The sequence below is a fragment of the Streptomyces sp. MspMP-M5 genome, from assembly GCF_000373585.1.
Taxonomy (GTDB): domain Bacteria; phylum Actinomycetota; class Actinomycetes; order Streptomycetales; family Streptomycetaceae; genus Streptomyces.
In genome coordinates this window covers 168,713-252,925 of record NZ_KB891929.1, presented here as the reverse complement: position 1 = coordinate 252,925, position 84,213 = coordinate 168,713, and the positions used below count along the sequence as shown (strand labels likewise).

The following is an 84,213-nucleotide window of genomic DNA, read 5'->3' as shown; positions in this document are numbered from 1 at the left end:
TAGGCGGTGAGGACTTCTTCGGTGGGGCCGTCCATGCGGAGGACACCTTTTTCGAGCCACAGGACGCGGTCGCAGGTGTCGCGGATGGAGTTGTTGTTGTGGCTGACGAGGAAGACGGTGCCGGCCTCCTCGCGCAGTTCGCGGATGCGGGCCTCGGAGCGCTTCTGGAAGGCGCGGTCGCCGGTGGCCAGCGCCTCGTCGATCAGCAGCACGTCGTGGTCCTTGGCGGCCGCGATGGAGAACCGCAGCCGGGCCGCCATACCGGACGAGTAGGTGCGCATCGGCAGCGAGATGAAGTCGCCCTTCTCGTTGATGCCGGAGAATTCGACGATGCCGTCGTAGCGCTCGCGGACCTGTTCGCGGCTCATGCCCATCGCCAGGCCGCCCAGGAGGACGTTCTTCTCGCCGGTGAGGTCGTTCATCAGGGCCGCGTTGACGCCGAGCAGCGAGGGCTGGCCGTGGGTGTAGACCTTGCCGCGCTCGGCGGGGAGGAGGCCGGCGACCGCCTTGAGGAGCGTCGACTTGCCGGAGCCGTTGGTGCCGATCAGGCCGATCGACTCGCCGCGGTAGGCGGTGAAGGAGACGCCCTTGACCGCGTGCACCTCCCGCACGCCCGCCGAGGGGCGCCGCCGGACGATCCGGTTGAGCGCGGCGGTGGCGCTGCCCTTGCCCGCGCCGGTGCCGTAGACGCGGTAGACGATGTGCAGGTCGTCCGCGATGACGGTCGGGATGCGGGTCTCGTCCGCCGCCGTCGGCCGGGTGCCGTCCATGTCCATGTCCATGTGCTCAGCCACGTCCGTACTGCTCCTCTGCCTTCCAGAAGTACACGTACCCGACGACCCCGGCGAGCAGCGCCCAGCCGGCCGCGAACGCCCAGACGTGCGGCGGGAGCTGGTGCTTGGTGAAGCTGTCGATGAGCGAGAAGCGCATCAGGTCGATGTAGACCGCGGCGGGGTTGCCGTTGAGCAGCACCACCACGATCTGCGGGAGGTGCTTGCCCTTGAGGATCACACTGATGCTGAACATCACGCCGGAGGCGTACATCCACGTCCGCAGGATGAAGGGCATCAGCTGCGCCAGGTCCGGGGTCTTGCTGCCGAGCCGCGCCATGATCATCGCCAGGCCGGTGTTGAAGACGAACTGCAGGGTCAGCGCCGGGAACACCAGCAGCCAGGACCCGGTGGGCACCTGCCCGAAGGCCAGCAGGATGACGACCAGTACGGCCATGGAGTAGAGCAGCTGCTGCAGCTGGGCCAGGCAGAACGAGATCGGCAGGCAGGCCCGTGGGAAGTGCAGCGCGCGCACCAGGCCGAGGCTGCCGGAGATCGCCCGGGTGCCGGCCATCACCGAGTTCTGCAGGAAGGTGAAGACGAACACGCCGGTCACCAGGTACGGGATGTAGTCCGGGACGCCCTTCCGGGTGCCGATCAGCACGCCGAAGATCAAGTAGTAGACGCCGGCGTTGAGCAGCGGGGTGATCACCTGCCACAGCTGGCCGAGCTTGGCGGTGGTGTACATCGCGGTGAGCTTGGCGGTGGCGAACGAGGCGATGAAGTGCCGCCGGTGCCACAGCTGGCGGGTGTACTCGGGCAGCGAGGGGCGGGCGCCGCTGACCGTGAGGCCGTGGCGTTCGGCCAGGGCGCGCAGCTCGGGGTCGGGTGCGGCACCGGGGCCGGCCGGCCGGACGGGTGCCGGGCCGGGGGCGGGAGCCGGGGGCGCGAGGGTCTGGGGCATGCGGCCTTTTCTTTCGTGCCGGGGGCGCTTTCGTGCCGGGATGCGCTGTCGTGCGGGGGCGCGCTGTCGTACGGGCGTCGGGCTGCGTCGGGGACGTGTCGGAGCGCGTCGGGGACGGCGGACCCGGCGACGACGTCGGAACGGGTCCGTATCGTCGCGACGTCGAGACTAGGGCGGGCGTACGTCGAAACGCAACCGTAGCGTCGTGCCGCTAGGATCAAGGCATGGCAAAAAACGGCACCGAGAGCGAGAGAGGCCCGGCGGCACCCGGGGCGCGCCGGGCCCCGGCCGGCGCCGCCGTGCTGCGGGAGGACAAGACCGCCGCGATCCGCGCGGCGGTCTTCGAGGAGCTGGCCGCGGTCGGCTTCGCCCGGATGTCCATGGAGGGCATCGCCCGCCGGGCCGGGGTCGGCAAGACCGCCGTCTACCGGCGCTGGCGCTCCAAGCTGCACCTGGTCCTGGACGTGGTCTCCGCGGTCGCCGCGGCGGGGCTGCCGGCCCCGGACACCGGGACGCTGCGCGGCGATGTGCGGATGGTGCTGGAGGTCGCGGCCCGGGCGCTGCGGCACCCGATGGCGTCGCAGATCATCCCGGACCTGCTGGCCGAGGCGGCGCGCAGCCCGGAGCTGGCCGAGGCGCTCAAGGCCGCGCTGCACGACAGTCAGGAGGGGGTCGCGGCGGCGGTGGTGGCCCGGGCGGTGGAGCGCGGCGAGCTGCCCGCGGACGTCGACCACCGGCTGGCGCTGGACCTGCTGACCGGGCCGCTGTACTGGCGGCTGCTGGTGGTCCGCGACGAGGTGCCCGCGGGCTATCTCGACGCGCTGGCCGGGTCGGTGACGGCGGCACTGGGCGCGGAGTAGGCAGGACGCGCAGCCGGCGGCCGGTGGCCGTTGCTCGTGGTGGCTAGCTCTTCTTTGCGGCCGCTAGCCCTTCTTCCAGAGCGTCACCTTCGTCGCGAAGTCGGGCATGTTGCTCTCGTGGTTCGGGGTCATCCCGGTGATCTCGATCATCGCGAGGTTGCCGTCCGTGGTCTCCGTGCACAGCAGGGTGCCGACGTGGATCGTCCGGCCCTTGTCCAGCTCCTCGCGGCTGACCTTGTCCGGGAGGACGTCGGCGTGCGAACCGTCCAGGCACGCCTGGGCGGTCCGGCCGGTGCTGCGCCCCATGGGGGTGTGGAACTCCAGGCCGATCCCGGACACCCCGTTGTAGGTGATCTCGTAGGGGGCTGTGTCGATCTGGGCACCGGGGACCGACTTGGGGACGTCCAGGTCGATGTAGTTGAAGCCGGCTGCCGTAGGAGCCCGCAGCGCGAACGGGCGGTCCTTGAAGACGACCTGGTAGCCGGCGCTGCCGTCGGGCGTGGCGGTGGCGTCGCCCTTGTGGTGCGCGGGGGCGGGTGTGGCCGGGCCGGCGGGGGAGCCGTGCCGGCCGGTGGCCTCGTCGCCGGAGCCGCCGCTGCGCGCGAGCGTCCAGGTGACGGCGACCACGGCCGCCAGTGCCACCGTGGCGAGGGCGGCCCGCAGCGCGGGGTTACGCCGGGTGCCGGCCGCGGGCGCCGGTGTGCCGGGGCCCATGGTGGGCATCGCGTGCAGGCCGCCGGGCGGCGGGGGCACCGGGCCGGTGGCGCCCTGCGTCGGGGCGGCGTGCGGGCCCGCGCCCTGGGTGGGGGTGTAGCCGGTGGCGCCCTGCGTCGGGGGGTGGCCGGGGGGCGGCGGGGCCGCGGCCGGCGGCGGGTCCGGCAGTTCCCCGGCGGCGCGCTCGCGGCGGGCGATCTCGGCGGCGAGGGTGTCCGGCAGCCAGCCGTCGAAGTCCCGGGGCCCGTGCCCGGACGCCGCCCGGCACACCTCCGCCACCTCGGCGGGCGTCGGCCGCTGCCCCGGGTCGGCGGACAGGCAGCGGGTGAGCAGCGGGCGCAGCGCGTCCGGGTAGCCGGAGAGGTCCGGGGCGGCCTGCGCGGTGTTGGCGATCCGGGCGGCGACGGTGATGGCCGCGCCGTCCCCGTACGGGTGCCGGCCGGTGGCCGCGACCGCCGCGATCAGGCCCAGCGAGAAGACGTCGGCGGCGGGCGTGACCTGCTCGCCGCTCGCATGCTCGGGGGACATGTACTGCGGGGTGCCGATGAAGCCGCCGCTGCGGGTGAGCTGGGTGGCGTCGGCCGCCCGGGCGATCCCGAAGTCGATGACGTAGGGGCCCTGCGGGCCGAGCAGGATGTTGCTCGGCTTGAGGTCGCGGTGGACGACCCCGGCGGCGTGCACCGAGCCCAGCGCCCCGGCCGCCGCGCCGATCAGCCGGAAGACCGCCGGCAGCGGCAGCGGGCCGTCCCGCAGCGCCTCGTCGAGCGGCAGACCGGGGACGAACGCGGTGGCCAGCCAGGGGAGTTCGCCGCCGGTGTCGTGGTCGAGGACCGGCACGATGTGGTATCCCTGCACCCGGCGGGCGGCCCGGACCTCCTGCTCGAAGCGGTCGCGGAAGTCCGCGTCCTGACCGAACTCCCGGCGGACGACCTTCAGCGCGGCGGGCTGGTTGCCGCGGGTGCGGGTCAGGTACACCGAGCCCATACCGCCCTCGCCGAGCCGCGCCAGCAGCCGGTAGCCGGCCACCTCCCGCGGATCGTCGGCGCGCAGCGGTGCGAAGACGTCGTCGTGCGTGCGGATGTGGAGCCTCCCCCGATCGAGACCTACCGGGGGATGGTATCCGTACGCCTGTCCGGGGGAAGAGGTGGTCCGCCGTCAACTCCGGGCGGGGCGGGGGCAGTCCGGTGTACGGCGCGGGGTGCGCGGCCGGGGCCGGTCCGTCGTCCGCAGCCGTTCGCCGGCCCGTCGGCATCCCGCTGACGGGCATTCGCCCGAAAGGGTTGTGGTGCGCCCGGCGGAACCGGCGGTGCGCCGCGCGGGATCGCCCGGGCCCGCAAATACTGAGGGCGTGCCCCGGTCAGGACCGTCAGGACCGCTCGTCTCCCGCCGCCGGCTGCTCCAGGCGACCGGCGGTGCCGTTCTCGCGGCCACCGCGGGCGCCGGTGTGTGGGCCTGGGTGTCCCCCGACGCGGCCCGCCCGGCCCCGCCGGCCCGTGAGCAGCAGCCGCCCGAGGAGCTGGCCGAGCAGGTGTTCCTGCACGTCATCGCGCACCCCGACGACGGACTGTTCTTCATGAACCCGGGGCTGTACCAGGCCATCCGCAGCGGTGCGCGGGTGGTCACGGTGTGCCTGACGGGCGGTGAGTCCGACGGCCGCAACGCCCTCCGCGGCAGCGCCCTGCACGACCGGGTGGTCGCCGACCGGCCGGCCTTCGCCCGGGCCCGGGTCAACGGACTGCTCGCCGCGCACGCCCAGATGGCCACCGGCGACCGCGCCGGTGTCTGGGACGGCGAGGCCCGCACCCTGCTGCCCGGCTTCCAAGTGGAGATCCAGACGCTGCGCGCCGCCCCCCAGCACCAGCTGGTCTTCGTGGAGCTGGTCGAGGCCCGCGCGGTCTGCCAGCCGCGCGCCACCAGCCTGCGCGGCCTCTGGCTCGGGGTCGCCGACTCGCTGCCCACCCTGCGGCCCGAGGGCAGCCCCGTCCAGCGGCAGTTCCGCTACACCCGCGACCAGGTCACCGACACCCTGGCGGCGGTCCTCGACTGGGTGCGGCCCACCGTCGTCCGCACCCTGGACCCCGACGCGGTGCACTCCGACAAGCCGCCGCTGCCCGCCCCCGACCCCCGGCTGGCCGGTCTGCGCTACTTCGACCACCAGGACCACACCGCCTCCGCCCACTTCACCCAGGCGGCGCTGGCCCGCTACTGGGGACGCGGCCACCCCGCCCCGGCCATCGTGGAGAGCTACCTCGGCTACGAGCTCGGGGTGCTGCCCAACGACCTCGACCTGTCCACCGCCCGCCGCAAGGCCGGCACGCTCGACGTCTACGGCTGGGCCGACCACCGCCCGTGCGGCGACCCGGCCGGCTGCGGCGACCGCAAGGTCGGCGACACGGCCCTCAACGGCAGCCCGCGGAACTGGACCCGCAGCACCCGGCTGCGCGCCCCCGGCTCCAACGCCTGGGTGCGGCCGGCCCGGGACGGGCGGCTGACCGCCTTCGCGGTGCTCGGCGGGGCCGCGTACTGCTGGGCGGAGACCGGGCCGGGCAGCGGCCGGTTCGGCGCCCCGGCCCGGGTCGGCGGGGAGTCGCTGGAGGGGCAGATCCACGCGGTGCGCCATCCCGACGGCACCCTTCAGCTGTTCGCGTCCCGGACGGTGCTGCCGGGGCCGGGCACGGAGCACCGGCGCGAGCTGGTCACCGCGCGGCAGACCGGCACCGGCCGGGGCGGATCGCCGGCCTTCGGGGCGTGGGAGTCGCTGGGGTCCCCGGAACGGGATGCGGTCCGGTCGCTGGAGGTCGGGTTCCCCGCCGCGGTGGCCGCCCGGGACGGCACGGTGCACGTCTTCGTGAAGACCTGGGACGGCGGCGTCGGCCACTGCAGCGGGCCGCACGGCGCGCAGTGGTCGCCGTGGGACCGGCTGGAGGGCCCGGCCGGCGTCGGCACCCTCAGGGCGTCCCCGCAGGTCGTCGACGGGATCGACGCCTGTGTGGACGCCGAGGGGCTGATCCACCTGGTCGCGCCCAGCGTGCGGACCGTCCAGCACTGGGTGTCCAAGGAGCCGGGGGAGACGCCGCGGCCGGGCGCGGCCACCGGGCTGCCGGAGCCGGGCGGGCCGGTCAGCATCGCCCCGCTGGCCGGCGGTGTGGTGCGGATCGCCTACCGGCAGACGGGGACCGCGCGGGTGGTGATCGCCGAGCGGCAGCGGGCGATCGGCAGCTGGCGGGTCTCCGGGCAGTGCGAACGGGCCGGCGGCTACGGGCGGGTGGCACTGGCGCCGGCCGGCCGCGGCGACCGGATGGTGCTGGCCGGCCGGGACGACGCCGGCGACGTCCGGGTGGCGATGGCGCAGGCCGCGCCCAAGCCCTGGCAGCGGTGCCGGCTGGCGCACTCGGCGGCGGCCGGGGTGGCCGGCGACACGGCCGGCCGGGCGGTGCTGGTCGCCCTCGGCAACGACGGCCGGCTGTACGCGGCCCGGCAGGGCAAGCCCGGGCAGACCGCGCCGTTCCTGGCCTGGCGCGCGCAGGGCCGGTGACGGAAAGCCCGCCCGCCTTCCGGGCGGACGACGGGAGTTCGACGACCGTGTCTAGGCCGACCGCCCCGAGCGCACCGGTGGCGGCTCGGGCTGATCGGGCTGTTCGGGGGTGGGGGCCGGGCGGACCGGTGGTCGGAGGATCCGGCGGGAGACCAGGAAGGTGACCGGCAGCGCCAGCAGGGCCGCGGCCAGCGGCGCCGCCACGCTGTCCATCCCCAGCCAGCTCACCAGCGCCACCAGACCGGCGCTCTGCACCGCGTAGTTGGTGACCTGGGTCAGCGGGAAGAGCAGGAACTTCCGCCAGGTGGGGCGGGTGCGGTAGGTGAAGTAGGTGTTGAGGAAGAACGAGCCGACCAGGCTGAGGACGAAGCCCGCCGTGTAGGCCGCGAAGTACGGCAGCAGCCGGTGCAGCGGCAGGTAACAGGCGTAGAAGGTCACGGTGTTGACGACGCCGACCGCCGTGAACCGGACGACCTGGCCCCACGGGACCGCCGCGGCCGGACCGCGCATCAGCGGGACCGCGGGCCGACGGCGGCGGTCCCGGGCGGGGCGGACGCGGGCACCGGGTCGGGCGGCGGGGCGACGCCGTCGCTCTCCTTGACCAGGAAGTGCGGACGCCGCTTGGTCTCGTAGTAGATCCGCCCGATGTACTCGCCGATCAGCCCGAGCATCACCATCTGGAGGCCGCCCAGTCCCACGATGATGGCCACCAGCGTCACATAGCCGGGCGCGGTGACCCCGCCGGCGACGGCCGCGCCGATGACCCACAGGGCGTAGAGGGTGGCGAGCAGCGCCAGGCCGAGGCCGGCGTAGATGGCGGCGCGCAGCGGGCGGCAGTTGAAGGAGATCATGCCGTCGATGCCGTAGTTGACCAGTGCGCCGAAGCGCCACTTGGTCTCGCCGGCCTCCCGGGCGGCGTTGCGGTAGTCGAAGCTGACGGTGTCGAAGCCGATCCAGGAGAACAGGCCCTTGGAGAAGCGGTTGTACTCGGGCAGCGAGACCAGCGCGTCCACGGCCTTGCGGGACAGCAGCCGGAAGTCGCCCGCGCCGTCGACCAGTTCGACGTCGATCCAGGTGTTGACGGCGCGGTAGTAGAGGCGGCTGAGGGTGGTGCGCAGCCGCCGGTCGCCGTCCCGGCTGCGCCGGGCGATGACCTGGTCGTGGCCGAGCTGGTAGAGGTCGAGCATCTTCTCGATCAGCTCCGGCGGGTGCTGGAGGTCGGCGTCCATGAGGATCACCGCGTCGCCGGTGGCCGCCCGGAGCCCGGCCAGCATCGCCGGCTCCTTGCCGAAGTTGCGGCTGAAGGAGAGGTAGCGGGTGGTGCCGCGGTGCTGCTGGGCCAGGGCGCGGATCCGGGGCAGGGTCCCGTCGAGGCTGCCGTCGTCCACGTAGCACAGCTCGTACTCCACCGCGAGGCCGTCGAGGACCGCGCGCAGCTGGTCGTCGAAGCGGCCTATGACGGCCTCTTCGTTGTAGCAGGGGACGACGATGGAGAGCTTCATGAGCGGGCCGTTCGCCGGAGTTCGCCGGGTTTCAGGGGACGCCCGCGCGGGCGTCCCCTGAAAGGCCATTTTACGAATCGGGATGAAACGCACTATTCGGGAAGGCAGATGGAGGGGGACGGCGCCGCCGGCGGCGGACCGCCGTGGTACCGGCCACCGCCCCCACCGCCAGCACCCCCGCACCGCTCACCGCAAGCCCCGCGGCCAGCCCCGGAGGCTCGTACGCACAGCTCAGCCGGGTCGCCCCGCGGCGCAGCGGCACGGCCGCCAGACCGCCGAACGACCCGGGCGCCCGGACCGGCCCGCCGTCCACCGAACAGCCCCATCCGGACACCGCCGGCAGGGCGAGCACCGCGGTCCCCGCCGCCCCCGGACGCAGCCGCGCCGTCAGGTCGTGGCCGCCCGCGGTGAGCCGCACCGGCCCCTCCAGCGCCCGCACCGCCGCGGCCAGCCGCCCCGTGGAGAGACAGCCCACGGCTCGCTCCGGCACGAACGCGCGGCGCTGCCCGGTGAACCGCACCCGCACCACCCCGTCCGCCGGTACGGTGCCCAGGCGCCGCAGCGGGTTGGCGGTGCCGTCCCACTGGCCCACCGCCCGGGCGGCCCCGCCCGGCCCGGCGACCTCGCCCGCGAACCACGGCGCGTACCACAGCGCCAGGCTGCCCGGGGTGCACCGCGCGGTGAAGGCCGCCCCGGCGCCCGGCGCGTCGGGCCTGGGCAGCACGCCGGCGTCCGTGCCGGGCAGCGGGCGGTCCGGCAGCAGCCAGCCGCCGGGCGCCCGCTGCGGGGCCGGGCCGGCGCCGGGCACCAGCCGCGGCACCTCGTAGACGCGGGCGCCGAGCACCCGCTCCTGGCGGGCGAAGACGGTGTCCGGGCCGGCGCCGGGCCCCGGCAGCGGCCCGCGCCGCACGGTCAGCAGCGGCGCCGGCCGCCCGCGCACCACCGTCAGCCGGCCGCGCGGCGCACCCGGCGCCGGCGGCACCAGCGCACTGCCCACCCCCATCAGGGCCCGCCCCACCGGGTCCTGGAAGCTGAGCGTGTGCCGCCCCCGGATGTACCAGCCGGCGCCCAGCCCGCGCAGCGTCCGGGCGGCCGCCGCCGGCACATAGCTGCTGTAGTACGCGCCGCCCTCGCCGCCGATCAGCAGCGGATCGTTGTCGGCGAACTCGTGCGGGCCCGGGTCCGTACGGGACCGCGGCCAGTCGTCCCGGGCGGCCAGTCCGCGCCGGGCGGCCAGCGCCCGTTCGGACATGGTGGGCTTCGGCCGGAACCACGGGATCGCGTCCCGCGCGGCGGTCACCGAGAACGCCGTGTAGGCCGCGGTCAGCGTCACCACGGCGGCCAGCGCCCCGGTGGCCGCCGCCCGGCCCCGCCGCCGCGCCCGCAGGCGGGCCGGCGCCGCCAGCGCCGCCAGGACCAGCGCCCCGCCGCCCGCCACCACGAGCCAGGTCGCGCCGCTCACTGCGCTCCGGTTCCGGCAGCACACCAGCAGCGCCGCGACCAGCCCCGCCCCCGCGGCCAGCTCCCGCGGCCGCGGGCGGTGCGCCAGCGCCAGCCAGGCGATCATCACCAGCACCCCGCTCAGCACGAACGCGACCCGGTACGGGCTCCCGTTGGGCAGCGCCAGGCCGTGCCACAGCAGGATCGTCGGCTTCCACACGAACGACGCGCCCATCCCCAGTGCGAGCAGCGTCCACCCGACCCGGGCCCGCACCGGCACCGCCCGGACGAACGGGAAGGCCGCCGCCAGCAGCAGCGCCGCCACCCCGACCGAGATGTTCGGCGCCGGCACCGTGCCGTGCCCGGGCGGCAGCAGCTTCGCCAGCTGGTCCAGCAGCGGCGGCCGCCCCTCGTACACCGCCGGGGGCGGCTGCTGCGAGGCCCGGCTGGCCCGCAGCGTCACCGTCAGCACCGGCGCGGCCAGCGCGATCCCGGCCGCCGCCGTACCGGCCGCCCGGCCCGCCACCCGCAGCCGCCCGCCCCCGGGCCCGGCGCCGCCCCGCTCCGCCGGCCCCTCCACCCACAGCCGCACCACCAGCACCAGCCCCGTCGCCAGCGTCGCCATCGCCGCGGTGTAGAAGTTCCCGGCCCACGCCACCGCCACCAGCAGCGTCCCGGCCACCCACCGCACCCGCCGCAGGCACCAGTCCGCCGCGATCCCCAGCAGCGGCAGCGACACCAGCCCCCACATCCACATCGGATCGGCGTACCCGTCGCTCAGCACCCACGCGCACAGCCCGTACCCCACCGCCAGCAGCGCCCGCAGCCCGCCCGGCCCGGCCCGCAGCCGCCCCAGCAGAACGGTCATCAGCGCCGCGCCCAGCCCGATGCTCAGCAGCGTCACCAGGAACACCGGCAGATCCACCAGCGCCCGCGGGAACACCCCCACCAGCAGCGAGAACGGGTTCATCAGATACGTGACGAAGTCCGCCAGGAACGGGACGCCGTACCCGCTGCCCCAGTTGAAGAACAGGTCCCCGTGGGCGCCGCCGTGCAACAGGTCCCACAGCCGGGCGTGGAAGGGCACGAACTGGTTGCCCAGATCGTTCACCGAACGGGGCCGCGGCCCGAACGGATAGCTTCCGTGGACGGCCAGCGCCAGGCAGTACGCGCCCATGGACAGCAGCGCCGCGAGCCCGGGCGCGGCCGCCCGGCGCCGGGCCGGCCCCGCGGGTGCGGCACGGGTCGCGCCGGACGGACTCCGGGCAACCTCCCGGTCCCGGACCCCCTCTTGGGGGGCGGAAGGTGTCGGGCTCACCGGCGCTCCTCCGAGGTCGGCGCGGTCCCCCGCGCACAGACAGGCAGCGAACGATTTATATGGCTTGATGGCTTGATAGTCCGTTTTACCCCGGAGGGGGCGGGGTAGGGCGAGGACCCGCAGAAAGGAACGGAGGCCACTGTTCCCGTGTCCCGCAACTCCGCTCGTCCCGAGGACGGCACCGGTGGCCCCGGCCACCCGCACGGCCCCGACGCCCCGACCGTCACCGTGATCGTGCCGGTCCACGACACCCGCCGCTACTTGGACCGCAGCCTCGGCTCGGTCTTCGCCCAGACCCTCGACCCGGACCGCATCGAGATCATCGCCGTCGACGACGGCTCCACCGACGGCAGCGCCGCCTGGCTCGACGAGGCCGCCGCCGCCCACCCCCGCCTCACGGTCGTCCACCAGCCCGCCTCCGGCGGCGCCGGGAGACCCCGCAACGTCGGCCTGGACCGCGCCACCGGCGACTACGTCTTCTTCCTCGACTCCGACGACCACCTCGGCCCCGAGGCCCTGGACCGCCTCACCCGGATGGCCGAGGAGCACGGCTCCGACATCGTCTACGGCCGCATCGTCGGCACCGACGGCCGCGGCGCCCCCGTCGACCTGCGCACCACCAGCCCCCGCGTCTCGGTCTTCGACTCACCCGTCTACTGGTCGCTGGCCGCCTACAAGCTCTTCCGCCGCTCCTTCGTCGAGCGCCACCACCTGCGCTTCGTCGAGGGCCGGCTGCTCGCCGAGGACCTCCCCTTCGGCATCGCCGCCCTGCTGCGCGCCGGCACCGTCTCCGTCCTCGCCGACTACGACTGCTACTACCTGCACGGCCGCGCGGACGACAGCAACGCCTCCCGCCAGGACATGGACTGGCCCGCCTACCTCGCCTACATCGACACCGTCCTGGCCGGCCTCGCCGCCGAGGTCCCACCCGGCCCGGACCGCGACAAACTGATGGTCCGCCACTTCCACGGCGAGATACTCATGCCGTTCGCGGCCCCCTACCTCGCCCGGGACGAGGCCGGCCGGCGCGCGATGCGCGAGGCCGCCCGCCCCCTCGTCGACCGCTATCTGACCGACCGGGTCTCCGCCGCCCTCCCGCCCGGCCTCCGACTCCGCGCCCACTGCCTGCGCGCCGGCCTCGACACCGAACTGACCGACGTCGTCCGGGCCGACTCCGCCCCCGGCACCGCACCCGCGGCCGGCCGCCCCCGCATCGAGAACGGCCGCGCCTACGCCGCCTACCCGCACTTCCGCGACCCGGACCACCCGCTGCCGGACGCCCTCTACGACCTCACCGACCGGATCGCCGTCCACCAGCGCCTCACCGGCCTCCAGTGGGTCGGCGGCGTCCTCCACCTCCACGGCACCGCCACCCTCCGTGCCACCGGTCCCGTCGGGGCCGATCACGTGGATCTCGTCCTCCACCGCAGCGGCGCCCACCTCCGCGTCCCCGCCTCGCTCGGCCCCGACGACACCTGGCACGCCGCCCTCGATCCGGCCACCGCCGCCCACGGCACCCCACTGGCGGACGGCATCTGGGGCCTGAAGATCGCGGTGGCGGCGGAGGGGGACGGGGCCGACGCCGGGGTGGACACCGGTGTCGACGCCGGCGTGGACGCCGCCGGCCTCCGCCGTGAAGCCTGGCTCGTCCCCGAAGGCGGCGCACCGGCCACCGACACCACGCCCCGCGTCGTCGGCCACGGCCCCGAAGGACCCACCGTCGCCGCCCTCTTCCTCTCCTCCCCGCACGGCCACCTCCACCTCGACCTGGACCACGACGGCGCCCGCCGCCCGCTCGGCACCGACCTCCGGGGCGAGGCCGCCTGCACCCGCACCGGCCGCGCCACGGTCGCCGCCCGCGTCACCCTCCCCGGCTGCCCCGCCGACGCCGGCCTCCAGTTCGTGCTGCGCGACGCCACCCGCTGCGTGGCCCTGCGCACCACCGTCGAACGCGGCGCCGGCGACCGCTACCGCGCCCGCTCCCGCCTCCGCAGCGGCCCCCCGGGCACCTGGCGGGTCGCCCTCCGCCTCACCGCCGGCGGCCTGCGCCGCGAACTCCCGGTCCGATCGGCCGACGGCCGCGGCCCGTTGACACTCACGGTGCCGCCGGCGGGGGCTGACGGGAAGGGCTGACGAGGGCGCCGGGCGCTTCTGACGGATCTCCGTGTCAGAGCCGTGTCAGCCGCACGTCAGGCCGGCACGCGACGGTGGTCGCAACGGCCGTCACGGCCGCAACGGCCGCCACGAAAGGGCACCCCCATGAGCCAGCCGCCTCCCGTCCCGCAGGGCCTCCCCATGGACCGCGATGCGGGCCCCTTCGACCCGCCCAGCCGGATCACCCGGCTGCGCGAGACCCGCCCGGTCAGCCCCCTGGCCTTCCCCGACGGACACCAGGGCTGGCTCGTCACCGGCTACGAAGAGGTCCGCCGGCTCATGGCCGACACCCGGTTCAGCTCCCGCCAGGACATCGGTGTGCTCCACGTGCCGTACGAGACCCCCGGCATGCCCACCCCCACCGAACCGTCCCCGCAGATACCGGGCCTGTTCGTCGCCATGGACCCGCCGGACCACACCCGGCTGCGGCGCCGGCTCACCGGCGCCTTCACCGTCAAACGCATGAAGCAGCTGGAGGACCACATCATCGAGATCACCGAGCGGCAACTGGACGAACTGGCCCGCCTCGCCCCGCCGGTGGACCTCGTCAAGGAGTTCGCGCTGCCGGTGCCCTCCCTGGTGATCTGCGCACTGCTCGGCGTCCCCTACGCGGACCGCGACACCTTCCAGGTCAACTCCGCTAAATTCATGGAAAAGGACATCGCGCTCGACGAGAAGATGGCCGCGTACGGCGCACTGACCTCGTACCTCGCCGAACTGGTCACCCGCAAACGCGCCGAACCCGGCGAGGACGTCCTCTCCGACCTCGCCCGCCACGAGGACCTCAGCATCGAGGAGTTGACCGGCGCCGCCTTCCTGCTGCTGCTCGCGGGCCACGAGACCACCGCCAACATGCTGGCCCTGGGCACCTTCGCGCTGCTGGAGCACCCCGAGCAGCTGGCCGAACTGCGCGCCGACCCGGAGCTGCTCCCCGACGCGGTCGAGGAACTCCTGCGCTATCTGTCCGTCGGCGACATCTTCTACCGCTACGCCACGGAGGACCTCGAACTCGGCGGCGAAACGATCACCGAGGGATCGACCGTCGTGGTCTCGCTGCTGGCCGCCAACCGCGACCCCCGGCGCTTCGAGAACCCCGACACCCTGGACCTCCACCGCAGGGCCCGCGGCCACCTCTCCTTCGGCCACGGCATCCACCAGTGCCTCGGCCAGCAACTGGCCCGCATCGAGATGCGCGCCGGTTTCGGCGGCCTGCTGCGCCGCTTCCCGACCCTCGAACTCGCCGTCCCCGCCCACGAGGTGCGGCTCCGGACCGACATGAACATCTACGGCGTCCACGAACTCCCGGTCACCTGGACCGAAAAGACCCGGTAGCCAAACCTCATCGACTTCTTCTAGCCTTTATAGAACAAGTCGAGGGATCGGCTCATGGCTCAACTCACTGGGGGGTTTGATGCGTTCGCGCTCTTCTTGGTGCAGCAGGGTGCTGACCGGGCTGGCGGTGGCGGTGGTCGTCGCGGCCGGGCCGGCGGGGAACGTGGCCGGGGCGGTCGCGGCTCCGCGGGCCGCCGCCGCGGTCGTGCCCGCCCAGGACCGCGAGGTCCGCTTCGTCGCCGACGGCACCACGGCGTACGGCACGGTGCACATCCCCGCCCACCGGGCGGGCCACCGGCTGGCCGCGGCGCTGCTGATACCCGGCAGCGGGCCGACCGACCGCAACGGCGACGAGCCGCCCGGACTCACCCCGCACACCCTGGCCCTCCTCGCGGGCGCGCTCGGCGAGGACGGTGTGATGACCCTGCGGTTCGACAAGTACGGCACCGGGCGGACGGGGCTCGGCGGCCGGCACCGCGCACCCGACATGGCCGCCTACACCCGCCAGGCCGTGGCCGCGTACGACACCCTGCGCGCCCAGCCGGAGGCCGACCCGCGTGCGCTGCTCGTGGTCGGGCACAGCGAGGGCGGCCTCCAGGCGCTGCTCGTCGACCGCGCGGTGCGGGCGAAGCCCGCCGGGCTCGCGCTGCTCGCGCCGCAGGACGTGCGGCTGCTGGACATGGTCGGGTTCCAGTTGGCGGACGGTCTGGACCGGGCGGTCCGGGCCGGTCGACTGAGCGCCGAGCAGGCCGAGTTGAACAAGAAGGGGGTGGCCAGGGCCGTCGCGGACTTCCGGGGTGGGCGGCCGGTGGACACGTCGGGGCTGCTGCCGTCCGTCGCCGCCCTCCTGAACGGCATGTTCGGGCCGGTCAACGCGGACTTCGTGCGCAGCGACGACGCGCTCTACCCGCCGGCCGTGGCCCGGGACGTCGCGCCCGGCACGCGGACGCTCGTCACCTGCGGCACGGCGGACGTCAATGTGCCGTGCCGGACCGTGCCGGCGCTGCTGTCCGGCCTCGCCGCGGCCCGCACCACCGGCCCCGGGCCGCGGGTGCTGCCCGGTGTCGACCATCTGCTGCACCCGGCGGGCACACCGGCCGACGCGCCGGTGATCGCCCCGGCGGCACGGCGGGCCCTGCACGACTTCGTCCGGCCCTGGCGGCAGGGGGCGGTCGGCTGAGGCCCGGGCCCTGAGGTCCACGCGTGTGCCTCCGCCCCGTTGGAGCCTGTGCTCCGGCGGGGCGGAAGCGTGTGTCACGGGCTCGGCAGGGGGTCCGTTTCCGTGTGCGGGTGGTCGGTGTCCAGGCCGTCCACCAGGCGGTTGAGGAAGCGGGCGAAGGTGGCGTCGGGGGTGAGGGGGCGGCCGGGGGAGGCGAGGGCGCGGGCGAGTTCGGGGTGGTGGCCGTCGGCGGCGACGGCGGCGAGGTAGCGGGCCTCGGCGGTGGCGCGGCCGGGGGAGTCGGCGGCCGCGGCGCGGGTGAGTTCATGGCCGACGTGGGAGGCCACGAAGCCGGTCAGAAGGCTGAAGATCTCCAGTTTCGCGGCGCCGTCCAGGGGGAGCGGGCGGAGCGCGGCGAGGGCGTGCTCCAGGAAGGCCAGGGTGTGCGGCCCCAGGGTCCGGCGGGCGGTCAGGGCGGCGGGCAGCCAGGGGTGGCGGAGCATCAGGGCGCGCTGGTGGTGGGCGAGCGTCTTGAGGTCGGTGCGCCAGTCGCCGGTGAGCGGGGCGGGGGGCAGGAGTTCGCCGCCGACGTGGTCGACCATCAGCTCCAGCAGGGTCTCCTTGTCCGGGGCGTAGCTGTAGAGGGACATCACCCCGGCACCGACCCGGGCGGCGACCGCGCGCATGGTGACGGCGTCGAGCCCTTCGGTGTCGGCGAGGGCGACGGCCGCGGCGGTGATCGCCTCGCGGGTGAAGGCGGGGCGGCGGCCGCGGCGGGGGCGGTCGGGCGTCAGCCAGAGCCCGTACGGGTCGTCGGCGCCCGGCGCACCGGGCCGGTCGCCGGGGGATGCGGGCGCGGGCACGCGGTCTCCTCTCCTGTCTCATGGACGGAACACCGGTCAATCCAAGCATCCGCTATTCTCGTACGTCGTACGGGAATAAGGAAACGGCGGGATGGGGGCGTGATCGTGACGGAGTGGGTGGCGCCGGACGGGCGGCCGGCACGGGCGGCGCGGTGGATGCGGGCGATGGCACGGAAGGTGCCGAGGGGGCCCTACCGGGTCGGATGCGAGACAGGGCTGTCGGTGCCGGGCGGGGACGGGGAGCCGCTGGTGACCGATCACTACTTCCCGCGGGCGGGCGACGCATCCCCGCACCGGCCGGGGGAGTTCCCGACGGTGCTGGTGCGGTCGCCCTACGGAAGGGGAGTGCCGTGGGCGCCGCTGTACGGGATTCCCCTCGCGGAGCACGGCTTCCATGTGGTGGTGCAGAGCTGCCGGGGTACGGGCCGGTCGGGCGGCGCCTTCCATCTGTGGCGGAACGAGGCGGCGGACGGACGGGCCGCGGTCGCCTGGCTGCGCCGACAGCCCTGGTTCAACGGCGCGTTGGGGACGATCGGCGTCAGCTACCTGGGGTACACGCAGTGGGCCCTCGCACTGGATCCGCCGCCGGAGCTGCGGGCGATGGTGGTCCAGGTCGGGCTGCACGACCCGCACGCGTACTTCCACACCGGGGGCGCGGTCCATCTGGAGAACGCCCTGGTGTCGGGCGTCGGCATGGCCCACCAGCACCGGGGGTGGGGGCCGTTCCTGCGGGCGGCGCTGCGGCTGCGGCGCTGGCTGCCCCGCGCACACCGGGAGCCGGTGCCGTACACGTCCGGTCCGGCGGCCGAACTGTCCTGGCTCGCGGAGTCGTTGGAGCGAACGGACGGCAACGATCCGTACTGGCGGGGCGCGTCGGCGGCGGCCGCGGCGGAGCACCCGGCGGTGCCCACCTGCCTGATCGCCGGCTGGCAGGACGTCTTCCTCGACCAGAACCTGGCGCAGTACCGGCGGCTGCGCCGGGCCGGCCGCGAGACCGCGCTGCTCGTCGGCCCCTGGACGCACCACTCGGCGCTCCAGCAGGGATGGCCCGAGGTGTTCGCGGAGAGCCTGGCGTGGCTGCGCGCCCACCTCTACGGGGAGCGGGCCGGGCTGCGGCCCACGCCCGTACGGGTGCACGTCGGAGGGGACGGCACCGGGGGCGGTACCGGGGACGCGGGGGCTGCCGGGGGCGCGTGGCGGGATCTCGTGGAGTGGCCGCCGTCGGAGGGGGCGGCGGAGCCCTGGTACCTGCACCACGGCGGGCGGCTGGCGCGGCAGGGGACACCCGGCCCGGCCGGTTCCGCCGGCACCGGCCCGGTGGGCGAGTTCCGCCACGACCCGGCCGACCCCACGCCGTCCCTCGGCGGGCCCGTGCTCTCCCGCGGTGCGGGCCGCCGCGACAACCGGGCGCTGGAGGCCCGGCCGGACGTGCTGACGTTCACCGGGCCGGCGCTGACCGAGCCGCTGGAGGTGCTGGGGCCGGTCGCGGCCCGGATACGGGTCACGGCGGCCGGGGTGGACGGCGCGCCCGCCCGCCGGCCCTTCGACGTCTTCGCGCGGCTCTGCGACGTGGACGGGCGGGGCCGGTCGGTGAACGTGTGCGACGGGCTGGTGCGGGTGACCGTGCAGGGCGGGGCGGCGGGACCGCTGGAGGCGGTGGTGCCGATGAGTGCGGCGGCCCACCGGTTCGCCGCCGGGCACCGGGTGCGGTTGCAGGTCAGCGGCGGCGCGTTCCCGCGGTACGCGCCCCCGGCCGGCGGCCCGGACGACGACCCGGCCGCCGCCACCGCGCCCGTACGCGTCGCCCTCCACCCCGGCTCGGCCCTGGAACTGCCGACCTGACGCAGCCGCGAACCCCCGGAAACACCGAACCGCCCATCCCCCCCGTAGGGGAGCAGGCGGCCCGGATTCAGCGCTTCGGACTCGGCGCGCGTACGGCCGGTGTCGTCAGCGGCGGCAGCGGCGCCGTCGTCATCAGCCCTGTCGGGACTCCGGGTGATGGTGCTGCCAGCCCGCCCACGCCGACGCGATCATGTCGCGGACGTCGTGGCGGGCCGCCCAGCCCAGCTCCTTGGCGATGCGGTCGGCGGCGGCCACCACCCGGGCCGGGTCGCCGGCGCGGCGCGGGGTCACCTCGGGCACCACGCCCTCGTAGCCGGTGATCTCCTCGATCAGATCGACCATCTCGCGGACCGAAACCCCCTCGCCCCGGCCGATGTTGAGGGTCAGATCACGGACCGGGCCCGGCTCGGCGAGCTTGCGGGCGGCCGCGACATGCGCGTCGGCGAGGTCCGCGACGTGGATGTAGTCGCGGATGCAGGTGCCGTCGGGGGTGTCGTAGTCGTCACCGAAGATCCGCGGCGCCTCCCCCTGCGTGAGCCGCTCGAAGACCATCGGGACGATGTTGAAGACACCGGTGTCGGCCAGCTCCGGCGTGGCCGTGCCGGCCACGTTGAAGTACCGCAGGCAGGCGGTGCTGATGCCGTGGGCCTTCCCCGCGGCGCGCGCCATCCACTCGCCGACGAGCTTGGTCTCGCCGTACGGGTTGATCGGGACGCAGGGCGTCTCCTCGGTGACGAGGTCCACGTCCGGCATGCCGTAGACGGCGGCGGAGGAGGAGAAGACGAAGCGCGGGACGCCGCCGGCGGCCATCGCCTCCAGGAGGTTCTGCAGGCCGTGGACGTTCTCGCGGTAGTAGTGCAGCGGCAGCTCCACCGACTCGCCGACCTGCTTCTTCGCGGCCAGGTGGACGACATCGGTGATGCCGTGCTCGGCGATCGTGGCGTCCAGCACCGCGCGGTCGAGCGTCGAGCCGACGACCAGGGGCACGTCCTCGGGGACCCGGGCGCGGACGCCCGTGGTCAGGTCATCGAGGACGACGACCGACTCGCCGGCCTGCCGCAGGGCCCTTACGACGTGGGAGCCGATGTAGCCGGCTCCACCCGTGATCAAGTAAGACATGGCGCCAATCCTAGGCAAGGGGGCAGGGGGACGGCGGCCGCGGGTCAGTGGCGCAGCCGCCGGGCGGCGATCCGCCACACACTGCGCGGCCCCGACGCCACCCGGAACGCCAGCGCACCGCCGGTGGTGGTGTACGGCTGGGCCAGCAGCACCAGCCGGCGCCGGCTGGGCAGCACCCGCCGCCGCAGACCGTCGCCCACGGCCCGCAGCCCGGCCCCGACGACGGTGCCGTCCGCGCAGGTCAGCCGGGCCGTGACGTCCCACGGCTCGGGCTCGTCGGGCCGCGAGCCGGGCAGCTCGGTCAGCGGGGCGAGGTCCAGCACCGCCGCGGCCGTCCAGGCGGTGCCGTCGGCGGTGGGCGCGAGGGCGGCGGTCAGCACCGGGCCGGGGCGGCCGTCCCGGCGGCGGTGCAGTGCGACGTCGATGCTGACCGGGCCGGCCGCGGCCAGCCGCCCGTACAGGTCGTGGACCCGCAGCCGCAGCACACCGCGGGCCGCGCCCAGCACCGGATCGGCGTCGACGGTCACCGGCAGGAGGGGGGTGGCGTCGGCGCCGGGCACGTCCTCGTCGGCGGCGTCCACCGCGTCCCCGGGCGCCAGGCCCTCCAGCCGCACCTCGGGCAGGTCCGCCGACCAGACCGGGACGCCGTCGGGGCCCGTCGCGTACGGGGGCAGCAGACGGCCGGGACGGGCCGCCAGCTGCGTCAGCCGCTCCAGGTCGCGGGGGGCGGAGGAGGCCAGCACCACCCGGGCCAGCCAGCGGGCCGGGGCGTGCGCGGCCCGCACCTCGGCGTCCTCGAAGGAGGCCAGGTGGTCGCGGGTCAGCCGCCACCACTCGGCGCGGTAGTCGGCGCCGCGGGTGTGCAGCTCCCGGACGTACATCCGCAGATCATGGTCGAGGAACTTGGTGGCCGCGGCCGCCACCAGCGTCTTGTGCCCGGCGTCGCCGAGGATCCGCAGCACCGTGCGGTGCGCCTCGATGCGCTGCCGCCAGTTGGCGACGTCCTTGCGGTCCAGGGAGATCGATTGCTTGGCGGCGGCGCGGCGCACATGCCAGACGTAGACCGTGTCGGGCACGGTCGCGATCTTCGGGGCGGCGGCCAGCACCCGGGCGGTGAAGACGAAGTCCTCGTAGTGGTAGCGGCCTTCGGGGAAGGCGATGCCGTGGCCGGTGAGGAACTCCCGGGCGTAGAGCTTGTTGACGCAGAGCGTGTCGCGGACCAGCTGCGGCGCGGCGTCGGGCCCGTCGTACACGGCCGGCTCGCGGTACAGCGCCGGCTGCCAGGGCACATCGCGGCGGGCCGGCAGCTCCCGGCGGACACAGGCACCCGCGGCGACCGGCGCCCCGTGCTCCAGCGCCGCGGACAGCAGCGCCGGCACCGCGCCCGGCGGCAGCACGTCGTCGCTGTCGAGGAACATCACAAAGCGGCCGGCGGCGGCCCGCAGCCCGTCGTTACGGGGGGAACCACAGCCGCCGCTGTTCTCGCCGCGGTGCAGGACCCGCAGCCGCGGCTCGGTGCGGGCCAGGGCGTCCAGCGCCGCGCCGGTGCCGTCGGTGGAGGCGTCGTCCACCGCGATCACCTCCGCGACCGCGTCCCCCTGCGCGAGCGCCGACCGCACCGCGTCGGCGACGTGCACGGCGTCGTTGAACGCGATGACGACGACGCTGACCTGCGCGGCGGGCGACAGGGTGGGCCGAGGCTGTGACTCAAGGGCGTCATTCACAGTCACTAAATCTACATTTCGTGTCGACAGCAGCACTTGGCGCGAGCGGGTTCGGACCCCTGTCCTTAAGGATCAGAGGCCGAAAACCACCGAGCGGTTGCACCCGCCGCCCGCTTTTTTCGCCTCATTGCCGTCTCGTGACCAGCCGGACCCCGGCACCGGACCGTGAAGCGACCCGCGCGGACGCCCCGCAGGACGCCCGTACATGCGGTAACGACGCCGGCGCCGGGAGATGCCGATCCGGACACCGCACACCGGACCGTCCCGCACCGCAGGCCCCGCCGCCCTCACCGCGCCGCCGGCCCCCTCACTCCATGACCAGATCCGCGACCCGCCCCGCCGCCCCGCCGTCGTCGAGATGGCAGAACACCCGCCGGAACTCCGCATACGCCGGCGCACTCGCCCGCGCCACCGCCGGCAATTCCCCCAACGCCTCGACCAGCTCACCCGTCGACGACAGCAGCGGACCCGGCACCCGCGCCTCGAAGTCCAGGCTGAAACCACGCAACGTGTCACGGTAGTGCGCCAGATCAGGAGTGAGGAACAGCATCGGCCGGCCGGTGTTGGCGAAGTCCACCGCCAGCGACGAGTAGTCCGTGACCAGCACGTCCGCGGCCAGCAGCAGCTCCGTCGCGTCCGGGTACGACGACACGTCCACCGCGAACGGCGCATGGTGCGCCGGCAGCCGGTCCGGCACCTGCGGATGGCTGCGCACCAGCAGCACATGGTCCCCCTCCAGCGCCGACCGCGCCACGTCCAGGTCCAGCGGCAGATGCAGCCGGTGGTGCGAGGCGTCGTACGCCACGTCGTCGCGCGGCGTCGGCGCGTACAGCACCACCCGCTTCTCCGGCCCCACGCCCAGCCGGGCCCGGACCGCGGCGGCCACCTCCTCCCGGTCCGCGGCGTGCAGCGCATCGGTCCGCGGCAGCCCCGTCTCCAGCATCTTCCCGGCGTAGCCCAGCGCCGACCGCAGCACCGGCGTGCTCGCCGCGTTCGGCGACAGCAGCACGCTCCACTGCCGGCCCAGCCGCGGCCGCGGCGCCAGATGCGCCAGCCCCCCGCACAGCGTCCCCGCCAGATCCGCGCCGATCCGTTTCAACGGCGTCCCGTGCCACGTCTGGATCACCCGCTGCCCGGCCCGCCGCACGAACCAGCGCGGCAGATGCGTGTTGGTGACGATCCAGTGGCTGTGCGCCAGCGCCCCGTGCCAGGCCGCACTGCCCACCAGCACCGGCCGGGCCGTCGGCGGCACCGCGGTCTGCGCGTCCCGCACCGCCCACAGATGCGTGACCTCCAGCCCCCGCCGCACCAGCTCCTCGTGCACCGCCCGCGGCGAGTCCCCGTACGCCCGGCCGCCGAAGCTGCTGTAGAGCACCGTGTCGCGCAGCGGCCGGGAGCGGTGCAGCGGATAGTGCTGCTCGCGCAGCACCCGCCGCCGGTACGGGCCCCGGTCCACCGGCGGCAGCGCCGGCCCGGCCGCCACGAACACCTCGTCGTGCCCCACCCGGTCCAGCGTGAACGGCTTGCCGCGCACCGTCCGCGACACCGGCAGCCCGTCGAACACCGACGGCGCGTACCGCACCGGCGCGTCCAGCGGCGAGGCCGCCGCCCCCCGCTCCCGCAGATGCACCGTCCAGCGGCCCTCCCGCAGCGGCACCTCCCCGGCCAGCGACGGCAGCGCCGCCAGCGGCAGCGAACAGTGGAACCGCCCCGCGTCGTGGACCGCCGGGAACACCGCCTCGGCGGCGTGCGCGGTGTGCTTGAGGACCAGCTCGGGGACCGGCGGCGCGGCGTCCGGCAGCACCCCCGCCAGCAGCAGCGTCCCGTCCGTCCGCCACACCACCCGGTCCACGTACGCCTGCGGCACCCGGTCGTGCAGCACCAGATCCCCGGCCGGCGACGCCGCCGCCACCAACTCCCGCCCGTGCGGCAGCGGATGGGCCACCGGCGCCATCCCCGGCGGGCAGCCCACCGGGTCGGTGCCGCCGCCCGGCAGCACCAGCTCCGGCAGCCAGGTCTCGGTGTGCGGCGCCGGGATCGCGGCCGGCCCGCCGTCCCGCACCGGCCGCGCCGCGTCCCACGCGTCCAGCCGCACCCGCACCCGCACCACGCACCGCCCGCCGGCGGCGTCCGCGTCCGTGTCCGGGTCCGGGTCCGTGTCTGCGTCCGGGTCCGCGCCGCGGTCCTCCGGGACGGCCGCGGCCACGCCGTCCGCCGCGCCCTCCACCGGGAACGACACCACCGTCCCCGTCTCCCCGTGCGTCAGCCGCAGCGCCACCGGCGCCGGACCCGGCGCCGCCACCGTCAGCTCCAGCGCCCCGCCCGCCACCGCCGGCGGCCCCACCAGCCGCCGCACCCGCCGGTCCACCGCGATCCGCAACCGCCCGTCCACATACCGCGGCACCACCCGCATTCCGTCCACCCCCTCGTACGCCCCCGGCGCCGCCCCCGACCCGCACTCCGGCGCACCCAGCTCCCCGGACCGCACCACCCCCGCCGACGCCAGCAGCACCTCCACCCGCCACTCGCCCGGCACCAGCCGCCCCCCGCGGCGCAACCGCGCCGGATCCACCCGCAGCTCGAACCCCGCCCAGTCGTAACAGTGCAGCTCCTGCCCGGACGCCGCGGTCGCCTCCGGCATCGCCACCGTCCGCAGCGGCAGCACGATCCGCCGCCGCCCGCACGACAGCACCGCCGTCCGTAGATACCCGTGCCGCGTCCCCGCCGGCAGATTCCGCAAGTACGCCCAGCCCCGCAACAACAACTCCCCACCCCGCCACACCGCCTCCCGCACCTCCGCCCGCACCGGGAAATCCGCCCGCGCCAGCCGCACCACCCCCGCCGGCAACACCACCGACGGCTCCGCCGGCAGCACCGCCCGCCGCCGCAGCGGCGCCCCCGCCACCACGAAACCCCCCGGATTGCGCGCCTCGTGCCCCAACAGCGCCACCAGGTCCGACAACCGCCCCGCCCGGACCAGATACCACCGCATCCGCAGCTCCACCGGCAGCGCCCGCAACAGCCGCGGATCGGTCCGCGACAGAAAGTCCCGGGCACAGTCCAAAAACGCCGTCCGCACCTCCGACGCCGCCCCCGGCAGCGCCGCCACCAGATCCAGCAGCCCCCCGGTCAGCTGCGCCCGGTCGTACTCCGCCCGCAGCCCGCCGCACGCCGGACGCACCGGATCCGCCAGCAGCGCCCGCATCCGCGCCACCGCCGCGAACCGGTCCCGCACCCCCTGCGCACCCGGCCGGCGCCCGCCCGGCCCCTCCGGCAGCCGCCAGTAACAGACATGCTCGCCCAGCACGTCCACCGCCTCCGCCAGCACGTGCGCGGGCAGCGCCACCGCCGCCCCGTCGCACCACTCCCCCTCGGGGAAGACGAAACCGTGCCGGTCCCAGAACGTCCGCCGGAACACCTTGTTCCGCACGAAGTGGTCGCCCAGCAGCGCCGGATCCTCCGCGACATGCGTACGCAGCACCGTCTCCCGCGCCGCCGCATGGTCCGCCGACTGGCTCCGGCCCGCCGCCCCCAGCCGGTAGACGTTGCCGGTCGCCAGATCCGACCCCGACGTCTCCAGCAGCCCCGTCAGATCCTCGTACGCCCGCGGCAGCAGCACATCGTCCGGCGCCAGGAACGCCAGAAACTCCGTGTGCGGGAACGCGTGCCGGGCACCGGCGTTCCACGCCCCGCCCCGGCCCCCGCCCGCATGGTGCACCACCCGGAACCGCGGATCCCGCTCCGCCAGCCGCCGCCCCGGCCCCTCCGGCCCCTCCGCCGGACCGTCGTCCACCAGCACCACGTCCAGCTCCGCCAGCGTCTGGGCCGCCACCGACTCCAGACACTCCTCCACATGGCGCGCGGACCCCGCACCACGCGGGACCGGGACGACGACGGTGAGCCGAGGCTTCATGGGCGGACGAGCCTTTCCGGACAGGCGGACCACGGGAGGCAACCCCCGGGCGCACAACGGGACGATGCGGCCGACTCGTCCCTCAACTCGTCCATCGGCGGCCCGGTCACCGGCGCTGCGCTGAAAGGGTGAGGCGAAGGTGCGGCGGAACGGCCCGGACCGCGCGATGGCGTAGACCGTGGGACAGCGTGCCCGGTGCCCCGTGCGCCGGACACCGGCAACCGCCCGCCGCCCAGGAAGGTGACCGCCCCGCGATGCCCGGACGAACCGACAGCTCCGCCGCCACCGACCGCCCCGACACCGCGGCCCCCGCCCCCGGCACCCCCGCCGCCCACCCCCCGCACCCCGCCGGCACCGCCCCGGCCGCCTCCACCGTCCGCCTCCCCGCCCACCGCCGGCACGCCGCCCTGACCCGGCTGCTGACCACCCGGCCCCCCTTCGCCCGGCAGGTACGCCGGATCGGCCCCGGCCGCGTCCTGGAGATCGGCTGCGGCGACGGCGACACCCTCGCCGCCTGCGCCCCCGGCAGCGTCGGCATCGACCACGACCCGCGCTCCGTCGCCCACTGCCGCGCCCGCGGCCTGGCCGCCTACACCGCCGACGCCTTCCTCGCCGGCCCGCACGCCCGCCCCGGAGCCTTCGACGCGCTGCTCACCGCCCACGTCCTGCAACACCTCGACGACGAACAGGTCGAGGACCTGCTGCGCGCCTACGTCCCCTACGTCCGGCCCGGCGGCGGCGTCCTGCTGATCACCGCCCAGGAGGCCGGCCACCGCGCCGAGCCCGACCCCGTCCGCTTCACCGACTTCACCCTGCTGCGGGCCTTCGCCGCCGCCGCCGGGCTGGCCGTCCGGCGCACCTACTCCCACCCGCTGCCCCGGGCCGCCGGACGGCTGCTGCGCGCCAACTCCTTCGTCCTGGTCGGCCAGGTGCCCCCGGGCTGAACCGGGCGGACCGCACACCCCGTCGGCCCGCCCGCCGCCCGCTACCGCTTACGGGCCCGCACCAGCGCCCGGGTCACGATCGGCGGCAGCACGTCCCGCGCCACCCGCCGCAGCGCACCGCGCGGCGGGCGCGGCGCCGACCGCCCGGCGGCCGCCCGGGCCGCCCCGGCCGCGCCCGCCGGCTCCGCCACCGGCGCCCGCTCCGCCGCCTGCGACACCGCCGCGTGCCGGGACACCGGATGCGCCGGCTCCCGCGCACCCTTGGCACTCAACCGCACCAGCGGCGCACCGTTCACCTGCTGCACCTCGTGCCACACGTCCTCCCGCCCGGCCAGCCACGCCAGCAGCCCGTCCCGGTACGGCTCCGGATCGCCCCACGTGCCGTAGAACTTCGTGCCGGTCACACAGATCGGCCGCAGCCCGTGGCCGGTCACCGCCTGCCAGGTGGCGGCGGCCACCCCCGGGCAGTGCTCGGCGCGGTAGTCGTCCATCACCACCACCCCGCGCCCGGTCAGCAGCTCCCGCACCGCCAGGATGTCGCCGTGCACATGCTCGTACAGATGCGAGGCGTCGATGTGCGCGAACCGCACACTGCCCGCCGCGACATGCTCGACCACCGACGAGCTCAGCCCCTGCACGATCACCGGCAACTCCTCGTGGAACGCCAGGTAGTTGGCCTCGAACGCCCGGCGCGTCAGCGTCGCGTACGACTTCGCCATCTCCTTGGAGTTGAGGTCGTCCTCCGCCGGCGAGTCGAACAGGTCGCAGACCGTGAAGCGCTCGCCCGGGCGCAGCCGCGCCCCCAGGAAGATCGCGCTCTTGCCCATGTACGCGCCCAGTTCCAGCAGGTCACCCACGACCGACCGGTCCTGCTGATGACGCAGGAACCAGTCGAAGAGCAGCTGATCGGCGGTGAAGAACCAGCCCTTGACCTCGCACAACCGGGTCGGGCGCGGCAGGTCGTCGGCACTGAGGTCTGCGGTCACGGCAGTCATGGGCGATCCGTCTCCAGACGGTCGGGAATCGATGGCGAGGTACGACACGAGGACGCGGCACGGCACCGGGGCCCGGGCGCACGCCGCGGAACGCCCCGGCCGCACCACGCGCTGCACGGAACGGCCGCCATCGTGGGGCAGCAACATGAACGGAAGGTGAGCGCCGCCCCCGGCACCGGTCATCTCCCGCACACCGGCCCGCCCGCACCCGGTTGCCGCGCTCACCGCACCCCGCTCACTTCACCGCGCCCGCCATCACCCCCGACACGAACTGCCGCTGGAAGGCGAAGAAGACGACCAGCGGCACCACCATCGACAAGAACGCCCCCGGCGCCAGCACATCGATGTTGTTGCCGAACTGCCGCACCTCCTGCTGCAGCGCCACCGTGATCGGCGGATGCCCGCTGTCCGCGAAGATCAACGCGATCAGCATGTCGTTCCACACCCACAGGAACTGGAAGATCCCCAGCGACGCGATCGCCGGACCGCCCAGCGGCATCACCACCCGTGTGAACAGCCGCAGTTCACCCGCCCCGTCCAGCCGCGCCGCCTCCAGCAGCTCCCGCGGGATCTCCGCGAAGAAGTTCCGCAACAGGAACACCGCGAACGGCAGCCCGAACGCCGTGTGGAACAGCACCACCCCGGCCGTCGTCTCGAACAGCCCCACCGCGCCGAACAGCTTCGCCACCGGGATCAGCGCCACCTGCACCGGCACCACCAACAGCCCCACCACCACCATGAACCACGTATCCCGCCCCGGGAACTCCAGCCACGCGAAGGCATAACCCGCCAGCGACCCGATCACCACCACCAGCACCGTCGACGGCACCGTGATCGCCGCCGTCGTCACCAGCGACCCCATCACCTTCCCGTTCGACAGCAGCTGGCCGTAGTTGTCGAACGTCAGCTGCGCGGGCCGGGCGAACACCTGCCACCAGCCCGACGCGGCGATCTGCGCCGGACTGCGCAACGACGACACCAGCAGCCCCACCGACGGCATCAGCCAGAACAGCGCCACCAGCACCAGGAACACCCGCACCGCGCCGCCCCCGGCGCGCGCCGCCAGCCGCCCCGCCACCGACGGCCGCCCCTGCGCGCGGGCCCCACGCCCGGCCGCCCCCGCGGCCCCGTCCACAGCCGAGACCGGCGGCGTCATCGGCGACCTCATCGGCGGCGTCATCGGCGGCGCTCCTTCCGTATCCGGCGCAGATTCACGTACATCACCGGCATCACCAACACCAGCAGGAACACCGCGATCGCACTCCCCAGCCCCTCGTCCACATCCGTACCGAACGACGACTGGAACAACTGCAGCGCCAGCACATTCGCCGACCGCAGACTGGAGCCCGGCGCGATGATGTAGACCAGATCGAAGATCTTCAGCACATTGATCATCAGCGTCACCAGCACCACCACCAGCACCGGCGCCAGCAGCGGCACCGTGATCCGGCGGAACACCTGCCACTCGCCGGCCCCGTCCACCCGCGCCGCCTCCAACAGCTCCCGCGGCACCCCCGCCAGCCCCGCCGCGATCAACACCATCGCGAAACCGGCCCACATCCACACATAACTGCCGATGATGGCCGGCGTGACGAGCGCCGGACCCAGCCAGTCCACCCCGTTGTACGCCGCCGCGAAGTCCGCCGCCGGCAGCCGGAGGTGCGCACCGTCCGCCAGATCCGCCGGCAACGCGTACGTCCCGTCAGCCGCCGTCACCGCCGACGCCACCACCCGGCCGCCCTTCACCGCCTCCACCGTCAGCCCGGCCAGCGCCTTCTCACCCGGATCGACGACATTCGGCCGACCCCCGCCACCACGGGTGAAATCCAGCCACGCGGTACCGGTGACCTCCCCGGGCCGCGGCCGCGCGGCCACCGCCGGCTTCGCCGCCCGCACGTCCTGCGGCTGCACCGCCACCAGCGGCAGCCCCACCGGCGACCCCGCCCGCACCACCGACCGCGTGGTGAACGCCCCGCCGCCCGACGGCCGCAGATCCGCGTGCGGCCGCGGCTTCGCCCCCGGGAACGGCGCCGGCGCCGCGAACGTGTCGTGCACCGCCACCCACACCGCGTCGGCCACCCCGCGCTGCGGATCCTGGTCGTAGACCAGCCGGAAGATGATCCCCGCCGCCAGCATCGAGATCGCCATCGGCATGAACACCACCAGCTTGAACGCGGTACCCCAGCGCACCCGCTCGGTCAGCACCGCGAAGATCAACCCCAGCGCGGTGGACACCGTCGGCGCCACCACCACCCACACCACGTTGTTCTTCAACGCCGTCCGGATGCCGTCGTCCGAGAACATCGCCCCGTAATTCCCCAGCCCCACAAAGCCGTTCCCCGACGCGTCGAACAGACTCCGATACACCGAGAACCCGATGGGATACCCCACCAGCGCCCCCAGCAACACGAGCGCCGGCAGCAAAAAGAGCCCGGCCGCCCACCACCGGGAACCGGACGGGCGGCGCCGGCGCCGCGGCCCGGCCTTGCCCGCGTCGGCACCCGTGCCCACGCCCCCGCCCCCGCCCGTCTGCGCATCGCTCATCGTGACGACCCCCGCTTCCGCTCCGGTCGCGTCGGCCTGGCTCCGTCGAGCCGGCCCGATCGAGGCAGTTGCCCTCAGGCCCCGAGGCCCCGGCGCCCGGCCTCAGTGCCCGAACGCCTTGGCCGCGTCCTGCTCCAACCGCTGCTGCGTGCCCGCGACGTCCTTGGGGTTCTTCAGGAAGTCCTGGAGGTCCTTCCACTCGCCCTGCCCCGGCTTGCCGCCGAACGACGCGGGCGCCTGGTCGGACATGTCGAACCGGAAGTCGTCCCCCGCCGCGATCAGCGACGCGGCGATCTTCCGCATCGCGTCGTCCCCGTATGCCGACGGGGCCAGCGCCTTGTTCGGCGAGAGGAAACCGCCCGCCCGCGCCCAGATCCCGGCCGCGTCCGTCGACGCCAGGAACGTCAGCAGCGCCTGCGCCGCCTTGCCGCCCTTGAGCGCCACCGCCACATCCCCACCGGTCACCACCGGCGACTTCGCCCCCACCGCGGGGAACGGGAACACCTTCGCGTCCGTCCCCACCCTCGCTTTCGTCTGCGCGATATCGGCCGCCGCGAAATCGGCCGACGACACCATCGCCGCCTTCGGGGTGTCACCCCCGGTGAACGTCTGCGTCACCGACGTCGGGAAATCCGTCTGCAATGCCCCCGCATTGCCGCCCGACAGCAGTTCCTTACGCCCGAACAACTGCCCAAGCGTCGTCAGTGCCTGCTTGACCGACGGATCGGTCCACTTGATCGCGTGCTGGGCCAACCGGTCGTACTTCTCCGGCCCGGCCTGCGAGAGATAGACGTTCTCGAACCAGTCGGTCAGCGTCCAGCCGTCCGACCCGCCCACCGACACCGGCTCCACACCCGACTCGGAAACCGTCTGCGCCACCTTGAGAAACTCCGGCCAGGTCTTCGGCTCGGACACCCCGGCATTTTCGAAAACCTTGGCGTTGTACCACACCAGCGACTTGTTACTGGCCTTGAAATAGACCCCGTAACCGGTGCCTTTATGGGCACCCAGCACCTGCCACCCCTTGCTGAAATTCTTCGCCAACTGCGCCTTGGCGTCCGGTCCGAGCGGCTTGAGCCACCCCTTCTCCGCGAACTCGTTCAGCACCCCGACCTGTTGCAGCAGCGCCACGTCCGGCGGCCCACCGCCCGCGATCTTGGACCCGATGAAACCGGCCATGTCGTCACCGCTCGGCACGAAGTCGACCTTCGCCCCGGTCCGCTTCTCGAACTCCGCCAGCACCTTGCCGAAGTTGTCCCGCTCGGCCCCCGTCCACACCGCCGTCACCTGCAACCGCTGCCCATCAAGCCTCGGCAACACCACCGTGACCCCCGCACCCCCACCCCCCTTACCGCCCCCACTACTCCCACTTCCGCCCTCATTCCCCTTTCCACTCCCACACCCGGCCACTCCGAACGCCACCACCACAACACCAGCCACCACCCGCTCAACTCGTCTACGCATCCCCACATCCCTCCCTGCCCCATCCACGTCAACGTCCCACCCACCGCCGACAGCCCACACCCGCACCGCAACACCGTTGCCCCCAGCCACGTACGAGAGTGACTGTCCTGCGGCGCAGCACCACCGCCGCGCCGCCGCCGCACGATGACGCGCTCTACGCAGCGATTACGCAGCGATGCAGCGATCCAGTGAGGGACGCGGCGATGGATGCGGTCGTGTTGCGCGGTGCTGTGCAGTGTGGTGCGGTGCAGTTCTGTGCAGTGGTGTGCTGCGATGGCGCCGTTCCTGCCGACTCACCGCACCTGCTCTACCCGGTGCGTAGCTCTACCTGGTGCCCTGGTGCCCTGGTGCGTCCGTGCCTGGCGCTGTACCTGGTCCGTCGTGCTTGGCGCTGTACCTGTGGGTCCGGCTGCTGGGTCTGGGGCCTGATGCGCCGCCGTGTCGCCGCTGCTGCCCGGCCGTGGGGCTACCGCCTGCCCGCCGCCCTGGTCGCGTCCGCGCTCACCCCGTGACCGCGGCACGTGCGACAGTCCTACGCCCCCACCACCGCCTCCGCAATACCGCCACCCGCGCCAACCCCCCATTCGTAATAGGCCCGTTACGGCCCCAGGGCCACACCCCACCACCGCCCCACGGCCGCCCCCACTGCCAGTCAGACCAGATCAGCCAGGCCCCGCGCTGAAGCCCCGCGCTGGAGTCCGGCCTGAAGCCCCGCGCTGGACTGGTCAGGCCCCGCCCTGAGCCAGGCCACAGGCCGAGGCCAGGTCGAGGGCAGGCCGCGAGGGGCGCCCGCCCCGCCCTGAACTGGCCGCAGCCTCGCCTCCTCACGCCAGCGGGGCCCCGCCGTCACACCAGGGGCCCGCCGTCACACCAGCGGTGGCCCCGCCGTCGCCCCCGAGGACTGTGCCGCCCGTTGCAGCGCGCTGGCCAACAACGCCAGGTCCGTCGGGCCGTTGCCCAGTTCGCGCAGCGGGCGCCGGGCCGGGGGGTCGCCCATCCGCGCCCATTCCAGGGGCACGACGGTGGGCCGCAGCGTGGACGTGCGCGGTATCCGCCCGGTCACCCGGCCCGCCTGGAACGGCGTGGACGTGCCGTCCGCCGCACGGCGCAGCCGCCCGCGGCCGGGCGGCGTCGGCTCGGGGCCGGCCTGCGCCGACGCCTCGGCCGACTCGGTGGCAGCGCCCAGGGAGCCCAACTGGATCCGCAGAGTGGCCCGTTCGGCGGTCGCGGTGCCGTCGGTGCGGTCCGGGTGGCCGGTGGCGGCTACCAGGTGCACGCCCAGGGCGGCGCCGTCCCGGGCGACCGCCTCCAGGGCGCGCACCACGGAACCGGCGGCCGGTCGGCCCGTGCTGCCCAGGGCCGGGGAGACCAGGGCGTCGAAGTCGTCGACGAGGACGAACAGGCGGGGCATCGGGGCGGCGTTCGGTGGGGCCGGGGTGGCGGCCGACGCCACTGTCCGGGCGGAGGCGCCGGACCGGTCGGAGGTGCCGGACCGGTGGGGCTCCCGGTGGGGTTCGGTGGCCTCCGGGCGGTCGCGGTCGCGGTGGTCGGCGGGAGCGCGGTGGTCGTGGTGGTCGGGATGGTTGGCGTGGCTGTGTTCTTGGGGGGCGGCGCCGGGGCGGGCGCGGAGGCGCAGGGTGCCCGTGCGGGTGGGGTCCGTCTGGTCTGCCGGGGTGCCGCTGCTTTCTTCCTCATTACGGCAACGATTACGGAGAGTGATTCGTTCCCTGGAATCGTTACTCGTTGTGAAAGAGGTGGAGGGGGTGGGTGGAGTTCCGGGGGTGGGAGAGGCGTCGCGGAGCGGAGGCGTGGACGGGGCCGCTCCGGACGACCAGGCCGCTCCGGACGAGGGGGCCGCTCCGGACGACGGGGACGAGCTGGACGGCTGGGCCGTGCCGGATGCCATGGGCGTGCCGGGCGACGGGATCGCGCCGGAGGTCAAGGATGTGCCGGACGGCGAGGGGGACGTGCCGGACGCCGGGGACCTGCCGGGCGGAGTAGTGGCGGTGGCGGGTGTCGCGGGGGTGCCCTCTGTGGAGCGGCGGGGGGCGATGATGCGCGGGGCCGGGAGGTGTTTGGTGCGCCATTCGGAGAACGAGGTGCCGGCCAGTATTTCGGCGCGGCGCTTGAGTTCGGAGGAGAGCGCCTGGGCGAACTCCCGCATCCGCAGCGGGTCGGAGGCGGCCAGGTACGTCGTGACGTGCGGGAGGTCCGTGCAGACCCGCAGGCCCTCGCCGCGCTCGGTGCCGGCGCCGTCCACCAGTACCAAGGCCAGCCGGTCCGGCCGGTCGGCGGCGGCCAGCGACGCGGCGAGGGACCGCAGCAGCTCCGTCTTGCCGCTGGCCGGCGCGCCCTCGACGAGCAGATGCGCGCCGTCGGCCGCGAGATCGGCGGTCACCGGCCCGTGCGGCCCGGCGCCCAGGACCGCGGCGGCGTGCGGCCGGTCGGTGTCCTGCGCGGCCGCCCAACGGGCCATCAGGGACGCGGGGGTGGCGCGGGCCAGGCCCAGTTCGTCCAGCAGCCGCGTCGACTCCGGGAGCGGTATGGCGGCGCGCGGTGCCGCCGGCCCGCCCGCGCCGCCGCCCGTCTCGGCCTCGCGCAGTGGTGCCAGCGCCCGGGCGAACCGCTCCGCCCAGGCCGCGGAGACCGCGTCCACGGTCGCGACCGTGCCGTTCGGCCCCGAGCCCGGCTGGACCACTCGCAGGGCCGTGGCCACGTCGCCGCTGAGCACCGCCACCGCCCCGCACTCGCCGAACGCGGGCGAGGCGGCGCGCGCCGCCTCGTACGTCGCGGCCAGCGGGAAGGCAGGGGAGGCGGCCGGGGTCTCGGCCAGGCAGAGCACGTGGATGCCGGCCGCCGGGCCGCCCGCGGCCAGCCGGGCGGTGGTCTCGCGCAGCGCCGACGAGCCGGGGTCCCCGTCCACGATGAGCAGGGTGTACGGGCCCGGGTGGCGGGCGGCGGCGGAGGCCACCTCGGCGCGTTCGGCGCTGGGCCAGCCGGGGCCCAGGGGGCCGTCGTCCAGCCGCCGCACCAGCTCTGCCGTACGGGCCGCGGCCTGCTCCTTGTCGTAGGCGAGCAGCAGCCGGCAGTCCTGGCCACGGGCCGGGCGGACGTGCGGCAGCCAGCCCAGCCAGGACCAGTCGGCCACCCGCTCCTCCAGGGGGCGCGCCCGGTCGGAGCTGACGAGCACGATCTCCAGCGCCCCGGGGGAGTGCAGCGCGGCCAGCTGCGCGGCCGCGGACCGGGCCAGCCCGACGAGCCGTTCCCGCGGTCCGGCCAGCCCGAGGGCGCCGGCCCGGCGCATTTCGACGGTGACGGGCGCGGCGGTGCGGCCGCCGTCCCGCTCGGTCGTCCCCAGGCGGACGGTGAGCGCGTCCGGGTGCTCCGGGCCGCGCTCCCAGAGCCGGGGGCCCGGGCCGAGCGCGGTGAGCAGGATGGCGGCGGCGTCCGGCCAGCGTTCGTCGGCGGCCGGGCCGGAGGGGAACGGGATGCTTTCGGCGGCCGTGTCGGACGGGCCGTCGGCCGGAGACGTGTGGTCGCCGTCCGCGGCGGTGTCGTGCGACCGGCCCGCCGGGGTGGGGCCCTGCTGCCCGGTGTGGTCCGTGGTGGGGCGGCCGCCGGCCAGGCGTCGTGCCCAGGCGCCGAGGCCGCGCCGACCGGACTTACGGGTCACCGGGTCGGCGGGGGCCAGGGACTGCTGTCCACCGTGCGTCTGGCCGTCCGTGGGCGCGGCGCCCCGGCCGGCCAGCGCCTCGTGCCCGGCCGGCGCGTCATGGCCGGACGCAGGGCCGGACCGCGCCGCTCCGTATCCGTATGCCGTCCCGTATGCCGCAGCCCCGTACTCCGGATGCTCCGCCGTGGGCCGGCCCGCCACGGGGTCGGCTTGCACGGGGCCGCCGTGCGCCGCACGAGGTCCGTGCGCCCCGGCCGCCCCGCTGGCCTCGCCTGTCTCGCCCACCCCGGTCGTCCCGCCTGCTGCTCCGCCCGCCCCGGTGCCGGCCGCGACCGAGCCGGGGACGGCTGCTGCATGTGCGCCCGACCCCTGTGCGTCCGGCCCCTGTGGTCCCACGCCATGTGTGCCCGGCCCGGGCGCGGCGACCGGAAAGAGGCCGTGTGCCGACGGTGCCGGGACGCCGGTCGCGCCGGCGGACGCCACCCCGCCGTCCGGTTCCCCGGCGGCCGGGGTGGGAATGCCGCGCAGCGGCGTGTCCCGCCGGCGGCCCGGCCCGTCAGGCGCCGGGGCGCCGGCGGCGACCCCGGTCCCGTAGGGTTCCGCGCCCCCCGGCCCCCGTCCACCGACACCGGCCTGCCCGGCGCCCGCGTACAGCGAGCCCGACGTGGTCTCCCCGGTGGCCGAGGGGGATGCCCCGGTGGCCGTTCCCCCGGGGCCGGTCCCTCCGGAGGTGACGCGGAGGTGGCCCTCCCCGTCGGGGGTGGCGCTCAGGGCCGGGTCCGGGGCGCGGGGCGGGGACTGGAGGCGGAGCGCCGATTCGCCGATGCGCAGCAGGGCGCCGGGCGGCAGGGGGACGGCGCGGTCGCCGAGTTCGGTGCCGTCGACGGCGGTGCCGTTGGTGGAGCGCAGGTCGGCGACGTACACGGAGCCGTCGGGCTCGACGGTGACGGCGCAGTGCAGGCGGGAGACGTCCGGGTCGTCCAGGGGGACGTCGGCGTCGGCGGAGCGGCCGATACGGACCTGGCCGCCGTGCAGGAGGTGGACGCCGCCGGCGTCGGGGCCGGAGACGACGCGGAGCCGGGCGGAGCCGTGCGGCAGGCCGTGCGCGGGGGCCGGGCCGGGGCCCTGGAGGGAGAGCACCGCGCCGTCGATCAGCGGCGGCTCACCGAGGGCGGCGCGCTGCGGGTCGAGCCGCTCGGAGCCGGCGTAGAGGACGACGGGGGCGCTGCTGCCGGTGGTGCCGACGTCCGCGCCGGAGCCCGCGACGGCGGCCGCGAGCGAGCCGGCCACGGCGGCCAGGGCGGTGCCGGCGGGGGCCGTCACGAGGACGTCGCAGGCCCGTGTGGTGTGGCCGCTGCGCGGCCCGAGGACGGTCAGCCGGATCTGCATCGCCGTCAACGGTCCCTTCTGCCGGGAACGCGGCAGGGGCTCCGCTCACCCCCACCGCACCCCGGGCACGTCGGCACGGACATGTCCCATGCACGTCGCGACAGTGACCGCGCGCCCCCGCCGCGTGCGTGCTGGGATGCATCCTCGCACCTGCCACTGACAACACGCCCGCCGACCGCCCTTCAATGATCTTGATTGGTCGGCGCCCGCCGGGAAACCGCCTGCTTACGGCCATCGAACCGGCCGATTTCGATCACCGAGCGCCGTCGAACCGGTCAGTGGCGGACGGCACCCGGACCGCTGACGCGGGACCCGGCCGTGTTGACGCGGCCGCCTCCCGGCCCGTACCGACCGCGGTCGGCGGCGTCCGGAATCCGGGCAACCAACGGCGCCGGAGCGGCGTCTTCCCGAGGAGCACCGCCCCGTCTGCCGCACCGAGATGTTTGTGCGACGGCACTACAGTGGGGCGGACGGGCCGCGAGCTGACCCAGCGGGCCAGGCAAGCATCCACCACGACCAGGGAGCGCATGACGTGCGGCCGGTAGGCAGCAAGTACCTGCTTGAGGAGCCTCTGGGGCGCGGCGCCACGGGCACCGTCTGGCGTGCCCGCCAGAGGGAGACGGCCGGTGCCGAGGCCGCCGTCGCGGGGGAGCCCGGCGAAACGGTCGCGATCAAGGTCCTCAAGGAGGAGCTAGCGTCCGACGCGGACGTGGTGATGCGCTTCCTGCGGGAGCGCTCGGTCCTGCTGCGGCTCACCCACCCCAACATCGTCCGGACCCGCGATCTGGTCGTCGAGGGCGATCTGCTGGCGCTGGTCATGGACCTCGTCGACGGCCCCGACCTGCACCGCTACCTCCGCGACAACGGCCCGTTCAGCCCGGTGGCGGCCGCCCTGCTCACCGCGCAGATCGCCGACGCGCTGGCCGCCAGCCACGCCGACGGCGTCGTCCACCGCGACCTCAAGCCCGCCAACGTGCTGCTCGCCGGCTCGGACGGGGACGGCGCGATGCACCCGATGCTGACCGACTTCGGCATCGCCCGGCTGGCCGACTCCCCGGGCCTGACCCGTACACACGAGTTCGTCGGCACCCCCGCCTATGTGGCGCCGGAGTCCGCCGAGGGCCGCCCGCAGACCTCCGCGGTGGACGTCTACGGCGCCGGCATCCTGCTCTACGAACTCCTCACCGGCCGCCCGCCGTTCGCCGGGGCGACCGCCCTGGAGGTGCTGCACAAGCACCTGTCCGAGGACCCGCAGCGCCCGCCGTCCGTACCCGAGCCGCTGTGGACGATCGTCGAGCGCTGTCTGCGCAAGCGGCCCGAGGAGCGCCCCGGCGCCGAGAACCTCGCGCGCGGGCTGCGCACCGTCGCCGCCGGCATCGGCGCGCAGGCCACCCCGCAGCAGGCCGAGGCGGCCCTGGGCGTCGCCGCACTGCTCGTCCCGGACCCGGACCCGGCCACCGTCCCCGGTACCGGCACCGGTGGCCCCCAGGGGACGGACGCCGCGGCGCCCACCCAGGTGCTGCCCACCAACGCGTCCTCCTACGACCCGGGCGCACCGACCAGCGTGCTGCCGTCCACCGGCGGCCCCGCCGGCCAGGGACCGGCCCCGACGCGCGCCATGCCGCCGGTGCCCCCGATGCCGGCCGGTGCGCCCACGGCCGGTCCGGTGGCGCCCGAGGGCCCCCACCCGTGGGAGTCCCAGATGCGGGCCGCCCGGGACCGCAACGAGCAGACCCAGGTGCAGTACCTGGCGCCGCAGGACGACCCGCTGCGCCGCCGTCCGCAGCGCCGCCCGGCGCCCGCCCCGGCCCCGCAGCAGCCCCGGTACGACGCCCCGCCGGCCGGCTACACCGCACAGCGGCCGCCGGCCCCCCAGCGCCGTCAGGAGCCGCCGCCGCAGCGCTACGAGCCGGCCCCGCCGCCCGCCCGGGAGCCCCGGCCCCCGCGCGAGCCGCGGCGGCGCAGCGCCAACCCGATGCGGATCCCCGGTCTGGGCTGTCTGAAGGGCTGCCTCTTCACGGTGCTGCTGCTGTTCGTGGCGGCCTGGTTGGTCTGGGAGTTCACCCCGCTCCAGGAGTGGATCGGGACGACCAAGGGCTTCTTCCAGCAGATCGGCGACGTCATCACCAGCGTGAAGGACTTCGTACAGAAGCTCGGCCGCTGACGGTCCGTACGGACGGTGTGGCCGCGACATCGTCGCTTTGTCGACTTCTGGCCGGTGAATTCCCGTACAGAAGTGACGGTTGCCGCCATTGGGGGCACTGAACCCTCTGGCGCCCGCGTAGCTTTGACGCCAACCTCAGCCCCCGCAGGACGCTCGGGGGCCCGACACGTCGGAGCAGTCTTGGCACGGAAGATCGGCAGCCGGTACACCGCCCACCAGATCCTGGGGCGCGGCAGTGCCGGCACGGTATGGCTGGGCGAGGGCCCCGAAGGGGCCGTGGCCATCAAGCTGTTGCGCGAGGATCTCGCCTCCGACCAGGAGCTCGTCGGCCGCTTCGTGCAGGAGCGGGCGGCGCTGCTGAGCCTGTCGCACCCGCGGGTCGTCGGTGTCCGCGACCTCGTCGTCGACGGCGCCGACCTCGCGCTCGTCATGGACCTGGTTCGCGGCACGGACCTGCGCACCCGTCTGGAGCGCGAGCGGCGGCTGGCCCCGGAGGCCGCCGTCGCCATCGCCGCCGACGTCGCCGACGGCCTCGCCGCCGCGCACGCCGCCCGGATCGTGCACCGCGACGTCAAGCCGGAGAACGTCCTGTTGGACATGCAGGGTCCGCTCGGCCCCGGTGGCGCGCACCCCGCGCTGCTCACCGACTTCGGCATCGCGCGCCTGGTGGACTCCCCGCGCCGCACCCGGGCGACGAAGGTCATCGGCACCCCCGACTACCTCGCCCCGGAGATCATCGAGGGCCTGCCGCCGCGCGCCTCGGTGGACGTCTACGCGCTGGCGACGGTCCTGTACGAGATGCTCGCCGGCTTCACACCCTTCGGGGGCGGCCACCCCGGCGCGGTGCTGCGCCGCCATGTCACCGAGAGCGTCGCCCCGCTGCCGGGCATCCCGGACGAGCTGTGGCAGCTGCTCGTCCAGTGCCTGGCCAAGGCGCCCGCGTCCCGGTTGCGTGCCCCGGAGCTGGCCGCCCGGCTGCGGGAGATCCAGCCCGGCCTGGCCGGCATCCCGCCGCTGGACATCGACGAGCCCGACGACGACCAGCCGGCCGACGACCCCGAGGGCGCTTCCGCGGGATCGCGCCCGGAGGCCGGCTATCCGGCGGTGGCGCCAGAGGGCCCGCCGCGCGGCGCGGTGCCCCTGGTCCAGGGGGCGAAGCCGGACTCCAACCGGGAGACGCACACCAGCATGCGGGTCCCCGAGCCGGACGAGCTGGCCGGCGGCGCGCACGGCACGGCTCGCGCCCCGCGGGCGCCGGGGGAGCGCCGGGCGGGCTCGGCGCGGCATCGCTCGGCGCCGGAGGCGGTGCGGCGCCGGCGGCTCAAGGTGGGCGTGGCGGCCGCGCTGGTCGTCGTGGCGGCCGCGGTCGGCGGGCTGCTCGCCTCGGGCGACGGCGGTGCGGAGCCGGGCGGCGCCACGCCGGGCGTGCATCAGCCGCGGCAGGCCCCGTGACCTGCGCGGGAGCCCTCCGAGGGGCCGCCGCGCACGCCCGGGGCGGGTCCGGCGGCGGGCTTGCGCACCCCTTTCCGGGCCGCTCCGGGCCGCCGGGACCGGGGACGCGCCGGGACAGATTGTCGGCGGCAGCCGTTAGGCTGGGTGCGTGGCAGTCGTCGATGTATCCGAAGAGCTGAAGTCCCTCTCCTCGACCATGGGGTCGATCGAGGCCGTCCTGGACCTCGACAAGATGAGGGCAGATATCGCCGTGCTCGAGGAGCAGGCCGCCGCGCCGTCCCTGTGGGACGACCCGGCCAGCGCCCAGAAGATCACCAGCCAGCTGTCCTTCCTCCAGGGCCAGCTGCGCCGGGCCGAGGAGCTGCGCGGCCGGGTCGACGACCTCGAGGTCCTCTTCGAGCTCGCCGAGGCCGAGGGCGACGACGAGACCCGCGAGGAGGCCGAGCGCGAGCTGGCCGACGTCCGCAAGGCGGTCGACGAGCTGGAGGTCCGCACGCTGCTCTCCGGCGAGTACGACGCCCGTGAGGCCGTGGTCAACATCCGCGCCGAGGCCGGTGGGGTGGACGCCGCGGACTTCGCCGAGAAGCTCCAGCGGATGTACCTGCGCTGGGCCGAGCGCCACGGCTACAAGACCGAGCTGTACGAGACCTCGTACGCCGAAGAGGCCGGCATCAAGTCGACCACCTTCGCCGTCCAGGTGCCCTACGCCTACGGCACGCTCTCGGTGGAGCAGGGCACCCACCGCCTGGTGCGCATCTCGCCGTTCGACAACCAGGGCCGCCGCCAGACGTCCTTCGCGGGCGTCGAGGTGCTGCCGGTCGTCGAGCAGACCGACCACATCGAGATCGACGAGAGCGATCTGCGGGTGGACGTCTACCGCTCCTCCGGCCCCGGCGGCCAGGGCGTCAACACCACGGACTCCGCGGTCCGGCTGACGCACATCCCCACCGGCATCGTCGTCTCCTGCCAGAACGAGCGCTCCCAGATCCAGAACAAGGCCACCGCCATGAACGTCCTCCAGGCGAAGCTGCTGGAGCGGCGCCGCCAGGAGGAGCAGGCCAAGATGGACGCCCTCAAGGGCGACGGCGGCAACTCCTGGGGCAACCAGATGCGTTCGTACGTCCTGCACCCCTACCAGATGGTCAAGGATCTGCGGACGGATTTCGAGGTCGGCAACCCGCAGGGCGTGCTGGACGGCGACATCGACGGTTTCCTGGAGGCCGGCATCCGCTGGCGCAAGCAGCAGGAGCAGCAGGCCAAGTAGCCGCGGACGGCCGCAGCCGGCAGCGGACAGCCACAGCCGCAAGCGGACGAACGCCCGCGAAAGGGCCGGACAACTGCCTCCCTGAGGGGGGCAGTTGTTTTTTGCGTGGCGGTTAGGTCACAGTCGTACGTCCATGTATCGCCCAACTCATGGCAATTCAGACATCAAGCCTTTATTCGGCCTTGACGATGTTCGGAGAACTGGGAAGGCTGAGCGCGGCATGCGTGTGTCATGGGGCGCGTGTAGGAACGGGGAGGCGAACGGCCCGCCGGCAGTGCCGGGCCGAGGCGTGCACACCCCCATCGGTCGTGGCCCCGTGCGGCGGTGCTCCAATGACGAGTTCAGCTACTGGGGGTAGCAGTACATGACGAAGAAGACGCGGCTGCGCGTGGCGCGCATTGCGGCCGGTGCGGTGATCGCGGCCGGTGCGTCGCTCACGGCGGCCGGTGCGGCCTCCGCGGCCAGCCCGGGTGAGGCCGGCGGCTCGGGCGGCGGCCTCATCGGCGGCATTATCGGCGGGATCATCGGCGGTGGCGACAGCTCCGGCGGTCAGACCACCGGTGGCCAGACGGCCGGCGGTGACACCACCGGCGGCGAGATCGGCAGCCAGACCTCGGGTGGCCAGACCTCCGGTGGCGAGACCACCGGCGGCGAGACCACGGGCGGTCAGAACTCCGGTGGTCAGACGACCGGTGGCGAGACCACCGGCGGTGAGACGACCGGCGGTGAGACCACCGGTGGCCAGAACAGCGGTGGCCAGACCACCGGCGGTCAGAACTCCGGTGGTCAGACGACCGGCGGTGAGACCACTGGCGGTGAGACCACCGGTGGCCAGAACAGCGGTGGCCAGACCACCGGTGGCGAGACCACGGGCGGACAGACCACCGGTGGCCAGACCTCGGGTGGCCAGAACTCCGGTGGCCAGACCGGCGGCAGCAGCACCGGTGGCCACTCCGGTGGCAGCAGCACCGGCGGTCACTCCGGTGGCAGCACCACCGGTGGCGGCAGCGGCTCCGGCGGCGACAGCACCGGTACCGGCACCGACAACGAGGGCTCCAAGCCGATCGAGCAGCCCGGCCAGGGCAAGGAGCAGGTCGTCGACACCCCGGGCCAGGCCAAGCAGCAGGCCAAGGGCGGTCAGCTGGCGGAGACCGGTTCGTCCGGTACCACCTTCCTGCTGATCGGCGCGGCCACGATGATCGCCGGCGGTGTGGGCTTCCGGGTCCTGCCGCGCCTGATCAACAAGGGCGGCGGCGCGGCGGCTGCCTGACGCCGACGCGGCACATGACGAGGGGCCCGGGACGCACACAGCGTCCCGGGCCCCTCGGGCGTTCATGGAAAAGGTTTCCGGCCACATCCGGACACCCTGCGCGGCGGCGCCGTCACACAGCGGCGCCGTGGGCGGACCCGGACCCTCAGACGGCCTGGCGGAGCAGCACCGCGACCGCGATCAGCACGATCAGCAGGGCCGCCAGCACCGCCGGATTGAACTGGCCGAAAATGCCCGCCTCGCGCTGGAGGCGCTCCCTGCTGGCCCGGCACACAGGGCAGCGGCCCTCGCTCACAGGGGCCGCGCAGTTGGCGCACACCAATCGGTCGTACGTCATGCGACCTCCTTACTCACCGCTCCAACGCACCGGGAGGCGCATTGGTTCCCCCTACCACTGTGCCAGTTCCGCCGCCGTACGGCGCGCCCCGCGGATCGCCCCGTTCCGCGCGCACCGAGCCGTCCCCCGCCCGCTCCTTGTGATGTGCGCCTTTTGTCCCGTAGGCGCCGTGAAGAAACGCACCAACCTCCCACGGCGACTTCGCCCCCACACGAGGTTCGCGTAGGGTCACGCTCACCGACGGGAGCCGTCACCGGCCACCCGTACCCCTACCCAGGTCGACCGTGGTGCATCAGTGATCCGATTCGACAACGTCTCCAAGACCTACCCGAAGCAGAATCGCCCCGCTCTCAGGGACGTCTCCCTGGAGATCGAGCGCGGCGAGTTCGTCTTCCTGGTGGGCTCCTCGGGCTCCGGTAAGTCCACCTTCCTGCGGCTGCTTCTGCGCGAGGAGCGCGCCAGTCACGGCGCCGTCCACGTACTGGGGAAGGATCTGGCCAAGCTCTCCAACTGGAAGGTGCCGGCGATGCGCCGCCAGGTGGGCACGGTCTTCCAGGACTTCCGGCTGCTCCCCAACAAGACGGTGGGGCAGAACGTCGCCTTCGCCCTGGAGGTCATCGGCAAACCACGCGGGCAGATCCGCAAGACCGTGCCCGAAGTCCTCGAACTCGTCGGCCTCGGCGGCAAGGAGGACCGGATGCCGGGCGAGCTGTCCGGTGGTGAGCAGCAGCGCGTCGCCATCGCACGGGCCTTCGTCAACCGCCCGTTGCTGCTCATCGCCGACGAGCCCACCGGCAACCTCGACCCGCAGACCTCCGTCGGCATCATGAAGCTGCTGGACCGGATCAACCGCACCGGTACGACGGTGGTCATGGCCACCCACGACCAGCAGATCGTCGACCAGATGCGCAAGCGGGTCATGGAACTCGAGAAGGGCCGGCTCGTACGCGACCAGTCGCGCGGCGTGTACGGCTACCAGCACTGAAAGGACGCCATGCGCGCCCAGTTCGTCCTGTCGGAGATCGGCGTCGGTCTCCGCCGAAATCTCACGATGACCTTCGCCGTCATCGTCTCCGTGGCCCTCTCGCTCGGCCTGTTTGGCGCCTCGCTGCTGATGCGCGACCAGGTCAGCACGATGAAGGGCTACTGGTACGACAAGGTCAACGTCTCCATCTTCTTCTGCAACAAGAACGACGCCGAGACCGCCGCCAACTGCGCCAAGGGCGCGGCGACCCAGCAGCAGAAGGACGACATCCTCGCCGAGCTGCACCGGCTGCCGCTGGTGCAGAACGTGCAGCACGAGACCAGCGACCAGGCGTACAAGCACTACAAGGAGCAGTTCGGCGACACCCCCGTCGCCGGCCTGGTCACGCCCGACCAGCTGCCGGAGTCCTTCCGGGTCAAGCTCAAGGACCCGACGAAGTTCGACGTCATCAAGTCGGCGTTCTCCGAGCGCCCCGGCGTCGAGCAGGTGCAGGACCAACGGGACACCGTCGAACCGCTGTTCCGGCTCCTGGACGGCATGCGCTACGCGGCGCTGGGCGTGATGGGCCTGATGCTGGTGGTGGCGCTGATGCTGATCGTCAACACCGTGCGGGTCTCGGCGTTCAGCCGCCGCCGGGAGACCGGCATCATGCGGCTGGTGGGCGCGTCCAGCTTCTACATCCAGCTGCCGTTCATCATGGAGGCCGCGATCGCCGGCCTCATCGGTGCCGCGTTCGCCTGCGTCCTGCTCGTCGGCGGCAAGTACTTCATGATCAACCAGTGGCTGGCGAAGCAGATCCAGGTGGTCAACTTCATCGGCTGGGACTCCGTCCTGGCGGTGCTGCCGCTGGTGCTGCTCATCGGGCTGCTGATGCCCGCGCTCGCCGCGTTCTTCGCGTTGCGCAAGTACCTCAAGGTGTGAGCTTCGCCAAGGGCGCCGTACGGTCAACTCCCCGTACGGCGCCCTTTCGTCGCCTAGACTCACCGGCATGCCGGGCCCGTGTTGGTACGACCGGCCCCGTCGCATCCGCCGCGGGGCGGTCCTGACGCTGTTCCTCGCCGGGGTGCTCGCCGCGGGCGCCGCCACCGGCACCTGGGACGACGCCGGAGACGTCGGAGCCGCCGGGGATGCTGCGGAGCCCGCCGCCGCGGGCACGGTCGCGGGCCGGGCGTCCGTCGAGCGGGCCGCCCGTCCGGCCGCCGAGGACGGCAAGTCCGGTGCGCAGGCCGCCGAGGCCGTCAGCCGCAGCGGCGACCGCTGGTCGGCGGTCTACACCCCCGGTGAATTCGACGCCTTCCAGGCCCAGTTGGACGGCACCTACGTCGGCGTCGGACTGTGGGTACGCCAGCGGGACGACGGCCGGATCACGGTCTCCCGGGTGCAGTCCGGCGGCCCCGCCGCCCGCTCCGGCGTCCTGGTGGGCGACCGCCTCGACGCCGTCGACGGCCGGCCGGTCCGGGGACGGCCGGTCACCGAGACCGTCGCCCGGCTGCGCGGCGAGAGCCCCGGCGGCACCGGCTCGCCCGCCGGCACGCCGGTCCGGCTGGACCTCGGGCTCGGCGCCCGCCACTGGAGCGTGACCCTGCACCGGACCCGGCTGCACACCCGGAACGTCGTCGTGGACCGCCCGGCCGGCGCCGGTGCCCCGACCCGCATCAAGATCACCGCGTTCGCCAAGGGCACCGGGGCCGCCGTCCGCCGTGCGGTGCGCGCCGCCGACCCTCGGGACGGGCTGCTGCTGGACCTGCGCGGCAATACGGGCGGCCTGGTCACCGAGGCCGTCGCCACCGCCTCGGTCTTCCTCGACGGCGGCCTGGTCGCGACCTACGACGTGCACGGCAGCCAGCGCGCCCTGTACGCCGAGGGCGCCGGTGACACCCGGATCCCGCTGGTCGTGCTGGTGGACGGGGGCACGATGAGCGCCGCCGAGCTGCTGTCCGGCGCGTTGCAGGACCGCGGCCGGGCGGTCGTGGTGGGCACGCCGACGTTCGGCAAGGGGTCGGTGCAGATGCCCAGCGCGTTCCCGGACGGCTCGGTCGCGGAGCTGACCGTCGGCCACTACCGCACCCCGGCCGGCCGGGCCGTGGACGGCGCCGGCATCACCCCGGACCTGATCGTCGAGGACCACGCGGAGAAACGGGCCCGCACAGTATTGAGTGGCCTCGGCACCGGTGCGTAGTGCGAAAATGGCCGGACTATGGCTACCAAGGGCAAGGGCAAAGAGAAGAACGACGGGCGCAAGCTCGTCGCGCAGCACAAGAAGGCGCGGCACGACTACCACATTCTGGACACCTATGAGTGTGGTCTGGTGCTGACCGGCACCGAGGTGAAGTCGCTGCGCCAGGGCCGCGCGTCGCTGGTGGACGGATTTGTCCAGATCGACGGCCAGGAAGCCTGGCTGCACAACGTCCATATCCCCGAATACGCGCAGGGCACCTGGACGAATCACAGTGCGCGGCGGAAGCGGAAGCTGCTGCTCCACCGCGCCGAGATCGACAAGCTGGAGGTCAAGGCCCAGGACTCGGGTCACACGATCGTGCCGCTGTCCCTGTACTTCAAGGACGGCCGGGCCAAGGTCGAGATCGCGCTGGCCAAGGGCAAGAAGGAGTACGACAAGCGGCAGACGCTGCGCGAGAAGCAGGACCGCCGCGAGGCGGAGCGGGCGGTGTCGGCGGCCCGGCGCCGGCAGCGGGCCTGAGATTCCGGCGGCCGGGCCGGGCTCCGCGCAGGCCGCCGGGAATATGCTGGCACCCACGTGCGTTGGTCACGTACGATGGGCACGCACCCCGCGAGGGATGCGACGCACCACCTTGAAAAGAAAACATGGGGATGATCGGTTTCGACAGCGGATGTCGAAGCAGGGGAAGCGAGTCGAGGAAGCGGCAATGATCTCGTAAACCATATGCCGAAACCAATAATCGCCAACACCAAGCGCGATTCCTTCGCCCTCGCTGCCTAAGTAGCGACCTGCGAAGTGTCAGCCCGGGGCTGTTCCCGACCCGGATCCTGGCATCAGCTAGGGGACTTTACTTCTGATCCCGGTCACGGGGGTCAGTAAGGACATCTCACAGTGACTGGGCCCGTCGGAGACTTGTCCGCGTGATCTCCGGGGCCGAGAAAAGCGCAGCGGACTGCACTCGGAGAAGCCCTGATTCCGCACCGTTGGACGCGGGTTCGATTCCCGCCATCTCCACGAAGACGACAGGCGACGTGTGCCCGCGAAAAGCGCGGGCCCGCGTCGCCTTCGTCGTTTTTGCGCGGCTGGGCCGCGCGGGGCGGGGGCTCTGCCACCCGCGCCCCCGAGTTCTGGGCAGGCCGCCGTTGTGACGTTTCGGGGGCGGGGCGCGGCCATCCGCACCCCCTCACTCTCCCGGGACGACGGCCGTCCGAAGCTCCTGGCCGGGGCTCGTCCCTCAGGTTGCACGCCGGGGGGTGAGGGCCGTGGCCGTTGCCGTGACGGTGAGGGCCAGGGCGGCCGCCGCGGCCGGTACGGCGTAGCCGGCGGCGGGGGACGGCAGGTGTTCGGCGGCCCAGCCGCCGGCCGCCGAGCCGGCCGCGATGCCGGCCAGCAGCGCGGTCACCGCCAGCGTCATCCCCTCGTTGAGACGGCCCGCCGGGGTGCGGGACTGGACCAGGCCCATGCCGGTGACCATCGCCGGGGCGGTGGCCGTGCCGGCCGTCAGCAGGGCCGCGGCGAGCAGCGGCGGGGCGCCGGTCGCGGCGGCCGCCAGCGGCAGCGTCAGTAGCGCGGTCATCGCGGCGACGCAGGTCAGGAAGCGCCGGGCGGGCCGGGCCGCCGGCGGCAGCAGCCCGCACAGCAGCCCGGCCGCGCCGGAGCCGGCCGCCTGGAGGGCGAGCAGCCCGCCCGCCGCGGGCCGGAAGCCGTGCGCGTCCGCGTAGGCGAGCGTGACCACCTCCAGGGAGCCGAAGATCGCGCCGGTGGCGAGGAACGTGAGCAGCAGCGGCGGCAGGCCCAGGGCACGCAGCGGGGAGCCGGCGCGGCCGGGCCGGGGCGGGACCGCGGGCGGCTCGGTGCGGCGCCGGGCCGCGAGGAGCAGGACGCCGGTGAGCAGCAGGGCGGCGGCCACGGCGGTGCCGGCCTCCGGGGCAACGGAGGTGCACAGCAGCGTCGCCAGGACCGGGCCGAGCAGGAAGCACAGTTCGTCGACGGCCTGCTCGAAGGAGTTGGCGGTGTGCCGGGCGGCCGGGTCGTCGCGGAGCAGGTGCGCCCAGCGGGCGCGGCACAGGCCGCCGGTGTTGGGGGTGGTGGCGGTCGCGGCGTAGGAGGCGAAGAGCGTCCAGTCGGGGGCGCCGGAGCGGACGCACAGCAGCAGGGAGAGCGAGCCGAGGACGGCGACGGCGGTGGCCGGGACGGCGATCCGGGCCTGGCCGTGGCGGTCGACGAGCCGGGCGGTCCAGGGGCCGACCAGCGCGGTCGCGGCGAGGCCGGTGGCGGTGACCGCCCCGGCCAGCGCGTAGGAACCGCGGGTGCCGGCGATCATCAGGACCGCGCTGACGCTGAGCATCCCCATCGGCAGCCGGGCCAGGAGGCCCGCGGCGGTGAAGGCCCGGGCGCCGGGGACGGCGAAGAGCCGGGCGTAGGGGGAGCGGCGGCGGGCGGGGCGTACGGGAGCGGGGGCGACGGGGCGGGCGGCCAGGAAGAGGATCATGCCGTCCACGGTCGCGGCGGCCGCCGTCCGCGGTCCAACACCTTGCCGGGACCATTCACGCACGTGTGGTGTGAATGTGCTGTGGCCTGCGCGTCGAGTGGGGCGAGGGGGTGCGGGCGAGATGAGGAAAGGCGGGTGTGGGCGGCGGGTGCCGGTGTGAGGATGGGGCGGTGCCGTACGACACCGATCCCCGGCTGCTGCGGGCGTTCACCGCCGTCGCCGAAGAGCTGCACTTCACCCGGGCCGCCGCCCGGCTCTACGTCGCCCAGCAGGCGCTCAGCCGTGATGTCCGGCGGCTGGAGCGGGAGTTGGGGGCCCAGCTGTTCGTGCGGACCACCCGGCAGGTGGCGCTGACCGCGGCGGGCGAGCGGCTGCTGCCGTACGCGCGGCGGGTGGTGGCGGCGCACGAGGAGCTGGCCGCGGCCTTCCGGGCGGAGCCGGGGCGGCCGCTGGTGGTGGACGTGGCGGCGCCGGTCGGGACGGCGTACCGGCTGCTGGCGGAGGCCCGGCGGCGGCTGCCGGACAGCTGTGAGCTGGTCGCCCGTTTCCACAGCGGGCTGACGGGGGCGGCCGCCGAGCTGGCGGCCGGGCGGCTGGATGTCTCCTTCGGCCGGTTCGCGGGGCTGCCGGCCGCGGCCCGGGCCGGGCTCTGTCACCGGCCGGTCCGGCTGGAGCCGATGGCGGTGCTGCTGCGCGCGGACCATCCGCTGGCCGCCGCCCCGGCCGTGCCGCTGGACCGGCTGGCCGGCGAGACGCTCTACGCGGCCGCCGGCAACCCGCGCACCGCCGAGTGGACGGAGCTGGCGGCGCGGCTCTTCGCGGGGCGGGGGATCGCGATGGCGGAGCCGTTCCCGGAGATCGAGGGGGCGGAGGAGTTCGTCCGGGTGGTGCGTAGGCGCGGCTGGTCGGTGCTGGCGAGTGTGGAGTTCATCGAGGTGCCGGGGATGGTGCTGCGGCCGGTGGTGGATCCGGTGCCGCTGTCGCCGGTAGGGATGGTGTGGCGGCGGGGGCTGCGGCATCCGGGCCTGGACGCGCTGTGTGCCGCCGCCCGGGAACTGGGCGCCCGGGAGGGCTGGTTGACGCTCCCCGACGGCGAGTGGTGGCTGCCGGAGGCGGACGCCGCGGCGATGGGCGTCGCCGGGGACGGGGCGGCGGCGGGTGGCGGCAGGCCCTAGATGAGTGAGTCCGCGGGGGGCGCGGGAGGACGGCGGGCCGGTCGGGTCGCCGTCACGTGATCGATGTCTCTTTATGCGGAGCGTATTCGTGCCTCCGAGCAGGCAACCAACGGCACCGGAATTGCTTCCTTACGGACGGACACCGCGTGCGAACGATGCGTGCGAATTGGACAAACGGAAGGAACAGGGGGGAGTCGTGCAGCGACGTTCCGTACTCGCGACGACGATGGCCGCACTCGCCTTGACCGTTACCGCCGCCTTCACCGTGACCGGCTGCGGCTCGGGGCGGATGGCGGCGCTGCACGCCAACTGCAGGACCAAGGGCCTGAGCTGGCGGGTCACCGTCCTCAAGGCGGTGCCGCACAGCGCCCAGCGGGAGGCCCGGCTGTCGGTCGTCAACAAGGGCTCGCAGCCGTGCGTCTTCGACGGCTTTCCCACCTTCGCCGTCCACGTCGGCAAGGGGCCGGAGTCGGACGGCAAGGGGCAGGGGCGGGCCATGCCGATAGACCTCCGGCGCGGTGGCACGGTGACCACCAGCCTGCGCTACAAGGACCACGGGCCCGGTATGACGCCCGCCGACTGCCTGGTCAGCAATGACGAGGTCGTGGTGGGTGCGCCCCGCGACCACCACCAGAAGGTCATAAAGGTCCGGGACGAGAAGGGCAAGAAGACCCGGATGAACATCTGCGAGCAGACCGTCTGGATGGGCCCGCCCGTCCAGCCGACCGGCTGAGCCGTCCCGGCGGGGTGGCTCAGCCGCTCTCCGCGGCCGGGGCGGACGCCCGTCCGGCGGGTGCCGGGACGGTGCCGTAGGCCGGGCGGTCCGGCAGGGCCCGCAGCCAGAACTCGGCGGCCAGCGTGGGGTCCAGCGGCCGCAGCGCGCCGGTGTCCGGCTGGAGAGACGTCAGGACCGGGCGCAGCGCCTCCGGGCGGATCAGGCCCAGCGCCGCCAGCCGGGAGTCCGCGCACAGCGCGGCCAGCGCCCGGCGGTTGCGGCGCAACCCCGCATGCAACTCCGCGCTGTGCGCGCGCCGGCCGCCGCGGCCCAGGACCGGGCCGGGCACGGTGCCGCGCATCGCGGCGGCCAGCACCGGCTTGCCGCCGCCGCCCGGCACCCGGTCGGCGAGCCGGACGGCCAGCGCCGCCTCGATCACCGCGTCGTCCAGGAACGGCGCCTCGTAGGCCACGCCGTACGCCGAGGTCAGGGCGTCGATGCCGCGTACCCGCTCGCCGGCCCGGACCGCGGCGGCGGCCGTCTCGTGCTGGGCGCGCAGCGGGTCGAACGGCTCGGGGGCCGCGGCGGCCGCCTCGCGCAGCAGCCGGCGGACCGTGGCGACCGCGTCCGGGTGCGCCCAGGGCGGCATCGCCGGGACGTCCTCCCAGTCCGTGCCGGCGGGGCGGCGGCGCGCGCCGGGGGCGATCCGGTCGGCGCCGGCGGCCAGCCAGCGGGGGTAGCAGCACCCGCCGAGCAGGGTGCGGACGGTGGCCGGCAGCGTCCAGGGGGCGAGCCGGCGGGCCCGGCGGGCCAGGCGCACGGCGGCACGGAGGTCGCCGCGGGCGAGGGAGTTCAGGGCCACCGGCCGCAGCGCGAACAGTTCGTCGCCGCCGACGCCGGCCAGGTGCATCCGGGAGCCGAACTTCGCGACCAGGCGGGCCTGGTGGAGCAGCCGGGCCGCCTCCCGGACGGCGGCCAACGGGCCGGCGGGGTCGGTGTGCGCGGGCTGTGCGGGCGGGGTGTACCAGGTGGGGGCGTCGGTGTACGGGAGGGAGAGGTGGCGGCCCTCCTGGCGGACGCGGCTGAGGCGGTAGGCGCTGTGGGCGCTCCACAGGGGGCCGTCGTCGGCCGGGTCGCGGCCCTCCCAGCCGGTGGTGATCAGCTCGGTGCCGTCGCGGGCGGCCAGGAAGCACAGGCTGGTGGAGTCCAGGCCGCCGGAGAGGTCGGCGCTGAGCGTGGCGCGGTGCGTGCGGGCGTGGACGGCGGCGCTGAGCGCCTCCCGTACCGCCTCGGCGGCGTCCGGAAGCGGGAGGTCCGGCTCCGGCGGGCGCCACCAGCGGTCCTCGCGGTACCGGCCGGCCGGGTCGTGCGCGGCGCAGTGGCCGGGCGGTACGGCGTGCACCGCGCGCCAGGGGGTGCGCAGCGCGAGGGGTAACGGGGCGCCGGGCGCGAGGAGCCGGGCGGCGAGCGCCTCCTCGTCGACGGTGCCGATCCCGGGCGTGCCGGGCAGTCCGGAGGCGGCCGCGGCGTGCGCCAGCGCGGCGAGGTCCTGGGGGCGGCTGCCCAGCACGGTGAGGCCGGCGAGGTCGGTGCGGTGCAGCCGGCGGACCGCGGAGAGGCTGCCCTGCGCGCGGATCTCGGCGCCCATACAGGCCAGCAGGAAGAAGCTGCCGGGGAGTTCGTGCCGCAGCCCGGCGAGGTCGTCGAGGTCGCGCAGCCGGCGGAGCAGCCGGGCCAGCGCGCCGGGGGTGGCCGAGGTCGTGCCGAGCAGCACCGCGCAGCGCGGGCCGACCCGCTCGGTCACCAGCTCCTCGGGCCGCCAGTGGCCGACGATCCAGGGGCGGCCGGAGAGGTGGGCGATCGTGCGGGTGGCGGGGGTCCGGGGCAGGCAGGCGGCGAGCCGGTCGGTGAGGGGGTGGTCGGGGAACACCAGGAAATCCACGGGGGGTTACCACTCCTTGGCGTGGTCGGGGACCGGCGGGGCGCGGGGCGGTCCGGCCGCGGGCGGCCGGACCGGCCTCGGTGCTGCCGGGGCGGGGAGGTGCCCCGGCAGGGGGATCGCGCGGCGGCGGGGACGTCAGGAGCCGGGTCGTCCGCCGGTGATCCGCTGCGGGGGTCGGTGCATGGCATCCCTTTCCTTCCGGTGTCCGGGGCCCGGCATCCCTGCGGGGGCGGGTGTGGCGCCCTGGCAGAGGCGAGGACCGCCGCCGGACGGCGGGCCACGAGCGGGCCCGACGCCTCTCACGACGGAGCGTGGTGGGCTGGTTACACGGTGCGTCCGATAAGAAGGCTGGCAGTGTCCGCGGCACGTGCCATTACCCCGTTCGGGTGAACGGAGGGGCGCGTGGTGCACGGCGGCGCACCGCCTCCGCTCCGTACGCCGCGGATGTGCCGCGGCGGCTCACCGCGTGCACCCGTCCCGCGTGAGCGCAAGGTTTCGCGCCGGTGACGTGCTGCCACAGGGCGGTAACCCGCCGTCCCTAGCGTCGAGTCGGACCCGGTCCGCGGACCGCACCGACCTTGGGAGGCGCCATGACGGCCCAGACCGCGACGGAGACCGCGGCCACCCGCAGCACGGGTGGCCGGGTGAGGAAGGGGCGGCGCTGGATCGAGCGCTGGGACCCCGAGGACGAGGTGTTCTGGCGGGAGTCCGGGGAGCGGATCGCCCGGCGCAACCTCGCCCTGTCGGTGCTGACCGAGCACATCGGCTTCTCCGTATGGAGCCTGTGGTCGGTGATGGTGCTGTTCATGGGGCCGGAATACGGGATCGACCCGGCCGGGAAATTCTTCCTGGTGGCGGTGCCGACGGCGGTGGGCGCGGTGCTGCGGGTGCCGTACACCTTCGCCGTGGCGCGGTTCGGCGGGCGCAACTGGACGGTCTTCAGCGCGCTGCTGCTGGTGGTGGTGCCGGCGGCGGCCGCGGCGCTGGTGATGAGGCCGGGCACGCCGTACGGGGTGTTCCTGGCGGTGGCCGCGCTGGCCGGTGTCGGGGGCGGCAACTTCGCCTCGTCGATGACCAACATCAACGCCTTCTTCCCGCTGCGCAGGAAGGGCTGGGCGCTGGGGCTGAACGCCGGCGGCGGCAACCTCGGCGTGCCGGTGGTGCAGCTGCTGGGGCTGCTGGTGATCGGCACGGCCGGGGCGGCCCGGCCGCGGCTGGTGCTCGCCGTGTACCTGCCGCTGATCGTGCTGAGCGCGGTGCTGGCCGCGCTGTTCATGGACAACCTCGCGCCGGTCGCCAACGACGCCGGGGCGGCCGTGGCGGCGGCCCGGGACCGGCACACCTGGGTGATGGCGCTGCTCTACGTCGGCACCTTCGGGTCGTTCATCGGCTACAGCTTCGCCTTCGGGCTGGTCCTCCAGAGCCAGTTCGCGCGCACCCCCCTCCAGGCGGCGTCGCTGACCTTCCTCGGGCCGCTGCTGGGGTCGCTGGCCCGGCCGGCCGGCGGCTGGCTGGCGGACCGGTACGGCGGCGCGCGGATCACCCTGGGCGGTTTCGCGGCGATGGGCCTGGCCACCGGGGTGGTGCTGGCCGCCTCGGCGGCGCACTCGCTGCCGCTGTTCCTCGCCGGCTTCACCGCGCTGTTCCTGCTCACCGGCCTGGGCAACGGCGCCACCTACAAGATGATCCCGGGCATCTTCCTGGCCCGGGCGGTGCGCCGGGGGCTGGCCGGCGAGGCGGCCGCGGCCGACGGGCGGCGGCTCTCGGGGGCCGCGATGGGGCTGATCGGGGCGGTCGGCGCGCTCGGCGGGCTGGGCATCAACCTCGCCTTCCGGGAGGCGTTCGCCGCCACCGGCTCCGGGGTGGCCGCGTTCGCCGCGTTCCTGGTGTTCTACGCGGTGTGCGGGGCGGTCACCTGGGCGGTGTACGTGCGCCGCCCGGCGGGCGGCTCGGCTGCGGAGGAGCCGGACGGGACGACGCGCCGTCCCGTATACGCGGACCTCTGAGAACCGGGCCCCGGGAGGCGCTTCCGTAACAGCGGGGAAATACTGGCGCACCGGGCCTGTCACGTGCCGTTGGCAGGCTCGACATCCGGCGCGGGTGCGCCGGACCGCGCCGGCACCGTGCGCGCCACGGACGGGAGCGCGGGGCGCAACAGACCACTCCGGGCGGACGGGACGGACCGATGCACCAGCAGCAGGAGGAGGCCGGGCGGGAGCCCGCGGAACGGGGCCGGGGGCTGCGCCCGTTGGACGGCTTCACCGTCGGGGTGACGGCGGCCCGCCGGGCCGAGGAGCTGGGCGCCCTGCTGGAGCGCCGCGGCGCCCAGGTGGTGCACGCCCCGGCGCTGCGCATCGTGCCGCTGTCGGACGACACCGAACTGCTCGCCGTCACCCGCGCGCTGGCCGACGACCCGCCGGACGTGGTGGTGGCCACCACCGCCATCGGGTTCCGCGGCTGGATCGAGGCGGCGGAGGGCTGGGGGCTGGGCGAGGCGCTGCTGGGCCGGCTGGCCGGGACGGAACTGCTGGCCCGCGGCCCGAAGGTGCGCGGCGCGATCCGGGCGGCCGGTTTGACCGAGAAGTGGTCGCCGGCCTCGGAGTCGATGGCCGAGGTGCTCGACCATCTGATGGCGGCGGGCGTCGACGGGCGGCGGATCGCCCTCCAGTTGCACGGGGAGCCGCTGCCGGGGTTCGTCGAGGCGCTGCGGGCCGGTGGCGCGGAGGTGGTCGGGGTGCCCGTCTACCGCTGGATGCCGCCGGCCGACCTCGGGCCGGTGGACCGGCTGCTGGACGCCGTCCTGGCGCGCGGCCTGGACGCGGTGACGTTCACCAGCGCACCGGCCGCCGCCTCGCTGCTGCGCCGGGCCGCCGAGCGCGGCATCCAGCCGGAGCTGCTGGCCGCGCTGCGGCAGGACGTGCTGGTGGCGTGCGTGGGCCCGGTGACGGCGCTCCCGCTGGAGGCGCTGGAGGTGTCCACCCGGCAGCCGGAGCGGTTCCGGCTGGGCCCGCTGGTGCAGCTGCTGTGCCGGGAACTCCCGGGCCGGATACCGCCGTTGCCGGTCGCCGGCCGGCGGCTGGAGATCCGCGGCCGGGGCGCCGTGGTGGACGGGGCGCTGCGCCCGGTGCCGCCCGCCGGGATGGCGCTGCTGCGTGCCCTGGCCCGCCGCCCCGGCTGGGTGGTGGCCCGCGCCGAACTGCTGCGGGCGCTGCCGGGCACGGGCCGGGACGAGCACGCGGTGGAGACCGCGATGGCGCGCCTGCGGACGGCGCTGGGGGAGCCCCGGCTGATCCAGACGGTGGTCAAGCGCGGCTACCGGCTGGCACTGGACGCGGCGGCGGAATCCGGGAAGTACTCCGGGTCCTGCGGGGACGGCGGCTGACGCCGGCCCGAGGGGCCGCCGTGCCCCTCAGGCCGGGTTGCTCACCCGGATCTTGGACTGGCCGTGCGGCCGGGTCTCCCAGTCCTCCATGAAGCGCGCCGTCAGCCCGTGCCCGCGGGCCAGCCGCAGCAGGGTCTCGGTCCGGTAGTAGAAGTCCTCGCGCAGGACCTGGTGTTCGGCGCCCTCGGTGCGGTCGAAGGTGAAGTCGAAGAAGCCGCCGGGGGCCAGGATCCGGCCGACGTGCGCCAGGCACTCGTCGATGACGGGCAGCGGCGAGTGCGAGAAGACGCTGTGTGCGTGGACGACGTCGAAGTGCGCGGCCGGCAGGAAGTCCAGCTTCAGGTCCTGGGTGAGGGTCAAGTGCGGGAGCTTGTCCTGGAGTTCGTAGGTGGCGAGGGTCCGCTTGGCGGCTATCAGGATGTCCGGCGAGATGTCGATCCCGTAGTAGTTGCCGGTGTCCAGGTGGTCGATGAACCGCCAGCCGGCCCGGAGGTTGCCGCAGCCGATGTCGAGCATCCGGTGCCCGGGGCGCAGTCCGTGCTCCACGAGGTAGTCGAACTGCATCTCGCCCAGTGCCAGCCAGCGTTCGTGGCTGCGGCTGCCGACCGCGGCCTCCGGGTTGCGGTCGGTGTCCGAGGCCATCACCGCGCGGTAGTACGCGACGTGGTCGGGGTGCTTCAGGCGCAGCCAGGTGTCGCGGGCGGTGCGCCTGACGTAGGGGGCGATCCGGGCCGGGTTGCGGACCGCGTAGCCGAGCTTGTGGGCCAGCGTGGAGCGGTTCTTGAGCAGCGGTGAGGACGACATGCCGCGGACTATACAACACGTGTATACGTGCAGTGTCTACATGGGGTGTCTACGCGGGTGTCCGGATGAGGTGCTGCGCGGGCGTCCGCAGGGGGTGTCCACGCGGCATGTCTCGTGGCGGCCGTGCGAAGTGCCCGGATCGGGCGGCCACTTGGCGCGCCGCGGGCCGCCCCGTTCCGCCGCCGCCCGCGCGCGGCCTTCCGGCGGGCGGCGCGGGCGGGCACCCTGGGAACGCTCCTGTACGCCCCCGGCGCCCCCTTTCCCGTCCCGTGTCCGTTCGCAAGGAGTGACAGGCACATGGCAGCCATGGCAGTCCCCTACGACTTCCGGTTCGACTGCGGGCGGATCTGCCTGGACCTGATGGCCACCGCCGGCGGCGCCCCGGCCGCCGGCGAGCGGCTCACCGGCCCGGCGCCGCTGGCCGCCTGGCTGACCGGCGCGGGACTGGTGCCGCCCGGCGCCCCGCTCGACGCCGTCGACGCCGGCTGGGTCGCCCGTTTCCGGGCGCTGCGCGAGCTGCTGGGCCGGGTCGTCCGGGCCGAAGTGCGCGGCCGGGCCGCCGCGGCCGATCTGGCGCTGCTCAACGCCGCCGCCGAGGGCGCCGCGCCGCCCGCCGTGCGCGCGGTCCGCGGCCCGGACGGCGCGCTCGCCGGCGCCCTGGCCGCCCCGCCCGACTGCGCCGGGCTGCTGGCGGCGGTGGCCCGGGACGCCGTCGCGCTGCTCACCGACCCGGCGGCGCGCGGCCGGCTGCGCCAGTGCGCCGGCGACGGCTGCCCGCTGGTCTATCTGGACACCTCGCGCGGCCGGCGCCGTCGCTGGTGCTCCAGCGAGGTCTGCGGCAACCGCGCCCGGGTGGCCCGGCACCGGCGGCGGACCGCGGGCATCCCGTGACCGCGGCCGGGTCCGCCGCCGGGTCCGTCGCCGCGACCTGATCCGGCGACGGTGCCTCCGTATCCGGCGGGGTGACCGGGCCTGCCCGACCGAAACGCCTTCCGAGTCGACATCCGACCGCCGACGTCCGGTTTTGTCCATACCTCCAGGTGCGCACCGTGCCGGGTTCGCGTACGGTTGACGGCTGCCCTACGCACAGCAGAAGGGGGCTTGGGTGGCCGCGCACAACGCCACGCACGCACCGGACCACGCACCGGATTCCGTTCGGGACCGCGAGATCGAGGCCGAGCAGGCACACCTCGACCGCGTCTACCGGCGCCTCGAGGAGAAGATCCACGAGGCCGAGTTCCTGATGGACGACGCCGCCAAGCGCGGCCAGGTCGGCACGCCCGGCGCGCTCGCCGAACGCGACGCCCAGGTCTTCCAGGCCGGCGTCCACCTCCACCGGCTCAACTCCGAGTACGAGGACTTCCTCTTCGGCCGGATCGACCTGCTCCCGGGCAAGGACGGCAAGAAGGGCCCGGACGGCGCCTACACCTCCGTCGAGCCGGCCGACGGCGCAATCCGGGACGGCCGCGCCGCCATCGCCGAGACGCTGCACATCGGCCGCCTCGGGGTCCTGGACGCGGACTACTCCCCGCTGGTCATCGACTGGCGGGCGCCGGCCGCCGCGCCCTTCTACCGCGCCACCCCGGTCGCCCCCGGCCGGGTCGTCCGCCGCCGGGTGATCCGCTCCAAGGGCCGCCGGGTGCTGGGCGTCGAGGACGACCTGATGCGCCCGGAGGTCACCGCCACCCTGGACGGCGAGGAGCTGCCGGCGGTCGGCGACGGCGCGCTCATGGCCGCGCTGGGCCGGGCCCGCAGCCACACCATGCGGGACATCGTCGCCTCCATCCAGGCCGAGCAGGACATGGTGATCCGGGCCCCCGCCGCCTCCGTCACCGAGGTCGAGGGCGGGCCCGGCACCGGCAAGACCGCGGTCGCCCTGCACCGCGCCGCCTACCTCCTCTACCAGGACCGCCGCCGCTACGCCGGCGGCATCCTGATCGTCTCCCCGACCCCGCTGCTGGTCGCCTACACCGAGGGCGTGCTGCCCTCCCTGGGCGAGGAGGGGCAGGTCGCCATCCGGGCGCTCGGCTCGCTCGTGGAGGGCGCCGAGGCGACCGCGTACGACCCGCCGCCGATCTCCCGCATCAAGGGTTCGGCGCGGATGCAGAAGCTGCTGCGCAAGGCCGCCCGCGGGGCTCTGGAGGCGGCCGTGCCCGCCCCGCCGCGCGCCCGCACCGCCGAGGACACCCAGCTGTCCCTGGAGGACCTCGCCGCCGCACCCGGCGACGCCCCGGCCCCGCCCACCCGCCTCCGGGTCGTCGCCTTCGGCGCCCGGCTCGAACTGGACGAGGCCGAGCTGCGCGCCGTCCGCCAGTCCGCGCTGGGCGGCACCGCCCCGGTCAACCTGCTGCGCCCGCGCGCCCGCCGGCTGATCCTGGACGCCCTGTGGGCCAAGTCCGGCGGCGCCCGCCGCTACTCCGACCCGGAGCTGGCCGCCGAGGCCCGCCAGGGCTTCGACGAGGACCTCGTCACCGAGCCCGACTTCCAGGCGTTCCTCGACGCCTGGTGGCCGGAGCTCACCCCGCGCGGCGTCCTGGCCGCGATGGCCGACGAGCGCCGCCTCGGCCGCTGGGCCCGCCGCCTCCTCAACCCCCGCGAGGTCCGCCAACTCGCCCGCTCGCTGCGGAGGTTGGGTGACGACGGCCGGGGTCCGCTGTCGGTGCACGATGTCGCGCTGCTGGACGAGCTCCAGCAGATCCTGGGCGCCCCGGCCCGGCCGGCCCGCCCCCGCGAGGCCGACCCGCTGGACCAGCTGACCGGCCTGGAGGAGCTGACCACCTACGCGGACCGGCTCTCCGCCGGCCGGGGGCGCAGGGAGCGCCTGGAGGAGGAGCGCACCGACTACGCGCACGTCATCGTCGACGAGGCCCAGGACCTGACGCCGATGCAGTGGCGGATGGTCGGCCGCCGCGGCCGGCACGCCACCTGGACCGTGGTCGGCGACCCGGCGCAGTCCTCCTGGTCGGACCCGGACGAGGCCGCCGAGGCCCGCGACGAGGCGCTCGGCACCCGCCCGCGCCGCCGCTTCACGCTCACCGTGAACTACCGCAACCCGGCCGAGATCGCCGAGCTGGCGTCCCGGGTCCTGGCCCTGGCCATGCCCGGCACCCCGGCGCCCCGGGCGGTCCGCTCGACCGGCCTGCAGCCGCGCTTCGGCGCCGTCGACGGCACCGGAGGCACCGGCGGCGCGGACGGCACCGCCGACGAGGCGCTGGCCCGGGCCACCGTCGCCGAGGCCGAACGGCTGCTGGCGGAGGTCGAGGGCACGGTCGGCGTCGTGGTGGCGATGCGCCGCCGCGCACAGGCCCGCGACTGGCTGGCCGGCCTCGGCGACCGCGTGGTCGCGCTGGGCTCCCTGGAGGCCAAGGGCCTGGAGTACGACGCCACCCTGGTGGTCTCGCCCGCCGAGATCGCCGACGAGTCCCCGGCCGGCCTGCGGGTCCTCTATGTCGCCCTGACCCGAGCCACCCAGCAGCTGACCGTGCTCTCCGCCGCCCCGGACGACCCCGACGAGCACGGCGTCCCGGACCTGCTCCGCGACTAGCGAACGGGCCCCGCCCCGGGGCCCGTGTGCTGCCATCCGAGGGGTTGTGAAATCGGGTGCGCGGGACGGGATTCGCTTGCCGGGATGGTTTGTTAGCCTTGGTGGCGGCACCGGCTCGATCCAAGCCCCCGGGCCCAACCATCGTCGCTACGAGCGACCACTTGCCGCGAGGCGAGCATGGCGGGTCGGTGTCATCAAGCAGCGGCGCGGGCGCCCCTCCTCCGGGAGGGGCGCCCGCAGTCGTTTTCCTCCCCCGGCCGCGCCCGCGTGTGCGAGGTGGCCGATTCGCGTGGGGCGGTGGGGTTCCATTCGGGCGATCGTTTCTCGTATGGTGGAAGAGTCTTTCCGGAATTCGTAGCTGGTTACCGTGTACCGGCTGGTAGGTGGGACGATCGAACGACGCGCTCCGGCTCGGCAACCCCTGAGATCCGGAGCCGCTCAGAGCCAAACCAGGGAAAGCAGAGGAAGTCGGCCATGGCAACGGCGCCTAGCGTCTCGTATTCGATGACGGTGCGACTGGAGGTGCCGGCGAGCGGCACCGCCGTCAGCCAGCTCACCACGGCCGTGGAGTCCTCCGGCGGGTCGGTCACCGGCCTCGACGTGACCGCGTCCGGCCACGAGAAACTCCGGATCGACGTCACGATCGCCGCGACCTCCACCGCGCACGCCCAGGAGATCGTCTCCAAGCTGCGCGGCATCGAGGGCGTCTCGCTCGGCAAGGTCTCCGACCGGACCTTCCTGATGCACCTCGGCGGCAAGATCGAGATGTCGTCCAAGCACCCGATCCGGAACCGCGACGACCTGTCCATGGTCTACACCCCCGGCGTCGCCAGGGTCTGCCAGGCCATCGCCGACAACCCCGAGGACGCCCGCCGGCTCACCATCAAGCGCAACAGCGTCGCGGTGGTCACCGACGGCTCCGCCGTCCTCGGCCTCGGCAACATCGGCCCCAAGGCCGCCCTGCCCGTCATGGAGGGCAAGGCGGCCCTCTTCAAGCGCTTCGCCGGCATCGACGCCTGGCCGCTCTGCCTGGACACCCAGGACCCCGACGCGATCGTCGAGATCGTCAAGGCCATCGCCCCCGGCTTCGCGGGCATCAACCTCGAGGACATCTCCGCGCCCCGCTGCTTCGAGATCGAGGCCCGGCTGCGCGAGGCCCTGGACATCCCGGTCTTCCACGACGACCAGCACGGCACCGCCATCGTGGTGCTCGCCGCGCTCACCAACGCGCTGCGCGTCGTCGGCAAGAAGATCGAGGACGTCCGGGTCGTGATGTCCGGCGCCGGCGCCGCCGGCACCGCCATCCTCAAGCTGCTGCTGGCCGCCGGCGTCCGGCACGCCGTGGTCGCCGACATCCACGGCGTGGTGCACGCCGCCCGCGCCGACCTGGTCGACGCCGACCCCGACTCGGCGCTGCGCTGGATCGCCGACAACACCAACCCCGAGGGCGTCACCGGCACCCTCAAGGAGGCCGTGGACGGCTCCGACGTCTTCATCGGCGTCTCCGCCCCCAACGTCCTCGACGGCGACGACGTGGCCCGGATGGCCGACGGCGCGATCGTCTTCGCACTGGCCAACCCGGACCCGGAGGTCGACCCGGCCCTCGCCCGGCAGACCGCCGCCGTCGTCGCCACCGGCCGCTCCGACTTCCCCAACCAGATCAACAACGTCCTGGTGTTCCCCGGGGTCTTCCGCGGCCTGCTCGACGCCGCCTCGCGTACGGTGAACACCGAGATGATGCTGGCCGCGGCCCGCGCTCTCGCCGACGTCGTCCTGGACGACGAGCTCAACGCGAACTACATCATCCCCAGCGTCTTCAACGAGAAGGTCGCGGGCGCGGTGGCCGGCGCGGTGCGGGACGCGGCGAAGGCCGCGGGCGAGGCTGTGACGGCCGCCACCGGGGTCTGAGACGGCGCGTCGCAGGACGTGCCCCCAGCAGGCCACCCATAGGGTGGCGGGTGACCCTCCAGGGTGCCGGATTGGCTTTACCGCCGCAGGTGGGGGCAGGATGCGTATTCGGGCGCGAGGGTCTGGCACGCAGACCCGGGTCCGCAGACTGTCCGAGGGCCCTGGCAGCATCGGCTTCGCTGAGCCCAAACATGCGGCTCCGCCGCGTGGCACGCCGCATTGGCAAGAAGAACACGGGAGTACATACATGAACCGCAGTGAGCTGGTGGCCGCTCTGGCCGATCGCGCCGAGGTGACCCGCAAGGACGCCGACGCCGTTCTGGCCGCGTTCGCCGAGACCGTCGGCGAGATCGTCGCCAAGGGCGACGAGAAGGTCACCATCCCCGGCTTCCTGACTTTCGAGCGCACCCACCGTGCCGCTCGCACCGCGCGGAACCCGCAGACGGGTGAGCCGATCCAGATCGCGGCCGGCTACAGCGTGAAGGTCTCCGCGGGCTCGAAGCTCAAGGAAGCCGCCAAGGGCAAGTAAGGCCCTTCCCACGGCATGTCGGGCGGCCACCCTTCCCGGAGGGTGGCCGCCCTTCGTATGCCCGCGTACGCGCCGCTCAGGGCCTTCGGTGGGCCGTCCGCAGGGGGCGGGGACCCGGGGCCGGGAAACGCGAAGGCGCCGCGCGGTCGTCGCGGTGCGACCGACGCGGCGCCTCCTGGCGCGGACGGGCGGGGGATCAGCCCCGCGGGTTGCCGTTCGGCAGCTCCACCTTGGCGCCCAGCTCGACGAGCTTCTCCATGAAGTTCTCGTAGCCGCGGTTGATCAGGTCGATGCCGTGCACCCGGGAGGTGCCCTGCGCCGCCAGCGCCGCGATCAGGTACGAGAAGCCGCCGCGCAGGTCGGGGATGACCAGGTCGGCGCCCTGGAGCCGGGTGGGCCCGGAGACGACCGCGGAGTGCAGGAAGTTGCGCTGGCCGAAGCGGCAGGCGGAGCCGCCCAGGCACTCGCGGTAGAGCTGGATGTGGGCGCCCATCTGGTTGAGCGCGGAGGTGAAGCCGAGGCGGGACTCGTAGACCGTCTCGTGGACGATCGACAGGCCCGACGCCTGGGTCAGCGCGACCACCAGGGGCTGCTGCCAGTCGGTCTGGAAACCGGGGTGGACGTCGGTCTCCAGGGCGATGGCGTCGAGCGAGCCGCCCGGGTGCCAGAAGCGGATGCCCTCGTCGTCGATCTCGAAGGCGCCGCCGACCTTACGGAAGGTGTTGAGGAAGGTCATCATGGAGCGCTGCTGGGCGCCCCGGACGTAGATGTTGCCCTCGGTGGCCAGCGCCGCGGACGCCCAGGAGGCGGCCTCCAGACGGTCCGGGAGGGCGCGGTGGGTGTAGCCGTCGAGCTTGTCGACACCGGTGATCCGGATCGTCCGGTCGGTGTCCATGGAGATGATCGCGCCCATCTTCTGCAGGACGCAGATCAGGTCCTCGATCTCCGGCTCCACGGCGGCGTTCGACAGCTCGGTGACGCCCTCGGCCAGGACGGCCGTCAGCAGCACCTGCTCGGTCGAGCCGACCGACGGGTACGGCAGCCGGATCTTGCAGCCGCGCAGCCGCTGCGGGGCCTCCAGGTACTGCCCGTCGGCGCGCTTCTCGATCTTCGCGCCGAACTGCCGCAGCACGTCGAAGTGGAAGTCGACCGGCCGGCCGCCGATGTCGCAGCCGCCCAGGCCCGGGATGAAGGCGTGGCCCAGCCGGTGCAGCAGCGGGCCGCAGAACAGGATCGGGATCCGCGAGGAGCCGGCGTGCGCGTCGATGTCCGCGACGTTGGCGCTCTCCACGTGCGAGGGGTCGAGGACCAGCTCGCCGGACTCGTCGCCCGGGCGCACCGTGACGCCGTGCAGCTGGAGCAGCCCGCGCACCACGCGGACGTCCCGGATGTCGGGGACGTTGCGCAGCCGGCTCGGACCGCTTCCCAGGAGGGCGGCGACCATGGCCTTGGGTACAAGGTTCTTCGCACCGCGAACCCGGATCTCGCCCTCCAGCGGGGTGCCGCCGTGGACAATCAGTACGTCGTCAGTGGAGACGGTCATGGATCTCGCGTTCCTGGAGTCGGTCTGGGCCACGAGAAATGGTAAGGGCGGCCGAGGGGGTGCCCGTCGCGACGGACCGGGTCCGGCCATGTAATGGCTTTGTCACAACACGCTCCGCTACAGGCCGCCTGTGATGCGTCATCGCCTTTTGCGGCGAACGCGAAGAATGTCGCGAATAAGTCATTCGGTGCCGGAACCGTGCGCCGGGGTCTGCCGTCGTACGCCCGCCCTGTTCTCCCGGCGGGTCCGGGCGTTGACTCCCCCTTCGGGCCGGAAGTGCGGGATCATGTGGCCATGACCGAGGTGTCCTCGCTCACAGGGCGGCTGCTCGTCGCCACACCCGCGCTCGCCGACCCGAACTTCGACCGGGCGGTGGTGCTCCTCCTCGACCACGACGAGGAGGGGTCCCTCGGCGTGATCCTCAACCGCCCCACCCCGGTCGGCGTCGCCGACATCCTCGCCCCCTGGGCCGGGCTGACCGGGGAGCCCGGGGTGGTCTTCCAGGGCGGCCCGGTCTCCCTGGACTCGGCGCTCGGGGTGGCGGTGGTGCCCGGCGGTGGGACGCCCGGCGAGAGCGCCCCCTCCACGGGCGGGGCGAGCCACGCCGGCGGCGCGGGCGGCGGGACGGCCGGCGCGCCGGCCGCGGACCCGGCCGACGGCGCCGGTCCCGGCGACGAGCCGCTGGGCTGGCGCCGGGTGCACGGCGCGATCGGCCTGGTGGACCTGGAGGCCCCGCCGGAGCTCCTCGCCGCGGTCCTCGGCAGCCTGCGGATCTTCGCCGGGTACGCCGGCTGGGGCCCCGGCCAGCTGGAGGACGAGCTGGTGGAGGGGGCCTGGTACGTCGTCGAGTCCGAGCCGGGCGACGTCTCCTCGCCCGATCCGGAGCAGCTGTGGCGCGCGGTGCTGCGCCGGCAGCGCAACGAGCTGGCGATGGTGGCGACCTACCCCGACGACCCGTCGCTGAACTGAGCCGCCGGCCCGCCACCGGCCCGTAGCGGGCCCGCCGCACCGCGGCGCCGGGCCCTGCGCGCCGGGTGGTGCGCCCGGGCGCGCGCCGGGCACTTTGTGACGGCTTCGTCATGGGGCGTTGTCGGACCCCGTCGCTATCGTTCGCAGTGCCAGGAACGCTGCGCGGTCGCACGGGCGCGGCCGCGTCGAACGGAGCGGGGGAGAGCACCATGCACAGGCCGAGCGTGCCCGGGGACCTGGACGATCCGGAGCAGGTGTGGGCGCGGGCCGCGACCCTGGCGGTGGTGGCCGCGGCCATGAGCGACGGCGACGAGTACTCCTTCGGCCCGGACGGCCTGGCCTGCTGGAACTCCGGCGGCGCGTACTGGTGGCGGCTCGGGCTCTACGACGGCGGCCGCGCCCTGCTCTGCGGCCAGGACTCCGACGGCAGCTACACCCACAGCGGCGACCGGCAGATCGACTTCCTGGCCGGCGGCCCCGCGTGGCTGCCCTGGGAGCAACTGCGCGACGACGCCCGGGGCAACCTCCTCGGCTTCGCCTACTGGTACGAGGACGGCGCCTGGGCCCGTGCCCCGTATCCCGCGGCGATGCCGGACGACGGCCTGGAGACGGCGATGGGCTGGGCGGCGCCCGGTGACGCGGCGGTGGAGGAGATCACCGGGCATCTGGTGGCCCTCACCGAGACCGATGTGCACCCCGCGGAGACGGTCCGCGCGTTCATCGCGGCCGCCGCGGCCCGCACGGTCCGCGCGGCGGACGTCTCCGCGCTGCTGGACGCGGTCTGCGGCCCGGACTGCTGGTACGAGGTCCGCCCGGAGGCCGCGCTGGCGTTCGCCGCGGAGCTGGGGCTGACGGCGGGGGAGCGGGACGCGGTGCCGGCGGTGGCCTCGTAGAGCGGGCCGGGCTGCCGCGGTGCCGCCGGGCGGGCCAGGTGGCCGTCAGCGCCGGTGCGCTCCGCCCAGGGTGAAGAAGCGCTCGGCCAGCGGGTGGGCGTCCCGGGCCGGCAGGGCGAGCCGCACCGGCACCGGCGGCGTGTTCTTCAGCCGGACGTAGCGGATCCCGGGGTGCGGGTGCCGTTCGGCCACGCCCTCCGGGGCCACCCCGATCCCGTGCCCGGCCGCCACGGCCTCCAGCCACTCGTCGAAGTTGTCCGCGGTGCAGGCGAGTTGAGGGCGCCGCTCGGCCGGCCACAGCTCGGGCCGGGTGGTGCCGGTGACGGTGTTGACCACCAGCGGCAGCTCCGCCAGCTCGGCCCAGTCCAGCACCCGCCGGCGGGCCAGGCTCCCCGGGGCGGCGGCCCGCGGCACGGCGGCCACCCGTGGCTCCCGCAGCAGGAGCGCGGTGCGCAGCCCGGCGTCCCGCGGCACCTCGCCGCGGAGCACCACCACGTCCGACTCCCCGGTCTCCAGTCCGGCCAGCGGGGAGTCCCGGCGGACGAGGCGGACACCGGCCCCGGTCTCCGCCTCGAAGCGGGCGATCAGCGCGCGGCAGGCGGCGGGCAGCAGCGAGGTGAAGCCCAGCCGCAGCACCGCCGGCCCGGTGGGGGAGCGCAGCGCGGCGGCGAGCCGGGGCAGCAGCGGTGCGAGGTCGGCGTAGAGGCGGCGGCCGGCGTCGGTCAGGGCGACCCGGCGGGTGGTCCGGTCCAGCAGCCGTACGCCGAGCGCGGTCTCCAGGGCCCGGACGGCCCGGGTCAGCGCGGGCTGGCCGATCCGCAGCCGGTCCGCGGCGTGGGTGAAGCTGCGCTCCTCCGCGACGGCCAGGAAGCCCCGCAGATGCCGCAGTTCGACCCCGTCGAGGGCCGGGTCGGTGATCCGGTCGTCGGTGCCGGGGGCGGGCTCGCCGATGTCGTCGTGAGCCGGCCCCGCCGCGGTGCCGGCGCCGTCCTGGATACCGCGGAGACCATTCATGCCGCCCCAGCATAAGTGCTCCGTGCGGGCATTTCCCCGGCCATCCGGAGACTGCCTACGTTTCCCCGCGAGCGGTCCGCCCCGGGCCGGGGAAGGTCCCCGGCCCGCCGGACCACCAGGGGAGATGAGCGCGGTGCGCAAGATCTTGCTGCTGACGCTGGGGGCCTTCACCCTCGGCCTGGACGCGTACGTGATGGCGGGACTGCTACCGGTCATCGCCGCCGACGTGGGCACCCGGGTGTCCCTCGCCGGCCAGCTGGTGACGGTCTTCACCCTGGCCTACGCGATCGCCGCGCCACTGGTCGCCGGACTGCTCTCCGGGGTGCGGCCCCGGCTGCTGATCCTGGCCGCGCTGGCCGTCTTCACCCTCGGCAACGGCCTGACCGCGCTGGCCCCGTCACTCGGCCTGCTGCTGGCCGCCCGGGCCGTCGCGGGCGCCGGCGCCGGGGTCTACTCCGCGCTGTCCACCGCGGCCGCCGCGGCGCTCGTCCCCGCCGAGAAGCGCGGCCGGGCGCTGGCGCTCGTCATGGGCGGGATGAGCGCGGGCACCGTGCTGGGCGTGCCCATCGGGGTACTGCTGGCCGAGCACACCGGCTGGCGGGCCACGCTCTGGCTGGTCACCGCGCTGGGCGCGGTCGCGCTCGGCGGCCTGGCGGCGCTGCTGCCGCCGGTGCCGGCGGAGCCCGCCGTCCCCGTACGGGCCCGGCTGGCCGCCGTCGCCGACCGCCGGGTGGCGCCCGTCGTCACCGTCTCCTTCCTCGCCGCGGTGGCCAGCCTCGGCCTCTACACCTATCTCGCACCGGTGCTGGCCGCGGCCGGCGGCGTCCACGAGGTCGCCCCCTACCTGTGGGCCTGGGGCGCCGGCGGCGTCCTGGGGAGCGTGCTGGCCGGGCCGCTGGTGGACCGCACCGGGCGGGTACGGCTGCTGGCCGGCGGGGTGCTGCTGGTGGTCACCGCGGCGCAGGCCCTGCTGCCGACCCTGGCGGCGGTGGCGTTGCCCGGTGCGGTGGTCGCGCTGCTGGCCTGGGGCGCGGCGGGCTGGGCGTTCCAGGTGCCGCAGCAGCACCGGCTGCTCCAGGTGAGCGGGCAGCGCGGCACCGTCGCCCTCGCGCTGAACAACTCGGCGCTCTATCTGGGCAGCGCGGTCGGCTCGGCGCTCGGCGGGCTGGCCCTGGCGGCGGGGCTGTCGCCGGCGGCGCTCCCCTGGGCGGCGGCCGGGGTCGCGGCCCTGGGACTGCTGGTGCATCTGGCGGCGGGCCGACGCTCCCGGCCCGCGCCGCGCGTGAGTACCCTTGGCACTTATGAGCACTCTTGAGCCCGAGCGCGGGGCAGGTACGGGGACCCTCGTAGAGCCGACACCGCAGGTGTCGCACGGCGACGGCGACCACGAGCGCTTCGCCCACTACGTCCAGAAGGACAAGATCATGGCGAGCGCGCTCGACGGCACCCCCGTCGTGGCGCTCTGCGGCAAGGTCTGGGTCCCGGGCCGCGACCCGAAGAAGTACCCGGTCTGTCCGCTGTGCAAGGAGATCTTCGAATCCATGGGCGCCGGCGGCGACAAGGACAAGGACGGCGGCAAGAAGTAACCGCCGGCCGCGGCGCGCGCCCAGGAGGCGCGGCGCCCCGGCCCGCTGCCCCGCGCGCGAGGTCCGCACGGGCCCGGCCCCCTCGTGGGCCCGGGCCCGTCGCCGTACCCGGCACCTCCGCCGCCCCGGCCCCGGGCACGCCGTCGCCGGCGCGGGCCGTCCGGCGCGGGTTTCTCCGCGCGGCGAGGCGGTGAAGACTGACGTCGTGACAGATCTGGACACCGCACCCCCCACCGGTCTGATCCCGGCCCCGCTCAGCCGCGACCTGGGCGACGCCGGCGCCGGCCCCCGGACCGTACGGCTCGGCGCGCAGACCGCGCTGGCCGCCGCCCCCGGCACCGAGGACACCGCACGCTGGCTGCGCGCCACGCTCGGCGCCGCCTTCGCCCTGCCGCTGCCGCCCGGCTCCGCCGACGCACCGGACACCCTGGCGCTCGCCCTCGACCCGGCCCTCCCCGAGGAGGGCTACCGGCTCGACGCCGACGCCCGCTGGGGCGTGCGCCTCACCGGCGGCGGCCCGGCCGGCGTCTTCTGGGGCGCCCAGACGCTCCGTCAGCTCCTCGGGCCCGCCGCCTTCCGGCGCGCCCCGCTCGCCCCGCGGCACACACCGGGCCTGCCCGAGCAGACCGTCGAGGACGCCCCGCGCTTCCGCTGGCGCGGCCTGATGCTGGACGTCGCCCGGCACTTCCTCCCCAAGGACGGGGTGCTGCGCTACCTCGACCTGATGGCCGCCCACAAACTGAACGTCCTGCACCTCCACCTCACCGACGACCAGGGCTGGCGGATCGAGATCAGGCGGTACCCGCGGCTGACCGCGACCGGCGCCTGGCGCGAGCGCACCCGGCTCGGCCACCGCGACTCGCCGCTGTGGGACCCGCGCCCGCACGGCGGCCACTACACCCAGGACGACCTCCGCGAGATCGTCGCCTACGCCGCCGAGCGGCGGATCACCGTCGTCCCCGAAATCGATATCCCCGGCCACTCCCAGGCCGCCATCGCGGCATACCCGGAACTGGGCAACACCGACGTCATCGACACCACCTCCCTGAAGGTCTGGGACACCTGGGGCGTCAACCCCAACGTACTGGCACCCACCGACAACACCCTGCGCTTCTACGAGCACGTACTGGAGGAGGTCCTCGAACTCTTCCCGTCGACGTTCGTGCACCTCGGCGGCGACGAGTGCCCCAAGGACCAGTGGCGGGCCTCGCCCACCGCCCAGGACCGGATCGCGGCGCTGGGCCTGGACGGCGAGGACGGCCTGCAGAGCTGGTTCATCCGGCATTTCGACCGCTGGCTCACCGCCCGCGGCCGGCGGCTCGTCGGCTGGGACGAGATCCTCGAAGGGGGCCTGGCCGAGGGCGCGACGGTCTCCTCCTGGCGCGGCTACGCGGGCGGGATCGCCGCGGCCAAGGCCGGCCACGACGTCGTCATGTGCCCCGAGCAGCAGGTCTACCTGGACCACCGTCAGGACCCCTCCCCGGACGAGCCGGTGCCGATCGGCTACGTACGGACCCTGGAGGACGTCTACCGCTTCGAGCCGGTGCCACCGGAGCTGACGGGCGAACAGGCCGCGCGGGTCCTCGGCACCCAGGCCAACGCCTGGACCGAGGTCATGGACAGCCCGCAGCGCCTCGACTACCAGGTCTTCCCGCGGCTGGCCGCGTTCGCCGAGGTCGCCTGGTCCCGGCTGCCCGCCCCGTCCGCCCGCGACTACCAGGACTTCATCCGACGGATGACCGACCACTACGCCCGCCTCGACGCCCTCGGCGTGGACTACCGCCCGCCCGGCGGCCCCCACCCCTGGCAGCGTCGCCCCGGCATCCTCGGACGCCCCTTCGACGGGTCGCCCCCAAACGTGTGAGCCCCCGGGCAAGCGGGGCGCCCGTCCGGCCGGACCCTGGAACGGTGGAGCACGTTCACCGGAACCGGCGGACGAAACGGGACAGGGCCCCGCGCCCTCTTCGGGGACGGAACACCGCTTCGCGCACCCTCGCGTACCGGGTGCGCGAAGATGTGCCAGAGTTGCCACGTCCGGGCCGTGAGCACGTACCGTACGGCGGAGCGGAACTGCCGGGACACCGGGGAAGGGGCAGCTGGGTTGACCACGCACGCACCGCACGCGTCGCAATCGGTGACGTTGCCGGCCTCGCTCGACGAGGCGGTGGCGGCACTCACCGCCATGCCCGCCGCCGTGCCCGTCGCGGGCGGCACGGACCTCATGGCGGCGGTCAACGCCGGACTCCTCAGACCCGCGGGCCTGGTGGGCCTCGGCCGGATCAGCGAGATCCGCGGCTGGCAGTACCTCGACGGCCATGCGCTGCTCGGCGCCGGCCTGACCCTCGCCCGTATGGGGCGCCCCGACTTCGCCGCCCTGATTCCCGGTCTGGCCGCCGCCGCCCGCGCGGCCGGCCCGCCGCAGATCCGCAACGCCGGGACCCTCGGCGGCAACATCGTCAGCTGCGCCCCCACGGGCGACACCCTGCCGGTGCTGGCCGCACTGGAGGCCACGGTGATCATCGCCGGCCCCGGGGGCGCCCGCCGCGAGATCCCGGTCAGCCATCTGCTCACCGGCCGCGAGATGCTGAGCCCCGGCGAACTCGTCGGCTTCGTACGGGTTCCGCTGCTGCACGCCCCGCAGACCTTCCTCAAGGCCACCGGGCGCACCGGCCCCGGCCGCGCCACCGCCTCCGTCGCGCTGGTCCTGGACCCCGCCCGGCGCGCGGTGCGCTGCGCGGTCGGCGCGGTCGCCGCGATGCCGCTGCGCCCCCTGGAGGCCGAGCAGTGGGTGGCCTCGCTCATCGACTGGGACGGCGAACGCGGCCTGGTCCCCGAGGCGCTGGCCGCCTTCGGCGACTACGTGGCCGCCGCCTGTATCCCCGACCCGGCGCCGCCGCAGGACGGCACCGAACCGGCGACCCTGCCGCCGGCCGCCCTGCACCTGCGCCGTACGGTGGCAGCACTGGCCCGCCGCGCACTTGGGAGGGCGCTCTCGTGAGTGATGCAGACACCAACCGCCATCCGCAGCAGCCGCACCCCGAGCAGGGCTGGCAGCCGCTGCCGCCGGGCGGCGAGTACGAGTCGGAGGCCACCGCCTTCGTCCAGCTCCCCGAAGGCTTCACCACCGGCGCGTACGGCGCCGGTTACCGCACGCCGGGCGCCGACCCATTGGCCGCGCCCGGCCACGGCTACACCCCGCCGTCCTCGTTCCCCGCACACTCGGCCGTGCCCCCGGTACCGGGCGCGGGCACCGACCCGGCGGCCACCGGGCAGTGGACGATGCCCTTCGCCGACCCGTCCACCGGCTACCCCGACCCCGCGGCGGGCTACGCCGATCCCACGGGACGGCAGGAGGCCGCACCGCACCAGGACCCCGCCGCGGCCTATCAGGCCAACGCCCCCGAGGGCGCCCAGCCGTGGGGTGGCGAGCAGGTGCACTGGCCGGTCGCCGGCAGCCCGGAGGCGGCCGGTGGCGCGTGGACCGTCCCGGCGGCCGACGACGTCCTGGAGGAGTCCGGCGAGTACCGGGTCGGCGACGACCACCTGGCCGGCCACGGCGGCGCGGTCTATCAGGGCGGCGGCTACCCCGGCGTGCCCTACGAGGACGACGGGGCCGCAGGCCGGGCCGACTCCGGGGACACCGGCGCCACCGGCCACTGGAACTTCACCGCCGGTCTCGACGCCACCAGCGGGACCACCGGGGGCACCGGCACCGTCGACACGGACGGAGCCGCCGGTGCCGACGGTGCCCACGAGAGCGGCGCCGCGGGGGAGCCGTTCCCCGCGCCCGCCGACGACCCGTATGCACCCGGTGCCACGGCGGCGCCCATGGGCGGTGCGACCGGCCACTGGTCGCTGCCCGCCGACGCGTTGGCCCAGTGGCCGCCGGCCGGGGGGACCCACCCGCAGGACGGGACCGCCGGTCAGGACACCGCCACCGAGGTGCCGGCCCCGGCGGGCGCCGAGGGCTGGTCGGTCCCGGTGGTGCAGGGCGAACAGCACGACACCACGGGGGAGTTCGCCCTCGGCGGTGTCGATCATGGTGCCGGAGCCGGTGCCCCCGTCGTTCCCGCTGCCGACCCCGGCAGGCCGGCCGGGGAGCCCGCCGACGCCGGGCCCGCGACGCCCGACGGCCACGGCGCCCTCACGGCGCCGGAAGGCCCTGCGCAGGCCCCTGCCGCGGCCATGGCGGCTTCCGGCGCCCTGGACGACGGCCCGGCACCGGCGGGCCCGCCCGGGGCCGCGGAGGCCCCCGAGGCGCCCGCTCCGGACGCCGCGCGGGCCGACCACCCGGCGGAGCCCGCCGCGGACCTCGGCGCGCCCGCCGCCGGACCGGCCCCCGCCGAGGCCGGCGTCGAGTCCGGCCCGCCCGCCCACAACACCGAGGCCCTCGCGCCCGAGCCGCCCCCTGCGGCCCCGGAGGGCGCCGCCGCGCCGGAGGTTCCGGAGGCCGGGGACGCTCCGGCCGTCCTCGACGGCCACGACGAACACCCTTCGGCCTCCTACATGCTGCGCGTCAACGGCATCGACCGCCCGGTCAAGGACGCCTGGATCGGCGAGTCGCTGCTCTACGTGCTGCGCGAGCGGCTCGGCCTGGCCGGGGCCAAGGACGGCTGCTCCCAGGGGGAGTGCGGGGCCTGCTCGGTCCAGGTGGACGGGCGGCTGGTCGCCTCCTGCCTGGTGCCCGCCGCCACCACGGCCGGCAGCGAGGTCCGCACCGTCGAAGGGCTCGCGCAGAACGGCGTGCCCTCCGACGTCCAGCAGGCCCTTGCCGCCTCCGGGGCGGTGCAGTGCGGCTACTGCGTACCGGGCATGGCGATGACCGTGCACGACCTCCTGGAGGGCAATCACGCCCCCACGGAGCTGGAGACCCGCAAGGCGCTCTGCGGCAACCTCTGCCGCTGCTCGGGCTACCGCGGTGTCCTGGACGCCGTCGCCGACGTCGTGAAGTCCCGCGCGGAGGCCGCCGAGGCGGCCGAGGCCGTCGCCGCGGAGGCACCGGCCGAGACCGCCCGCATTCCCCACCAGGCGGGACCCGCCGACCCGATGGACGGGGCACCGCACAACCAGGATCCGCAGCCGGGAGGCGCTGGATGAGTGAGCGCGGCATCGGGTTCCCCCCGGCCGGCAGCCGGGTGAGGACCGTCGACGGGCGCGCGCCCCGCGCAGGCGGGGGCGAGCGGAGCGAGGTCTCGGCATGAGTGGAACGACTGACGGCGCGGTGACCGCGACGCCCTCGGCGGGCGTCCAGATCCCCGTCGAGCCGCCGGCGCACGGGCTCGGCGTCTCCTTGATGTCCGCCGACGCGGGGGCCAAGACGGAGGGCACCTTCCCGTACGCCGCCGACCTGTGGGCCGAGGGCCTGCTGTGGGCGGCGGTGCTGCGCTCCCCGCATCCCCGGGCGCGGATCCGCTCCGTGGACACCCGGCACGCCACGGAGATGCCGGGCGTGCGCGCCGTCGTCACCCACGAGGACGTGCCCGGCGACAAGGGGTACGGCCGGGGCACCGCCGACCGCCCGGTGTTCGCCCGGGACGAGGTCCGCTACCACGGCGAACCGATCGCCGCGGTGGCCGCCGACCACCCCGACACGGCCCGGCTGGCCGCCGCCGCCATCGTGGTCGAGTACGAGGTCCTGGAGGCCGTCACCGACCCCCAACTCGCCTTCGAGGCGGAGCCGTTGCACCCCGACGGCAACCTCGTCCGGCACATCCCGCTCCGCTTCGGCGACGCCGAAGCGGTGGGTGAGGTGATGGTCGAGGGCTTCTACCGGATCGGCCGCCAGGACCCGGCGCCCATCGGGGCCGAGGCCGGCCTCGCGGTGCCGCGCCCGGACGGCGGGGTGGAGATCTACACGGCCTCCACGGACCCGCACGGCGACCGCGATCTGGCCGCGGCCTCCTTCGGCCTGGAGCGGGAGCAGGTCAAGGTCGTGGTGACCGGCGTGCCCGGCGCCACCGCGGACCGCGAGGACCCCGGCATCCAGCTGTCCCTGGGGCTGCTGGCGCTCCGTACGGGCTGCCCGGTGAAGCTGGCCGCCACCCGGGAGGAGTCCTTCCTCGCCCACGCCCACCGGCACCCGACGCTGCTGCGCTACCGCCACCACGCCGACGCCGACGGCAAGCTGGTCAAGGTGGAGGCGCAGATCCTGATGGACGCGGGGGCCTACGCGGACACCTCCGCCGAGGCGCTGGCCGCCGCGGTCTCGTTCGCCTGCGGCCCGTACGTCGTCCCGCACGCCGTCGTCGAGGGCTGGGCGGTGCGCACCAACAACCCGCCGTCCGGGCACATGCGCGGCGAGGGCGCGCTCCAGGTCTGCGCCGCCTACGAGGGCCAGATGGACAAGCTCGCCGCCCAGCTGGGACTGGAGCCGGACGAGGTCCGCCGGCGCAACGTCATGGCCACCGGCGACCTGCTGCCCACGGGGCAGACCGTCACCTGCCCGGCCCCGGTCGCCGAGCTGCTGCGCGCCGTCACCGAGGCGCCGCTGCCGGAGCTGCCCAAGGACACCCCCGAGGCGGAGTGGCTGCTGCCGGGCGGCCCCGAGGGCGCGGGCGAACCGGGCGCGGTCCGGCGCGGGGTCGGCTACGCCCTGGGCATGGTGCACATGCTGGGCGCGGAGGGCGCCGACGAGGTGTCCACGGCGACCGTCAAGGTCAGCGGCTCGGTCGCGACCGTCATCTGCGCGGCGGTGGAGACCGGTTCGGGGTTCTCCACGCTGGCACGGCAGATCGTCCAGGAGACCCTGGGCGTCGACGAGGTGCACGTCGCGGGCGTGGACACCGATCAGCCCCCGGCCGGGCGGGCCTGCCACGGCCGGCACACCTGGGTCTCCGGCGGCGCCGTCGAGCGGGCCGCGAAGATGGTCCGCACCCAGCTCCTCCAGCCGCTGGCCCACAAGTTCGGGATGTCCACCGAGCTGCTCCAGATCGCTGACGGCAAGATCACCTCGTACGACGGGGTGCTCAGCACCACCGTCGCCGAGGCGCTGGACGGCAAGGAGCTGTGGGCCACCGCCCAGTGCCGGCCGCATCCCACCGAGCCGCTGGACGAGACCGGGCAGGGCGACGCGTTCGTCGGCCTCGCCTTCTGCGCCATCCGCTGTGTCGCCGACGTGGACATCGAGCTGGGCACCGTACGGGTGGTGGAGATGACGGTGGCCCAGGACGTGGGCCGGGTGCTCAACCCCCGTCAGCTGCGGGCCCGTATCGAGGCCGGCGTGACGCAGGGGCTGGGTGCCGCGCTGATGGAGAACCTCCGCACCACCCGCGGCCAGGTCCGCCACCCCGACCTGACCGGCTACGCGCTGCCGACCGCGCTGGACGCCCCGGACATCCGGATCGTCAAGCTCGTCGAGGAGCGCGACGTGGTCGCGCCGTTCGGCGCCAAGGCGGCCAGCGCGGTGCCGGTGGTGACCGCGCCGGCCGCGGTCGCGTCGGCCGTCCGCGCCGCCACCGGCCGTCCGATCGGCCGGCTGCCGATCCGGCCCCAGGCGGCGGTGGCACAGCCGGTGCAGACGCCGACGATGTCGCAGCCGCAGTGACCTCGCCGCGCGGCGCGGGGGCGGCCCCGGCCGCGGCCCCGCGCCGCGCGGTCTCGTCGACCTGAGCGCACCCGCGACCTGCGATTTCACTCTCCGTCACGACGATTGTCAGTGCCGTCACCTACGGTTGTTTTCAGCGTGCGATTCCGCACGCGGCGCCGGTGAGCGGTGCCGGTGACGACGTCGAGGGCGACGTTGCCGCTGACCGGCGGGACGATCGACCGGTGGCAGACGCCGCCGGACGCGAGGGGGCGAGTGGCATGTACGAAACGCACGGGGGACGGGGCCGGCGACACGGCGGCACGGAAGCCGACCGGGCCCGAACTCGCAGTAGGAACAGCGGAGTCGGCGCCGCGGTCCGGAACCTGCCGGCGCGCCTGACGGCGGTCCCCGCGGTTGTCGGGGCCGCCGTCGGACGACTGCGCCGAAGCGCCCGCGCACGACGCGCCGAGGCGCTGCGCGAAAAGAGGCCGTGGCGGGATTCGAACCCACGTAACTCGCTTTGCAGGTTTGTCAGTCCTGGTCAGGGGACGATCCGGACGCGTTCGCCGTCGTTCAGTCCCGTACGAACGCTGTGTCTGATGGGGCGGAGTGAATGGCCCCGGACGACCGCGTACCGCGATGAACGAGACGGAAACTGAGACGGCTGTCCTGTCTCGTGTTGCTCCTGAGCAACCGTTCAGCGACGCCTCAGCCACCATGAAGCCGCGGTGACGATGGCCGCTCCCGCCGTGCTTGCTGCTCCCTTAAGGATCTGGGTAGCGATGAGTCGACCAAAGGTACAACCCAGTCGCTTCCAAGTTCGCTGGGCGTTGCTCGGGGTGGGGTTCGAGGGCGCGGAGCTAGAGTCGACGGCCATGGAGCCTTCCTTGCCTGGGTGGGGACGCGCTCTGAGGCAGGGAGGGACCGCCGGCTGAGCCGACCAAAGCATGCAGTCGGGACTTCCCTGCTCAATTTCGAGCGTAGGCAGGGCAGTTACGCCCAAGCCATCGAAGACGGCTCCGGCCTGTGGTCAAGGCGGTGTAATTTCCAACGGTGCAGTCTTGGAGCAGAATCACAGAACCTGGCACGATCGATGACCTCGTCACAGACGCCGGCGAGGCTGGCTATGAAGTGACGGCCCGCCTGGTACACGACTGGGTTGCCCAAGGCTTGTTGGACAAGCCGACTCGCAGGTCGAAGGGGCGGCGGGGATCAGCCAAGGCCCTCCACGCAACTAACCAGCGCAAGTTGTTCCTGCTGCTTCTGGAGAAGCGCCAGCAGATGCCCAAGATCCCTAGCCTGGCCTTGATTCCGTTGTACCTGTGGTTGTACTTCGGCGATGACTACGTCCCAACCCGACAGGCTGTGAAGGCACTGCGTACCTGGCTGAAGGACGGGATGCGAAACAAGAGGGTCGCGCGCGAGGCCGCTCGTGGGATGCTGCAACAGTTAGATCATTCGCTCGCGTCGGACACAGCCCGGAACCGGCTCCTTCGCCTGCTCACGGACGTGGGTTACACCGGCCGCTTCGACCAAGAGGAGCTCGTTGAGGCCGCGCGGGCGGTCTTTGAGCCCGCCAGTGTGTTCGCCGGAACTGGTCTGGTGCGCGCCGCTGGACACCCGGACGTAGCTGTGACGGTGGAGGGCTTCCTCACCTACACCGAGGCCATGTGTACGGCGATTCGCCGGGTCCGAGACGGCGGTCTCGACACCGCGCTCTTTGACCGCGTCCGGCTGGTGCACCGACGTACTAAGCCCGACTACTTGGCACGCCATCACGAGTACGCCGCTGCGGACTCGGGGGCTTTCGCCGCAGCCTTCGCTGCGCCGATGCTGGACGACGTAGTCAACGACTGTGGCCGGGAGCTATTGACCATCGTCGGTTTTGAAGTCCTGAGCGCTGAGGGTCACTTGGGGCATGTGGTTTGACCGTCGGAGCACGAAGGTGCTCTAGAGGGCTGTTGGGACGCCTCGCTGTCAGTGGGGTCACATACCATCCTCGCCATGACGCTTCGGGAGTACTTCCACAAGGTCGCTTCTACGTATGACCGGACGGCTGGCACCGGGTCCGCGGCCGCGAAGATGTTGAGGTCGGCGCCCTCGGTCTTCGGGCCTTACGTTCCCGCGAGTTACATCATCAAGGGCAGCGCAGGGAACGGAGCTGGGGCGTTCTGCCCGTGGGTGTCGTTCTTCGACCCCGACGAGACCAGCACTGCCACGCGTGGCATGTACCTCGTCTACCTCTTCGCGGAGGACATGAAGACGGTCTCGCTGAGCTTGAACCAGGGAGTCACGGAGCTGCGTGAGACGTTCGGAGTTCGGGAGGCGGAGAAGCGTCTCCGAGGCGAGGCCGCGGCCATCCGAGGCGCGTTCCCGGGCAACATGACGGGAGGGCTGGAGGACGTCATCAACCTGGGTGGCAGAGCCGGTCTGCCGCGGGCTTACGAAGCCGGCAACATCCTCGCCCGCGTCTACGAGGTCGCCTCTCTGCCTACCGAAGAGGCCTTGAAGACCGACCTCCGCAGGATGATCCAGCTCTACCAGGACGCTCTGGTCCTGCGCGAGGACTTGCGAAGCACCACGCGAGATGTGATCACCACTATCAAGCCGAAGGAGAACGGCGAGCAAGACCCACTCCTCTACTTCGCTCCCAAGAGCGACGACGAGTACATGCAAAAGATCACCGCTCGCGTGCTCAAGAAGAGCCGCAAGCACGAGACACTGGTCAAGCGCTACGGAGCGTTTCTCGCCGAGGCTGGGTTCGCCGCCGGGACGAACGTCCACCCGCGCGACCTCGTCGCCAGGCGCGATGGTGACGACTGGCTGATCGAAGCGAAGGTGGTACGCCGGGGCAATGTCAGCCACGCCGTACGTGAGGCGATCGGTCAACTCGCCACCTACGCCTTCCTGCTCTACCCAGAGGACTCCCAGCCTCGCCGCATGGCGTTGTTCACCGAAGCGATCGGCGATGTGTACATGCGGCTGCTCAGTCACCAGGGAATCGCGTCAGTCTGGCCCACCGAAGACGGCTGGGCTGGATCACCAGAGGCCGTTATCGCCGGCCTTGCTCAGAAAGAAGGGTAGGCCTCGCTGTACGCGGGCACGGCGATCTCATCGTCTCGTTGCGGGCTCGGATATGAGTCGTGCCGCGCCGTCCGGCACGAACGGGGCATCTAGCGGGCCAAGGTCCGCCGAAGCAGGCCGGATCCGCTCCCGCGGTCCGGCCTGTTTCACTTGCCCAGAGCCTAGCCCGACAGTTCACATCTCAGACGGTCACCTCAGTGCTGCTGCGAACGTGAACGTAGCCAGTCCCAACAGTGTCATGATGCAATATCGAAAAGTGTTGATCGCTGATCTGAGATGTCGGTGCCGCTGCGAGTGCTGAAGAATATCTGTCCACAGTTCTGCGACCGCGTGTCCAAGGATCGAATCTAAGTCGAGCCCAGTGACTTTTCTGGAGAAGTCGCTGTGGCCATCAATGGACCTGAGAGTGTCACCCCAGTTGAATAGGAACCTGGAGGGAATCTCGGCTGAGTGCAAGACTCGGGTCGTCTTGCGTGCCGCGATGGCGTTGATCGAGGCCCAGAGGCTGCGGAGGATGAGCGACAGTGTTAATACAGCCAAGGCGCCGAAAGTGCACTCGATCCATAAGGTGCGAGGCGCTTCAGTGGTTTGCAAATGATAGTTCACAAGTATTAGTGAACCTGTCGCCAAAATGGCGTTGGCGCTGAGTAATACAGATGCGCGAACGGATGTGGAAGATCGCAGTCGGTCGTACCTATCGATGTGCCACTTCGTCAGTTCCAGCAGATCTGAACTGGACAGCGGATCGTCGGTACTCTGCCAGGGGATCGACGGCTTCGGTTCGCTTGCTCCCGATTGTCGGCGCTTTGTACGGGATTGCCCACCCACCAGGTTGCCTCCTCCGTTGTCCTGCGGGCTCAGCTTGAAGTGGTTCAGCTCTCCGCCCGAACTACCCATTTTGGTAGTCGATTAGCCTAGGGCGTCGAAGGTTGGGGAGTGAGGACTTCGCGGAAGGGTTGGCGAACAGTTTGAGTCCAAATAGGGATGAAGTGTCTCAAATATTCATCAACTATCGCAGGGAAGGTGGTGCTTATGCTGCGGCCCTATTGGATGAGTTACTGTCGAATCATTTTGGAGAGGATCGAATTTTCCGTGCTGCTAGATCTATAGCGCCGGGATCGGATTACTCGGAGTCCATCCTTGAAGCCGTGGCTGGCTGTGGGGTGATGCTTGTAGTCGTGGATGACGGGTGGTTGGGGAAATTTAGCTCCGGATCCCGTGGCCCTGCGCCTCGGCAAGACTGGGTGTTGCGGGAGATTGAGGAGGCGTTCAAGAATGAACGTAGAGTGATTCCCGTACTCTTGTCTGGAGTTAAGCGACTGGAAGAAGGATGCCTACCAGACTCCTTGGCTCGTGTGGCAAGACTGCAATACCTTAGATTCGACTATCGAAATATTCGGCAGGATATCGGCTTCATGGTCGAACAACTTGTCCGAGTGACGTCAGAGCTGGCACCATCGTAGCCATGTCGGTGACCATCACATTGGCTCTTCCTCGGCCAGCGCGGGGCACTGCCCCGACGGCGGTGCCCCGAACGGCCCCCGGCTCCCCGTCGCCCTCCATAACCGCCCAGGCGAGGTCGTCCATCGAGGTAACGATTGCCACATCTCCAGCCTCAGTCATCGCCGTGTCTTTGTCGGGCTTGTTTGCGTACCCGATCGCCTCCATACCGGCGGCGTGGGCGGCCCCGACATTACGCACCGCATCACCGACGAAGTTGCATTCGCCCGGCTTCGCCTCAGCCGCTCCCATGGCCGCAGATAGGAGCCTCGCGAACGGTTCCGGACGGTCGTGTACGGAGGTGAACGAGACGGAGAGGTCGGGACGAGGGTGACTGCCACCAGGCGTTTTGTGGGTGCGGGGGCACGGTAGCCGCATCCCGTCCCCGTCTCTTACGCTGATACGCACCACCTCAGAACGGAGAGTGCTCCACGGATGGGACCGAGGACTACGAAGGCATACAAGGTGATCCGTGCGCGGATCGACTCTGGCGAGTACGCCCCTGGTAGCAAGATCCCCTCGGAGCGGAAGCTCGAAGAAGACAAAGAGCTAGACATCCGTCGTACCGCACTTCGGCAAGTACTGGGCCGACTCGTGTCTGAAGGCGCCTTGGAGGTCTACGGCCGGAGTATGTACCGGGTGCCCGGGGGTGTGAGCGTCGAGACGCCCGAGGGATTGGAGCCCTGGCGCATCCACGGTGAGCGGGACCTCTACGACAACCGTTGGGTCAAACTCCAGCTCTGGGACGTGGAACCGCCAGGGATGGAGCGCTTCGAGCATCACGTGGTGAAGCTCCAACATGTAGCCGTCACGGCGGTACTGGACGACCAGGACCGTGCACTCATGATGTGGCGGTACCGCTTCGTCCCGCAGCAGTGGGGTTGGGAACTCCCGGGCGGCATCGTCGACGAGGGGGAGGAACCCTCAGACACGGCGCTACGGGAAGTCGTGGAAGAGACCGGCTGGCGCCCGAAGTCGGTGGAGCACGTCGTCACATATCAGCCGATGGTCGGCATGGTCGACTCTCCTCACGAGATCTTCGTAGGTCGCGGCGCCGAACAGGTTGGTTCGCCGACCGACCTGGAGGAGGCGGGGCACATCGAATGGGTACCGCTGACCGACATTCCGGGCTTGATGGCGCGCGGTGAGCTGATGGGCTCAGGAACACTCGTGGCCCTCCTCCACATCCTGGCGAGCCGCGGCAAGCAGGGACCTACAGCCTTGCGCTGAGCAGGTCAACGCGTCGGCGCTGCCGCACCGAACCGGTGCGGCTCGCCAACAGCCGCGCCTGCCTGAGGTGGTGGTTCGCTTCGTCGAACTCGGCTCGTGTGAGGTGGGCCTGCGCGAGATCGGCGTGAAGCCCGGCCTGCGCTCGCACGAAAGACGGATCTACCACTTTCAGCGCACCGTAGAGGCTGGTTACCGCGTCGTCGTCACCGAGCAGGCCAAGAACGTTGCCGCGCCATCGGGCGAGGTGCGCATCGTTCAGGAAGATGCTCAGCATGTCCGGGTCGCGGTCCTCGGGACCAGGTGGCATGCACGCCATCGCCGCATCAAGCGCTCGCCGGCAGTCGTCGGGCTTTCCGGCATGGGCGCACAGCTCGGCTTCAGCGGCGTACAGCCATGCACGGAGGCGTGGCGAACCAGCCTTTCCCAAGGTGCGTTGGGCATCGCGGACCAGGTCGAGGCCGAGGGACGGCCGGCCAGCCTCACACAGGACGTACGCCTGCTCTCCCATCGCGTGGGCGAGGTACATCGGAGCCTCCGCGTCGCGTGCTGCCCGCTTCGCCAACTCGTAGTGCCGCCATGCCCGTTCGACCGCTCCTGAGTCGATCGCCTGCCACGCGGCGAGGGTAGATGCTCCCGCGAGGGCAAGCGCCACGGGTTGGCGCGCGCTGGGGAGTACCGCGAAGTTGAGCGCGTCTTCAAGGGCTGCGAGGTGGCCCGTCATCTGGTCGATGAGACCGGACGCGCCCATCTGGCGGTCCATGGTGCGCAGTAGCTCGGTTTGATCGTTGAACGTCTTCACCATGGATTGGCTGACGCTGCTGGCCGAATCGATCCGGCTCAAGAGGTCGTCGTATCCGTCGGCAGCCGGTGGAGCGTCCACGAGCGGACCGCCCCGCAGCTCTGCGTCTGTGACGCCGAGGAGCTGCCGCAGGATCGCCGCGTAGCGGTCTGAGATGGCGCGCTTGCCGTTCTCCCACTCGGACACGTACACACGCAAACTCGCGGTCGATGCAACGTCGGTGACGTGTCGTCGGGCGTACTGCTCGATCTCGCGAACCAGTCGTTCCTGAGACCAGCCGCGTGCCGTTCGCGCGCTTCGAAGTCCTGTGCTCACAGGCCACCGCCCGGTAATGGTCCACTCGCTGACCTTCCCAGCATGCCTCACATTGTCGCAGGTCAACAGGGGTTAACGCGACGGGAGTTAAGGGCTGTTGGCTACCGGCTCCCCTATCTGGACTGGTCTTCTGAAGGTGCGCCGAGGCGGGCAACCGCCGCTCGATTCGACGGAGTCTCTTGACTCTGGTGCGCACCAGATGCCAACCTGCTGGTGCGCACCAGATGAAGGGACTGTTTCTGAGTCACGGTGCGCGCACAAAACGGGAGTTGTGTCTCTGGGCACGGCTCCAAGGGGCCCGGGGCAGAGCGGGCCGAGGGAACCGGATCCCTGGTCAACCGGATGGCTTAGACCGAAAGGTCACGTCTCCATACGCCTGAAACGGGAGCACGCTCCCGAAGGAGACACCGCATCACCGCCCCGATGGTCGTAGGCAGGGTTCGACTCCCTGCCGGGGCGTTCGGCCAGCCGCTTCTTGCGGTGCGGCCCTCATACCCGGCGCGGCGGCACTCCCGGACAAGGACAGCCCGCCGCGCCCGGTCTCGCTATCCCGACGCAGTCAGGAGTCCATTACCGATGCACGCTGCCACGTTCGCCGCCGTCTTCATCGCCCTGTACGTCGCTCACAGCGTGGGCGACCACTGGGTGCAGACCTCGCACCAGTCCGCGCACAAGGGCCGTCCCGGTTGGGTCGGTCGACTCTCGGACGCCCGGCACGTCGCCACTCTGACGCTCACGAAGCTTGCTGTCCTCATCCCGGCCGCCGCGCTGCTGGGGCTGCACCTGTCGGTGGTCGGCGCCATCGCCGGGCTCACGGTTGACGCGGTCTCGCACTGGTGGGCCGACCGGCGCAGCACGCTCGCGTGGCTGGCCCGGGTGACCGGCAAGGGCGAGTTCTACCGGCCCGGTACCCCGCGCGCCGGCCACGACGACAACCCGCACATCGGCACCGGCGCGTATGCGCTTGACCAGTCCTTCCACCACCTGTGGCTGCTGGTCGCCGCGCTGGTCATCGCCACCGTCTGACTCCTGGTTCTTCGCGGGGCGGTCGCACTCCCGGACAAGGACAGCCGACCGCCTCGCGCCACCCCGACGTACCTGACAAGGAGAAATCCACCATGCGCATGCGCACTTTCGTCGCTGGCCAAGAGGCCGCAGACGAGACGGAGTTCGTGGAACTGGCCCTCGGCATCGACGTCGACCTGTTCCGCGGCCCGCTGGAGACGGAGACGGACGAGGAGCGGAGGGCTCGCCGGGACGTGGCTCGCGAAGTGCTGCGGGACCTGCGAGAGTCGGAGGACGCCGGTGACGAGGTCGCCGGTTGGGATGCCCTGTACGCCGACGCGCTGACCCGCACGGTGCCGTTCATGCGGGCCGCTCGCGGCCAGCGGGCGGG

The 84,213-nt window shown here is 73.8% G+C and carries 60 protein-coding genes and 1 other RNA gene (1 of these 61 running past the window's edge); 38 read left to right on the top strand and 23 right to left on the bottom strand.

Annotated elements, in window-relative coordinates:
• The coding region (locus tag B073_RS41955; protein ID WP_018542370.1) for an ABC transporter ATP-binding protein at window positions 1–782 on the bottom strand (782 nt) is incomplete at its 3' end.
• A gap of 4 nt (window positions 783–786) precedes the next feature.
• Complete coding sequence (locus B073_RS0133095; RefSeq protein ID WP_018542369.1) at window positions 787–1,734, bottom strand: ABC transporter permease; 948 nt, start codon at window positions 1,732–1,734, stop codon at window positions 787–789.
• A 224-nt stretch (window positions 1,735–1,958) separates the two neighbouring features.
• Here B073_RS0133095 and B073_RS0133090 point away from each other — a divergent pair, with 224 nt between their 5' ends.
• Window positions 1,959–2,594 (top strand): TetR/AcrR family transcriptional regulator, encoded by a 636-nt coding sequence (locus B073_RS0133090; RefSeq protein ID WP_018542368.1) that lies wholly within the window; start codon window positions 1,959–1,961, stop codon window positions 2,592–2,594.
• A 63-nt stretch (window positions 2,595–2,657) separates the two neighbouring features.
• Here the strand turns inward: B073_RS0133090 and B073_RS0133085 are convergent, their stop codons facing one another.
• Window positions 2,658–4,334, bottom strand: a complete 1,677-nt coding sequence (locus tag B073_RS0133085; protein WP_018542367.1) for a serine/threonine-protein kinase — start codon at window positions 4,332–4,334, stop codon at window positions 2,658–2,660.
• A gap of 322 nt (window positions 4,335–4,656) precedes the next feature.
• On the opposite strand from B073_RS0133085, the gene B073_RS0133080 reads away from it, so the two are divergent.
• Window positions 4,657–6,843 carry a PIG-L family deacetylase gene (locus B073_RS0133080; RefSeq protein ID WP_018542366.1) on the top strand — a complete coding sequence of 729 codons (2,187 nt, stop codon included), beginning with the start codon at window positions 4,657–4,659 and terminating at the stop codon, window positions 6,841–6,843.
• Between the two features lie 51 nt (window positions 6,844–6,894).
• Here the strand turns inward: B073_RS0133080 and B073_RS0133075 are convergent, their stop codons facing one another.
• The 3 genes from B073_RS0133075 to B073_RS0133065 all read right to left on the bottom strand — a co-directional run bounded on the left by B073_RS0133075 (window position 6,895) and on the right by B073_RS0133065 (window position 11,103).
• A complete protein-coding gene (locus tag B073_RS0133075; RefSeq protein WP_018542365.1) occupies window positions 6,895–7,353 on the bottom strand; it encodes a GtrA family protein in 459 nt (152 codons plus the stop codon).
• Entirely contained in the window at window positions 7,353–8,345 is a 993-nt protein-coding gene (locus tag B073_RS41950) for a glycosyltransferase family 2 protein (RefSeq protein ID WP_018542364.1), read from the bottom strand. The genes B073_RS0133075 and B073_RS41950 overlap by 1 nt, the downstream gene beginning before the upstream one ends.
• A 70-nt stretch (window positions 8,346–8,415) precedes the next feature.
• A complete protein-coding gene (locus B073_RS0133065) occupies window positions 8,416–11,103 on the bottom strand; it encodes a YfhO family protein (RefSeq protein WP_018542363.1) in 2,688 nt (895 codons plus the stop codon).
• 147 nt (window positions 11,104–11,250) lie between these two features.
• On the opposite strand from B073_RS0133065, the gene B073_RS0133060 reads away from it, so the two are divergent.
• From B073_RS0133060 to B073_RS0133050, 3 genes are all read left to right on the top strand, one after another.
• Window positions 11,251–13,236 (top strand): glycosyltransferase family 2 protein, encoded by a 1,986-nt coding sequence (locus B073_RS0133060; RefSeq protein ID WP_018542362.1) that lies wholly within the window; start codon window positions 11,251–11,253, stop codon window positions 13,234–13,236.
• A 126-nt stretch (window positions 13,237–13,362) separates the two neighbouring features.
• Window positions 13,363–14,589 (top strand): cytochrome P450, encoded by a 1,227-nt coding sequence (locus B073_RS0133055; RefSeq protein WP_026247955.1) that lies wholly within the window; start codon window positions 13,363–13,365, stop codon window positions 14,587–14,589.
• A gap of 109 nt (window positions 14,590–14,698) precedes the next feature.
• Window positions 14,699–15,769, top strand: coding sequence for a serine aminopeptidase domain-containing protein (locus tag B073_RS0133050; protein WP_018542360.1), 1,071 nt, complete (start codon window positions 14,699–14,701; stop codon window positions 15,767–15,769).
• A 74-nt stretch (window positions 15,770–15,843) separates the two neighbouring features.
• Here the strand turns inward: B073_RS0133050 and B073_RS0133045 are convergent, their stop codons facing one another.
• A complete protein-coding gene (locus B073_RS0133045; protein ID WP_018542359.1) occupies window positions 15,844–16,611 on the bottom strand; it encodes a TetR/AcrR family transcriptional regulator in 768 nt (255 codons plus the stop codon).
• Window positions 16,612–16,767: 156 nt separating this feature from the next.
• On the opposite strand from B073_RS0133045, the gene B073_RS0133040 reads away from it, so the two are divergent.
• Window positions 16,768–18,453 (top strand): CocE/NonD family hydrolase, encoded by a 1,686-nt coding sequence (locus tag B073_RS0133040; RefSeq protein WP_078508283.1) that lies wholly within the window; start codon window positions 16,768–16,770, stop codon window positions 18,451–18,453.
• A gap of 132 nt (window positions 18,454–18,585) precedes the next feature.
• Here the strand turns inward: B073_RS0133040 and galE are convergent, their stop codons facing one another.
• The 3 genes from galE to B073_RS0133025 all read right to left on the bottom strand — a co-directional run bounded on the left by galE (window position 18,586) and on the right by B073_RS0133025 (window position 25,209).
• Complete coding sequence (gene galE / locus B073_RS0133035; RefSeq protein WP_018542357.1) at window positions 18,586–19,572, bottom strand: UDP-glucose 4-epimerase GalE; 987 nt, start codon at window positions 19,570–19,572, stop codon at window positions 18,586–18,588.
• Between the two features lie 44 nt (window positions 19,573–19,616).
• On the bottom strand, window positions 19,617–21,296 hold the full coding sequence (locus tag B073_RS0133030; RefSeq protein ID WP_018542356.1) for a glycosyltransferase family 2 protein: 1,680 nt from the start codon (window positions 21,294–21,296) through the stop codon (window positions 19,617–19,619).
• A gap of 307 nt (window positions 21,297–21,603) precedes the next feature.
• Window positions 21,604–25,209 (bottom strand): bifunctional glycosyltransferase/CDP-glycerol:glycerophosphate glycerophosphotransferase, encoded by a 3,606-nt coding sequence (locus B073_RS0133025; RefSeq protein WP_018542355.1) that lies wholly within the window; start codon window positions 25,207–25,209, stop codon window positions 21,604–21,606.
• A 254-nt stretch (window positions 25,210–25,463) separates the two neighbouring features.
• On the opposite strand from B073_RS0133025, the gene B073_RS0133020 reads away from it, so the two are divergent.
• Window positions 25,464–26,153 carry a class I SAM-dependent methyltransferase gene (locus B073_RS0133020; protein ID WP_018542354.1) on the top strand — a complete coding sequence of 230 codons (690 nt, stop codon included), beginning with the start codon at window positions 25,464–25,466 and terminating at the stop codon, window positions 26,151–26,153.
• 41 nt (window positions 26,154–26,194) lie between these two features.
• On the opposite strand, the gene B073_RS0133015 is transcribed toward B073_RS0133020, so the two are convergent.
• The 5 genes from B073_RS0133015 to B073_RS44775 form a co-directional block, all read right to left on the bottom strand.
• The gene (locus B073_RS0133015) at window positions 26,195–27,148 is read right to left on the bottom strand and encodes a class I SAM-dependent methyltransferase (protein ID WP_018542353.1); all 954 of its coding nucleotides are present in this window, start codon (window positions 27,146–27,148) and stop codon (window positions 26,195–26,197) included.
• A gap of 235 nt (window positions 27,149–27,383) precedes the next feature.
• Entirely contained in the window at window positions 27,384–28,304 is a 921-nt protein-coding gene (locus B073_RS0133010; protein ID WP_018542352.1) for a carbohydrate ABC transporter permease, read from the bottom strand.
• A gap of 20 nt (window positions 28,305–28,324) precedes the next feature.
• Complete coding sequence (locus B073_RS0133005; RefSeq protein ID WP_026247953.1) at window positions 28,325–29,692, bottom strand: carbohydrate ABC transporter permease; 1,368 nt, start codon at window positions 29,690–29,692, stop codon at window positions 28,325–28,327.
• 102 nt (window positions 29,693–29,794) lie between these two features.
• On the bottom strand, window positions 29,795–31,156 hold the full coding sequence (locus B073_RS0133000) for an ABC transporter substrate-binding protein (RefSeq protein ID WP_051094313.1): 1,362 nt from the start codon (window positions 31,154–31,156) through the stop codon (window positions 29,795–29,797).
• Window positions 31,157–32,021: 865 nt separating this feature from the next.
• A complete protein-coding gene (locus B073_RS44775) occupies window positions 32,022–36,218 on the bottom strand; it encodes an FtsK/SpoIIIE domain-containing protein (RefSeq protein ID WP_018542349.1) in 4,197 nt (1,398 codons plus the stop codon).
• Between the two features lie 532 nt (window positions 36,219–36,750).
• On the opposite strand from B073_RS44775, the gene B073_RS0132990 reads away from it, so the two are divergent.
• The 4 genes from B073_RS0132990 to B073_RS46880 all read left to right on the top strand — a co-directional run bounded on the left by B073_RS0132990 (window position 36,751) and on the right by B073_RS46880 (window position 42,368).
• Window positions 36,751–38,382 carry a serine/threonine-protein kinase gene (locus B073_RS0132990; RefSeq protein WP_018542348.1) on the top strand — a complete coding sequence of 544 codons (1,632 nt, stop codon included), beginning with the start codon at window positions 36,751–36,753 and terminating at the stop codon, window positions 38,380–38,382.
• Between the two features lie 180 nt (window positions 38,383–38,562).
• Entirely contained in the window at window positions 38,563–39,834 is a 1,272-nt protein-coding gene (locus B073_RS0132985) for a serine/threonine-protein kinase (RefSeq protein ID WP_018542347.1), read from the top strand.
• A gap of 148 nt (window positions 39,835–39,982) precedes the next feature.
• Entirely contained in the window at window positions 39,983–41,098 is a 1,116-nt protein-coding gene (gene prfB, locus B073_RS0132980; RefSeq protein ID WP_026247951.1) for a peptide chain release factor 2, read from the top strand.
• Between the two features lie 364 nt (window positions 41,099–41,462).
• Window positions 41,463–42,368, top strand: a complete 906-nt coding sequence (locus B073_RS46880; protein WP_018542345.1) for a hypothetical protein — start codon at window positions 41,463–41,465, stop codon at window positions 42,366–42,368.
• A gap of 145 nt (window positions 42,369–42,513) precedes the next feature.
• Here the strand turns inward: B073_RS46880 and B073_RS0132970 are convergent, their stop codons facing one another.
• On the bottom strand, window positions 42,514–42,705 hold the full coding sequence (locus B073_RS0132970; RefSeq protein WP_018542344.1) for a hypothetical protein: 192 nt from the start codon (window positions 42,703–42,705) through the stop codon (window positions 42,514–42,516).
• 295 nt (window positions 42,706–43,000) lie between these two features.
• Here B073_RS0132970 and ftsE point away from each other — a divergent pair, with 295 nt between their 5' ends.
• The 5 genes from ftsE (at window position 43,001) to ssrA (ending at window position 46,886) form a co-directional block, all read left to right on the top strand.
• Window positions 43,001–43,690 (top strand): cell division ATP-binding protein FtsE, encoded by a 690-nt coding sequence (ftsE, locus tag B073_RS0132965; protein WP_018542343.1) that lies wholly within the window; start codon window positions 43,001–43,003, stop codon window positions 43,688–43,690.
• 9 nt (window positions 43,691–43,699) lie between these two features.
• Complete coding sequence (ftsX, locus tag B073_RS0132960; protein WP_018542342.1) at window positions 43,700–44,611, top strand: permease-like cell division protein FtsX; 912 nt, start codon at window positions 43,700–43,702, stop codon at window positions 44,609–44,611.
• A 67-nt stretch (window positions 44,612–44,678) separates the two neighbouring features.
• Window positions 44,679–45,869, top strand: a complete 1,191-nt coding sequence (locus tag B073_RS0132955; RefSeq protein WP_018542341.1) for a S41 family peptidase — start codon at window positions 44,679–44,681, stop codon at window positions 45,867–45,869.
• A gap of 18 nt (window positions 45,870–45,887) precedes the next feature.
• Window positions 45,888–46,388 (top strand): SsrA-binding protein SmpB, encoded by a 501-nt coding sequence (gene smpB, locus B073_RS0132950; protein WP_018542340.1) that lies wholly within the window; start codon window positions 45,888–45,890, stop codon window positions 46,386–46,388.
• 127 nt (window positions 46,389–46,515) lie between these two features.
• Window positions 46,516–46,886: a transfer-messenger RNA gene (gene ssrA, locus B073_RS43370) on the top strand.
• Between the two features lie 217 nt (window positions 46,887–47,103).
• On the opposite strand, the gene B073_RS0132945 is transcribed toward ssrA, so the two are convergent.
• A complete protein-coding gene (locus B073_RS0132945) occupies window positions 47,104–48,360 on the bottom strand; it encodes an MFS transporter (RefSeq protein WP_037813504.1) in 1,257 nt (418 codons plus the stop codon).
• A 170-nt stretch (window positions 48,361–48,530) separates the two neighbouring features.
• Here B073_RS0132945 and B073_RS0132940 point away from each other — a divergent pair, with 170 nt between their 5' ends.
• Entirely contained in the window at window positions 48,531–49,535 is a 1,005-nt protein-coding gene (locus tag B073_RS0132940; protein WP_018542338.1) for a LysR family transcriptional regulator, read from the top strand.
• 196 nt (window positions 49,536–49,731) lie between these two features.
• Window positions 49,732–50,268 (top strand): DUF4232 domain-containing protein, encoded by a 537-nt coding sequence (locus B073_RS0132935; RefSeq protein WP_234025224.1) that lies wholly within the window; start codon window positions 49,732–49,734, stop codon window positions 50,266–50,268.
• Window positions 50,269–50,287: 19 nt separating this feature from the next.
• Here the strand turns inward: B073_RS0132935 and B073_RS0132930 are convergent, their stop codons facing one another.
• Window positions 50,288–52,192 carry an asparagine synthase-related protein gene (locus B073_RS0132930; RefSeq protein WP_018542336.1) on the bottom strand — a complete coding sequence of 635 codons (1,905 nt, stop codon included), beginning with the start codon at window positions 52,190–52,192 and terminating at the stop codon, window positions 50,288–50,290.
• Window positions 52,193–52,782: 590 nt separating this feature from the next.
• Here B073_RS0132930 and B073_RS0132925 point away from each other — a divergent pair.
• Together B073_RS0132925 and B073_RS0132920 are read left to right on the top strand one after the other, a co-directional pair.
• Window positions 52,783–54,198, top strand: coding sequence for an MFS transporter (locus B073_RS0132925; RefSeq protein WP_018542335.1), 1,416 nt, complete (start codon window positions 52,783–52,785; stop codon window positions 54,196–54,198).
• A 179-nt stretch (window positions 54,199–54,377) separates the two neighbouring features.
• A complete protein-coding gene (locus tag B073_RS0132920) occupies window positions 54,378–55,574 on the top strand; it encodes a uroporphyrinogen-III synthase (RefSeq protein ID WP_018542334.1) in 1,197 nt (398 codons plus the stop codon).
• Between the two features lie 27 nt (window positions 55,575–55,601).
• Here B073_RS0132920 and B073_RS0132915 read toward each other — a convergent pair whose 3' ends face one another.
• Window positions 55,602–56,378, bottom strand: coding sequence for a class I SAM-dependent methyltransferase (locus tag B073_RS0132915; protein WP_018542333.1), 777 nt, complete (start codon window positions 56,376–56,378; stop codon window positions 55,602–55,604).
• A gap of 297 nt (window positions 56,379–56,675) precedes the next feature.
• Between B073_RS0132915 and B073_RS0132910 the strand changes: the two genes are divergently transcribed.
• The 4 genes from B073_RS0132910 (at window position 56,676) to B073_RS0132895 (ending at window position 62,359) form a co-directional block, all read left to right on the top strand.
• On the top strand, window positions 56,676–57,269 hold the full coding sequence (locus tag B073_RS0132910) for an ABATE domain-containing protein (protein WP_018542332.1): 594 nt from the start codon (window positions 56,676–56,678) through the stop codon (window positions 57,267–57,269).
• A 214-nt stretch (window positions 57,270–57,483) separates the two neighbouring features.
• The gene (locus B073_RS0132905; RefSeq protein ID WP_018542331.1) at window positions 57,484–59,922 is read left to right on the top strand and encodes a HelD family protein; all 2,439 of its coding nucleotides are present in this window, start codon (window positions 57,484–57,486) and stop codon (window positions 59,920–59,922) included.
• Between the two features lie 474 nt (window positions 59,923–60,396).
• Window positions 60,397–61,830 carry an NAD-dependent malic enzyme gene (locus B073_RS0132900; RefSeq protein ID WP_026247950.1) on the top strand — a complete coding sequence of 478 codons (1,434 nt, stop codon included), beginning with the start codon at window positions 60,397–60,399 and terminating at the stop codon, window positions 61,828–61,830.
• A 247-nt stretch (window positions 61,831–62,077) separates the two neighbouring features.
• On the top strand, window positions 62,078–62,359 hold the full coding sequence (locus B073_RS0132895) for an HU family DNA-binding protein (RefSeq protein ID WP_018542329.1): 282 nt from the start codon (window positions 62,078–62,080) through the stop codon (window positions 62,357–62,359).
• A 196-nt stretch (window positions 62,360–62,555) separates the two neighbouring features.
• On the opposite strand, the gene murA is transcribed toward B073_RS0132895, so the two are convergent.
• The gene (murA, locus tag B073_RS0132890) at window positions 62,556–63,902 is read right to left on the bottom strand and encodes a UDP-N-acetylglucosamine 1-carboxyvinyltransferase (RefSeq protein ID WP_018542328.1); all 1,347 of its coding nucleotides are present in this window, start codon (window positions 63,900–63,902) and stop codon (window positions 62,556–62,558) included.
• A 294-nt stretch (window positions 63,903–64,196) separates the two neighbouring features.
• On the opposite strand from murA, the gene B073_RS0132885 reads away from it, so the two are divergent.
• Window positions 64,197–64,871 (top strand): YqgE/AlgH family protein, encoded by a 675-nt coding sequence (locus B073_RS0132885; RefSeq protein WP_026247949.1) that lies wholly within the window; start codon window positions 64,197–64,199, stop codon window positions 64,869–64,871.
• A 209-nt stretch (window positions 64,872–65,080) separates the two neighbouring features.
• Window positions 65,081–65,764, top strand: a complete 684-nt coding sequence (locus tag B073_RS0132880) for a hypothetical protein (RefSeq protein WP_026247948.1) — start codon at window positions 65,081–65,083, stop codon at window positions 65,762–65,764.
• Window positions 65,765–65,809: 45 nt separating this feature from the next.
• Here B073_RS0132880 and B073_RS0132875 read toward each other — a convergent pair whose 3' ends face one another.
• The gene (locus tag B073_RS0132875) at window positions 65,810–66,778 is read right to left on the bottom strand and encodes a LysR family transcriptional regulator (RefSeq protein WP_018542325.1); all 969 of its coding nucleotides are present in this window, start codon (window positions 66,776–66,778) and stop codon (window positions 65,810–65,812) included.
• A 124-nt stretch (window positions 66,779–66,902) separates the two neighbouring features.
• Between B073_RS0132875 and B073_RS0132870 the strand changes: the two genes are divergently transcribed.
• The 8 genes from B073_RS0132870 to B073_RS0132835 all read left to right on the top strand — a co-directional run bounded on the left by B073_RS0132870 (window position 66,903) and on the right by B073_RS0132835 (window position 78,973).
• On the top strand, window positions 66,903–68,093 hold the full coding sequence (locus tag B073_RS0132870; RefSeq protein ID WP_018542324.1) for an MFS transporter: 1,191 nt from the start codon (window positions 66,903–66,905) through the stop codon (window positions 68,091–68,093).
• Window positions 68,080–68,364 carry a DUF3039 domain-containing protein gene (locus tag B073_RS41940; protein ID WP_026247947.1) on the top strand — a complete coding sequence of 95 codons (285 nt, stop codon included), beginning with the start codon at window positions 68,080–68,082 and terminating at the stop codon, window positions 68,362–68,364. The genes B073_RS0132870 and B073_RS41940 overlap by 14 nt, the downstream gene beginning before the upstream one ends.
• A 205-nt stretch (window positions 68,365–68,569) precedes the next feature.
• On the top strand, window positions 68,570–70,228 hold the full coding sequence (locus B073_RS0132860; RefSeq protein ID WP_018542322.1) for a beta-N-acetylhexosaminidase: 1,659 nt from the start codon (window positions 68,570–68,572) through the stop codon (window positions 70,226–70,228).
• A gap of 237 nt (window positions 70,229–70,465) precedes the next feature.
• Window positions 70,466–71,362: an FAD binding domain-containing protein gene (locus tag B073_RS0132855; protein WP_018542321.1), complete on the top strand. Its 897-nt coding sequence runs from the start codon at window positions 70,466–70,468 to the stop codon at window positions 71,360–71,362.
• Complete coding sequence (locus B073_RS0132850) at window positions 71,359–73,461, top strand: 2Fe-2S iron-sulfur cluster-binding protein (protein ID WP_018542320.1); 2,103 nt, start codon at window positions 71,359–71,361, stop codon at window positions 73,459–73,461. The genes B073_RS0132855 and B073_RS0132850 overlap by 4 nt, the downstream gene beginning before the upstream one ends.
• A gap of 100 nt (window positions 73,462–73,561) precedes the next feature.
• On the top strand, window positions 73,562–75,907 hold the full coding sequence (locus B073_RS0132845; RefSeq protein WP_037813452.1) for a xanthine dehydrogenase family protein molybdopterin-binding subunit: 2,346 nt from the start codon (window positions 73,562–73,564) through the stop codon (window positions 75,905–75,907).
• 1,230 nt (window positions 75,908–77,137) lie between these two features.
• Window positions 77,138–77,818: a hypothetical protein gene (locus B073_RS0132840; RefSeq protein WP_234025223.1), complete on the top strand. Its 681-nt coding sequence runs from the start codon at window positions 77,138–77,140 to the stop codon at window positions 77,816–77,818.
• 75 nt (window positions 77,819–77,893) lie between these two features.
• Window positions 77,894–78,973, top strand: a complete 1,080-nt coding sequence (locus B073_RS0132835; RefSeq protein ID WP_158690283.1) for an MrcB family domain-containing protein — start codon at window positions 77,894–77,896, stop codon at window positions 78,971–78,973.
• Between the two features lie 189 nt (window positions 78,974–79,162).
• Here the strand turns inward: B073_RS0132835 and B073_RS46875 are convergent, their stop codons facing one another.
• Window positions 79,163–79,870 (bottom strand): hypothetical protein, encoded by a 708-nt coding sequence (locus tag B073_RS46875; RefSeq protein ID WP_158690282.1) that lies wholly within the window; start codon window positions 79,868–79,870, stop codon window positions 79,163–79,165.
• Between the two features lie 92 nt (window positions 79,871–79,962).
• On the opposite strand from B073_RS46875, the gene B073_RS49455 reads away from it, so the two are divergent.
• Together B073_RS49455 and B073_RS0132825 are read left to right on the top strand one after the other, a co-directional pair.
• Complete coding sequence (locus B073_RS49455) at window positions 79,963–80,436, top strand: toll/interleukin-1 receptor domain-containing protein (protein WP_420706479.1); 474 nt, start codon at window positions 79,963–79,965, stop codon at window positions 80,434–80,436.
• A gap of 472 nt (window positions 80,437–80,908) precedes the next feature.
• Window positions 80,909–81,703: an NUDIX domain-containing protein gene (locus B073_RS0132825; protein ID WP_018542316.1), complete on the top strand. Its 795-nt coding sequence runs from the start codon at window positions 80,909–80,911 to the stop codon at window positions 81,701–81,703.
• Here the strand turns inward: B073_RS0132825 and B073_RS0132820 are convergent.
• Complete coding sequence (locus B073_RS0132820; RefSeq protein WP_018542315.1) at window positions 81,687–82,694, bottom strand: hypothetical protein; 1,008 nt, start codon at window positions 82,692–82,694, stop codon at window positions 81,687–81,689. The two genes, B073_RS0132825 and B073_RS0132820, sit on opposite strands and share 17 nt — an antisense overlap.
• A 699-nt stretch (window positions 82,695–83,393) precedes the next feature.
• Between B073_RS0132820 and B073_RS0132815 the strand changes: the two genes are divergently transcribed.
• Both B073_RS0132815 and B073_RS0132810 read left to right on the top strand, forming a co-directional pair.
• Window positions 83,394–83,843, top strand: coding sequence for a DUF3307 domain-containing protein (locus tag B073_RS0132815; RefSeq protein ID WP_018542314.1), 450 nt, complete (start codon window positions 83,394–83,396; stop codon window positions 83,841–83,843).
• 98 nt (window positions 83,844–83,941) lie between these two features.
• Window positions 83,942–84,213, top strand: partial view of a hypothetical protein gene (locus tag B073_RS0132810; protein WP_026247944.1) — the 5' portion only. It continues 19 nt past the right edge of the window; 272 of the gene's 291 nt are visible here — the first part of the coding sequence; its start codon is at window positions 83,942–83,944; the stop codon falls past the right edge of the window.

Excerpts from the sequence above, each read along its gene's own strand:
- B073_RS0132920 (WP_018542334.1), top strand. The coding sequence starts at position 54,378 with ATGCACCAGCAGCAGGAGGAGGCCGGGCGGGAGCCCGCGGAACGGGGC.
- B073_RS0132925 (WP_018542335.1), top strand. The coding sequence starts at position 52,783 with ATGACGGCCCAGACCGCGACGGAGACCGCGGCCACCCGCAGCACGGGT.
- B073_RS41950 (WP_018542364.1), bottom strand. The coding sequence starts at position 8,345 with ATGAAGCTCTCCATCGTCGTCCCCTGCTACAACGAAGAGGCCGTCATA.
- B073_RS41940 (WP_026247947.1), top strand. The coding sequence starts at position 68,080 with ATGAGCACTCTTGAGCCCGAGCGCGGGGCAGGTACGGGGACCCTCGTA.
- B073_RS46875 (WP_158690282.1), bottom strand. The coding sequence starts at position 79,870 with ATGGGTAGTTCGGGCGGAGAGCTGAACCACTTCAAGCTGAGCCCGCAG.
- B073_RS0132945 (WP_037813504.1), bottom strand. The coding sequence starts at position 48,360 with ATGATCCTCTTCCTGGCCGCCCGCCCCGTCGCCCCCGCTCCCGTACGC.
- B073_RS0132870 (WP_018542324.1), top strand. The coding sequence starts at position 66,903 with ATGAGCGCGGTGCGCAAGATCTTGCTGCTGACGCTGGGGGCCTTCACC.
- B073_RS0133095 (WP_018542369.1), bottom strand. The coding sequence starts at position 1,734 with ATGCCCCAGACCCTCGCGCCCCCGGCTCCCGCCCCCGGCCCGGCACCC.
- B073_RS0133040 (WP_078508283.1), top strand. The coding sequence starts at position 16,768 with ATGCGGGCGATGGCACGGAAGGTGCCGAGGGGGCCCTACCGGGTCGGA.
- smpB (WP_018542340.1), top strand. The coding sequence starts at position 45,888 with ATGGCTACCAAGGGCAAGGGCAAAGAGAAGAACGACGGGCGCAAGCTC.
- B073_RS0133055 (WP_026247955.1), top strand. The coding sequence starts at position 13,363 with ATGAGCCAGCCGCCTCCCGTCCCGCAGGGCCTCCCCATGGACCGCGAT.
- B073_RS0132955 (WP_018542341.1), top strand. The coding sequence starts at position 44,679 with ATGCCGGGCCCGTGTTGGTACGACCGGCCCCGTCGCATCCGCCGCGGG.
- B073_RS0133010 (WP_018542352.1), bottom strand. The coding sequence starts at position 28,304 with ATGACGCCGCCGGTCTCGGCTGTGGACGGGGCCGCGGGGGCGGCCGGG.
- B073_RS0132835 (WP_158690283.1), top strand. The coding sequence starts at position 77,894 with ATGACGCTTCGGGAGTACTTCCACAAGGTCGCTTCTACGTATGACCGG.
- B073_RS0133025 (WP_018542355.1), bottom strand. The coding sequence starts at position 25,209 with ATGAAGCCTCGGCTCACCGTCGTCGTCCCGGTCCCGCGTGGTGCGGGG.
- B073_RS0132970 (WP_018542344.1), bottom strand. The coding sequence starts at position 42,705 with ATGACGTACGACCGATTGGTGTGCGCCAACTGCGCGGCCCCTGTGAGC.
- B073_RS0132910 (WP_018542332.1), top strand. The coding sequence starts at position 56,676 with ATGGCAGCCATGGCAGTCCCCTACGACTTCCGGTTCGACTGCGGGCGG.
- murA (WP_018542328.1), bottom strand. The coding sequence starts at position 63,902 with ATGACCGTCTCCACTGACGACGTACTGATTGTCCACGGCGGCACCCCG.
- B073_RS0133090 (WP_018542368.1), top strand. The coding sequence starts at position 1,959 with ATGGCAAAAAACGGCACCGAGAGCGAGAGAGGCCCGGCGGCACCCGGG.
- B073_RS0132895 (WP_018542329.1), top strand. The coding sequence starts at position 62,078 with ATGAACCGCAGTGAGCTGGTGGCCGCTCTGGCCGATCGCGCCGAGGTG.
- B073_RS0133075 (WP_018542365.1), bottom strand. The coding sequence starts at position 7,353 with ATGCGCGGTCCGGCCGCGGCGGTCCCGTGGGGCCAGGTCGTCCGGTTC.
- B073_RS0132875 (WP_018542325.1), bottom strand. The coding sequence starts at position 66,778 with ATGAATGGTCTCCGCGGTATCCAGGACGGCGCCGGCACCGCGGCGGGG.
- B073_RS0133015 (WP_018542353.1), bottom strand. The coding sequence starts at position 27,148 with ATGACTGCCGTGACCGCAGACCTCAGTGCCGACGACCTGCCGCGCCCG.
- B073_RS0132825 (WP_018542316.1), top strand. The coding sequence starts at position 80,909 with ATGGGACCGAGGACTACGAAGGCATACAAGGTGATCCGTGCGCGGATC.
- B073_RS0133020 (WP_018542354.1), top strand. The coding sequence starts at position 25,464 with ATGCCCGGACGAACCGACAGCTCCGCCGCCACCGACCGCCCCGACACC.
- B073_RS0132815 (WP_018542314.1), top strand. The coding sequence starts at position 83,394 with ATGCACGCTGCCACGTTCGCCGCCGTCTTCATCGCCCTGTACGTCGCT.
- B073_RS0132885 (WP_026247949.1), top strand. The coding sequence starts at position 64,197 with ATGACCGAGGTGTCCTCGCTCACAGGGCGGCTGCTCGTCGCCACACCC.
- B073_RS0132915 (WP_018542333.1), bottom strand. The coding sequence starts at position 56,378 with ATGTCGTCCTCACCGCTGCTCAAGAACCGCTCCACGCTGGCCCACAAG.
- B073_RS0133005 (WP_026247953.1), bottom strand. The coding sequence starts at position 29,692 with ATGAGCGATGCGCAGACGGGCGGGGGCGGGGGCGTGGGCACGGGTGCC.
- B073_RS0132845 (WP_037813452.1), top strand. The coding sequence starts at position 73,562 with ATGAGTGGAACGACTGACGGCGCGGTGACCGCGACGCCCTCGGCGGGC.
- B073_RS0133000 (WP_051094313.1), bottom strand. The coding sequence starts at position 31,156 with ATGCGTAGACGAGTTGAGCGGGTGGTGGCTGGTGTTGTGGTGGTGGCG.
- ftsX (WP_018542342.1), top strand. The coding sequence starts at position 43,700 with ATGCGCGCCCAGTTCGTCCTGTCGGAGATCGGCGTCGGTCTCCGCCGA.
- B073_RS0132880 (WP_026247948.1), top strand. The coding sequence starts at position 65,081 with ATGCACAGGCCGAGCGTGCCCGGGGACCTGGACGATCCGGAGCAGGTG.
- B073_RS46880 (WP_018542345.1), top strand. The coding sequence starts at position 41,463 with ATGACGAAGAAGACGCGGCTGCGCGTGGCGCGCATTGCGGCCGGTGCG.
- B073_RS44775 (WP_018542349.1), bottom strand. The coding sequence starts at position 36,218 with ATGCAGATCCGGCTGACCGTCCTCGGGCCGCGCAGCGGCCACACCACA.
- galE (WP_018542357.1), bottom strand. The coding sequence starts at position 19,572 with ATGTCTTACTTGATCACGGGTGGAGCCGGCTACATCGGCTCCCACGTC.
- B073_RS0132900 (WP_026247950.1), top strand. The coding sequence starts at position 60,397 with ATGGCAACGGCGCCTAGCGTCTCGTATTCGATGACGGTGCGACTGGAG.